Consider the following 114,571-nt stretch of genomic DNA (forward strand, 5'->3'; position numbering starts at 1 on the left):
GAGACAATCAGCAAATACCCACCACAAAAAGTGGTGGAGTACCAAAAATTGGCACTGACATTCATCGACACACTGTTGAGTTCTCAAAGAACACGCACACACCATCACTCGAAACACACAGTTTCTCATTCCGGGGCAACCGTTCCAGCTTAGCCCACCCGGGAGTCGAGCGCAAACTCGCTTCCCTTCCGGGCCACCCGGACGCGGTACAACCACCCTACACTCGGCAGGATCGTCAACCAACTTCCGGGAATATCAGGCGCTCCCCGTACAACCTCGTTTTCCCTCGCTGACCAGTGAAGATCGCGGCCGGGTCGGTGTCCGTGTCGCTCTGACTCGCAATAAGTTACGGGTCGGTTAGTGGATCTGCCAAATCGCCAGGTCAGAGCGCGATCATGGATCCGGCAAACCGCGAAGCCGCTGGTAGAACGATCGGGACGGGTGCAATCCCCGCCCCGATCGACTCACACACTCTCAGGTGACGCCGAACACGTCAGCCGGCGATCACCTTGATGCCGGCAAAGTTCTTGCGTCCACGACGGATCACGAGCCACCGGCCGTGCAGCAGGTCCGACGACTCGGGCGTCCAGTCGTCGGACTCCACGCGCTGATTGTTGACGTAGGCGCCACCCTCCTTCACCGCACGACGTGCGGCGCCCTTGCTCTCGCTCAGTCCGCTCGCCACGAGCAGGTCGACGATCGTGCGCGGGGCATCACCGGCGACCTCGGCGATCGATGCTTCCTTCAACGCGGCGGCGAGGGTCGACTCGTCCAGATCGGTCAGCTCGGCACGACCGAACAGTGCCTTGCTCGCCAGTTCGACCGCGTCGGTGTTGGCCTGACCGTGGACCAGGGTCGTCATCTCGGCCGCGAGCCGGCGCTGCGCCTCGCGTGCCTGCGGGCGTTCGGCCGTCGCGACCTCGAGCTCGGCCAGCTCCTCCTGGGTGAGGAAGGTGAACCACCGCAGGTACTTCACGACATCGGCGTCGCCGGTGTTCACGAAGTACTGGTACCAGGCGTACGGGCTGGTCATCTCCGGGTCGAGCCACAGGCTGCCGCCACCGGTGGACTTGCCGAACTTCTTGCCGTCGGCGGAGGTCACGAGTGGCACCGTCATGGCGTGGACCGACTCGCCGTCGAGCTTCCGGTTCAGGTCGACGCCGGCGATGATGTTGCCCCACTGGTCGGAGCCTCCGACCTGCAGGGTGCAGCCGTAGTTGCGGCGCAGGTGCACGAAGTCGTTGGCCTGCAACAACATGTAGCTGAACTCCGTGTAGGAGATGCCGTCGGTTTCGAGTCGGCGCTTGACGGTGTCACGCGCCAGCATGACGTTCACCGAGAAGTGCTTGCCGATGTCGCGCAGAAAGTCGATCGCGGTGAGCTTCGACGTCCAGTTCGCGTTGTTCTCGATGACGGCGCCGGTGGGCGATTCGTCGAAGTCGACGAATCGCTCGAGCTGCGAGCGGATGCGGTCGGCCCAGTCCGCGACGGTGTCCGCGGTGTTCATGACCCGCTCGCCGACGTCGCGCGGATCACCGATCATGCCGGTGGCGCCGCCGGCCAGCACGATCGGGCGGTGGCCGGCCCGCTGGAAGCGCTTGAGTGCCAGCAGTGGCACCAGGTGTCCGGCGTGCAGACTCGGCCCGGTCGGATCGAAGCCGGCATACAACGTGACTGGACCGGCCTCGGTCTCGCGACGCAGTGCGTCCAGATCGGTCGACTGGGCGATGAGCCCCCGCCAGGTCAGTTCGTCAAGGATGTTCTCAGTCACGACCCGATCATCCCACCGTCAGGTCGGGGCGGGTGCGCGCGGGCTGCGGCGATAGGACGAGACGGCGGGAGAACCGGGTATCCACAGCCGCCACGGCCAGTCCGGAGCCACCGAGATCCCCACGCGCGGACCGCTGTTCCAGACGTCCGTCGCGCACAGCTCCAGACTCACCCCCGACTCCTCGCCGAACAGGTCGAGGCCGTCGTCGTCGAGCGTCAACCCCAACGCCGCGCCCAGGTTTCCGGGACCGCGTGCCGCGTCGACGGGACGTCGGACGGCGGGACGCCGCGAGGCCACCAGCTCGTGCCCCTCGACGACTTCCGCGGCCCGCAGCAGCACTCCCCCGGCCACGCCGTCGGGTCCGTACGTGACGTTGGCGCAGAAGTGCATGCCGTAGCTGCGATAGACGTAGAGGTGCCCGGGCGGGCCGAACATGACCGCGTTCCGGGGAGTCGGCCCGCGGAAGGAGTGTGCCGCCGGATCGGGCCACGGCCCCGACGGATCCCCGCCGTACGCCTCGACCTCCACGATCCGTGCCTGCACTGCACCGACAGTCAGCAGCCCGCCGAGTACCGCGCGCGCGGCGGCGAGCGGATCCTCGGCGTCGCGAAGGACGGCCCGGCCGGAGGAAGTCACGGTCACGATTGTGCACGGATACGCATTCGGTGCACGGCAACGGTTGACCGGCCGGCGGGAGCGGGTAGAGAATTCATCGGGCGATGAGTTCATCACTCGATGAATCGAGGTCGATATGACCGCACCATCCGAGCACTCCGCCGATCCGCCGGCGTCGTCCGCCGTCGTGATCCAGGGCTTGAACGTGACGCGTGGAGGTGCCCCCGCGCTGCGGGATGTCGACCTGTCGATCCCCCGCGGCTCGATCACCGGACTGTTGGGACCGTCGGGCTGCGGAAAGACCACCCTCATGCGGTGCGTCGTCGGGACCCAGATCATCGAGTCCGGCACGGTGACCGTGCTCGGTCGGCCGGCGGGCTCGACGCCGCTGCGCCACCGGGTCGGGTATGTGACGCAGGAGCCCAGCGTCTATCTCGACATCTCCATTCGGGACAACGTGCGGTACTTCGCCTCGCTCTACGGACGCGGGCACGACGCGGTGGAGGACACGATCGAGGCGGTCGGTCTGAGTACGCACGCCGATCACGCTGCCGGGGACCTGTCCGGCGGCCAGCTCGGCCGGGTGTCGCTGGCGTGCGCGCTGGTGGGGCGGCCCGACGTACTGGTCCTGGACGAACCGACGGTCGGCCTGGATCCGGTGTTGCGCGCGGAGTTGTGGGATCACTTCGCGGACCTGGCGGCGTCGGGGGCGACGCTGCTGGTGTCGAGTCATGTGATGGACGAGGCGGACCACTGTGAGAGCCTGCTGCTTCTCCGCGAAGGTCGGCTGCTCGCCCACGTATCGCCCGACGAGCTGCGCCGACGAACCGGCAAGTCGAATCTGGAAGAGGCTTTCCTCGTCCTCATCCGGGACCAGCAGGTCGGAGTACAGCCGTGATCGTCAATTCACGTATCTATGCCGCGAGCACCGTTCGCATCCTCCGCCAACTCCGCACGGACCGGCGCACGGTCGCGATGATCCTGTTCGTGCCGTCGCTGATCATGGTGTTGCTGTACTTCCTCTATCAGAACGTCCCGACTCCGCCCGGTCAGACTCCACTGTTCGACCGCATCGCGATCACGATGCTCGGCATCATCCCCTTCATAGTGATGTTCCTGGTGACGTCGATCGCGATGCAGCGCGAGCGCAGCTCCGGAACGCTGGAGCGATTGCTGACCACTCCCCTGTCGAAGCTCGACCTACTGGCCGGCTACGGGACCGCCTTCTCGATCGCCGCGGCGGCACAGGCCGCGCTGGCGTGCGGAGTGGCGTTCTGGTTCCTGAGCCTGACCACGCAGGGCAACGCGTTCTGGGTGATCCTCATCGCCGTGCTGAACGCGGTCCTCGGCGTCGCCCTCGGCCTGTTGTGCAGCGCATTCGCGCGCACCGAGTTCCAGGCCGTGCAGTTCATGCCGGTGATCGTCATCCCGCAGCTGCTGTTGTGCGGGTTGCTGGTGCCGCGCAACCAGTTGCCGCAGTGGCTCGAGTGGATCAGCAACGTGCTCCCGCTCAGCTACGCGGTCGAGGCGCTGCAACAGGTGGCGACCCATCCGGGAACGACCGCGCTGATGTGGCGCGACCTGGGCATCGTCGCGTCGTTCGTCGTGGTCGCGCTGGGTCTCGGCGCCGCGACGCTACGTCGACGCACGCCATGACGGTGGACCCCGCGGTGCCCCCGACCCGGCCCGGGCGTCGCCCCGGCCCGTCGACCACACGCGACCGGATCCTGAGCGCGGCGCGGGAGCGTTTCGCCGACAACGGGTTCGACCACACGACGATCCGAGCGATCGCAGCCGATGCCGGTGTCGACTCGGCTCTGGTACACCACTATTTCGGAACGAAGCAGCAGTTGCTCGTCGAAGCCGTGGCCCTACCGATGGACCCGGCGTCGATCGCCGGATCGTTCGAAGCCGTGCCGGTGCACGAACTCGGTGAGGCGCTCGCCCGCACGGTGATCGGTATCTGGGATTCGCCGCACCAACCGGCGGTGGTCGCGGCGGTACGGTCGGCGCTCACGGGCGGCCGCGAACGACTGCTCCGCAGCTTCCTGCTGGAAGTCGCACTCCGCGACGTCGTGCCGCGAGTCGACTCACCACCGGGAACCGGTGAACTTCGCGTGGCGCTCGTCGCGTCGCAGATGGCGGGGTTGTTCCTCACCCGCCACCTCCTCGACGTCGGCGCGCTCGCCGATCTGTCGACCGACGAGGCCGCCCGACTGGTGGCACCGACGCTGCAGGCCTATCTCACCGGCCCACTCGACGCTGCGGTCAGGACTCGGCCGCCGCGCCCCGGGCGACGAAATCCTCGTGCTCGGCCTCGGTGACGTCGCGCGCCTCGTCGATCAGCAGAACGGGAATGCCGTTCTCGATCGGGTACGCGCGGCGCAGGCGCGGGTTGTAGAGCACCTCGTCACCGACCAACAGCAACGGCCCCTTGTCCTGCGGGCACGCCAGAATGCTGAGCAGGGTGGGATCAATAGCCACTTCAGTCCTCTCGGGCCGTCCGTCGATCTCGGCCGGTCCAGGCTACAAGTCGCCGCAGCACCGGCTACGCGGGCACCCCACCCGGGCCCTCCGGGCTGCCGCCGTACCGGGCGGCCGCAGCCTTGGTGAATCGCTTGTAGCGGCCCGTCTCGGCATCGAGACACCACGAACGAGCACTCGGCTTCGGCAGCCCGGCGGCCTGCAGTTCGGTCGCCTGCGGCCGGTACGACGGGCCCAGCGGTATCCGGTCGACGACGTGGACGATGTCCGGGCACTGCTCGATCGGCAACTGTCCGAGAGCGGCCGTGACCTCGGCGGCGCTCGGGACGCGGCCGTCGTGGACGGTGATCGCGGCCACCGGTACCTGGCGCTCGCCCGTCGGCACACCGTAGGCGACCGCAAGGTCCACCTGCGGCATTTCTCCGAGCAGGTCGACGATCGGTTGCGTGAAGACCGGCCCGCGGACCGTGTCGACGACCGTCCGCTTGTGATCGACGAGCCAGAAGTCACCGTCGGCGTCGCGACGGAAGAGATTCTCGGTCGGCACCCACGCGTCACCGGCCGCGAACACACCCCGCATGACGCCCGGCACCGCCTCGGTTCGAGCGCCGGGCCTGCCCAGCAGGAGGCCCACCTCGTCGTCCTCACACTCGCGCACGAACCCGCGCGCATCCTCGAGGAACCGTCCCTCGATCGGGTCGTACGCGCCGACCCGTACCTCCGCGCTGCCCGGCAGCGGCCGTCCCTTCGAGCCGACCTTCGCGCCCGACACGTTGACCAGCACCACGTCACCCTCGGTGGATGCGTAGAACTCGAGCACCCGCGCCGGCGCGAAACGGGAAGAGATCCGCCGCCAGAGCCCGGGCGGCATTCCCGACCCGATGAACAACCGGATCGGATGTCCTTCCTCCAACGGAAGGGATTTGGCGTCGAGAATCTCGCGCATCATCGTCCACGTGTAGCTCACGACCGTCACACCGTAACGGCGGACTTCCTCCGCGAAGCGGTCCGGATCGAGGCCGCGGGACAGGGCGATGCGTGCGCCACCGGCGATCGCGCCACCCAGGGTCGCCATCAACCCGGACGAATGATGCAGTGGCGCAAGGCAGTAGACGGTGTCGCTCCGGCTGAGCGAGGCAGCCGAGGCGGTGCCGAACGCCGACAGCGCCCACCGGAAGTTGGTGATGTACTTGGCTTCGAGGTTGCCGCAGGACCCACTGAAGATCACGAACGCCAACTCGCGGGCCAGGCCGGGATCCGGGCGGTACCACCCGGGCAGCGTCACCGCATCCGGGTCGACCTGCTCGAGGTCGATGACATCGGGGCCCAGTTCCACCGCCAGGCCGCGGAACTCGCCACCACCGAGCACGAGAACCTTCTGACCCGTGGCAACCGCATCCTCGAGGTGGTCGGGATCGACGACGATCCTGTCGACCCGGCCCAGCCGGACCGCCTCGTCGAGATCCCCGCCGGGCGGCAGCAGCACCGCGACCGCGCCCAGCCGCGACAGCGCCGCGATCGCGACCAGCGCACTCGGCCGGGTCGCCATCAGCACGCCGACATGCGCGGCAGGCCGGACGCCGGCGTGCACGAGCCCGCGGACGACGTTGTCGATACGGGTGTTGACAGCAGCATTGGTGTGCACCCGGTCGTCGAACAGGAAGCACTCGCCGTTCGGCGCCTGCCTGCCCTGCTCGGCGAGCAGCAGACCCAGCGAGATCCGGGAATGCGGTTGCAACTGCCCGAGGCGAGCCAGTCGGGGCAATGCCCGCGCCGCCTCTATCGAGATCTCGCGGGTCCCTCGCACGGTGTCGGTCGCGAAGTCGGCGATGCCCTTCCCGACGCCGACGCCGACCTCGGCGATCGACGCGACCGTGTGAGTGATGCGATTGGTGAGGCTGACGCCGCTGTCCTGACCGGACGGCTCGTCGTGGATCATCACGTCGACCGCTTCCGGGCGCGGGCCCATGTCTTCGCGCCAGCGCACCCATTCACCCGTGGTCGGCCATGTCCGCGATGCGGCCGCCGATCCGACCACCAGACCGAAATGCCCTGCACGGAGGGTCGACTCGAACACCTCGGCGCGAGGGGCCGCCCGCTTGATGCCCCGTACGGCGAGGGGCTGGCCGATGTCGTCGACCTCGCCGACGAACGCGAGGATCGGGCACGACAGCTCGGCCAGACTGACGGCGGTGTCCTTGATGACGAACCCGCCGGTCATCATCCGGTTGTGGACGATGAACTGCTTGAGCAACTCCGCGACGGCCGGCCCGGACCACGCGACCCAGCCGTCCTGCGCCAGGAACCGGCGCTGCTGCTCGCGCGGTAGCAGCGCGTCCCGGTCGTGCAACTGGCGGAGGAAATCGAACCGGGACTTGGCGGTCTTCACCGGATCCAGCAACTGGAACCCGGTGCGCGCCATCCACCCGGCGATCGAGAGCCGGTTGAAGACGTGGTCGGCCAGCAGGTCCGCACCCTTCGTCGCGAGCCCTGCAGGAATGTTGAACGGCAGCGCCGCCAGGGTGTCCACGGGGGCGCCGAACGTGATGAGGCTGGCGATGTTCCGGCAGCGGCGGTACGCCGCCGCCTGGTAGCAGAACATGCCGCCCTGCGAGTACCCGGACAGGTGGACGTCGCGCCCGGTGTGCTCGTGCACCCGGTCGACGATCTCGCTGATCGCGACGATGTGGTCGGCGAGCGTGCGGTTCCAGCCGCCCTCCTCGGCATCGGGCGAACCGAAGTCGACCACCCAAGGGTCGAGGCCCATCTCGTGGAGAATGCCGACCGCGCCCTGGTCCCGCGTGACGTCGTAGACATCCGCGGACATCATCATCGGCGGAACGAGGACGATCGGCGGACCGGCCTCCGCGGGCCCGGTGTCCGCGAAGTAGCGACGGAGCCGGTACATCGGCGCACGCTCGACGATCTGGAACGGGGACGGGGTCGCCCCCGTTTCCAGACCGCCGAGTCGAACAACTTCGAGGCCGTTCTGTGCCGTGGCCACGGCCCGCCGAAGCGAACCCACCACGTACTCGGAACCGAGACTCACCAGCGCACTCCCCCAGCAACTCACCGTGACTTACATCACATCATGTTCGATGAGCCTTCCACATTACTGCGTTCGTGGAAGCCGGGTCACACCGACTCGTCGTCGATTTCCTTATGCGCGCGCCCATGCGCGAAGCGCGTTCGCCGACTCCCGCACCCCGCCCAGCTGCTCGGCGACGCGGACGCCGGCCGTGCCGCCACGCGCACTGCGCGATGCGATCGATCCGTGCACCGTGAGCACCTCACGCACCGCGGGCGTCAGCGCCGGATCGACCCCGGCCAGTTCCTCGTCGGTCAGCTCGTCGAGACCCACGCCGCGAGCCTCGGCGACACGCACGCACGCACCCGCCGCCTCGTGCGCCACCCGGAACGGGACACCCTGGCGCACCATCCATTCCGCGATGTCGGTGGCGAGCGTGAACCCGGCCGGGGCCAGCTCCGCCATCCGGTCGGTGTGGAACTCCAGAGTGGAGACCAGGCCGGTGATCGCCGGCAGCAACAGCTCGAGCTGTGCGACCGAATCGAAGACCGGCTCCTTGTCCTCCTGCAGATCGCGGTTGTACGCGAGGGGCTGCGCCTTGAGCGTCGCGAGCAGACCGGTCACGTTGCCGATGAGGCGTCCGGCCTTGCCGCGAGTGAGCTCGGAGACGTCCGGATTCTTCTTCTGCGGCATGATCGACGAACCCGTCGACCACGCGTCCGCGAGCGTGATGTAGCCGAATTCCGGTGTGCTCCAGATGATGACCTCTTCGGCCATCCGGGACAGGTCAACCGCGATCATCGCGAGGACGAACGCCGCCTCGGCCGCGAAGTCCCGCGACGACGTCGCGTCGATCGAGTTCTCGGCAGCCGAGTCGAAGTTCAGCTCGGCAGCGATGGCGTCGGGATCCAGGCCCAGCGACGAACCCGCGAGAGCACCGGAACCGTACGGCGACACCGCGGCCCGCTTGTCGAAGTCCCGCAGCCGCTGCACGTCGCGCAACAGCGGATGCGTGTGTGCGAGCAGATGATGCGCCAGCAACACGGGCTGCGCCGCCTGCAGGTGTGTCTTGCCCGGCATCACGGCGTCCGGGTGCGCAGCGGCCTGCGTCGCGAGCGCGTCGACCACGTCGAGAACGCCGTCGGCGATGCGGCGGACCGCGTCACGCAGCCACATGCGGAACAGTGTGGCCACCTGATCGTTGCGGGAACGCCCCGCGCGCAGCCGGCCACCGACCTCGGGTCCGACGCGCTCGATCAGCCCGCGCTCGAGGGCGCCGTGGACGTCCTCGTCGGAGTCCGCCGGACCGAACGCACCAGAGGCGACGTCGTCGCCGAGCCTGGTGAGGCCGTCGAGCATCGTCGCCAGGTCTGCGTCGCTCAGCAGACCGGCCTTGTGCAGGACCTTGGCGTGCGCCTGCGAGGCCCGCACGTCGTACGGGGCCAGGACCCAGTCGAAGTGCGTCGACTTGCTCAGCGCCGCCATGGCGGCGGCCGGTCCGGATTCGAACCGGCCGCCCCAGAGGGCACCCTCGTTTGTTCCGTGGGCGTCGGTCATGACCTAGAGACCCAGGTCGCGCTTCGCCGCGACCTTGGAGGACAGGCCGTGGATGTTGACGAAGCCCTTCGCGTACGACTGGTCGAAGGTGTCGCCCTCGTCGTAGGTGGCGAGGTTGAAGTCGTACAGCGACTCCGGGCTGCGGCGGCCGTTGACCGTGATCGCGCCACCGTGCAGGAACAGGCGGATGTCGCCCGTGACCCGCTCCTGGGTCTTCGCGACGAAGGAATCGAGCGCATCCTTGAGCGGCGAGAACCAGAGGCCGTCGTAGACCAGCTCGCTCCAGCGCTGCTCCATCTGACGCTTGTAGCGCCCGAGCTCGCGCTCGAGGGTGACGTGCTCGAGTTCCTGGTGCGCGGTGATCAGGACCATCGCGCCCGGGGCCTCGTAGATCTCACGGCTCTTGATGCCGACGAGACGATCCTCGACGACGTCGAGGCGGCCGACGCCCTGTGCGCCCGCACGCTTGTTCAGCTCCTGGATGGCCTCGAGCACGGTGACGGGCTTGCCGTCGATCGCAACCGGCTTGCCGGCCTCGAAGCTGATGATCAGCTCGTCGGGGCTGTTCCAGTTGAGGGTCGGATCCTGCGTGTAGTCGTAGACGTCCTTGGTGGGGGCGTTCCACAGATCCTCGAGGAAGCCCGTCTCCACCGCGCGGCCCCACACGTTCTGGTCGATCGAGAACGGCGAACGCTTGGTGACGTTGATCGGGATGTTGTTCTCCTCGGCGAAGGCGATCGCCTTCTCGCGGGTCCACGCGTAGTCGCGGACCGGCGCGATCACCTCGAGGTCGGGGGCCAGAGCACCGAAGCCCACCTCGAAGCGAACCTGGTCGTTGCCCTTGCCGGTGCAACCGTGCGAGACGACGGTGCCGCCGTGCGCACGCGCGGCCTCGACGATGTGCTTGACGATCAGCGGACGGCTGATGGCCGAGACCAGCGGGTAGCGGTCCATGTACAGCGCGTTGGCCTGGATCGTCGGCAGGCAGTACTCGTCGGCGAACTCGTCACGCGCATCCACCACGACCGACTCGACGGCACCGCAGTCGAGGGCACGCTGACGCACGACCTCCATGTCCTCGCCGCCCTGGCCGAGGTCGATGGCGACGGCGACGACCTCTTTGCCGGTCTCCTTGCCGATCCAGCTGATGGCCACCGAGGTGTCCAGCCCGCCGGAGTAGGCGAGTACGACGCGTTCAGCCATGGTGTGTGTGCTCCTTAGAGATAGAAGTGTTCGAGAAAGAGTCTAGTGGTCAGGCCAGGCGCTCTATCGCCGCGGCAAGCTCCGCTCCGGTGAGCGGCTCGCGGGCCACGACGAGGATCGTGTCGTCGCCCGCGATCGTGCCGACGACGTCAGGCAACGAGGCCCGGTCGAGCGCGCTGGCCAGGTAGTGCGCCGCCCCGGGCGGAGTGCGTAGCACGGCGAGGTTCCCGCTGGCGTCGGTCGACACCAACAGTTCGCCGAGCAGGCGGGACAACCGGTCGGTGCCGCCCGAGACGCCGCGTACGGGCGAGCCGTCCTCGGGTACGACGTACACCCCGGCCCCGCCGTCCGCAGCGCGCAGCTTCACCGCGCCGAGCTCCTCGAGGTCCCGCGAGAGCGTCGCGTTCGACACCTCGATGCCCTCGGCGGCGAGCAACGCCGCGAGTTCGGCCTGGCTGCGGATGTGCCGCTCCGCCACGAGAGCGGTGATCCGCGCCTGACGGCCGGCGCGCGTGTGCGCGACGGCCGCGGCAGGCTGCGCGGTCTCCGAGCCCGGGGCGGAGGTCACGGCCGCGTCCCGGCGCGGTCGAGCAACCACACGAGCAGGGCCTTCTGCGCGTGCAGGCGGTTCTCGGCCTCGTCCCACGCCGCGGACTGCGGCCCGTCGAGCACCTCGTCGGTGATCTCCTCACCGCGATGCGCAGGCAGGCAGTGCAGCACGACGGCGTCGGGCGCCGCCTTCGCCAGCAACTCGGCGTTGATCTGGAACGGCCGGAACGGTCCGACGCGGTCGAGACCGTCCTCCTCCTGCCCCATCGACGTCCACGTGTCGGTCACCAGCACGTCGGCGCCGGCGACCGCGGCCTGCGGGTCGTCGACGAGCGTGACCATCGCACCGGTCTGCTCGGCGCGGGTGCGGGCCGCCGCGACGACCACCGGATCGGGCGCGAACCCGAGCGGGGCGGCAATCGTCACGTGCATGCCGGCGGTGACGCCGCCGAGCAGCAGCGAGTGCGCCATGTTGTTGGCGCCGTCGCCCAGGTACGTCAGTCGCAGGCCTGCCAGCTCGCCCTTGCGTTCGGCGATGGTCTGCAGGTCCGCGAGCACCTGGCACGGGTGGAACTGGTCGGACAACGCGTTGACGATCGGAACCGTCGCACCCTCCGCCATCTGCTCGAGCCGCTCCTGACCGAACGTGCGCCACACGACGGCGTCGACGAAGCGCGACAGCACCCGGCCCGTGTCCTGCAACGTCTCGTCGCGTCCCAGCTGGGTCTTGCTGCCGTCGACGACGACCGCGTGCCCACCGAGCTGCGCGATGCCCATCTCGAACGAGAACCGCGTGCGCGTCGAGTTCTTGTCGAAGATGACGCCGACGCCGCGCGGGCCCTCGAGCGGCTTGCGCGAGAAGGGGTTCGCCTTGAGCTCACGGGCGAGCCCCAACACCTCGGCCTGCTCGGCCGGAGTGAGATCGTCGTCCCTCAAGAAGTGCCGAACGGTCATGTACTACTTACCTCCTGCTGCCGATTCCGCTGCGGCCGTGTCGAGAATTCCCGGCAGCGCCGCGACGAATCCTTCCGCCTGCTCCTCGGTGAGGATCAGCGGGGGTGCCAACCGGATCACCCCCGGCTGCGCGGCGTTGACGAGGTAGCCGGCCTCGCGGGCCGCCGCCTCGACCGTCGGCGCGACGTCCTGCGTGAGCACGACGCCCAACAGCAGACCCGAGCCCCGGACGTGGTCGACGAGCGGATGCCCGAGCCCCTCGATGCCGGTCGAGAGCACCTTGCCGATCATGTCGGCCCGGGTGAGCAGGTCGTCGGCCGCGATGGTCTTCAGCACCGCCAGGGCCGCCGCCGCACACACCGGGTTGCCACCGAACGTGGTGCCGTGCTTGCCGGGACCGAACAACTCGGCCGCCGCGCCGGTCGCGATGCAGGCGCCGATCGGCATGCCGCCACCGAGCCCCTTCGCGAGCGTCATCACGTCGGGCACGATGCCCGAGGCCTGGTGCGCGTAGAACCAGCCGGTGCGGCCGATGCCGGTCTGCACCTCGTCGAGGACGAGCAGCGCTCCCCGCTCGGCCGTGATCTTGCGGGCACCCGCCAGGTAGCCCTCGGGCGGCACGACGACGCCGCCCTCACCCATGATCGGCTCGAGGAACACCGCTGCGGTGTCCTCGTCCACGGCCCGGTCCAGAGCGTCGAGATCGCCGTACGGGATGTGCTCGACGCCGGGCGGCATCGGTTCGAACGGCGCCCGCTTGTCGGGCTGGCCGGTGAGAGCCAAAGCGCCCATCGTCCGGCCGTGGAACGCCTTCTCGGCGGCGATGATCTTCGGCCGGCCGGTGGCCCGCGCCAGCTTGAACGCGGCCTCGTTGGCCTCCGTGCCGGAGTTGCACAGGAACACCCGGCCGGTGACGGAACCGGCGTTGTCGCCGACGCCCAGCTGCATCAGAAGATGTTCGGCCAGCGCGACGGCGGGCTCACTGGCGTACAGGTTCGACACGTGCCCGAGCGTGGACAGCTGCGTGGTGACCGCCTCGACGATCGCCGGGTGTGCGTGCCCCAGGATGTTCACCGCGATGCCGGCGAGCAGGTCCAGGTACCGCTTGCCGTCGGCGTCGGTGACGACCGCACCCTCGCCACGCACCAGTGCGACCCGCGGCACGCCGTAGGTGTTCATCAGTGCGCCGGACCAGCGTTGCTGGAGATCCGTCGTGGCAGTCATGCCAGTCCTTCCGTGGATGCGAGTTGGAGTTCGGGTGCGGGAACGACCATCGTGCCGATGCCCTCGCCGGTGAAGAGTTCGAGCAGTACCGCGTGCGCGACGCGACCGTCGATGACGTGTGCCGTGGGCACGCCCCCCTCGACGGCGCGCAGGCAGGCCTCCATCTTCGGAACCATGCCGGCGTCCAGCCGAGGCAGGAGCTGACGCAACGCGGCCGTGTCGATCTCGGACGCGAGCGACGAGCGGTCGGGCCAATTGGTGTAGAGCCCCTCGACATCGGTGAGGACGACGAGCTTCTCGGCGCCGATCGCCTCCGCCAGCGCCGCGGCCGCGGTGTCGGCGTTGATGTTGTGCACGATGCCGTCCTCGTCGGGCGCGATCGTCGACACGACCGGAATGCGTCCGGCCGCAATGAGATCGAGCACCGCCGCGGGATTGACGGTGGTGACGTCGCCGACGAGCCCGATGTCGGTGGCCTCACCGTCGACCTGCACGGTGCGCCGGGTGGCGGTGAACAGCCGCGCGTCCTCGCCGGAGATGCCGACGGCGAACGGACCGTGCGCGTTGATCAGGCCGACGAGTTCGCGGCCGACCTGACCGAACAGCACCATGCGGACGACGTCCATCACCTCGGGGGTGGTGACGCGGAAGCCTCCGCGGAACTCACCCTCCATGCCGAGCCGCTTCAGCATCGCGTTGATCTGCGGACCGCCACCGTGCACGACGACCGGGTGGATGCCGATGGTGCGCAGGAACGCCATGTCGGCCGCGAACGCGCTCTTGAGCTCGTCGTCGATCATCGCGTTGCCGCCGTACTTGATGACGACGACCTTGTCGTGGAAGCGCTGCAGCCACGGCAGCGCCTCGGCGAGGACGAACGCCTTCTGGCTCGATGTCAGGTTCGCGATGGATTCGGTCATGACGAGTACGCCGAGTTCTCTTCGACGTAGGCGTGCGAGAGATCGGTGGTGCGGATGGACGCACTGTGCTCGCCCACCCCGAGTGCGATCGTCAGGTCGATGTCCATGCCCGACAGATCGACCTCGCGGGCGCCGGGCGCGCCGACGCCGTCGATGCACACGGGATTGCCGTTGAACGACACCGAGATCCGGTCCGGGTCGAGGTCGACGGGAGCGATGCCGACCGCGGCAAGCACCCGGCCCCAGTTGGGATCGGACCCGAACAATGCGGTCTTGACCAGGCTGTCGCGCGCGACGGTGCGCGCCGCGACCAGCGCGTCCTGCTCGGATGCGGCGCCGCTGACGGTGACCCGGACCCGCTTGGTGACGCCCTCCGCGTCGGCCATCATCTGCTCCGCCAGGTCGTCGCACACGGCGAGAACCGCGGCATTGAGCTCGTCCTGCGACGGCGTGACCGAGCTGGCGCCCGACGACAGCAGCAGGACGGTGTCGTTGGTGGACGTGGCGCCGTCGACGTCGAGTCGATCGAACGTCATCCGCGTCGCGTGCCGCAGCGCCTCTTCCAGTTGCTGCGCGGTGGCGACAGCGTCGGTCGTGACGACGCACAGCATCGTCGCGAGCGACGGCGCGAGCATGCCCGCACCCTTCGCCATACCGCCGACGTTCCACTTGTCGGCGTGGTGCAGCGCCGCCTGCTTCGGGACGGTGTCCGTGGTCATGATCGCGTGTGCGGCGTCGGTGCCGCCGGAGATGCCGCCGGCCAGCTCGTGCACGATCTCGGTGACGCCGGCGAGGACCTTGTCCATCGGCAGCCGGTCGCCGATCAGGCCGGTGGAGCACACCGCCACCTCGATCGCGCCGGTCTCGGTGCCCCAGTCGCTGAGCGACGCGGCCACGTGTTCGGCGGTCTTGTGCGAGTCCTGGAAGCCCGGCGCCCCGGTGCACGCGTTGGCGCCGCCCGAGTTGAGGACGACCGCGCGCAGACGTCCGGTCGTGAGCACCTGCTGCGACCAGAGGACGGGTGCGGCCTTGACCTTGTTGGCGGTGAAGACACCCGCCGCAGCCAGGTCCGGCCCCTCGTTGACCACGAGCGCCAGGTCGGAGCGTCCGCTGACCTTGATCCCGGCCTTGATACCTGCGGCGCGGAACCCCGCAGGGGCAGTTACACCCTGGCTGCGGATCAACCGACCGCCGGCGATCTCGGTGGCGTCGGTGAAGTCGGAATCGGTTGTCACGGAGCAACTCCCACAGTCGAGAGACCATCGGTCTCGGGCAGGCCCAGGGCCAGGTTCATGGATTGGACAGCGCCGCCCGCGGTGCCCTTGGTCAGGTTGTCGATCACCGCGACCACGACCAGGAGGCCGGCGTCCGCGTCGACGGAAACGGCGATCTGCACGGCGTTCGAGCCGACGACGGCACCGGTCTGCGGCAGCTGGCCCTCGGGGAGCACATGCACGAACGGCTCGTCCTTGTAGGCCTTCTCATAGACGGCACGGATCTCGTCGACGCTCGCGGTGGTCGGCGCCGTGCACGTCGCGAGGATGCCGCGCGGCATGGGCGCGAGCACCGGCGTGAACGACACCGTCACCTCGGTGCCGGCGGCGGCGGAGAGGTTCTGCTTGATCTCGGGGGTGTGGCGGTGCGCGCCACCGATGCCGTAGGCCCGGACCGACCCCATGATCTCGGCGCCGAGAAGATCCGCCTTGGGTGCCCGGCCGGCGCCGGACGCGCCGCTGACGGCGACCACGTTGACCCGCGGCTCGACGACGCCCGCGGCCACGGCCGGAGCCATCGCCAGGGACGACACCGTCGGGTAGCAGCCGGGCACCGCGATCCGGGTGGCGCCCACCAGTTCGTCCCGGCCGCCCGGCAACTCGGGCAGGCCGTACGGCCAGCTGCCGGCATGCGGGCTGCCGTAGTACTTCTCCCACGCGGCGGCGTCGGTGAGCCGGAAGTCGGCGCCACAGTCGATGACGACGGTGGACTCCGGCAGCTGCTGCGCGATCTCGGCCGACTTCCCGTGCGGAAGGCCCAGGAAGACGACGTCGTGCCCGTGCAGTTCCTCGATGTCGGTGGGACCGAGGACGCGATCGGCCAGCGGCAGCAGGTGGGGATGGTGTGAGCCGAGCGTCGTCCCGGCGTTGCCGCCCGCCGTCAGCGCACCGATCACCAGCGAGCCGTCACGGTAGGCGGGATGCCCGAGCAGCAGACGCAGGATCTCGCCGCCCGCGTACCCGCTGGCGCCCGCGATGGCCACCTTGATCGGCGACCGTTGGACGGCCGACGAAGCTTCGGAGTCTCCAGAAGTACCCATACGGATGATTATGCACCATCATGCAAATCTATTCATCCGGCGGCGGCGCACGGCCGGCCCAGGCGCGCAGCGCGACGGCTAACCGGCCCGGTCATCCCACCCGCGAGCGCCCGGACCCGCTGCCCATCACGGCCGAACGGGTGCGAGTTCGGGACGCTTTGCCACCCGTCCGGCGCCCGACGACGTTCCGCGCAGTCGGCGGCCGAGCCACGGCCCGAGGAAACGCAGAGCCCAGTCGGCATCCGCGCGCAGGCGCGCCGGCACGGTGACCGGAGGAAGGGGTCCCAGACTGTCCTGCCAGGTCAGATCGGTGCCGGGGAGCCCCAGCACGGTGGCCGCGGCGGCTGCGAGACGGTCGTGTCCGTCGGCATTGAGGTGCAGCCGGTCCCAGCTCCACAGCCGCGGGTCCGTCGACACCGGGTACAGCTCCAGGTCGATCACCGCGACGTCGTGTCGGGCCGCAGCCTTCCGGATCTCCGTGTTCAGCGCCGATATCCGGGCCATGATCGCGCGCCCGCCCGGCATGCCCGCACCGAGCGTCGGGAACGCCATCGTCAACACCCGGGCGCCCGACGCGGACAACGCCTCGAACGCGATCTCCAGTTCCGCCGCGATGGCGACGGGTTCGAACTTCGGACGCAGCAGGTCGTTCACACCCGCGACGACGGACGCCAGGTCGGGCTGCAGCGCCAACGCCGGGGCCAACTGTTCCTCCCGCACCTGACGGGCCAGCCGGCCCCGGATCGCGAGGTTCGCGTACTGCACGCCGGGGTCGATCTCCGCGAGACGTTCCGCCAACCGGTCCGCCCAGCCCCGGTAGCCCCTGGCGTCGTCCCCGTCGTTGAGTCCCTCGCTCTGGCTGTCACCGATCGCCACGAACCGACTGAACACGAAGGTCCCCCTCATCTCTGCTGCGCCTGTGCGACGAGCCTAGAACTCCGCCGTCCCGGTCGACGCGCGGGTCATCCGTCCTTCATCGATCGGCGGATCTCGTCGAGCCGGTCGCGGCCCGCCTTCTCCCGTGCCTGCCACTGCTCGTCGACGTCACGGCCGGTACGGCTCTCTCGTTCGAGTTCCTCCGACCCGATCGCCGTACCGAAGCGTTCCTCGATCCGGTCACGCACCCGGTCGAAAGTCGGCACTCCCGCATCGGTGTAGTCGAGCCCCGACGGCGAACCCGTCCCGATCATCGTGGGCGGCGGAACGTCCGGGGGCGCAGCGGGACGCGACGGGTCCGGTGGGACGTCGGAGGTGTGGCCCCCGGCGGCCGCGAGCATCGCCGCCGCAGCGTGCACCGGAGCCAAGGCCGGCCGGCCGTGCGTGACCGCGAGCACCACTTCCAACAACGCGGCGTCGTCCAGCCCCTGTAGGCGGGTGAGTGTCTCGTCCGGGTCAACCATGAAGGGCTCCTCTCGACAGCACTGTCCAGGCTACCGAGAGGAGCCCCTCCCCGGTCGAACTCGAATGTCAGCCGCGCAGCACGGCACCGACCGCAGCCGCCGCCGACGCGACCGCCGCGTCTCGGGCCGCGCTGGCCTCGTCCTCGGTCAGCGTGCGATCGGCACCGCGGAATCGCAGCGCGAAGGCGAGCGACTTACGACCCTCGCCCACCTGCTCGCCCTCGAACACGTCGAACAGACGGATGTCCTCGAGCAGTTCGCCGCCGCCGCTGCGCAGCGCCGCCTCGACCGCAGCCGCGGGCACCGAGGCGTCGACGACCACCGCGACGTCCTGCAGGACCGCCGGGAACGGCGAGATCCGCGGGGCCGGAAGCACTTCGGTCACGGGCAGCGCGTCGAGATCGATCTCCACCGCACACGTGCGGGCCGGCAACCCGGCGCGCTCGAGCACCGCGGGATGCAGCTCACCGGCGTGGCCGACGACGGTGCCGTCGAACACGACCTCCGCGCAGCGACCCGGATGCCACGGCAGGTACTGCGCGGCGCGCAGTTCCACGGTGACACCGCAGGCGTCGGCGATGGTCCGGACGAGCGCGAAGGCATCCGCCGCTTCGACGGCGCGACCCGGCCCCCACGGACCCGACGGCTCACGCAGGCCGGCCAACACGACTGCCACGTGCAGCGGCTGCGCGGGCAGCGACCCCATCAGTTCGGCGATCTGCTCGTCGGTGGGCCGACGATCGACCGGCAGTGCCTCGACCGGCTTGGTCTCGGGACCCGGTTGGACGACCTGAGCGACGCCGTACAACGCGACGTCCCGCTGACCGCGAGCGACGTTGCGTGCCAGCACCTCGAGCATGCCCGGAAGCAGCGTCGAGGCCAGCTCGGGACGATCCGACTCGAGCGGGTTGAGCACCTTGGTGGTGTTGCGACGGGGATCGTCCGCGTCGAGACCCCAGGTGTCGAACACGGCGTGCGGGAGGAACACCGGGGGCAGGACCTCGACGCACCCTGACGCCGCCAGCATTCGGCCCACCGCGCGGCGACGGCGCTGCTGCGGCGTCAGACCGCGGCCGGCGGGAGCGTGCGGCAGCACCGACGGGATCTGCTCGAGACCTTCGAGGCGCAGCACCTCCTCGACCAGATCGGCGGGCTGCGTCAGGTCCGGACGCCACGACGGCGGCGTCACGACGAGTTGACCGTGCCCGGTCTCGCTCACGCCGACCTCGACGGTGCAGCCGATCTGTGTCAGACGGCGCGCGGCCGTACCGTTCGGGTAGGCCACACCGGCCACCCGGTCCGGCAGGTCGATGTCCATGCGGATCTGCCCGGCGGGCGTCACGCCACCGATGTCCGTGAGGACCGGTTCGACGGTGCCGCCCGCGATCTCGACGAGCAGCGCGGCGGCACGGTCGAGTGCCGGCAGCGCCACCTCGGGGTCGACGACGCGCTCGTAGCGCTTGCTGGCCTCGCTGATCAGCTTGTGCCGACGCGACGTCTTGAACACTGCCAGCGGATCCCACGTGGCGGACTCGAGCAGGATGTCGGTGGTGCCGTCGTGGACCTCGGTGGAGGCACCACCCATGACGCCTGCGAGCGATACCGCGCCCGAGTCGTCGGCGATCACCACGTCCTCGGCGTCGAGTGCCCGCTCGATGCCGTCGAGGGTGGTCAGCTTCTCCCCCGCCTGAGCGCGGCGCACGACGAGCCCGCCCTGGACCTTCGCGGCGTCGAACGCGTGCAGCGGCTGCCCGAGCTCGAGCAGCACGTAGTTGGTGACGTCCACGGCCGGCGAGATCGGCCGCACCCCCGACATCAACAGACGACGCTGCAGCCACCACGGGCTGACGGCCTTCGGGTCGATACCGGTGATCCGGCGCGCCGTGAACCGGGTGGCCCCGGACTCCGGCTCGAGTGTGATCGGCCACGCCTCGCCGCCGTCGGACGGCAGCGGCGCGATCGCCGCGGGATCGGCGAACTCGAGGTCGAACCCGCACGCCAGTTCGCGGGTCAGTCCGCGCACCGAGAAGCAGTAGCCGCGGTCGGGCGTGATGTTGAGCTCGATGACGGTGTCGTCGAGACCCAGCAGGACGTTGGCGTCGGTACCGGGCTCGGCTGTACCGGGCTCGAGCACGAGGATGCCGGAATGGTCCTTGCCGATACCCAGCTCGGACGCCGAGCACATCATGCCGTTCGACACCTTGCCGTACGTCTTGCGGGACGCGATCGCGAATCCGCCGGGCAGCACGGCACCCGGCAGCGCGGCGATCACGAGGTCGCCTTGAGCGAAATTCCGGGCGCCGCAGACGATCTCCTGCGGTTCGTCTGCGCCGACGTCCACCTTGCAGAAGCGGATCGGCTTCTTGAACTCGGTGAGTTCCTCGATCTCGAGCACCCGGCCCACCACCAGCGGCCCGGTCACGGGCTCGAGAGTGTCGACCTCCTCGACCTCGAGCCCCACCCGGACGAACCCCGCGTCAAGTTCCTCGGGGCTCACCTGCCACTCAGGGGTGGTCCGCTGCAGGATGTCGGTCAGCCACGATTGCGCTACTCGCACGTCTTCTCAGCTCTCTCGTTCTCGTCGCGATCAGGCCTGGACACCGAAGGGCAACGTGAACCGCACGTCGCCCTCGACGATGTCGCGCATGTCGGGGATGCCGTTCCGGAACTGCAGGGTCCGCTCGAGGCCCATACCGAACGCGAAGCCGGAGTACTCGTCGGGGTCGATCCCGCTCGCGCGCAGCACGTTCGGGTTGACCATGCCGCAGCCGCCCCACTCGACCCAGCCGGCCCCGCCCTTCTTGTTCGGGAACCACACGTCCACCTCGGCGGACGGCTCGGTGAACGGGAAGTAGTTGGGGCGCATGCGCGTCCGCGTCTCGGGGCCGAACAGCGCGCGGGCGAAGGCGTCGAGCGTGCCACGCAGGTGCGCCATCGTCAGACCCTTGTCCACCGCGAGACCCTCGACCTGAGAGAAGACCGGGGTGTGCGTGGCGTCGAGCTCGTCGGTGCGGAAGGTACGCCCCGGGCACACCACGTAGATCGGGATCTCCCGGGAGAGCATGGTCCGCACCTGCACCGGCGACGTGTGGGTCCGCAGCACCTGCCGCGAGCCCTCGGGCGCAATGTGGAACGTGTCCTGCATCGTGCGTGCCGGATGGTCGGGCAGGAAGTTGAGCGCGTCGAAGTTGAAGTGCTCGGTCTCCACCTCGGGCCCCTCGGCCACCTCCCAGCCCATGGCGACGAACACGTCGGCAATCTGCTCGGAGATGATCGTGATCGGGTGCCGCGCGCCGGCCGGACGGCGGTCCGACGGCAGCGTCACGTCGATCGCCTCGGCGACCAGCACAGCCGCGTCGCGCTCGGCCAGGAGTACCTCGCGGCGGGCGTCGAACGCCGTCGTCACTCGCGTGCGTGCCACGTTGACTCGCTTGCCCGCATCGGCCCGCTCGTCGCCGGGCAGCGCACCCAGGCCCCGCTTGGCGAGCGCGATGGGGGCCTTGTCTCCGAGGTGCTCGATCTTGGCCTTGGCGAGCGCATCGAGATCGGCGGACGCCGCGAAGGCCTCCTCGGCCGCGAGCGCCGCGGCGTTCAGCGACTCCTCGGTGAGCGCATTCGCATCGACAGTCGGCGGGGCGCCGCCCTCATTCTTAGCCACGACCGGTGCAACTCCTTGTCTATCGATGGATATCAGCGCGCGCAGGCACAACACTCGAATCCTAGGCGATCGTCCCAGGACGATTCGAACGAGTTCACGCTCCGGTCAGGACTGCCGGCCCTGCACCCGCGCGCTGGCGTACAGGCAGATCGACGCCGCCGTGGCCAGGTTCAGACTCTCGGCCCGGCCACGGATCGGGATCCGCACCCGATGATCGGCTCGCCGCGCCACCGCGGCGTCGAGTCCGTGGGCCTCGTTGCCGAACAACCAGGCGGTGGGGCGGGCCAACAGGTCGTCGGCCTCGTCGAGATCGACCTCGCCGTCGGCCGCGGTTGCCAGAATCTGGATGCCTGCCGACGTCAGAGCGTCGAGCACGGCGTCGACGTTGCGCTCCCGCACGATCGGGATGTGGAACAGGCTGCCGGCAGAGGACCGCACACACTTGCCGTTGTGGGGGTCCACGCTGTCACCGGCGAGGATCGCCGCATCGGCACCGACCGCGTCGGCAACCCGGATGACCGTGCCGGCATTGCCCGGCTCACCGATCGCCACGGGAACTGCCAGGAGCCGGGTCCGCCACGTCACCGCGGTGGCCAGCGGCACGTCGAGCAGATCGCATACGGCCACGACGCCGGGAGGTGTCACGGTGTCGCTCAGCGCCCGGATCGCCCGGTCCGTTACCAGCGAACCACGAACGCCGTCGGCAACGGCCCGCTCGATCAGGTGGGGGTAGCGCTCGGCGGCCTGCTCGGTGAAGAACAACTCGTGCACGGGCCCGGCGATCAGCGCCTCGGCGACCGCGTTCTCGCCCTCGACGAGGAACCGGCCCGTCTTCCTGCGCTCTGCGCCGCGCAGGAGCTTGACAGCAGAAACGACCCGCGGAGTCCGTTCGGTGAACGGGTCCACGGGTCGATTCCGGAACTGCTGACTCAGGCCGCTTCTCCGGCCGGAGCGTTGACGTCGGCCGGCAGAGCAGCCTTCGCGACCGCCACGAGGCCGGCGAACGCCGCGGCGTCGGAGACCGCCAGCTCGGCGAGGATCTTGCGGTCGACCTCGACACCCGCAGCCTTCAGGCCCTGGATGAAGCGGTTGTACGTGATGTCGTTGGCGCGGGCCGCAGCATTGATGCGAGCAATCCACAGCTTGCGGAAGTCGCCCTTGCGCGCACGACGGTCACGGTAGGCGTACGTCAGCGAGTGGAGCTGCTGCTCCTTGGCCTTGCGGTACAGGCGCGAACGCTGTCCGCGGTAGCCGCTCGAGGCCTCGAGAATCGAACGACGCTTCTTCTGGGCGTTGACTGCCCTCTTTACGCGTGCCACTGCAAAATCCTGTCAATCTGTCGGGGCGCAGACACACCCCGTGCGGTCGAGTAAGGGAAGAAATCAGATGCCGAGCAGGCGCTTGATGCGCGGCGCGTCCACGTCGGCGACGACGGCGACGCCGTCGAGGCGGCGGGTCACACGCGAGCTCTTGTGCTCGAGCAGGTGGCGACGTCCCGCCTTCTGGCGCAGGATCTTTCCGCTACCGGACACCTTGAATCGCTTCGCGGTGCCGCTGTGGGTCTTCGACTTGGGCATGGAGTCCTCAGTTCTTGTGTTCTGTACTTCGGTCTTCGTGAAGTGGTCCGGTCGGCCGGCTACGCGCTCGGCGCGGAGGCGGTGCCATCCTCACCGGCAGCGGGCTTCGGCTGTGCAGCCTGGACCTCTTCCTGCGCCTTGGCGCGCGTCTTCGCACCCTTGTGCGGCGCCAGCACCATCGTCATGTTGCGACCGTCCTGCTTCGCGGACGTTTCCACGAAGCCGAGATCGGCGACGTCGGCACCGAGGCGCTGCAGCAGGCGGAAACCGAGCTCGGGACGGGACTGCTCACGACCACGGAACATGATCGTGACCTTGACCTTGGATCCCGCTTCGAGGAAGCGGATGACGTTGCGCTTCTTCGTCTCGTAGTCGTGATCGTCGATCTTCGGCCGAAGCTTCTGTTCCTTGATGACGGTCTGCTGCTGGTTCTTCCGCGACTCGCGCGCCTTCTGCGCCGTCTCGTACTTGAACTTGCCGTAATCCATGATCTTGCAGACCGGCGGGCGGGCGTCGGGAGCCACCTCGACCAGGTCGAGGTCGGCCTCGAGAGCGACACGAAGCGCATCCTCGACACGCACGATCCCAACCTGCTCACCACCCGGTCCGATGAGGCGAACCTCGGGGACGCGGATGCGCTCGTTGATGCGGGTCTCGGTGCTGATGGGGCCTCCTAGGTAGTACGGTGCAGTCCGTTGACCGCGCCGCAGCCCGTGCGCCCTCTACCCCAACAAGAAAGCCCCGCGTCGACGAGTGTTTCGTCGTGCGGGGCCCGATGTCGACCGGTTCGACGCCGGATCCGAGACCTCGGACCTTGCGTCCCCTCGATTACCCGAGGGAGCCGTCCGGCACTGCTGCCGTCCGGCGACCGGACCACTGAACCGCACCGTCGGTGCCGCGCAGAGGTGGGAGTCGGACTCCACTTTGCTGCCCTGGCCGAAGCCGAGGGCGGTCGTGACGAACAGCCTAACACCTCCCCCGCCGGGAATCGAATCGCGCTCCGCGTCCCGACCCGGTCACCCCCGGGCGCGATCACGGGTGGAATCCTGAGAGCATGACGCAGAATCCCGACCCGGCCGAAGCCGTTCAGCACGCCGAGGACGACCTCGACGACATCCGCGAGCTCGCGGATGTTCCCGCCATCGAGGTGATCAGCCGTGCCGCCGTCATGCTGATGAGCTCGGCCGCCGAGAAGCTGGGCCTGTCCGACGAGAACCCGGAGACCAGCCCCAACCTGGATCTGGACGAAGCGCGCCGCGTGATCACTGCGCTCGCCGGACTGGTCACCGCCTCCGTCGAGTACCTCGGTCCGCACGCCGGTCCGATCCGCGAGGGACTCCAGGCCCTGCAGCGCGCCTTCCGTGAGACATCGGCCCACCCCGACGAGCCCGGCAAGGGCCCCGGCGAGAAGTACACCGGCCCGGTCTACTGATCAGCGGCAAAGCCGGCAAACCCGATGCACTGATTCCCCTCGCGCCACACTCGTCACATTGGTAGCGTCCCCTTCGCGTGGTTCAGATCACGCAACTCCCCCACCAGAGTCCTCACCCGGGGACGACCTAAGGAGAACGAATGGGATCGATCGGCGACATCTTCAGCGGCTTGCTCGGCGCCATCACCAACGGTGACATCGACATCACCGCACTGCTCACCCAGCTCCTCGCCGGCTCCGCCGAGCAGCAGCAGGGCGGCGGCGGCCAGTAAGGTCCGGAACTTTCCGGCGGCGGGGGCGATCAGCCCCCGCCGCCGTTTCTTTTGCCCGGAGGACCCCGAGTCCCACTTGCGCGCCCGAACTTTGCTTCCGCCGCCGAACGCCGCGTCCCGCGCGCCCACAGGGCCGCCACCAGGCAGTTTCTGGACAGATGTCCGACTTCCACGCTGGCCTGCACAAACTCCGCGTTCGATGACGGAAAACAAGTTTGCGAAAAGCGCCCCGAATCGCCCCGCCGTGTTGGTAGCGTCACCGTCGCGTGATCGGAAAGTGATCCAGATCACGCATACCCCCACCTGGACCTTCCCCCCGAAGGACCGATTCGAAGGAGAGATACATGGGATCGATCAGCGAAATTCTTCCGGGCCTCATCAGCGCGCTGAGCAGCGGTGACCTCGACATCACCGCACTGCTGGGCTCGCTGCTCGGCGGTTCGTCCGAGCAGCAGCAGCCGTCCTGATTCGGTCCGCTGACAGCTTGACGGCGGTGGGAAACCTCGGTTTCCCACCGCCGTTCGCTCGTTCTGAGTCGACAGGCTTCGGTCAGCCGACCGTCGCGGCCTTCCGCGCACGCTTTCGCGGCGCGGCCTTGGCTTTGGTCGCTCCGGACGCCTTGTTCACTCCGGACTTCCGGGGCGCTGCTCCGTTCGTCGCCGGCGGCGCGGACAGCACTTCCTCCAGGAACCGCCCGGTGTAGCTGCCCGGCACGGCCGCGACGTCTTCCGGAGTTCCCTCGGCCACCACGGTGCCGCCACCGGAGCCGCCCTCGGGCCCCATGTCGATCACCCAGTCGGACGTCTTGATCACATCGAGGTTGTGCTCGATGACGATCACGGTGTTGCCCTTGTCGACGAGACCGTTGACGACCTTCAGCAGCTTCCGGATGTCCTCGAAGTGCAGACCGGTCGTGGGCTCGTCGAGCACGTAGACCGTGCGCCCGGTGGACCGCTTCTGGAGTTCCGCCGCCAGCTTGACCCGCTGCGCCTCACCACCCGAGAGCGTGGGCGCCGGCTGGCCCAACCGGACGTAGCCGAGGCCCACCTCGACGAGGGTTTTGAGGTACCGGTGGATCGAGGTGACCGGCTCGAAGAACTCGGCGGCCTCCTCGATCGGCATGTCGAGCACCTCGGCGATGGTCTTGCCCTTGTAGTGCACCTCGAGCGTCTCGCGGTTGTAGCGGGCGCCGTGACAGACCTCGCACGGCACATAGACGTCCGGCAGGAAGTTCATCTCGATCTTCAAGGTGCCGTCACCGGAGCACGCCTCGCAGCGACCGCCCTTGACGTTGAACGAGAATCGTCCCGGCTGATATCCACGGACCTTGGCCTCGGTGGTCGCGGCGAACAGCGTCCGGATCTTGTCGAAGACACCGGTGTAGGTGGCCGCGTTCGACCGCGGGGTCCGCCCGATCGGCGACTGGTCCACCTGAACCAGCTTGTCGAGTTGATCGAGGCCGTTGATGCGGGTGTGCCGACCCGGCACCTGCCGTGCGCCGTTGAGCTTGTTCGCCATCACGGTGGCCAGGATGTCGTTCACCAATGTCGACTTGCCGGAGCCGGACACGCCCGTGACGGAGGTGAGGACGCCGAGCGGGAAGCTGACGTCGATACCCGCAAGGTTGTTCTCCCGGGCGCCGACGACAGTGATCTGCCGCTTGCGGTCCACCGCACGCCGCTCGGCCGGCACCTCGATGACGCTGCGGCCGGACAGGTACGCGCCCGTGAGGGACTCCGTGTTGTCGAGAAGTTCCTTGTACGTACCGCTGTGCACCACCCGACCGCCGTGCTCACCCGCGAGGGGGCCGATGTCGACGACCCAGTCCGAGGTCCGGATGGTGTCCTCGTCGTGCTCGACGACGATCAAGGTGTTGCCGAGGTCCCGCAGCCGGGTGAGCGTCTCGATGAGACGACGATTGTCGCGCTGGTGCAGGCCGATGGACGGCTCGTCGAGCACGTACAGCACGCCTACGAGCCCGGACCCGATCTGGGTGGCGAGCCGGATGCGCTGGGCCTCACCGCCCGACAGGGTGCCCGCGGCACGCGCCAACGACAGGTATTCGAGCCCGACGTCGAGCAGGAAGCCCAGGCGCGCCTGCACCTCCTTGAGGACCTGGCCCGCGATCGCTTCCTCGCGGGCGCCCAGCGTGAGGCTGTTGAGGAACGCCGAGCACTCGGCGATCGAGAGCTCACAGACCTGCGCGATCGACTTCTGACCGTAGGTCTCGGAGGAGATGGTGACCGAGAGGATCTCGGGCCGCAGGCGGGCGCCGTCACACGCGGGGCACGGGACGTCGCGCATGTAGCCGTCGTAGCGCTCCTTCATCTGCTCGGACTCGGTCTGCTCGAGCCGACGGTGCAGGAACGGCATGACGCCTTCGAACTCGGCGTAGTAGGAGCGGGTGCGTCCGTAGCGGTTCTTGTACCGGACGTGGACCTGTTCGGTGCTGCCCTCGAGGATCGCGCGGCGCGCCTTGGCAGGCAGCTTGTTCCACGGCGTGGCCATGTCGAAGCCCATGATGTCGCCCAGGCCGGACAGCAAGCGCCCGAAGTACTCCGAGCTCTGGCCCATCGACCACGGGGCGATGGCGCCGTCCTCGAGGCTCAGTTCGGGGTCCGGCACGACCAGGTCGGGGTCGACCTCCTTCCGGATGCCGAGACCGGTGCACTCGGGGCAGGCGCCGTACGGAGAGTTGAACGAGAAGGACCGCGGCTCGAGGTCGTCGATCGACAGCGGATGCGCGTTGGGGCACGCCAACTTCTCGGAGAACCGCCGCTCCCGGTCGGGAGCGTCCTCGTCGCGATCGACGAAGTCCAGCACGACGATCCCGTCGGCCAGACGCAGTGCCGTCTCGACGGAGTCGGTGAGCCGCTGCTTCGCGCTCGCCTTGACGGTGAGACGGTCGACGACCACCTCGATGTCGTGCTTCTCCTGCTTCTTCAACTTGGGCGGATCGGTGAGCTGGTGGATCACACCGTCCACGCGCACGCGCGAGTAGCCCTGTGTGTTGAGCTGCTCGAACAGATCGACGAACTCGCCCTTGCGTGTCCGGACGACGGGTGCGAGGACCTGGAACTTGGTTCCCTCCTCCATGTCGAGCACCTGGTCGACGATCTGCTGCGGCGTCTGGCGTGCGATCTGCTCGCCGCACACCGGGCAGTGGGCCGTGCCCGCACGCGCATACAGCAGGCGCAGGTAGTCGTACACCTCGGTGATGGTGCCCACTGTCGAGCGCGGATTGCGGTTGGTGGACTTCTGGTCGATCGACACCGCGGGCGAGAGACCCTCGATGAAGTCGACGTCGGGCTTGTCCATCTGGCCGAGGAACTGCCGCGCGTACGCCGACAGCGACTCGACGTAGCGCCGCTGCCCCTCCGCGAAGATGGTGTCGAACGCGAGGCTGGACTTTCCGGAGCCGGACAGCCCGGTGAAGACGATCAGGCTGTCCCGGGGCAGATCGAGATTGATCCCTCGCAGATTGTGCTCCCGCGCACCTTGCACGATCAGGCGATCCGCCACACGTATTCCCTTCTCGGTACGGCCGTCGTCGGACACTCGTCCGGGCGAAGCCCATGGTAGGCGCGGGCACCGACAAACTCGCCGACCAGCAGGTTTCCCGAGGATCGACGGCAGCAGGCGTCGGCGCCGCGATTCGACGGTAGCCTCCCGATCATGGAGCAGCAGAGCATCAGCATCGACGACGACTACACCGGCGACCTGTCCGGAAGTTCCGCGGCCCAGCGACGGACTGTCCCGGGCGCCACGATCACGAAGATGTCCGTCGGCCCGATGGACAACAACACCTACCTGATCACGTGCTCTGCCACCGGAAAGTCGCTGCTCATCGATGCCGCGAACGACGCGGGACGAATCCTGCAGCTCCTCGACGCACAGGCGCCGGAACTGGAGTTGATCGTCACGACGCATCAGCATCACGATCACTGGTTCGCGCTCGCCGAGGTCGCCGAGAAGACCGGTGTGCCTACCGCTGCACACCCGCTCGACTCCGAGATCCTGTCGGTGGCTCCGGCCCGCAGCCTGGAGGAAGGCGACACCGTGACCGTGGGCGATCTCACGCTCGAGGTGATCCATCTGAGCGGGCACACGCCGGGCGGCATCACGCTCGCGCTCACCGAGAACGGCGGCAACGGCCGCGTCCATCTGTTCACGGGCGATTCGCTGTTTCCCGGCGGTGTCGGCAAGACCCCGGACGCCGAACGGTTCGCCTCGCTCATGGACGACGTCGAGAGCAAGCTCTTCGCCCGGTTCCCCGACGAGACCGTCTTCTACCCCGGCCACGGCAAGGACTCCACGCTCGGTGCCGAGCGGCCCCACCTGGGCGAATGGCGCGAACGCGGCTGGTGACGATCGGTTCCATCGGTCGAACCCCTCGGCCGATGGAACCGGCGTAGTTTGAGGACACCGGCGAAACCTGCAGCGTGGTGAGCGGTATCGACGCCCGGGTCTTTCGTTCGGTCAGCGGCCGGCAGGCGGAAGGCGAACGGCCATGCAGACGACTCCGGGACGGGATCGATGACCCGCGCGGTGATCGATCCCCGGCGTCTCGACGCCGTCGCCTTCGCGCTCGAGGGTGTTTTCGTCGGCACCGCCGACCTCCGTGGTGAAGTGTGGGACCACTTCTACCGCGAGCGCTTTCCGGACCACCCGCCCCTGCCCGGACACGACTACGTTCGGATCGTCGCGGACACCTCGCTGACCGACGCGATCACGGATGGGCTGGCCGGTGGCGGTGTCCCGCTGCCGGAGGGCGCCCCCTCCGGTTCGCCCACCGCCGAACCGGCACGGGGCATTGCGAACCTGTTGGATCGGGAGTTCGCGGACCGCATCGCTCGCGGCGGCATCCCGGTGCAGGACGCGGCCGTCGACCTCGCTCGGCGGGTCCGCGGTGCGGGCCTGCGGATCGCGGTGTACTGCGCAGAACCTCGCCGCACCGCGATCCTCGACGCGATCGGCGGCGACATCTTCGGCGCCGAGACGATGCTCGCCGCCGAGGCGCAGCCCCGGACGCTCGACGAAGCCGTACGTCGGCTCGGGGCGGACCCCGCTCGCACGGCCGTCGTGGTGGGCGGTCCGTCGGATCTCGCGGCCGCCCGCCGCGGCGGATTCGCGCTCGTGATCGGCGTGGCCCGCCCCGGCGACGAGGAACTCCTGCGCCGCGCCGGTGCCCACGTGGTGGTGACCGACGTGGCGCGGATCGGGTTTCGTTCCGGGACACGTCCCCTCTCCCGGATTCCCGATGCTCTCACCTCACGCCACCAGTCGGCGGCGCTCCTGCGGTCGCGACATCCGGCGGTGTTCCTCGATTTCGACGGGACGATAGCCGACATCGTGGCCCAGCCCACCGCGGCAACCCTCGTCGAAGGCGTGGCGTCCGAGCTCGCGCGGCTGGCCCGGCACTGTCCGGTCGGGATCATCAGCGGCAGGGATTTGGCGGACGTCCGAGCCCGCGTCGGAGTGCCCGGCCTCTGGTACGCGGGCAGTCACGGCTTCGAGCTCGTTGGACCGGACGGTCAGCACTACGAGAACCAGGAGGCGTCGGACGCCGAACCGGACCTCGTCCGGATCACGTCGACGCTGTGCGAACGCCTGGGCGCGGTTCCCGGGGTCCTGGTGGAAGGTAAACGTTTCGCCGTCTCGGTCCACTACCGCAATGTGGACGCCGAGCGGGTCGACGAGGTGATCTCGACGGTGCGCGCAGCCGTGGCGGAGGAACCTCGCCTGCGGGCCACGAGCGGCCGCAAGATCGTCGAGATCCGTCCGGATGTCGACTGGGACAAGGGCCGGGCACTGGTGTGGGCCCTCGGCCACGTCGGCGCATCGTCCGACGTGCTGCCGATCTATGTCGGCGACGACCTGACCGACGAGGACGCGTTCGACGCGATCGAGGACAGCGGGTTCGGGGTCGTGGTGCGCCACGCCGAGGACGGCGACAGGCGGTCGGCGGCGCGATTCGCGGTGGACGGGCCCGCGCAGGTACACGAACTGCTCCAACGAATCGCCGATCTGGTGGGCAGCGATCCGCGCACCGCACCCCCGCGGGAAGACCCGTGGACGGTGTTCTTCGAGGGTTACGACCCGTCCGTCGAGAAGCTGCGCGAGGCACTGTGCACGGTCGGCAACGGCGCCTTCGCCACCCGCGGGTGCGCGCCCGAGGCGCGAGCGGGCGCAATCCACTATCCCGGCACGTATGCGGCCGGCATCTTCGATCGGCTCCGCGAGGAGATGGCAGGCACCGCCGTCGACAACGAGAGCATGGTGAATCTGCCCAACTGGCTCCCGCTCACGTTCAGGATCGACGGCGGCCCCTGGTTCGACGTCGACACGACCGAGCTGCTCGAGTACCGCCAGCACCTCGACCTGCGTCGCGCGGTCTTCGTTCGGAGGTTGCGCTCACGCGATGCCGCCGGCCGCATCACCTCTCTGATTCAACGCCGATTCGTAGCCATGCATCTGCCGCACGTCGGCGCGCTGGAGACGACGATCTCGGCCGAGAACTGGTCGGGGCGTCTGGACATCCGTTCGGAGGTCGACGGCGCTGTCGAGAACACTCTGGTCGAGCGGTACCGTGCGCTCGGGAGCAGGCACCTCGAGCCGGTGCAGGCCACCGAACTGGCCGCTGGGTCGGTGCTGATCTCCGTGTGCACCAGCAATTCCCGCATTCCCGTGGCAATCGCCGCCCGGACGACCCTCCGGCGTGATCACGAGCAGGCCTCCCCCACGTACCGGTTGATCGAAGGGGACTGCCGGATCGGGCACGACATCTCGATCGACCTCGATGCCGGGGAGTCCGTCACTGCGGAGAAGATGGTCACCTTGTTCACGGGCCGCGATCCCGCAGTGTCGGAACCGGCCGACGAGTCGGCGCGTTGGCTCACACGCCTCGGCCGGTTCGAGGAGGTACTCGACGGTCACGTCCTGGCCTGGGCGCGGCTGTGGGACAGTCTCGGTATCGAGCTCGAGGGCCACGGCCACGCGCTGCGGATCGTCCGCTTCCATCTCCTGCAGATCCTCCAGACGGTGTCACCGAACACCGGCGACCTGGACGCGGGTGTGCCGGCACGGGGACTGCACGGAGAGGCGTATCGCGGCCACATCTTCTGGGACGAGCTGTTCGTGTTCCCGGTCTTGAACCTTCGGTTGCCCACACTGACGAAATCGCTCCTGCGCTACCGCTATCGCCGGCTGCGCGAGGCCCGCCGAGCGGCGCGGGAGGCGGGGCGGACCGGCGCGATGTTCCCGTGGCAGTCGGGCAGCGACGGACGTGAGGAGAGCCCCCGGCTGCATCTCAACCCGATATCCGGGCGATGGAACCCGGACCCGAGCCGCCATCAACTTCACACCGGGATCGCGGTCGCCTACAACGTGTGGCAGTACTACCAGGTCACAGGTGACCTCGAGTTCCTGATCGAATTCGGCGCCGAGATGCTGATCGAGATCGCACGGTTCTACGCCGGACTCGCCGACCTGGACGAGAGTCGCGGCCGCTACGTCATCCGCGGTGTCATCGGCCCCGACGAGTTCCACGCCGGCTACCCGGAAGCCCCCTTCGACGGCATCGACAACAACGCGTACACCAACGTCATGGCGGTGTGGGTGCTGCTGCGGGTCATCGACACCCTCGAGGTGATCCCGCGGCAGATCCGCTCGGATCTCACTCAGGCTCTGGGTTTGCCGACCCAGGAGATCATTCGCTGGGAAGACGTCAGCCGCCGTATGTTCGTCCCGTTCCACGACGGGGTGATCAGCCAATTCGAGGGGTACGGCGACCTCGCGGAACTGGATTGGAGCGGGTACCGCCGGCGGTACGGCAACATTCAGCGGCTGGACCGCATTCTCGAGGCCGAGGGCGACGACGTGAATCGGTACCGTGCATCGAAACAGGCGGATGTGCTCATGCTCTTCTACCTGCTGTCGGCCGACGAACTCCGGGAGTTGCTCCAGCGGCTCGGATACACCTTCCCTGCAGACGCCATCCCCCGCACCATCGACTACTACATCGAACGAACCTCGCACGGCTCGACACTGAGCGGCGTCGTCCATTCCTGGGTCCTGGCCCGTGGCAGCCGAGATCGCGCGATGGAGTTCTTCGACCGAGTGCTCGCATCGGACGTCGCCGACATCCAGGGCGGGACCACCGCGGAGGGTATCCATCTCGCCGCGATGGCGGGCAGCGTGGATCTGATGCAGCGGTGCTTCTCCGGACTCGAGGTGCGCGGCGACCGACTGGTGTTCTCTCCCGACTGGCCCTCGAGCCTGGGCACCTTGCAGTTCCCGATCTTCTATCGAGGTAATCGCCTCTGGTTGACCGTCGACGGTCGTAGTGTCGAGGTGAGCGCCGCGCCGGGCAATCAGCCGTCGATCGAGGTCGAATGCCGTGGACAGGTGGCGCAACTGCACCCCGGGGGCTCGATTCGGCTCGGGTAGACAAATCGGCTCGTGCCGTGCCGGATCACGCTCGCCTGGATACGGTGGAGGGACAATCGAGGTAGGGAGTCCGCCCATGATCGTTCGAAGAATTGCCCGCCCGCTCCTGTCCACCGTGTTCATCGCCGGTGGCATCGATTCCCTGCGCAGTCCGGCTCCCAAAGCCGACGCCGCCGGGGCGCTGATCGAGAAATCCGTCGGGACGCTTCCCGGTGCCGTCACCGACAAGTTGCCGTCCGACCCCGAGACATTGGTCAAGATCAATGCCGCGCTCCAGGTCGGGGCGGGTGCACTGCTCGCGGTCGGCAAGGCGCCGCGTGCAGCCTCGCTGGTCCTGGCCGGGACGCTCGTTCCGACCACGCTCGCCGGGCACGACTTCTGGAACGTCGACGACCCGCAGCAGCGCGCGATGCAGCGGATGCAGTTCTTCAAGAACATGACGATGCTCGGCGGGCTGCTCATCGCTGCTGTCGACACCGAGGGCAAGCCGTCGCTGGGCTGGCGCGGCCGGCGCGCCGCCCGCAAGGCGCAGGCTTCGGTCGCGGAAGCGTTCTCGAGCGCAAACGGTTCGGATGCCGAACACACGATGCACGTGGTATCCGAGCGGGCGCGGTCGGCGGCCGAGCAGGCCGGTGAGCGTGGCGGCGAACTTCTCGACGCGGCCCGTGTCCGAGGGTCGGCACTGGCGCACCTCGCGAAGGAACGCGGTGCGGAGCTGAGCGAAGTGGCCCGCGAACGCGGACCGGTACTCGCCGAACTCGCGCGCGAGCGCGGAACCGAGTTCGCCCACGTCGCCCGGGACCGGGGAACGGAATGGGCCGCCTCGGCGAGCGAGCAGGGCGAGGTGTTGAGCAAGCGGGCCCGCAAGAAGGCGGAACACGCACTGGCGACCGCCGGCGAGCAGAGTGAGGTCGTGAGCAAGAAGGCCCGCAAGAAGGCCGAGCATGCTCTCGCGGCCGCGCGCGCGAAGGCCGCCGAACTGCAGGACTGATCGCCCGTCGTCACGCTGACGCCGGACGACCGATATCGGGCGGCACGTCACCGGAATTCCGGTGACGTGCCGCCCGTTTCGGATTCGGCACGGTCATCGTTCGCCCGATCCCGAGAGCTCGTCCCGGAGTTGCGAGTCGATGGTCACCCGGACGAGCGCTGCGGCGAGCGGCGCCATCCCCCGCGTCCCGGCCAACGCGCCGAGTCCCCCGCGGTCCCGCGGCAGATGCAGCGCCTCGGCACCGTCGAGGGCGCGGTCGTCGAGATGCGGCCGGAGCCACGTCCACGTGTCCTGAACCTCGCGGAGGAAGATCTCGGCGCCCACCGGGCCGATGCCGTCGAACTCCTCCAGCAGCCGTGCGGCCGCGCCCGCGTCGTGATCGCTTCGCTGCGCGAGCTCGCGCAGATCGCCACGGTACTCGGCCGTCACACGGTGGGCCATCTTCCTCAGGCGGGTCGCGGTGCTCTCGTCGTACCGCGTGTATCGACCTCGCTGCAACGCCGCGATCACCTCCGCCCGCGGTGCAGCCTCCATCGTGTCCGGCGTCCGCCATCCTGCGGCGAACAACTCTCGGGCCGCCCGCGTCGCGATGTCGGCCGATATGCGGGAGCTGAGCAGCATGGACAGCACCAGCAGCTGAAACAACGGTTTGGGTGTGTCCTTCAGCGTGATACGCGCCTCCTCCGCGAAGGTTCGGCCTGCCCGGTCGAGGAGGTCGCGGACCACGTCGGTGTCCGACCGTGAGGCGGTCACGAATACCTCCCCTCCTAACCGGTTGCCGCGTGTTCGACTCCGGTGTTCTTCGGGACGGAACGAATCAGCTTGCGGTTGGCGAATTCGAACAGACCGAGATCACTCAACTCGCGACCGAAACCGGAACTCTTGACGCCGCCGAAAGGAAGCTCCGGGGCGGTCGACGTGGGATGGTTGATCCACACCATCCCGCTCCTGATGCGATCGGCGACGGCGCGAGCCCGCGCCTCGTCCGAGCCGAAGACCGTGCCACCGAGACCGAAGCGCGTCGAGTTGGCGAGCTCCACCGCCTCGTCCTCGTCGGCCACCCGGTAGACGACCGCGACCGGCCCGAACAGCTCCTCCTCGAACGCGCGCATGTCCGGCGTCACGCCGGTGAGCACGGTGGCGTCGACGAACGCGCCGTTTCCGTCCGGCCCCCGGTCGTCCGGACGTGTTCCGCCGACAGTGACCGTGGCGCCCTTGGCTACGGCGTCGTCGACCTGTTCGAGCAACTTTCGTGCAGCGTCCTCCGACGACAGCGGGCCCAGCGTCGTCTGTGGATCCGACGGATCTCCTACGACGAGTTGGGAGAACCGGCGGGTGAGTCCCTCGACGAACTCGTCGTAGACGGCGTCCGGGACGATGAAGCGTTTGGAGGCAACGCAACTCTGGCCGGTGTTGCCGAGTCGTCCCGCGGCCGCCGCATCGAGAACGCCGTCCAGATCGTCCACGTCGAGCACCACGAACGGATCGCTGCCACCGAGCTCGAGCACACACTTCTTCAGGTGCCGGCCCGAAATCTCGGCCAGGGAGGCGCCGGCGCGTTCGCTGCCGGTCAGGGAGGTGCCCTGAACCGCCGGGTGGGAGACCACCCGTTCCACGTCGGAGACCTGCAGGAAGAGGTTGCTGTACACACCCTCCGGCGCCCCGGCGTCGGCCAAGAGCTTCTCGAGTTCGAGTGCCGTCTGCGCACACGAACTCGAGTGTTTGAGCAGGATCACGTTGCCCAGCAGCAGGTTCGGGGCGGCGAAGCGGGCCACCTGGTAGAGCGGGAAATTCCACGGCTCGATGCCGAGCAGCACTCCGATGGGCTCGTTGACGAGTTCGGCGGTGCCCTCGTCCACGTCGAGCTCACGGGGACGGAGGAACTCGGGTCCATGTTCGGCGTAGTAGTCGAAGATCGCCGCCGCCAGGTCCACCTCGGCGCGAGCCTCCGTGATCAGCTTGCCCATCTCCCGCGTCACCGACGCCGCCAAGTCGCCCTTGCGTTCGCGCACGAGTTCGGCGGCGCGGGCCAGCACGTGCGCACGGCGTTCGACGGGTTCGTCGCGCCACAGTTCGAATGCGGCGGCGGCTCGCTCCACGATCTCGTCGAGTTGCTCCCCGACGAGGTACGGGTACTCCCTGATCGACCGTCCGGTGTACGGGTCGACGGTGCGGAAGGGTGTCGCGTCGGGGCCGGACGCACTGGTGGGCTGCACGCTGGTGGAGGTCATGCTCTCCCCTCTCCGGTTGTGGGCGGAATCGGTCCGCTCTCCGACTACCCACTGCACGCCACGCTCACGCATCCGGGCCGCGACCCACGAAGGGCCCTCGACCAGCGAATCTGCGCGAGCATCCCCCGCGCACTAGACTGCTTGGGCGCTTTTCTGCCGTCCCTCGATCTAGGAGACCTCTTGCCCGACGAGGCCCACATCCACCCCGAACTCGACCACGAGCAGGGTTATGTGTCGATGCTGTACGAGCGCCTCGACGGCCTGCGCACGTACGCTTCCGACCGGCTCAGCCGAGTCCTCCTCGAGGGCGGTGGCACCCCGCAGGCGCGGAGCGAGCGCGAGTCGTTCACCCAGATGTACACCGAGGACCTCGCCCGCTACGACGCAGCGGAGAACGGCCTGTGCTTCGGCCGCATCGACGTCGACGGAGAACCGCGCTACGTCGGACGCGTCGGCATCCTCGACGAGGACGGCGACTACGAGACGCTCCTCCTCGACTGGAGAGCACCTCTCGCCCGGCCGTTCTACCTCGCGACCCCGGCCGCCCCGGAGGGGGTCACCCGCCGGCGCCACATCCGCACCCGGAGGCGGACGGTCACCGCGATCAACGACGAGTACCTCGACCTCGACGCAGCGCGGGCTCACGGCGACGGCGGCGGAGCGGGCGGTGTCGCCGGCGAGAGCGCACTGCTGGCCGCACTGAACGCGGCCCGGACCGGGCAGATGCACGACATCGTCGAAACCATCCAGAGCGAGCAGGACGCCATCATCCGGTCGAACCACCGCAGTGTCCTGGTCGTGCAGGGAGGACCTGGCACGGGCAAGACCGCCGTGGCCCTGCACCGCGCCGCCTATCTGCTCTACACGTACCGGCAGCAACTGGACCGGGCCGGCGTCCTCATCATCGGACCCAACGCCACGTTCCTCGACTACATCGGTCAGGTCCTGCCCTCGCTCGGTGAGACGGGAGTCCTGCTGTCGACGATCGGCGATCTGTATCCGGGCGTCCGCGCGACCCGTGAGGACTCGTTGGAAGAGGGCGAGCTCAAGGGCTCCCTGGCGATGATCGACGTGTTGAAGAAGGCGGTCCGCGACCGCCAGGAGGTGCCGAAGTCACCGATCGAGCTGCGGTTCGACACCTACCCGATCACGCTCGACCGGAAGATCGTCACCCGCGCCCGCGGACGCGCGCGCTCGTCGCGTCGCCCCCACAACCTCGCGCGTCCGATCTTCGTGTCCGCCGCGATCGAGGCGCTCGCCGACCAGCTCGCGGCCACCCTGGGGCGCAACGTGCTCGACGGCTCGAACCTGCTCAGCCGCGACGACATCGCCGACATGCGCGACGAGATGCGCGAAGACCCAGCGATCATGGCAGCTCTCGACGCGCTCTGGCCCGAGCTGACGCCGCAGCAGGTCCTGACCGATCTTCTCCGCTCCCCCGAACGGTTGGCATCCGCGGCCCCCGAACTCTCCGACTCCGAACGCGACGTACTGCTCCGCACCGAGGGGGTCGGGTTCAGTGCCGCCGATGCGCCGCTGCTGGACGAGCTCGCCGAGCTTCTCGGTATCGACGACGCCGCCGAACGCGAACGCGCAGGGCGCCGCTGGCGGGCCCAGATCGCCGACGCCCAGGGCGCGCTCGACATCCTGACCGGTTCGGCGCCCCAAGACCTCGAAGACGAGATGGATCCCGAGATCCTCATGGCCTACGACCTCATCGACGCCAGCCAGCTCGCCGAGCGTCAGGACCTCGGCCGCCACCGGACCACCGCGGAGCGCGCCGCCGGCGACCGGACGTGGACGTACGGCCACGTGATCGTCGACGAGGCGCAGGAGCTGTCGGAGATGGCGTGGCGAATGTTGATGCGCCGCATCCCCAACCGGTGGATGACCCTCGTGGGCGACACCGCCCAGACCGGCGATCCGGCGGGCAGCTCCTCGTGGCAGGACGTGCTCGGGCCGTATGTAGCGCAGCGATGGAAGCTGACCGAGCTCACCGTCAACTACCGCACGCCCGCCGAGATCATGGAGCTCGCGCACAAGGTCCTCGAAGAGATCGACCCGAACCAGACGGTGCCGCGGTCGGTCCGTGCGTCGGGCCACGCGCCGTGGGCCCAGTGCGTCGACGCCACCGAGGTTCTCGACGAGGTCCGTCGACGTGTCGCCGCCGAGTCCGGGCCGGGACTGACGGCCGTCCTCGCCGGACACGAGCACGTCGCGCAGCTCGCCGATCTGCGTTCCGACGACGTGAGTGTGCTGACCGTCAAGGACGCGAAGGGCCTGGAGTTCGATTCGGTGATCATCGTCGAACCGCAGAATCTGCTCGACGAGTCCCCGCGCGGCATGAACGACCTCTACGTCGCGCTGACGCGAGCGACGCAGCGTCTCGGCATCGTCCACGCTCGGCCGCTGCCGAGTGTGCTCGACGCGCTCGACGAATCCGTCTGCACACGGGCCTGATCGCCGAACCGCTCGTGGGCGAGAACGTCGAGGCGGTACGGTGCCTGGGCACCGAATCGTCGACTGCAGAAGGAAGAGACCGTGATCCGATCGCGTCTGCGGGGACGCGCAGTGCGCGCACTGCCCATCGCGTTGACTGCCGGCGCGATTGCGGTGACGCTCGGGGCCTGCGGCGCCACGAACCCTGCCGGCCCTCCTGCCGAGGCAGTGGCGGATCCGCCCGAGCCGTCCACTGTCGCGACCGTGGCCGACGTCCGCACCGAGCATCTCTCGCAGGTGCTTGCGGCCCGAGGATTCCCCGCCGTCGTTCCTCACCCGACGCTGCTCGCCCTCGCGGACGGGGTGTGCCGGCAGATCGCGGCCGGCACACCCGATTCCGAGATTCTGACGCACCTGCGGCCGACGGCCGCCTACGCGGCGAGCCAGTCCGGCGGCGTGCTCACCGCCGAGCGGGCCACCCGGCTACTGCTCGATTCGACGCGTAGCGACTTCTGCTGACCGGTCAGCGCACCGTGTGCACGATGAGGACATCGCACGTCGACTTGCGTGCCGCGTCGGACGGCACGGAACCCAGCAGACGCCCCGTCAGGGTGTTGAGTCCGCGGTTGCCGACGACCAGGAGGTCCGCCTCCACCTCGTCGACAAGTGCGAGAAGCGAATCCACCGGCGCGCCGACGACGGCGCGTTCGACGATGTCCTTGGCGCCCGCACCCAAGGCACGCTCGCGCGCCCTCCGGAGGATCTCGTAGGTGGGGGCAGATCCGGTCACCTGGTAGGCGTCCTCACGCAGGGTGTCCTGCGCCGCCTCGGTGTCCTTCGGATCCGCGGGATAGTAGGCGCATGCGATCACGAGCTTCGCATCTGCCGCACCGGCAAGGGCAGCAGCCTTGTCGACTGCGCGGTACGACGAGTCCGATCCATCGGTTCCGACGACGACGGTCCGATACGCGGTCATTGATTCCTCCATGTGTGCGTTCGTTCGAGGACTCCGGCTGCGTGCCCTGTTCGACCGAAGATTCCCGTTCGCTGCGCTGACACTATCCGCATCGGCGCGACGTCAGGTGGAATTGCGGCACAACATGCTTCATCCCCCGGTGGACGGATCCACCCCTGCGACCATTTCACCACGGGATTCCACCGTGTGGGTCGCGCTGTCAGCGGGACTCGCCGTACCGCGGGCCGAACAGCGATTCCGGGAACAGACCCGAATCGCGTACGGACCGGCACCACGGCGTGGCGAGTTCGGCGAGGCGGGCTGCTCCGTCCTCCCCAAGTTCGGTCCACGGCGCCGACCCGAGCTCGTCGGTGAGATCCTCGACCACCTCGCGTAGTTCACGGCCGTCGACGGTCAGCTCGCCGTCGGGGGTCAGCAACTCCCGGTCGACCAAGTCGGCCGCCGCCGACGCCCAATCCTCGCTGCTCCAGCCACGACGCGACTGCGCGAACGACTTCCGGAAACCGATTCCCGCGGCGGTGTGCGTGATCAGCGCCTCGAGCCCGCTGAATCCGGCGGTCTGCAGCGCTGCCACGTGACCGTCCCCGCGGTACTCGCGCAGCAGCGTCAGCGCATGCCACAGCACCAGATGCGGCTGGTCCGGCCAGTCCAGTGCGGCATACCCCGCATACAGCGGGCGACCGTCGACGCCCGGGATCGCCTGCGCCGCAATAGCGGCGAGCTGTGCGGCCTCCGACATCTGCTGCGACGCGATCACCTTCTCTCCGAGCAGCGAGCGGTAGGCCGCATCGACGCCGCGATACCGCGCCTTCACGATCTCCGCGGGGTCCGCGAGGGTCCAGGCACGCGGGAGCACGTTCGAGATCAGCGACGGGTTGAAGTTGTAGAACACGGCGGCGACGACCCCCGCCGACACCGCTCCCATCGGTGCGGAACGTCCGGCGAAGTACGTCATTCGGCCCGGTTCGAGCCCGCTCCCGACCAGTTCCCGCTCGACCTCGGGTGCGAAGTAGGCGAGCGAATGCAGAAGTTCGAGCGACCGAGCAGTGCGTCCGGCGAGATGTACGTCCATGTCCCGGAAGCGTACTGACCTCTACTTCAGGCCCGCCGCGTCCATCCCGCGCAACTCCTTCTTCAGGTCCGCGATTTCGTCCCGCAACCGGCCGGCCAGCTCGAATTGGAGATCGCGTGCGGCGTTCATCATCTGATCGGTGAGCTCCTTGACGAGATCCGCCAACTCGGCTCGCGGCATGGACTTCACGTCACGACCCTCGTAGATGCCGGCGCTGACGGCACGACCGGCCTCGCCCTGCGCCCGCCGCCCGCGACTGGCGTTGCGACCGGAACCGCCGACGCCGACCTCGGTGTCCTCGGCCTCCTCGTACACCTGGTCGAGGATGTCGGCGATCTTCTTCCGCAGCGGCTGCGGATCGACGCCCTTCTCGAGGTTGTAGGCGATCTGCTTCTCGCGCCGACGCTCGGTCTCCTCGATGGCTCGTTGCATCGAGTCGGTGATCTTGTCGGCGTACATGTGCACCTGCCCGGACACGTTGCGGGCCGCGCGTCCGATGGTCTGGATGAGACTGGTGGTGCTACGCAGGAAGCCCTCCTTGTCGGCGTCCAGAATCGCGACCAGCGAAACCTCCGGCAGGTCGAGACCCTCGCGGAGCAGGTTGATGCCCACGAGGACGTCGTACTCCCCGAGCCGAAGCTGTCGCAGCAGCTCGACGCGTCGGAGGGTGTCGATGTCGGAGTGCAGGTATCGCACCCGGATACCGAGCTCGAGCAGATAGTCGGTCAGGTCTTCGGCCATCTTCTTGGTGAGCGTCGTGACCAGCACGCGCTCGTCGCGCTCGGAACGCTCGCGGATCTCGTGCACGAGGTCGTCGATCTGTCCCTTGGTCGGCTTCACGACCACCTCGGGGTCGACCAGACCGGTGGGGCGGATCACCTGTTCGACGAACTCACCGCCGGCCTGGCCGAGCTCGTACGCGCCCGGTGTGGCCGACAGGTACACGGTCTGACCGATCCGGCCGGCGAACTCTTCCCAGGTCAACGGCCGGTTGTCGGTCGCCGACGGGAGCCGGAAGCCGAACTCGACGAGATTCCGCTTCCGGGACATGTCGCCCTCGTACATCGCACCGATCTGGGGCACCGTCACGTGCGACTCGTCGATGACCAGGAGGAAGTCCTCCGGGAAGTAGTCGATCAGCGTGGCGGGAGCCGAACCTGCCGGGCGACCGTCGATGTGCCGCGAGTAGTTCTCGATGCCGGAACAGAATCCGACCTGCTTGATCATCTCGAGGTCGTACTGCGTCCGCATCCGCAAACGTTGCGCCTCGAGCAGCTTGCCGCGGTTCTCCAGGTCGGCGAGGCGTTCCTCGAGCTCCGCCTCGATGTCCTGGACCGCGCGTTCCATCCGCTCCGGCCCGGCCACGTAGTGCGTCGCCGGGAAGATCCGCACGGTGTCGACCTGGCGCACGACGTCCCCGGTGAGAGGGTGGAGGTAGTACAGCGCCTCGACCTCGTCGCCGAAGAACTCGATCCGCACGGCAAGTTCCTCGTACGAGGGAATGATCTCCACGGTGTCGCCGCGGACGCGGAACGATCCGCGGGTGAACGCCATGTCGTTGCGGTTGTACTGGACATCGACGAGGAGCCGGAGCAGGGCGTCCCGGTCGACCTCCACGCCCACCTCGAGCTGGATCGACCGATCCAGATACGACTGCGGGGTGCCGAGACCGTAGATGCACGACACCGACGCGACCACGACGACGTCCCGTCGGGACAGCAGACTCGAGGTGGCCGAGTGGCGGAGCCGTTCGACGTCGTCGTTGATGGACGAGTCCTTCTCGATGTAGGTGTCCGTCTGCGCGATGTACGCCTCGGGTTGGTAGTAGTCGTAGTACGAGACGAAGTACTCGACGGCATTGTTCGGCAGCATCTCCCGGAGTTCGTTGGCGAGCTGCGCGGCGAGAGTCTTGTTCGGCGCCATCACGAGAGTGGGCCGCTGGACCCGCTCGATCAGCCAAGCCGTCGTCGCCGACTTACCGGTGCCGGTAGCACCGAGCAGGACGACGTCCTTCTCGCCCTCTCGGAGCCGCCTCTCCAGCTCGTCGATGGCCTGCGGCTGGTCACCGGCAGGCTCGTACTCGCTGACGACCTGGAAACGCGCGTCGGACCGCTCGATCTCGCTGACCGGTCGGAACTCGGAATGGGCAACCACGGGGTGCTCGGATGCGAACGCCATGTCCCCAGGGTATGCGCCGGTTCCGACAAGTTCTGATAACGCTGTCCGAGGCCCGGTCGATCGCCGCTGCCCGGCGCCACGTTTGCCGGTACTTTCTTGCTTTATGGAGAACGTCGAACCGGGCCTCGCTGCGGCCACGCCGCCCGCAGCCCCCGCAGCCGTCTACGTACCCGCGGTCGACCTGGCTCCGGCACACCGGCCCAAGATCGAGTACTTCAACGTCACCGAGTGCACCAACACCGATCCCAAGGGATTCGTCCGGCCGGTGGACCACTACCGGCTCGAGCCGTGGGGCCTGTACATGGCGCGCACAGCGGACCACCCGCAATTCCACTACCTGGAGTCCTGGATCATCCCGGACCTGGGAATCCGCGCGTCGATCTTCCATTTCCACCCGTACCACGATCGCGATCAGGACCACTACATCGACATCGGCGACTTCACGCGCGGACCGGACGTGTGGAAATCGGAGGACCACTACCTGGATCTCGTCGTCCGGACGGGGCGCGAAACCGAGCTCCTCGACGTCGACGAGTTGATCTCCGCAACCGCGCACGGATACATCTCCCCGCGCACCGCCGACCGCGCGGTGCAACGTGCGGTGGCCGCCGTCGACGGGATCGCTGCCCACGGCCACGACCTGGACGCGTGGCTCGCGTCGAAGGGCATGCCGATCAGCTGGCGCTGACGCCCGTCAATCGCCGGGCGTCCAACCCGTTGCCTCCGCCCAGGCCCAGGCTCGCTGATACCCCTGGTCGAACCAGGGCGCGACCGCTTCGGCGTACGCGACGTCGGCGTCGGCCTCGTGCGTGTTCTCGGCGGCCGTGGCGGACGCGGCTTGCTTGACCTCGAGGAACTCGGCACGCGCATCCACGTCCGCACTCAGCCAGTCGCGCAGCAGCAGTGCGAATTGCTGACCGGGCCACCCCGCGACACGGATGCTGATGTGCACCGGCCGTCCGGGGTCGGCGCCGCCGTGCGTGCGCTTGTCCCACAGCCCGGGATCCGCCTCGCCCCCGACACCGTAGGTCGGCTTCGGCAGGTCCCGATCGTCGTCCGGTATGCGCGGGAACCCCGCTGCGGCGAGCGGTCCGGCCAATGCATCCGCGGCCGCCAGGTCCTTCACCGTGATCTGGACGTCGACGAGGTCGCGGGCATCCAGACCCGGAACGGCCGTCGACCCGACGTGATCGATCCGCGTGGCCAGGTCTCCGCACACCAGTCGCAGTCGCTCGACCAGCCGCCGGCCCTGCGCCGCCCAGTCCGGATCCGCCGGGCGCACGACCGGTGGCACCGACACCGCCGTCCCGGTTCGCAGATTGGCCTCGAAGGGGACCAGGCGATCAGTGAACAGCGCGCGGACCTGCTCCCCGACCATGTCGGGAGTACCGCTGTTGTCGAGCAGGACGTCGGCGGCCTCGCGGCGCTGCGCGTCGGTGGCCTGCGCCGCAATCCGTGCCCGGGCGTCCGTCTCCGGCATGCCGCGCAGTTCGACGAGACGTCGGACTCGTTCCTCCTCGTCGACGTACACGACGAGGACGAGATTGAACGCGGGACCCATGCGGCCCTCGACGAGCAGCGGAATGTCCTGCACGACGATTCCGTCGGCGGGGGCACCCTCGACAAGTTCCGTGGTGCGCGCCCCGATGAGCGGATGCAGGATCGAGTTGAGCAGCATCCGGGAGTCGTCGCTGCCGAATGCCTTCTCCGCCAACGCCGGACGGTTCAGCGAACCGTCGTCGTGCAGGATCGAGTCGCCGAACGCGTCGACCAGGGCCGCGAGCCCCGGGGTGCCCGGCTCGACGACCTCGCGGGCGATCAGGTCGGCGTCGACGATCACCGCACCCAATTCCGCGAGGACCTTCGACACGGTCGACTTGCCGGCTCCGATGCCTCCTGTGAGGCCCACTCTCAACACGCCGACCAGTCTCTCACCAAACACGCCGAAGATCATCTACGCACCAAATGACGGGGTTCTTCGACCTGGTCAGATACCCTTTCGGAGACCGTACGAACAGCCGATTGAATCGAGTAGGAGAAGCGCATGAGCAGCCATCCCACCCGTCCCGGTCGGCACCGTCTCGGCATGGAGAACGGCATTCACGCCATCCTCATCCCCGAGGTGGCCACGGCGCTCGCAGAGCACCGTCGCAACTGGTTCACCAGTATCCTGAGCCCCGCTCGCCACAGCTTCGCGACCATCAAGAAGCGCACGGCGACCATGCCCACCCGATGGGTGCCTGCCGCGGCGGGCTGACCACCCGCACAGGACACGCACTGTGGCCCGATCCCCGCCGGGATCGGGCCACAGTCGTCTCTCCCCCGTCATCCCTGCCCGATTCCCCCCGCCCCCTCCGGACCCGCGTTTTGCGCACTTATCGCGCGCAGGGGCCGGCGTTTCGGCGCGATAAGTGCGCAAAACGCGGAGGGGCGACGGACAAAGGTGGGGACGGAAAGACAGAAGACCCCGACCGTGAGAGTCAGGGTCGGGGTCTTCCGGTCGATCAGGCCTGAATGATCAGGCCGGCGCTATCAGGCGTTGCCCGACAGCTTCTCGCGCAGTGCAGCGAGCTGTGCGTCGCTCGCCAGCGAGCCACCGGCGGACTCGGTGGACGCGGCAGCGCCCTCGTCCGAGCCCGACTCCGAGGAGTAGTTGGTGCCCGAAGCGCCGGCCGCAGCCTCGGCAGCCTCGTCGGCAGCCATCTTCTCCATCTGAGCGGTGTGCATCTTGTGGCGACGCTCCGCCTCGGCGTAGCGGGACTCCCACTCCTCACGCTGCTTGTCGAAGCCCTCGAGCCATTCGTTGGTCTCGGGATCGAAGCCCTCGGGGAAGATGTAGTTGCCCTGCTCGTCGTACGAGTCGGCCATGCCGTACTTGGACGGATCGAACTCGGCGTTGTAGTCCTCGTTCGCTTGCTTCAGCGACAGCGAGATGCGGCGGCGCTCCAGGTCGATGTCGATGACCTTGACGAGCGCATCGTCGCCGACGCCCACAACCTGGTCCGGAACCTCCACGTGGCGCTCGGCCAGCTCGGAGATGTGCACCAGGCCCTCGATGCCCTCCTCGACGCGGACGAACGCGCCGAACGGAACCAGCTTGGTGACCTTGCCCGGAACGATCTGGCCGATCGCGTGGGTGCGGGCGAACTGACGCCACGGGTCCTCCTGCGTCGCCTTCAGCGACAGGGAGACACGCTCGCGGTCCAGGTCGACGTCGAGAACCTCGACGGTGACCTCGTTGCCGACCTCGACGACCTCGGACGGGTGATCGATGTGCTTCCAGGAGAGCTCGGAGACGTGGACCAGACCGTCGACGCCGCCGAGATCGACGAACGCACCGAAGTTGACGATCGAGGACACGACGCCCTTGCGGACCTGGCCCTTCTGCAGCTGGTGCAGGAACTCGCTGCGGACCTCGGACTGGGTCTGCTCGAGCCATGCACGACGCGACAGGACCACGTTGTTGCGGTTCTTGTCGAGCTCGATGATCTTGGCCTCGATCTCCTTGCCGACGTACGGCTGGAGGTCGCGGACGCGACGCATCTCGACGAGCGAAGCGGGAAGGAAGCCACGCAGGCCGATGTCGAGGATGAGGCCACCCTTGACGACCTCGATGACGGTGCCCTTGACGGCCTCGTCCTTCTCCTTGAGCTCCTCGATGGTGCCCCAGGCACGCTCGTACTGAGCGCGCTTCTTCGACAGGATCAGACGGCCTTCCTTGTCCTCCTTGGTGAGGACCAGGGCTTCGACCTCATCGCCCACGGAGACGACCTCGTTGGGGTCGACGTCGTGCTTGATGGAGAGCTCACGGGAAGGGATGACGCCTTCGGTCTTGTAACCGATGTCGAGAAGGACCTCGTCGCGATCGACCTTGACGATCGTGCCTTCGACGATGTCGCCATCGTTGAAGTACTTGATCGTGGCGTCGATGGCGGCGAGGAAGTCCTCGGCGGAGCCGATGTCGTTGACGGCTACCTGCGGCGAGGTCACGGTGTTGGAGGGCATGTGTTGAGTTGCTCCGGACGGGTTGTTAGTCGGTTGATGGTGTTTGTCAGACAGGCGGATCGGGATGCCGTACGTTCCGACGTAATGCCGGATCCGACCGATCTTCCGGTCCACCACGAGGTCTTCCGACGACTCCGCCGACCAAACTTCGGCCGGTGGCGATCCGCACCGAAGACACTCGCGAGCAACAGGGTACGCGACCTACGGCTAGCTGGGCAAACCCTGCCGTCACCGGCCCGGCCGCGGCCGCCGACGGGCGGGCAGACGACCATCCCGGCGCGACATCTAGGCTTGACCTCCATGTCCGACGATCGTCACGCCGCCGCCATCTCCACCCTCGGGACCAGCGGGGTCGCCCGCACCCGCATCGGTTCGGACGCCAGCGAACGCGCGAGCCGCGCGTGGTGGGACGCCGACGCCGACGACTACCACCGCACGCACGGCGAGTTCCTCGGTGTCGACTCGAGCGCCGGCGAATTCGTGTGGTGCCCGGAGGGTCTCCACGAGGGCGACGTGCACCTCCTCGGCGACGTCGCCGGCAAGCGCATCCTCGAAGTGGGCTGCGGATCTGCACCGTGTGCCCGGTGGCTCGCGTCCCAGGGCGCCGACGTCGTCGGTCTCGATCTGTCGATGGGGATGCTGGCCCGCGGGGTGGCTGCGATGGACGAGGCCGGTTCACGAGTCCCCCTCGTCCAGGCCGGCGCCGAGACGCTCCCGTTCCGGGACGAGAGCTTCGACGCCGCCTGTTCGGCTTTCGGTGCGGTTCCGTTCGTCGCGGATTCGGCCCGGGTGATGGCGGAGGTGGCGCGCGTCCTGCGCCCGGGCGGTCTGTGGATCTTCGCGGTCAACCACCCGATCCGGTGGATCTTCCCCGACGATCCCGGCCCGCGCGGTCTCACCGCGACGCTCCCCTACTTCGACCGGACGCCGTACGTAGAAGTCGACGACGACGGCGTCCCGACGTACGTAGAGCACCACCGCACCATCGGGGACCGCGTGCGAGAGGCGGTCACGGCCGGTCTCGAGGTGCGCGACATCGTCGAGCCCGAGTGGCCGGAGTGGCTCGACCGCGAGTGGGGACAGTGGAGTCCGCTGCGGGGTCAGCTGTTCCCGGGCACGGCCATCTTCGTCACCCGCAAGCCGGCCTGATCCTCACAGCAGCTTCGACAGGAAAGCCCTGGTCCGCTCCTGCCGCGGGTTGGCCAGCAGCTCCCGGGGATTTCCGGCTTCGACGACCACACCGCCGTCCATGAACACGAGTTGGTCGGCCACCTCCCGGGCAAAGCCCATCTCGTGGGTGACGACGACCATCGTCATGCCGTCCCTGGCGAGCTCCTTCATGACACCGAGCACCTCGCCGACCAGTTCGGGGTCGAGGGCCGACGTCGGCTCGTCGAACAGCATCAGTTTCGGTTCCATCGCGAGGGCGCGCGCGATCGCGACGCGCTGTTGCTGACCGCCGGACAGCTGCACGGGATAGGCGTCGGCCTTCGACGACAGACCCACCCGGTCGAGCAGTTCCCGGGCCTGCGCGACGGCCTTCGCGCGAGGCACCTTCTTCACCAGGACCGGCGCCTCGACGATGTTGTCCAGGACCGTGCGGTGCGGGAAGAGATTGAAGTGCTGGAAGACCATGCCGATGTCGCGGCGCTGCTTCGCCGCCGCCCGCGGGCTCAGTTCGTGCAGTTTGCCGCCGCGCTCCGCGTAGCCGACGAGTTCACCGTCGACGTACAGGCGGCCGGCGTCCACTCGTTCGAGGTGGTTGATGCAGCGCAGAAAGGTCGACTTGCCGGAGCCGGACGGACCGATCAGGCACAGCACCTGGCCGCGCGGGATCTCGAGTGTGATGCCGCGGAGCACCTGTAGCGCGCCGTAGTTCTTGCAGACTCGGTCGGCGCGGACCATTGGGGTGGTCACACCGCTCCCCCTTCGTCGCGGCGCTGGGCCTTGGCGAGCGCCTGCAGCTGCCCGGCGGTGAGGGTGCGTGAAGCGCCCTTCGAGTAGTGGCGCTCGATGTAGTACTGACCGACCATCAGGATGCTGGTGATCGCCAGGTACCACGTGGAGGCCACGAGCAGGAGCGGCACCGGGTAGAAGTTGGCGCCGGAGATGTCGCGGGCCCGGCCGTACAACTCCAGGCTGTACGGCACCGCGGCGACCAACGACGTGGTCTTGAGCATGCTGATCAGCTCGTTGCCGGTCGGGGGGATGATGACCCGCATCGCCTGCGGAAGCACCGTGCGCCGCATGGTCTGCGCCCACGACATGCCCAGAGCGGTGGACGCCTCGGTCTGGCCTTCACTCACCGAGCCCACACCCGCTCGAACGATCTCGGCCATGTACGCCGCCTCGTTGAGCGCCAGGCCTATGACCGCGAACAGGAAGGCCGCTTCGAGCGCCTGGATGTCGAAGTGCGCGAACTGGGGCCCGAACGGGATGCCCACGTCGATCGTCTTGTAGATCGACGGGAACAGGCCCCAGAACACCAACTGGACGTACACCGGGGTTCCGCGGAACACCCACAGGTAGACCCACGCCGCGGAACGCAGGACCGGGTTGGGCGACAGGCGCATGACGGCCAGGACCACCCCGAGCACGATGGCGATCACCATGGCCAGAACCGTCAACTGGATGGTCTTCCATGCGGCGGCGGTGATGCGCTTGTCGAACAGATACTGCCCGTACACGTCCCAGTGGAAGGCCTCGTTGGTCGCGGCGCCGTAGACGAACAGGCCGAACAGCGCCAGCACGACGACCGCCGCGACCCAGCGGCCGGGGTGCCGCAACGGGACCGCCTTGATGGGTTCCGGCTCGGAGGCGACCACTGCGTCCGGTGGTCGGCTCTCGTTGGCTGGCATTACTGTGTTCTCTCCTGTGTTCAGTTCGTTGCGCCGTTGACGACCGATGTGTCGATCATCCCCGCCTCGACACCCCATGCTTCGGCGATGGCCTGATACTGACCGCCGTCGATGAGGTACTGGACCGCCTGCTGCAGCACCGGGGCGAGCGGCGAACCCTTCGCGACCACCCATCCGTACGGACTGGCGTCGTACACACCGCCCGCGGGCACCATGCGGCCGTCACTGCGCTTGATCGCGTACGCGGTCACCGGCGAATCGGCCGACAGCGCGTCCACCCGCCCGAGGATGAGGGCGTTCGCCACGTCGTCCTGGCTGTCGTACTTGATCTTGCGGATCGGGGGCTTCCCGGCCGCGACGCACGCCGCGCTCTTCGCGGGCACCTCGTCGATGTCCTCGATCGTGGTGGTCTGCACCCCGACGCGCAGGCCGCACGCATCGTCCGGGTCGATGTCGTCGCCCGCCCGCTGCGCCCACTGCACTCCGGCGCTGTAGTAGGTGACGAAGTCGACACTCTTCTCACGCTCGAGGGTGTCGGTGAACGACGACATACCGAGGTCGAGGGTCCCGGCCTGGACGGCCGGGATGATCTTGTCGAAATCGGTCTGCTTGAGGTCGAGCGTCAGGCCGAGGACCGCGCCCACTGCCTCCATCAGGTCCACGTCGAAGCCCACGATCGCTCCCGACTCGTCCTTGAACTCGTTGGGGGCATAGGGCGGATTCGTGCCGATACGAAGCTCGCCGGAGGCTGCGACGTCCGGGGGCAACTGGTCGGCGATCGCGGCGACCCGTTGCACGTCGATGTCCGGCAGGACCGGAACCAACCCCTCGTCGTTCGTGACACATCCCACGGCCCCGAAGGCCAAGACGGATGTCGCGACGGCAGCGGTCACGCACCTTGCGAATCGAGCGAACACGCGCGCCTCGAACCTCCGTTTCCCGACCGGCGAACCCGGGACACACTACTGCCTGAGCGGTGCAGGTAGCGAACGCGGTCCGCGATCACCGCCGGAACACCCGGGCGATCACGGTCTCGGTGAACTCGCTGGTCGACGCCAGCCCACCGAGGTCGGCAGTGGCGACGCCCGACTCCACGGTTCGCTCGACGGCACTACGGATGCGCTCGGCCGCGGCGGCGAACGCCGGTTCGCTGCGGCGAGCCGAGATCCAGTCGAGAAGCATCGCGGCCGACAGGAAGAGCGCGACGGGGTTCGCGCGGTTGCGGCCCGAGATGTCCGGGGCCGCACCGTGCGCGGCCTGCGCCATCGCCTTCGTCTCGGACGCGTTGATCGAGGCGGCGGTCCCGAGTGATCCGGACAACTCGGCGGCGAGATCGGACAGGATGTCGCCGAACATGTTCTCGGTGACGACGACGTCGTAGTCCTCCCCGCGCCGCACCAGGTATGCGGCCATCGCGTCGACGTGCTCGTCGTCCAGGCGGACGTCCGGATAGTGCGCGGCGACGTCTCGGCACACGTCGCGAAACAGACCGGTGGTGGTGGCCAGCACGTTCGCCTTGTGCACCACGGTGACCCGCTTGCGCCGGCGCATCGCGAGCCCGAAGGCGGTGTGGGCGATGCGTTCACACGCCTGTCGTGTCACCACACCGACGGCCATCGCCACGTCGGGAGTAGGCATGAACTCACCGCTGCCCACGAACATGTTGCGGTCGGCGTAGAAGCCCTCGGTGTTCTCCCGGACGATGACCAGATCCATGCGCGGCGATACCGCGCGTACGCCGGGCAGGGCCCGCGCCGGCCGGATGTTGGCGTACAGGTCGAAGCGCTTGCGGATCGTGCCGCCCGGGGTCAGCTGCATCTGGAACGGGTCCGGATAGGACGCGCTGTCGTGCGGGCCGAGGATCCACGAGTCGAGTTCGGCCAGGGCGACGAGGGTGCTCTCCGGCATCGGTGACCCGTGCGACTCGATCGCGTCGAGCCCGATCGGCAGTGGCACCCACTCCACCTCCGGAAGCCCTGCGGCCGACATCGCGGCGTCCACGACGTCCCGGGCGGCGGGCACGATCTCCCGTCCGATGCCGTCGCCCTGCAACGAACCGAGACGCAGATTCCGCAAATCTCCTGTGCTGACGCTCCCCACGCGACAATCATTACTCACGATGGTCCAGTCCGTGGAGTTGCTGCTCGACCCCGACATCGACGCAACCGTGCGTGCCGAATGGCGCCGGCTCTCGTCCGCGCGCCTGCCCAGCCAGGACCGCATCACCGCGGAGTCGAACCGGCCGCACGTCACGATGGGGGTGGCCAGCCATATCCCCGACGACATCGAGGACGCGCTGGTGCGGGAACTTCCGTCGGCCCCACTCCCGATCCGGCTCGGCGGCGTCGTGGTGTTCGGTGGCCGGCGGCTCACGTTGGCGCGGCTGGTGGTCCCGACCACGGAACTCCTCACACTGCAGCGGATCGTCTACGAGCTGATCGCGGACTGCGAAGGGGTGCCCCCGCACATCGTGCCCGGCGAGTGGACGCCGCACGTCACGCTGTCGCGCCGCATCCAGTCCACCGATCTCGGTACCGCCGTCGTCGTCACGCGTGCCGGTAGTCGCGACGTGGTCGGCACCTCGGCGGGAATCCGGCGGTGGGACTCCGACGACAAACGTGAGTGGCGAATCACACGTCACCCTTGAGCAGTGGAAACAAACCGCGGCGGCCGGGCGTGTTCCGCGATCCGGAAGAATTCGGGCCGACGGAGCGTTGTACCGGCCAATCAGCGGATATCCCGAGTCAGCGGATATCGATGACGACTCCCCCGAAAGGACCCTTCGTGGCTACCCAGACCCTCACCCAGCAGAACTTCAAGCAGACCGTCGAGGACAACGACATCGTGCTCGTCGACTTCTGGGCGTCGTGGTGCGGCCCGTGCCGCAACTTCGCGCCGACGTTCGATGCGTCGTCGGAGAAGCACCCCGACGTCGTGCACGGCAAGATGGACACCGAGGCCGAGCAGGAGTTCGCCGCCGGCGCCGGGATCCGCTCGATTCCCACGATCATGGCGTTCCGCGAGGGCGTGCTCGTGTTCAACCAGGCGGGTGCGCTGCCGCCGGCCGCGCTCGAAGACCTGATCACCCAGGTCAAGGCGCTCGACATGGACGCGGTCCGCGCGGAGATCGCATCGCAGACGGGGAACTGACCCCGGCACGCCACGAGAGACGGAAACGCCGGGCGCACCGATCGGGTGCGCCCGGCGTTTCCCCTGCACGGTCAGTGCGCCGCGGCGTCCCAGCTGCGTCCCGTGCCCACCGACACCTCGAGCGGCACCGACAGATCGATCGCCGCCGCCATCTTCTCGCGAACCAGCTGCTCGACCCGCTCACGCTCGCCCGCGGCGACCTCGAGGACGAGTTCGTCATGTACCTGCAGGAGCATCCGCGACGCCAGCCCGGCCTCGCGGAGTGCGCGCTGGACGTCGATCATCGCGACCTTGATGATGTCGGCAGCGGTGCCCTGGATGGGCGCGTTGAGAGCCGCGCGCTCGGCCACTTCCCGACGCTGACGGTTGTCGCTGTTGAGGTCCGGCAGGTAACGCCGACGGCCGAACAGGGTCTCGGTGTAACCCACCTTGCGGGCCTGCTCGACGACCTCGTGGAGGTAGTCGCGGACCCCGCCGAAGCGTGCGAAGTACGCGTCCATCTGCTGACGGGCTTCCTCGGTGGAGATCTTCAGCTGCGCCGCCAACCCGAACGCGCTCAGCCCGTAGGCGAGACCGTACGACATCGCCTTCACGCGGCGCCGCAGTTCCGGCGTGACCTCCTCGATCGGTACACCGAACGCGCGCGAGCCGACGAAGCTGTGCAGATCCTCGCCGGTGATGAACGCCTCGATCAGGCCCGCGTCACCGGACAGGTGCGCCATGATGCGCATCTCGATCTGGCTGTAGTCGGCGGTCAGCAGCGTCTCGTAGCCCTCGCCGACGACGAACCCGTCGCGAATCTGACGGCCCGCGTCGGTGCGAACCGGAATGTTCTGCAAGTTCGGCTCGGTCGACGACAGTCGTCCGGTCGCCGCCACGGTCTGGTTGAACGTGGTGTGGATCCGTCCGTCCTCGGCCACCGTCTTGAGCAGACCGTCGACCGTCACCTTGAGCCGCGTCGCGTCGCGGTGCTCGAGAAGGTGCTCGAGGAACGGGTGCTGCGTCTTCTCGAACAGGGACTGCAACGCATCCGCGTCGGTGGTGTATCCAGTCTTCGTCTTCTTGGTCTTCGGCATGTCGAGTTCGTCGAACAGCACCACCTGCAACTGTTTCGGCGAACCCAGGTTGATCTGCTTGCCGATCACCGCGTAGGCAGCCTCGGCCGCCTCGGCGACGCGCGCGGCGAACGCCGACTGCAGGTCGTGCAGATGCGTGGTGTCGACCGCGATGCCCGTCGACTCGAGGTTGGCGAGCACCTCGAGCAGCGGCAGTTCCATGTCCGCGAGCAGGCCGGTGGCCTCGATGTCGGCGAGTTCGGTGTCGAGCGCCGCGGCGAGATCGCGGACCGCCCGCGAACGCAGGATCTCACCCTCGGCCGCCTCCGCGTCGGCCGCGTCCTCGTCGTCGAGGAGCGAAAGCTGTTGCTGGCCGGACTCTTCCACCCGAAGCTCGCGCTTGAGGTAGCGCAGCGACAGATCATCGAGGTTGAAGCTCCGCTGGCCGGGACGCACGAGGTACGCGGCGAGTGCGGTGTCGCTGGTGAGACCCGCCAACGTCCAGCCGCGTCCGCGCAGCGCATGCATCGCCCGCTTCGCCTCGTGCAGCGCCTTGGGCCGGCCGGCATCCGCAAGCCAGTCCGCGAGTGCCGCCTCGTCCTCCGGCGTCGCCGTCGTGGTCGAGATGTAGGCCCCCTCGCCATCGGGCGCCGCGATCGCGACGGCGGTCACGTCACCGCCGTAGGGAGTGGTGGTGCCGACGACGGAGAGCCCGTGCCGCTCCCCGGTGGACGCATGTTCGGCGATCCACGCCGCGACCTCACCCGGCGCGAGAGCCCGTCCGCTGACCTCGAAGCCTTCCTCGGCCTCGGGTTCGGTGGAACTGAGGGTCGCGAACAACCGGTCGCGCAGCACCTTGAACTCGAGGTCGTCGAACAGCGCGTGGATACGCTCGCGGTCCCACGGCGCGAGCGCCAACTGGTCCGGCGTGTAGGGCACCGCGACGTCGCGCACCATCTCGGTGAGGTGCCGATTGAGGAGCACGCTGTTGACGTTGGCGCGCAATGCATCCCCCACCTTGCCGCGCACCTTGTCGACGTCGTTGACGAGGTTCTCGAGGGAGCCGTACTCACGAATCCACTTGGCCGCGGTCTTCTCCCCGACACCGGGGATGCCGGGCAGGTTGTCGCTCGGGTCGCCGCGCAGCGCCGCGTAGTCGGGGTACTGCTGCGGGGTGAGGCCGTACTTCTCCTCGACCGCCGCCGGAGTGAAGCGCGTCAGATCCGAGACACCCTTGCGGGGGTAGAGCACCGTGACGTCGTCGGTGACCAACTGCAGCGAATCGCGGTCGCCCGTCACGACCAGCACCCGGTAGCCGAGCGCCGTGGCCTGCGTGGTGAGGGTGGCGATGACGTCGTCGGCCTCGAATCCCTCGATCGCCATCACCGGGATGCCCATCGCCGCGAGGACGTCCTTGGTGATCTCGACCTGCCCCTTGAACTCGTCCGGGGTCTTGTTGCGATTGGCCTTGTACTCCGGGAACGCCTCGGCGCGGAACGTCTGCCGGGAGACGTCGAATGCGGCGGCCACGTGCGTGGGCTGCTCGTCGCGCAGAAGATTGATGAGCATGGACGTGAACCCGTAGACCGCGTTGGTGGCCTGACCGCTCTGCGTCTTGAAGTTCTCGGCCGGCAGGGCGAAGAACGCGCGGTACGCCAGCGAGTGCCCGTCGAGGAGCATCAACGTCGGGCGGTCGGAACCGGACGCGTCGGCGGTAGCGGGAGTGGTGGACGAGGACGTGGTTGCGGGGCTCACGGTTGACCAGTCTAGGGAGGAGGGCCGACACCACGGCCCCTCGTCCCCGCGCGTCGCCGACCGGAACCCCCGCAAACCCGCTCAGGCGGGGGAACTGCCTCCGCCGAGAGTGTCGAGGACCACCTCGGCGACGGCCTTCATGGTCGTCCGGCGATCCATCGCGGCCCGCTGGATCCACTTGAACGCCTCGGGCTCCGACAGGTTCTGTGACTGCATCAGCATTCCCTTGGCACGTTCGATGACCTTGCGCGTCTCGAGTCGATCGGACAGGTTCGCGACCTCCCGCTCGAGCAGCGAGATCTCGACGAAGCGGCTTGCCGCCAGCTCGACTGCCGGCACCAGATCCGACTTCGAGAACGGCTTGACGAGGTACGCCATCGCACCGGCGTCGCGGGCCCGCTCCACCAGTTCGCGCTGGCTGAATGCGGTGAGGATCACCACGGGCGCGATGCGCTTCGCGGCGATCTCGGAGGCGGCGTCGATGCCGTCGCGTCGGGGCATCTTGACGTCCATGATCACCAGGTCCGGACGGAGTTCTTCCGCCAACTCCACAGCGCGCTGGCCGTCGCCGGCCTCACCGACGACGTCGTAGCCTTCCTCGCGGAGCATCTCGACCAGGTCGAGCCTGATCAGGACCTCGTCTTCCGCCACCACCACGCGCCGCGGCCGTCGTTCCGTGCCCTGCGCGGCGGGAGCGTTCATGGTCACCTGTCTCCTCGGGGGTCGGCGCCCGCCGAATCGGGGCGCGAACGCTTCGAGGGTACCGGTGGTTTGACTGTGCTCCGTGATCTTCTAGAGTAGGAACCCGCAGGACGCCCTCGTATCCCAATTGGCAGAGGAAACGGATTCAAAACCCGTGCAGTGTGAGTTCGAGTCTCACCGAGGGCACCACACAACTTCCGGAATTCGGCGGGACCATTCGGCTACCTCGGCGTGTCGCCGGGAACGATGTCGATCGACGATTCCGATCGACGACTCCCACGAGTGATTCCTACGAGTAAGGCCCCGAGATCTCGCGATCCCGGGGCCTTCTCGGTCTCCCCTACCAAAAGGAGCAACTCCAGAGTGCCACAACTCTGCGGGTGCGCCCACTACGTACAAGTGTGAAATCGATGGTGAAAATGCCGCGCGCGGCCTCGACGCACTCGTAACCGCGCTCGACGTGCGGGCCTCGACCACCAGTTTCCCGGAGGAAGTCACGTATCGACGACCGGTGTCCGGCGGGCCCGAGTGACCGACGCGACGCTCTCCGCCTCAGGCGACGTCCGCGAGCGAGTCGAGGATGGCCCGGTAGTGCAGGTGCGCCATGAAGTGGCCGCCCGTCCCGATGTTCAACGTGGACTTCGGGATTCGCGTCGCGAGTTCGGCCGGCCATTCCCGCGGAATCAACTGGTCCGCGTCGCCCCACCATACGTCGACCGGCACCTCGAGATCCTCCGGATAGAAGCCCCACGGCCGCATCCACGCCCGGTATTCCTCGACGACGCCCGCCGGATTCCTGAGCCCCTCGTCGATCATGGCCGCGAACACCCTCGGTTCGCTGTCGACCAACTCCGCGTCGGCGGGGGCGAGCGTGCGCGACGAGATCCGCGCGAACTGCCGCGGCATCGCTCGGGCGAGCACCGACAGACCGCGGAAGGACGCCTCCGCGAGCCCCGGACAACCCACCGACATCCGCGTGAACAGCCGATCGATCCGGGGCAACCGCGCGAACGTCCCCGCCTCGGTCAGCGGCAGCGCGCCCGCCACGATCGCGATCCGACTGATGCGGGACGACAACGCGTATCCGAGCGCGGCCGCATACTGCCCGCCCATGGACCACCCGAGCACGCCCATCCGCTCGACGCCGAGCTGATCGGCCAGTTGTTCGACGTCGGACGCCCAGTCGAGCACTGTCCGTCCGGGGCTCGGATCGGACAGCCCGATCCCGGGGCGATCCGGTGAGATGAGCCGGATCCCGGCCGCCTCGGCGACCGGGGCGGCGGCTCGGATGTCGAGTCGGCAGGACAGTCCGCCGTGGGCATTGACCACGACGAAGCCGTCTGCGGGACCGTAGTCGGCGAATCCCATCGACCGACCGTCACGCAGACTGATCACCCGATCCTCGGGCCTGACAGTCACTCTGGGCACAACGCACCTCCGACGAGTCGCCATCACGATAACGGTCGGTCGCCCGACAGTGACGGACTTCACCGCCGGGATTCGACGCGTGTTCGCCGGCACGGCCCGGACCCGCCGTTTTCGGCCTTCCTCCAGGTAGGCCCGTGTCGTCCGTTTCGGTCGTTTGGTCTTCTTCGCAGGGGGCGTCACTCTTCGCGCCCGGTCCCGCTGGCCGGACGTTCGACATGTTCCGCGGCCGCCGCCGGGCACGAGGCCGCACCGCCGTCCGGTGGATGGGATCGCACGTCGGGAATCAGTTAACTCATGCCATACTGCAACCCGTTCTCTTGCCGGTCACCCACTCGACCGGCCGATCAGGCTCGACAAGCAGATGAGGTTTGCATGAGCAACACCGCCACACCGGCCGTCGAAGGCTGGTTCACCACCGGGCCGGAGCCGGCCCTGATCGGCACCAAGTGCCGGTCCTGCGGCACGATCTCGTTCCCGCGGGAGACCACCTTCTGCAAGAACCCGGCGTGCTCCGGCGAGGAGTTCGACGACGTCGAGCTGTCCCGCTTCGGCAAGGTGTGGTCGTACACCGACGCGCAGTACAAGCCGCCGGCCCCGTACATCCCCACGACGGATCCGTACGTGCCGTTCGCGCTCGCCGCCGTCGAACTGCCCGAGGGTCTCGTCGTCCTCGGCCAGGTGGCCGACGGCTTCGGCGTCGCGGACCTCAAGGTGGGCAACCCGGTGGAGCTGGTCGTCGAGACCCTCTACACGGACGAGTCGGGCGACCGCAGCATCTGGCGTTGGAAGCCGCTCGCGGCAGCAGAGAACGGGGCACAGGCATGAGCAACAACGATGTGGCCGTCCTCGGCGTCGGCATGCACGCGTGGGGCAAGTGGGGCCACTCGTTCGTCAAGTACGGCGTCGCCGCGGCCCGCGCCGCGCTCGCCGACTCCGGAGTCGACTGGAAGGACGTCGACCTGATCGTCGGCGGCGAGACCGTCCGCAACGGCTACGGCGGCTACGTCGCGGGTGCCACCTTCGCACAGGCCCTCGGCTGGAACGGCGCCCGCGTCGCGACGTCGTACGCGGCGTGCGCCACGGGTGCACAGGCCCTGGACACGGCTCGTGCGCGCATCCTCGCCGGCCTGTCCGATGTGGCCCTGGTCGTCGGCGCCGACACCACCCCCAAGGGCTTCCTGGCTCCCAACGCCGGTGAGCGCTGGGACGATCCGGACTGGCTGCGCTTCCGCCTGATGGGCATGACGAATCCCGGCTACTTCGCGCTCAACGCCCGCCGTCGCATCGACCTGTACGGCGCCACCGTCGAGGACTTCGCGGCCGTCAAGGTCAAGAACTCCAAGCACGGCCTGAACAACCCGTACGCGCGTTACCGCAAGGAGGTGGCCGCCGCCGACGTTCTCGCGTCGCCGATGGTGGCGGATCCGCTGCACCTGCTCGACATCTGCGCCACCTCCGACGGCGGTGCGGCGATCATCCTGACGTCGATGGAGTACGCCCGCAAGAAGGGCATCGTCGATCCTGTTCGTATCAAGGCGATTTCGACGGTCACGCCCACGTTCCCGCAGACGATCATGGACATGCCGAACTTCTCCACGGAGTCGGCGTCCGCGGTCCCCGCGCCGGAGCGCACGTTCAAGGAGTCGATCGGAGACGCCGCCTACGAGGAGGCCGGCATCTCGCCCGAGGACGTCGACGTCGCCGAGGTCTACGATCTCGCCACGTCCGTCGAACTCGACTGGATCGAGGACCTGGGCCTGTGCAAGCGCGGCGAGGCCGAGCACCTGCTGCGCGCCGGCGACACGACGATCGGTGGCCGCATCCCGGTCAATCCGTCCGGCGGTCTGGCCTGCTTCGGTGAGGCGGTCCCCGCCCAGGCACTGGCCCAGGTCTGCGAGCTCACGTGGCAGCTGCGTGGACAGGCCGAGGGCCGCCAGGTCGAGGGTGCCCGCGTCGGCATCACCGCCAACCAGGGCCTGTTCGGCCACGGCTCGTCGGTGATCGTCTCGGTCTGACCCTCGGAGAAGTCGTCTCGAAGAGCTCCCGCCCTCGCGGACGGGAGCTCTTCCTTCTTCCCGAAGCCCCTGTGCACCAGCTAGGTTCGAGTGATGACCGACCTCGATGCCATCGACGAGCACGTGCGGCCGCACCTGGACTCGTCGGCACTGCTCGTCATCGACGTGCAGAACGACTTCCTCGACGGCGGACCGCTGCCGGTGCCGGGCACCACGGCGGTGCTTCCCCGGCTGGTCGAGCTGGTGGGGGCCTTCCGCCGTGCGCACCGGCCGATCGTGCACGTGGTCCGGATCTACGACGGCGACGACGTGGATCCGGTCCGTCGTACCGCCGTCACGCGCGACGACGCCCGCATCGTCCGCCCCGGCACCGAGGGGTCCCGAATCCCACCCCAGCTGCTCCCGCCCGGAGCCCCTGAACTCGATCCGCACATTCTCCTGCGTGGTGAATTGCAGCCGTTCGGCGACGCGGAGGCCGCGCTGTGGAAACCACGCTGGAGCGCCTTCCACCGCACAGGGCTCGAAGCCCATCTCGCAGGAGCAGGCGTCGACACCATCGTCGTCGCGGGGTGCAACCTGCCGAACTGCCCGCGGGCCACCCTGTTCGACGCGAGCAGCCGCGACCTGCGGACAGTGCTCGTGACCGACGCGACGTCACAGGTGAGCGACGAGCGTCTGGCCGACGCACGGTCCATCGGCGTCGTGCCCATGACCGCAGCAGAAGTCGCCGGTGCGCTCCGGTCAGCCTTCTGACCAGCAATTTTGCTCGGGTCGCGGCGCATGTGCCGTTCGTGACCGACGCACGCTATCGGGTCACGAGGGCGTTTCGCGCGGCTAGCAATGTGACATGGGCCACCTTCAGACAGTGACCCTGGTCACATTCTGTACTCGAATGCGTCCCCGCCTGTCCGCCGGTTTTCACCCGCCCACCTGGGCCGACTGTCAAAGTCTCGCCCCGAACACGCACATGCGTACCAGAAAACAGACCCGTGACGTGACGGAGAGTCCCACCTAGCGTCGATCACGGCTCGAACCGAAAGAGCCCGCCGCCGATCCGTTTTCACCGTCGGACTGCCCGCCGGATCGGAATGGCAACCTCCAGGGCAGACGTGAGGGATCGCACCGTCAGCGCCCTTCGTGCGGCGCCGGCCGGAACCCTCACCATCAGTACGGAGAGGACACCATCGATGCCGAAGTCCATCACACGCTTGCTCGGCGGCCTCGCCGCCTCCACCGCGGCCGTCGCCGCCCCCCTCGTCGTCAGCACCGGGACGGCCCACGCCGCCTCCGGCGACTGGGATGCCGTGGCGCAGTGCGAAAGCGGCGGAAACTGGTCCGCGAACACCGGCAACGGCTACTACGGTGGCCTGCAGTTCAGTGCCGGCACCTGGAGCGCTCACGGTGGTTCCGGTCTGCCGCACAACAATTCCCGCGAGGAACAGATTCGGGTCGCCGAGGGTGTGCTGGCCTCGTCGGGCCCGGGAGCGTGGCCGTCGTGCGGACAGTACCTGTGATGCACACCTGAGCGAGACCGTTCGTGCGCCCGGGGCGCACGAACGGTCCCTTCCGGTGGGGATGCCTCAGCCGACGCTGACCGCGGACAGGCGCCAGGGCCCGTCCCCGAGCAGTTCGAGCTGGCGGGTGTGGTGCTGGTCGACCGTGCTCCGGTGGCTGACACTGAACAGGATGCTGTCGGGGACTCGATCCCGAATCATCTGGTAGAGAGAGTATTCGAGTCCCTCGTCCACGGCCGACGTGGCCTCGTCCAGGAACACCACCTGCGGCCTGATCAGCAGGACGCGGGCGAACGCGATGCGCTGCTGCTCCCCCGGGGAAAGGATCTTCGCCCAGTCGGCGCGCTCGTCGAGTCGTCCGACGAGGTTCCCCAGGTGGACGTCGCGCAGCGCCGCGGCGATCCGGTCGTCGGAAAGGTCCTGCACGTGGCCCGGATACGCCACGGCGCTCCGGAGATCCCCCAACGGCAGATACGGTAGCTGTGACAGGAAGAGTGCGTCGGGTCCCACCGGCCGGGCCACGCTGCCGGCGGCGAACGGCCACATCTCCGCGAGCGTACGGAGCAGCGTCGTCTTGCCACTCCCCGACGATCCCTTCACCAGTAGGGCTTCCCCGGGGAGGAGGCGCAGATCGAGGGTGTCGATCAGCAGTCTGCCGTCCGGGGTGCGCACGGACACCTTGTCCAGGTCCACCACCCGGTCCCGACCCTCGGTCCGGATCGAGGGCAACTGCCGTGAACGTTCGTCGGCGCTCAGCAGCCCGTCGAGACGAATCAGACTGGCGCGGTACACCGCGAACTGGTCGTAGGACTGCCGGAAGAACGACAGCGCATCGGACAATTGGCCGAATGCCTGCGCGCTCTGGGTGATGTCGCCGAGCGTGATGGTTCCGGCGAAGAACCTCGGTGCCTGGATCACGATCGGGAAGACGACGGCAACCTGGCTGACGCCCAGATTGAATCCATTGAACTTCAGTGTCCGGAACACGATCTGCCACGCGTTCGCGATGACGGCGGCGAATCGTCCGAGCAGGCCCTGTCTTTCGACTTCCTCACCGCGATAGAACGCGACGTTCTCCGCGCTGTCGCGCAGACGCACGAGTGCGTAGCGGAAGTTGGCCGTCAGGCGTTCCTTCAGGAAGCTCAGGCCGATCAGCGGTCGGCCGATCCAGAACGCGATCGCCGTTGCCGTGAGGATGTAGACGTAGACGAGGAGCACCATCGCGCGCGGAATCTCCACGCCGAACACATTCATCGGCCCCGACAGGTCCCACAGGATCCCGGTGAACGACACCACCGACACCACCGAACTGACCAAACCCATCGACAGCGTCTGCGACGTCGTCGCGACTTCGGTGATGTCGGACTCGATCCGCTGGTCCGGGTTGTCGATCGAACCGTCGATGAATCTTCCTCGGTAGTACGCTCGCCCGTCGAGCCAGTCGGTCGTGATCCGGTCGGTGAGCCACGTGCGCCACACGATCTCGAGCGCTTGGCCGGTGTACTGCGCCAGTAGCGACCGCACCACGTGCACGGTGGCCAGCACCGCGAAAACCACGATCGAACGCCAGAACATCGACTTCGCACCGTCGAGTGCCGCGGCGTCACCGGCCTCGAGCGCCTGCGCCACCAGTTGCAGTGAGGTGTACATCTCGTTGCCCTGATACGAGAGCAGGACCAGGATCCGCACACCGAGAATCGTCAGGAACAACAGCGCCAGGATCAGCGCCCACGGCCGCCAGCTGTCGCGACTGGAGAAGTAGGGCCCGGTGATTCGCCGAAATTGGCGCCCCCACTCGGTGCGCCGGGCCAGCACAGCACCGATCACGACGAAACAGACCAGCGCGATCAGGAATGCTCGGGAGGTCCACAACAGACTGGCCACGGCCTCGTGGCTCCAGTCGATCGGTTCGTCTCGCATGGGGCTCCCCCATCACCGATGGCGTGCCGTGATCAGAGAACCAGAATTCTAGCCACCGCGGCGAAGCCACGGACCGTCATGGCCGAACAGGCTCAGCGCCGGGCCGGAAAGTGCCGAATGACGCCTTCCTGCACCACCGTTGCGATCAATTCGCCCTTGCGCGTGAAGAACCGACCGGTTGCGAGACCACGCGATCCGGCCGCGACCGGAGACTCCGTCGCGTAGAGCGCCCACTCGTCGAACCGGAACGGACGATGGAACCAGATCGAGTGATTGACGGTCGCGGCGACGATCCGGTCGAGCCCCCAGGACAGCCCGTGGGTGGTGAGCACCGAGTCCAGGACGGTGGTGTCCGACGAGTACGCGAGGGCGGCGGCATGCACCCCGGGATCGTCCCCGAGCTGCCCGTCGGTGCGCATCCAGACCCGATTGTGCTCGAGGCGTTCACCGGAGCCCTTGAGGACCCAGGCAGGATCGTTCGCGTAGCGCATCTCGATCGGTTTGAGCGCGCCCACGAACGTCGGGAGGCGGTCTTCGTAGCCGGCCAGGTGATCACCGAGCGAAGGAAGTTGCTCCGGGCCGTCGACATCGGGGATCGCGACACTGTGCTCGAGCCCGGCACCCCAGTCCTGGAACGCCGCGAACATCGAGAAAACCACGTTCCCGTCTTGGTATGCGGTCACCTGACGGTTCGCGAACGCCCGCCCGTCGCGGTGCCGCTCGACGCGGTACTCGATCGGGGCCTTGACGTCGCCGCCGCGGATGAAGTGGGCGTTGACGGCGTGCACGGGACGTCCGGCATCGACCGTGCGCCCCGCGGCCACCAGTGCCTGGGAGACCAACTGCCCGCCGAACGTCCGGCTGGCGACCTGCTCGGGATGCTGTCCGAGGTAGGTGTCCTCCCCGATCTGTTCGAGATCGAGGAGGACCAGCAGCGTCTCCAGATCGGCCGAGCGCGTCGGTCGTAACGCTGCCCCCACTTCGTTCACGTGCGCGTCCCCTCGCTAGTGGTCTTCCTCCCCGATCCGGTGCACGTGGATCAGGTTGGTCGAGCCTACTGTGCCCGGCGGGGAGCCGGCCACGATGACCACGAGGTCGCCCTTGTTGTAGCGGCCGAGGGAGAGCAGCGCGTGGTCGACCTGCGTGAACATCTGGTCCGTCGAGTCGACCGGGTCCACGATGAACGTCTCGGTACCCCACGACAGCGCCAGCTGGCAGCGCACCGACTCGAGCGGCGTGAACGCCAGCAACGGCAGCGGCGAATGCAGCCGAGCGAGACGGCGGACCGTGTCCCCGGACTGGGTGAACGCCACCAACGCCTTCGCATCCAACCGCTCACCGATGTCACGAGCCCCGTACGAGATGACACCACGCTTGGTCCGCGGGACGTGAGTGAGCGGCGGCACGCGCGCGGGATCGGTCTCGACCGCCTCGAGGATCCGCGCCATCGTCTGCACGGTCTCCATCACGTACTTACCGACCGACGTCTCACCGGAGAGCATCACAGCGTCGGCACCGTCGAGGACGGCGTTCGCGACGTCCGACGCCTCCGCACGGGTGGGCCTCGAGTTCTCGATCATCGATTCGAGCATCTGCGTCGCCACGATCACCGGCTTGGCGTTCTCACGAGCGATCTGGATCGCCCGCTTCTGCACCAGCGGCACCTGCTCGAGCGGCAGCTCCACACCCAGATCACCACGGGCGACCATGACCGCGTCGAACGCCAGGACCACGGCCTCGAGGTTCTCGATCGCCTCGGGCTTTTCGAGCTTCGCGATCACCGGCACCCGGCGACCGACCCGATCCATCACGTCGTGGACCAACTCGACATCGGCGGGCGAACGCACGAACGAGAGCGCGATGAAGTCGACTCCCAGCCCGAGCGCGAACTCGAGATCCTCGATGTCCTTCTCCGACAGCGCCGGCACCGACACGTTCATCCCGGGCAACGACACACCCTTGTTATTGCTCACCGGACCGCCCTCGGTCACCCGGCACACCACATCGTCACCGTCGACGGCCTCGACGACGAGCCCGACCTTGCCGTCGTCGACGAGCAACCGGTCACCGGGCCGCGCGTCCTGCGCCAGCTGCTTGTAGGTGGTCGACACCCGATCGTGGGTTCCCTCACAGTCCTCGACCGTGATCCGGATCTGTTCACCCGTCTCCCACCGCGTCTTGCCCTCGACGAACCGGCCGAGACGAATCTTCGGTCCCTGCAGATCGGCCAGGATGCCCACCGCGCGGCCCGTCGCCTCCGACGCCGCCCGCACACGACGGTAATTGTCCTGGTGATCAGCATGTTCACCGTGACTGAAGTTGAGTCTGGCTACATCCATTCCGCTCTCGACGAGCTCGCGAACGCGGTCGCCGGATGCAGTAGCAGGGCCAAGAGTGCAGACAATCTTCGTGCGTCGGGTCACGGGGAAAGCCTAGTCAATCCGGGGAACGAACTCTATTCGGCGGGCGAACGCTCGGTGACACCGAAGTGAGCGTCAGAGGACGGTCAGCGGCAGGGCCGTCGGATGCACCGGAGCGGGCAGTTCGGACGAACCAGTCAGGTACACGTCGACCCCGCGTGCAGCCGAACGCCCCTCCGCGATCGCCCACACCACCAACGACGCTCCGCGGTGCGCGTCGCCGCACACGAACACGCCGGGCGTCGACGTCTGCCAGTCCGCCGCACACGACAACGACCCGCGGCGGTTGGTCTCGAGCCCGAGATCGTCGAGCAGCGGACCGTGCTCGACGCCCTCGAATCCGATCGCGAAAAGCGCGAGATCACAGGGCAATTCGATCTCCTCGCCGACGGGAGTGATCACGCGTCGGCCGTGTTCGTCGCGGACGAGGCGGACCTCCGCGAGCACCATCGACCGGACGTGGCCGGACTCGTCACCGAGGAAACGTTGCACCGCAACCTCGTACCGGCGGACGCCGCCTTCGGCGTGTGCCGGCGACGTACGCAACACCATCGGCCACGCCGGCCACGGTGCCGATGTCGCGTCCCGCTCCTCCGGCAGCGCCGGGTGGTAGTCCAACTGGGTCACCGACAGCGCGCCCTGGCGGTGCGCGGTGCCCAGGCAGTCGGCGCCGGTGTCGCCGCCACCGATGATGACGACGTGCTTGCCGCGCGCGGAGATCGGCGTCGCCCCATCTCCCTCACACTCGTGGTTCGACGCGACCAGGTGCTCCATCGCCAGGTGCACCCCGTCGAGTCCCCGGCCTTGGACGTCGGGATTGTCGCGGGCGAGCAGCGCGCCGGTGGCGAGCACCACTGCATCGAAGCGCTCCCGCAGATCCGACACCGCGAGGTCCACACCGACCTCCACTTCGGTGACGAAATGCGTTCCCTCCACGCGCATCTGGGAAAGGCGTCGTTCGACGACCCTCTTCTCGAGCTTGAACTCGGGGATGCCGTACCGCAACAGCCCACCGAGCCGGTCGTCGCGCTCGTACACCGTGACCTCGTGCCCCGCCCGGGTGAGCTGCTGTGCCGCGGCCAACCCCGCCGGACCCGATCCGACGACTGCGACGTTCTTGCCCGTCCGTAGCGCCGGGCGCACGGGTGGGACGAGGTCCTTCTCCCAGGCGGCGTCCGCGATGGCCTGTTCGATGCGCTTGATCGTCACGCTCCCCGTGGTGTGCGTGTCGGCCAACGCCAGCACGCACGCGGCCTCGCAGGGGGCGGGACAGACCCGGCCGGTGAACTCGGGAAAGTTGTTGGTGGCGTGCAGGCGTTCGGTGGCCGCGTCCCACCGTCCGCGCCGCACCAGGTCGTTCCACTCGGGGATCAGGTTCCCGAGCGGGCACCCCGCGCTGCTCGAATGACAGAACGGGATGCCGCAGTCCATGCACCGCCGGGCCTGCTCGGACACCTCACGGTCCCGCTCGGAGGGCGACTGGGGTGCATACACCTCACGCCAGTCGTGGATGCGTTCCTCGACGGGACGCTTGCGTGCGTCCTGCTTCGCCACGTGCAGGAACCCTTGGGGATCAGCCACGCGCCGCCTCCATGATCGCGGTGTCGACGTCGAGCCCTTCGGCGCGAGCCATCCGTGTCGCTTCGAGCACCCGCTGGTAGTCGGTGGGCATGACCTTCGTGAACAAGGCGGAACGCCGGGGCCAGTCGGCCAGGACCGACGCGGCCACCGCGGAACCCGTCCATCGCAGGTGCTGCTCGACCACCACACGCAGCCATTGCAGGTCGTCGCCGTCCGGAGTCTGCAACCGCACCATCGCGGTGTTGATCTTCGAGTGGTCGGCGTCGAGGAGGAACGCGATGCCACCCGACATGCCTGCTGCCAGGTTGCGCCCGATCGGACCGAGGACCACGACGCGTCCACCCGTCATGTACTCACACGCGTGGTCGCCGACCCCCTCGGTGACGGCGACGGCCCCCGAATTGCGCACGCAGAATCGTTCGCCGACCCGGCCCCGCAGGTAGGCCTCGCCCGATGTCGCGCCGTACAGCAGGGTGTTGCCCGCGATCACCTGCGTCTCCGGGAGGAACAGGACGTCGTCGGCCGGGCGCACCACGATCCGACCGCCGGAAAGCCCCTTGCCCACATAGTCGTTCGCGTCACCCACCAGGTCGATCGTGATGCCGGGGGGCAGGAACGCACCGAGTGACTGCCCCGCCGACCCCTCGAGCTGGACCCGGATCGTGTCGTCCGGCAGCCCCGCCGCACCGTAGCGGCGGGTGACCTCGGATCCGAGCAACGTTCCGACCGTGCGGTTGACGTTGCGCACCGGCAGTTCGAGCCGCACCGGCAACGCGTCCTCGAGGGCGCCCTCGGCCAGCTGGATAAGAGTCCGGTCCAGGGCCAGGTCGAGCCCGTGGTCCTGGGCACGGACGCGTCGACGCTGAGGCGGGCCCGAGCCCGGGAGCGTCTCCTCGGCCGCGAACACCGGCGTGAGGTCCAGGCCACGGCTCTTCCAGTGCGCGACGCCGACCGCGGTCTCGAGCAGCTCCGGATGCCCGACCGCCTCCTCGACGCTGCGGAACCCGAGTTCCGCGAGGTGCCTGCGGACATCCGCCGCGACGAACCGGAAGAACTCCTCGACGAACTCCGGCTTGCCCGTGAATCGTTTACGCAGTTCCGGATTCTGCGTCGCGACACCCACCGGGCACGTGTCGAGGTGGCACACGCGCATCATGATGCAACCGGCCGCGATCAGTGGCGCGGTGGAGAACCCGAACTCCTCCGCCCCGAGCAGCATCGCCACCATGACGTCGCGTGCGGTGCGCAGGCCACCGTCGCACTGCACCGTGATCCGATCGCGAAGTCCGTTTAGCACCAGCGTCTGCTGCGCGTCGGCGAGGCCCACCTCCCACGGGAGTCCGGCGTGCTCGAGGGAGGTGAGCGGCGATGCGCCGGTGCCGCCGTCGTGCCCGGAGATGAGCACCACGTCGGCATGGGCCTTGCTGACCCCGGCCGCGACCGTCCCGACACCGACCGAACTGACGAGCTTGACGTGGACGCGGGCGTTCTCGTTCGCGTTCTTGAGGTCGTGGATGAGCTGGGCGAGGTCCTCGATGGAGTAGATGTCGTGGTGCGGCGGCGGCGAGATCAGTCCCACCCCCGGCGTCGAATGCCGGGTTCGCGCGATCCACGGATAGACCTTGAACGCCGGGAGTTGGCCGCCCTCACCGGGCTTGGCGCCCTGTGCCATCTTGATCTGGATGTCGGTGGCGTTGACGAGGTAGTCGCTGGTGACACCGAATCGCCCGCTCGCGACCTGTTTGACGGCGCTGCGGCGCATCGGATCGTAGAGGCGGTCGACGTCTTCCCCGCCCTCACCCGAGTTCGAGCGGCCCCCGAGTCGGTTCATTGCGATCGCCATCGTCTCGTGTGCCTCCGCCGAGATCGAGCCGTAGCTCATGGCGCCGGTGTTGAACCGCGCGAAGATCGATTCCGCCGGCTCCACCTCCTCGATAGGCACGGGTGGGCGCAGCCCGTGCCGGAACTCGAACAGTCCCCGCAGCGTCCCGCCCTCCGCGGACAGGCGATCGACCTCCGCGCTGTACTTCTCGAAGACGTCCGCCCGGCCCGTCCGGGTCGCGTGCTGCAACAGGAAGACCGTCTCGGGGGTGAACAGGTGCAGTTCGCCGTCGCGCCGGTACTGGTAGATGCCGCCGACGTCGAGCCGACGATGCACCTGCGACGACGGGTTCTCCGGATACGCGGCGCGGTGCCGCAGTTCCACTTCGCGGGCGAGCACGTCCAGACCGACACCGCCGAGACGACTCACCGTCCCGGTGAAGTACTCGTCGACCACCTCGCGCGAGAGACCGATGGCCTCGAAAACTTGTGCGGCGGTATACGACCCGACCGTCGAAATGCCCATCTTGGACATCACCTTGAGCACACCCTTGCCGAGCGCGCGCAGGTAGTTCCGTACCGCGACCGACGCCTCGACGCCGGTGAGTTCGCCCTCGGCGACGAGGTCCTCGATCGTCTCCATCGCCAGGTACGGGTTGACCGCCGCGGCACCGCATCCGATCAGTAGCGCAATATGGTGCACTTCGCGTGCGTCCCCGGTCTCGACGACCAGCGCCACCTTCGTCCTCTCCTTCGTCCGGACCAGGTGGTGGTGGACCGCGGACACCGCGAGCAGCGTCGGGATCGGCGCCCGCAGGTGGTCGGAGTCGCGGTCCGAGATCACCAGGGTGCGGAAGCCGTTCGCGATCGCCTCGCTCGCGGACGCCCGGAGGTCCTCGATGGCCTCCGCCATTCCCTCACCGCCCGCATCCGCCCGGTACAGCGCCCGCAGCACCGTCGCCGCGAAACCCGGGCATTCCCCGTCCGCGTTGATGTCGATGATTCTCGCCAGCTCGTCGTTGTCGAGCACCGGCCACGGCAGCACGATCTGCCGACACGACGCGGCCGTGGGTTCGAGCAGATTCTGCTCGGGGCCCATCACGCGGCGCAGGGACGTCACGATCTCCTCCCGGATCGCATCCAACGGCGGGTTGGTGACCTGCGCGAACAGTTCGACGAAGTAGTCGTAGAGCAGCCGGGGCCGCTGCGACAGGACGGCGATCGGGGTGTCGGTGCCCATCGAACCGATCGGTTCGCCGCCGGCCGTCGCCATCGGCGCCAGCAGGACGCGCTCCTCTTCCGCGGTGTAGCCGAAGGCGAGTTGTCGTCGGACCACCGACTCGTGGTCGTGGGGAATTCGGCCCCGCCCCGGCAGGGAACGCAGGTCGAGCAGACCGGCGTGCAGCCAGTCCGAGTACGGCTGCTGCGCCGCGAGTTCCGCCTTCACCTCGCGGTCGGGCACGAGTCGCCCGGCCTCGGTGTCGACGAGGAACATCTCCCCCGGCTCGAGCCGGCCCTTCTCGATCACCTCGGACTGCGGGATCGGCAGCACGCCGCTCTCGCTGGCCAGCACCACTCGCCCGTCGCCAGTGCGCCACCATCTGCCGGGACGCAATCCGTTGCGGTCGAGAACCGCACCGACGACCGTGCCGTCGGTGAATGTGACGCAGGCCGGGCCGTCCCACGGTTCCATCAACGACGCATGGAACTGGTAGAACGCTCGCAACGACGCGGGCGTGTCCGCATGGTTCTCCCAGGCCTCGGGGATCATCATCAGTACGGCGTGTGGCAGTGACCGTCCGCCCAGGTGCAGGAGTTCGAGAACCTCGTCGAAGGAGGCCGAATCCGAGGCGTCGGGGGTGCAGATGGGAAACAGCCGCTCCAGATCTCCGGGGATCACCGTGCTCGCAAGCATCGCCTCGCGAGAGCGCATCCGGTTCCGGTTTCCCCGCACCGTGTTGATCTCCCCGTTGTGGGCGACGAATCGGAACGGGTGCGCCAACGGCCACGACGGAAACGTGTTCGTCGAGAAACGACTGTGCACCACGGCGATCGCACTCGTCACCCGACGGTCTCGCAGATCGCGGAAGAAGAGGGCGAGTTGCACCGTCGTGAGCATCCCCTTGAACGTGATCGTCCTGCTCGACAGCGACGGAAAGTACACGCCGATTCCGGCCCGCTCGACCTCTGCGGGCGTCTGCTCGGCGCACTTGCGCAGACCGTAGATGCGGCGGTCCAGTTCGAGTCCGCCCAGCGGAGTTCCGTCCTCCGCTCGGGCGGAGACGAACAGGTACGTCATGTGCGGCATGCAGGACAGTGCGGTCCTGCCGATGTCGGCACCGATCGCGTCCACGTCCACGTCGTGCCAGCCGAGGATCTCGATGCCCTCCTGTTCCGCTATCCCGGCCACACGCTCCCGCGCGGCAATCCGGGACTGCGGATCGGTCGGCAGGAAGCAGATGCCCGCCGCGAAGGTGTGGGCGCCGTCAGGGCGCGATTGCGGCAGCGCGAAAGGGACACGTTCGCGGAAGAACTCGACCGGTAGCTGAACGAGGATGCCGGCCCCGTCGCCGCTGTTGGCCTCCGCACCCGCGGCGCCGCGATGGTCGAGATTCTCGAGAGCCGACAACGCGTCGCACACGATCTCGTGGGAACGCCTGCCGTGAATGTCGGCGACCATGGCGACGCCACACGAGTCCGCTTCACGATCACGGACATAGAGGCCGCGGGAATCGGGTTGCCGAGAAAACAGCACCGGAACACCTCCACACCGGCCCACCGGAAGCTCCGCGAGCTTCGCTGCGGCCATCGCGCGTCGCGCACTTCTTCAGTGGCCCCTGGCGGGGTCACCGACTACGGGTGCCGACTGCATCGATCGGGGTCCACCGGCACTGCTGTCGACCCGTGAAGGTTGCCGAGGTTCCACACCCGGCCGGGCCAGTTTACCCCGGGAAGGCCACCCGAAGCGATGCCGTGAACGTGCTCCGCCCGCGCCGGAGAACGGCGCGGGCGGAGGGTTCGGTGGCGAACGGTGAACGGCGGATCAGGTCTTCAGCGGCCGACCCTGAGGGTCGCGGACGGCGCCGGACAACATGAGGATTCCGTCGACGAACGCCCAGATCCAGATGACCGGGAAGATCACGAACCCGATTCCGAAAATGATGGTGATCAGGCCGAGCCAGAAGACGAGCAACTGGGTGAGTCCGATCCCGATGCAGCCGATGTACAGGCGACCGATACCGGGCAGCGAGATGAACCCGAGCAGGATCTGCAGCAGACCGGCCGTCGCGCGGGACTTGTCGGAGTACGGTTCGCCGGTGACCGGATCCCGACCGAACGGCGCGCTCGGATCGCCGTAGGCTCCGCCGTACATCCCCGGGTACCCCGATGCCGGCGGGTAGCCCGGCGCCGACGGACCCGTCGACGGCGGTGGGGTGGGCCTGCCGTACTCGGGCTGCGGAGTTCCGTACACGGGACCGGGCGGGCCGGCACCGGTGACCGGCGGCAACGGATCGCTCGACGGCGGCGGGTAGCTCGGGCCGGATCCCCAGCCCGGGCCGTTCCCGACACCCGAGTAGGTGTCCCATCCCGGACCGGCGGTGTTGCCGCCCGACGGTGGGACCGCCGACGTGCCGGACGTCGACTCGGTCATCGACGCGTCGGCCGTGGCGTCGTAGTCGAACGGTGAGCCGAACTCGGGTGGCAGCGGCGTACCGGAGGTGTCGGCCGACTTGTCGGCGGACTGATCGCCGGTGGACTCGGGACGCTTGTCCGGTTGCTCGGTCATTTCTTCTTCCCCTCGACTTCGGACGGCTCGGCGGTGTCCGCGGCGGGCGCCGCGCGGCCACCGGATCCGTGCGGCTGCAACTCCGCCGGATCCTCACGGCCCTTCTTCGCGAGAACGAAGTACGCGACGGCGGCCAGGAAGACGAGCGCCGACGTGAACGAGTTGACGCGGATACCCAAGATCTCGGACGCGTGGTCGGAGCGCATCAGTTCGATCCAGAAGCGCCCGGCGCAGTAACCGGCCACGTAGAGCGCGAACAGGCGCCCGTGCCCGATCTTGAACTGCCGGTCGACGGCCACCAGCAACACCACGATCAGCAGGTTCCACACCAGCTCGTACAGGAACGTCGGGTGCACCACCTGCTGGACCACACCGTTGGAAACCCCGTTCAAGGTGTCCACCCGGCCGGAAGCGTCGGTGCGCTCGTAGATCTCCAGACCCCACGCAACGGTGGTCTCGCGTCCGTACAGCTCCTGGTTGAACCAGTTGCCGAGTCGACCGATCGCCTGAGCCAGCACGATGGCCGGGGCGATCGCGTCGCCGAACGCCGGCAGCGGGATCCCGCGCCGGCGGCAACCGATCCAGGCGCCGACGGCGCCCAGCGCGACTGCACCCCAGATGCCGAGACCGCCCTGCCAGATCTTCAACGCGTCCGCCGGACTGCCGCCCTCACCGAAGTACGTCGGCCAGTCCGTGATCACGTGGTACAGCCGGCCACCGATCAGCCCGAACGGCACCGCCCACACGGCGATGTCGAGCACGGTGCCCTTCTCACCGCCCCGCGCGACCCAGCGGCGGTCGCCCCACACGATGGCGACGACGATGCCGACGATGATGCACAGCGCGTAGGCACGCAGGGCCAGTGGCCCGACGTGCCACACGCCCTGCGGCGGGCTCGGAAGATAAGCGAGCAATTCGGTCGAAGTCACCATCGCAGTCACGACGCCACGTTAGCCGAGCGCACACCCTCCGCGAGTTCGGCAGTGAGCGCCCGCACCGCGTCCAATCCCTGCTCGGCCGCCGAGACGATCGCCGACCCGACGATGACGGCATCCGCGTACGACGCGATCTCCGCCGCCTGCGCCCCGGAACGAACTCCGAGGCCGACGCCGACCGGGATGTCCGAATGCGCGCGGATCCGGGCGGTCAGTTCGGGGGCCATCGAGGACACTGCGTCCCGGGCGCCGGTCACGCCCATCGTCGACGCGGCGTAGATGAACCCGCTGCTCGCCTCGAGGGTCATCGCCAGACGCTCCTCGGTCGACGACGGTGCGACCAGGAAGATGCGGTCCAGGTGATGTTCCTCGGACGCCACCATCCACTCCCCGGCTTCCTCGGGGATGAGGTTCGGCGTGATCAGGCCGAGGCCGCCGGCGGAGGCGAGATCACGAGCGAAGCGATCGACGCCGTACTGGAGCACCGGGTTCCAGTACGTCATGACGACGGCCTTGCCGCCGACCGACGCGATCTGTTCGACGACGGTGAACACGTCGCGCACCCGGACGCCGCTGCGCAGCGCGGTCTCGGCGGCGGTCTGGATGGTCGGTCCGTCCATCACCGGATCGGAGTAGGCGATACCGACCTCGATGATGTCGCAGCCCGCGTCGACCATCGTCTTGAACACGTCGATCGACGTGGGAACGTCCGGGTATCCGGCGGGCAGATACCCGACGAGCGCGGCCCGATTCTCGTCGCGGCACTTCGCGAACGTGGGCGCCAGGCGCGAATCTCGTTGGCTCACTTGGCCGAACCTTCCTCGGTCGAATCATCAGCAGAGTCGTCGAACAGCCCGAACCACTTCGCTGCGGTGTCCATGTCCTTGTCGCCACGGCCGGACAGGCTGACGACGATGATCGCGCCCTCCCCCAGCTCGCGGCCGAGCTTGAGGGCGCCCGCGACGGCGTGGGCCGACTCGATCGCCGGGATGATGCCCTCCGTACGCGAGAGCAGCAGCAGTGCGTCCATCGCCTCGGAGTCGGTGATCGGCTCGTACGACGCGCGACCGGTGTCCTTGAGGTAGGCGTGCTCGGGGCCGACACCCGGGTAGTCCAGGCCCGCGGAGATCGAGTGCGACTCGATGGTCTGGCCGTCCTCGTCCTGCAGCAGGTACGAGTACGCACCCTGGAAAGCGCCCGGGGTGCCACCGGCGAATGTGGCTGCATGCCGACCGGTCTCGACTCCGTCGCCGGCGGCCTCGTAGCCGACGAGCTTGACCGTCGGGTCGCCGATGAACGCGTGGAAGATGCCGATGGCGTTCGAGCCACCGCCCACACACGCGACGACCGCGTCGGGCAGGCGCCCGGTCGACGCCTGCACCTGTGCACGCGCCTCGAGACCCACGACGCGCTGGAAGTCGCGCACGATCATCGGGAACGGGTGCGGGCCGGCCGCGGTGCCGAAACAGTAGTACGTGCGGTCTGCGTTGGTGACCCAGTCGCGCAGCGCCTCGTTGATCGCGTCCTTCAAAGTGGCCGAACCCGATTCGACGGAGACGACCTCGGCGCCGAGCAGACGCATCCGGGCGACGTTGAGGGCCTGCCGGGCGGTGTCGACCGCACCCATGTAGACGATGCACTCGAGCCCGAGCAGGGCACACGCGGTCGCCGTCGCGACGCCGTGCTGGCCGGCTCCGGTCTCGGCGATGATGCGCGTCTTGCCCATGCGCTTGGCGAGCAGCACCTGCCCCAGCACGTTGTTGATCTTGTGAGATCCGGTGTGGTTCAGGTCTTCCCGCTTGAGCAGGATGCGCGCGCCGCCGGCGTGCTCACGCAGCCGGGTCGCTTCGAAGATCGGGGACGGACGGCCGGTGTAGTCGCGCTGCAGCCGGTCGAGTTCGTCGAGGAAGTTGTCGTCCGCGCGAGCCTTCTCGTACTCCGCGGTGACCTCCTCGATCACCGCCATGAGCGCCTCGGGTACGTGCCTACCGCCGTAGACCCCCCAGTGGCCACCAGGGTCCGGTTCATGGCCGGACCGCTCCGTCAGACCGGCGCTGGCGGGAGGCAGATCGCCACCCTTGGACACGAGGGCCTCATTGCGTGAACTCACCCCTCCAGTCTGCCCCAACGCCATCGAGAACGAGCGGTCGGGTCCGACGGGAAGCGTGCCGTCAGCGCGACGGCTTGGGGCACGACGGATGCGCACCCGCCGTCACGAGATCCGACACGGCGGCACGCGGATCGCCGCTGGTGACCAACCCCTCCCCGACCAGGACCGCGTCGGCACCGGCACCGGCGTACGCCAGCAGGTCCGCGGTACCACGAACGCCGGACTCGGCGATCTTCACGAGGTCCGTCGGCAGACCCGGGGCGATGCGCCCGAACGTGTCCATGTCGACCTCGAGCGTCTTGAGGTTGCGGGCGTTGATGCCGATGACGCTGGCGCCGGCCTCGAGCGCGCGGTCAGCCTCCTCCTCGGTGTGGACCTCGACGAGCGCGGTCATCCCCAGCGACTCGGTACGGTCCAGCAGCGACGCGAGCACGTGCTGCTCGAGTGCGGCGACGATCAGCAGGATCACGTCCGCGCCGTGCGCGCGCGCCTCGTGGATCTGGTACGGCCCGACGATGAAGTCCTTGCGCAGGACCGGAATGTTCACGGCCTTGCGGACAGCGTCGAGATCAGCGAGCGAGCCGTGGAAACGCCGCTCCTCGGTGAGCACGCTGATCATCCGCGCCCCGCCGGCCTCGTATGCCGCTGCCAGCACCGCGGGGTCCGGGATGTCGGCGAGGGCGCCCTTCGACGGGCTCGCCCGCTTCACCTCGGCGATGACGCCGATTCCGGGCGCGCGCAGGGCGGCGGCCGCGTCGAGCGCCGGAGGGGCGGCAGCGGCCGCGGCCTTCACGGCAGAGAGGTCGAGAACGGCTTCACGGGCGGCGACGTCGGCGCGCACTCCGTCGAGAATCGAGTCGAGAACGGTCATCGTGGCCCGAGTCCTTTCCGGCATGTCAACCGATGTGAGGAAACTCATCGGCTCTTGACTCAGCCTAGAGGTCGCAGTTATTCGGACTCCGAGCGGGTACCCGAGGGCCCGGTGTCCTTGGTCACATCCGGTGCCGCAGGGCTTGACTCACCTGCAGCGGAGGCGCGATCGCCCCCGTCGACGGTCGGGTCCTCACCTGCGTCGAGCGCGTCCCACAGCATGCGCTGGGTCGGCGGCTCGTTCTCCGCATGCGAGGCGCCCCGCTTGGCGGTGGCCTCCCGCCGCGCCGCCGGGCTGTCGTACTTCGACGAGAGTCCTCCTGCCGCAGACGGTTTCCGGATCAGAACGAACGCGGCACCGAAGGCGACGACGGACCCCACCAGCACCAACAGCGCCGGGGCGGTGGCCACCTCGGTCGCGGTGACCTGAGTCGCGACACGTTCGAAACCCGCGATGTCGGAGGCCTTCTCGTCGGAAGCGCCGCCGACGAGCAACCCGACGGCCGGTATCGCGGCGACCACCGCGACGACGGCGACCAGGAGCCCGACCACCCGCAACAACCATCCGCGCACCGCGAAGGCGGCCGCGATCGCAGCGATCAGCGCGAGAGCGAGAGGCGTCGTGGCGGCAGCCCAGGTGCCGCCGTCGAGTTCGGTGATGCGCTCCTCGCCGAGTCCGTCCGCGGACGTCACCGTCACCCACGTCATCCGGGAGGACGCCCACAGGCACAGCGCCGCGACGGCGAGCAGCAACGCCGCCACCCCGGTTGCCCGCTTGCTGCGCGAAGCGGGGTTCGCGGTCTTCTTCTCACTCAACGCCGTTCACCTCCGAAGCGCCCCCGAAGGGCCGCAGCGTCTGCGCGGCGGCGACGGCACTGAGCGCCGACATCGCCTTGTTCCGCGCCTCCGTGTCCTCGTACACCGGATCCGAATCGGCGACCACGCCGGCGCCCGCCTGCACGTATGCCGTGCCGTCCTTGATCAACGCCGTGCGGATCGCGATCGCGGTGTCCGCGTCACCGGCGAAGTCGAGGTAGCCGACGATGCCGCCGTAGATGCCGCGCCGTGTCGGCTCGAGTTCGTCGATGAGTTCCATCGCGCGCACCTTCGGTGCGCCGGACAGCGTCCCGGCGGGGAAGCAGGCGGTGACCGCATCGAGCGCGTGCCTGCCCTCGGACAGCCGTCCGGTCACCGTCGACACGAGATGCATGACGTGGCTGTACCGCTCGATGTGCCGATAGTCGTGCACCTTGACGGTTCCCGGCTCGCACACCCGGCCGAGATCGTTGCGCCCGAGGTCCACGAGCATCAGGTGCTCGGAGTTCTCCTTCTCGTCGGCGAGAAGGTCCTTCTCGAGCAGGATGTCGTCCTCCTCGGTGGCACCGCGCCACCGGGTGCCCGCGATCGGGTGCGTCGTCGCGACGCCTTCCTTGACCGTGACGAGCGCCTCCGGGCTGGAGCCGACGATCGAGAAGGCCGTCTCCCCCTCCGGGCCGGGCACCTGCAACAGGTACATGTACGGGCTCGGGTTCGACGCCCGCAGCATCCGGTAGACGTCGATCGGCTCTGCGGTGCAATCCATCTCGAAGCGCTGCGAGAGCACCACCTGGAACGCCTCGCCCGCCTCGATCTCGTCGATCAGCCGGCGCACGTCCGCCCCGAAGCTCTCGGTGGTCCGCTGGCGGCGGTACACGGGCTCCGGCCGCGCGAAGGTGGACACGGTCGACGGGGCGGGCGCCGCCAGCGCCGCCGTCATCCGATCCAACCGCGCGAGCGCATCGTCGTAGGCCTCGTCGACGCGCTCGTCGGATCCGTCCCAGTTGACCGCGTTCGCGATGAGAGTGATCGCGCCCTCGTGGTGGTCGACCGCCGCGAGGTCCGTCGCGAGCAGCATCACCATCTCGGGGATCTGCAGGTCGTCCACCGCGTGGTCCGGCAGCCGCTCGAGCCGTCGGACGGCGTCGTATCCCAGGAAGCCGACCATGCCGCCGGTCAGCGGCGGCAGGTCCGGCAGACGCTCACTGCGCAGTAGTTCGAGGGTACGGCCGAGCGCGACCAGCGGATCGCCGCCGGACGGCGCTCCGGCCGGAACGTTGCCGAACCACGAGGCCTCGCCGTCCCGCACGGTGAGGGCGGCGGGACTACCCGCCCCGATGAACGACCAGCGCGACCAGGACCGGCCGTTCTCTGCCGACTCCAGCAGGAACGTGCCCGGGCGGCTGCCCGCCAACTTGGCGTAGGCGGACAGCGGGGTCTCGGCGTCCGCCAGCACCTTGCGGATGACGGGGACCACGCGATGCTCCGCCGCCAGCGACCGGAACTGCTCGCGGGTGGTGGTCGAATCGTGCCGTGGCCCCCGGCCCGGAACGGCCGAGGGAGCTGCTGGGATGGTGGTGGACTCGCCGCGCATGCACCCATCATCCCAGCAACACCGATCGATGCCGCGGTCGCGGGTAGCGTCGGCGCCCATGAAGCCCGGAGAGCGCGCGCCCGAATTCGACCTTCCCGACCAGGACGGCATCCGCCGCACGCTGGCGTCACTGCTCACAGACGGACCGCTCGTGCTGTTCTTCTATCCCGCGGCGTCCACTCCGGTGTGTACGGCCGAGGCGTGCCACTTCCGTGATCTGGCACGCGAGTTCGCCGCGGCCGGCGCGTCCGTGGCGGGTATCAGCCGCGACGCCGTCGAGAAGCAGGCGAGTTTCGCCCGCGCGCAGGAGTTCGACTACCCGCTGCTCGCCGACGTCGACGGCACCGTCGCCGAGCAGTTCGGTGTCCGGCGAGGACTGCTCGGCCGGATCACCCCGGTCAAACGCAGCACGTTCGTCATCGACACCGACCGGACGGTGCTCGAGGTGATCTCCAGCGAGCTGCGCGCCAACCTGCACGCGGACCGCGCACTCGAGTTCCTGCGCAGCCGGGCCTGATCCGGCGTCAGACCACCTGGAAGGAACGCTTCGCCAGGCCCATCCAGAAGCCGTCGATCACCTGGTCGGCGCTCTGTTCCGGATCGCTCGACGCACCGAGGGTGACGAACAGCGGCGCGAAGTGCTCGATCGTCGGGTGGGCGTACGGCATGCCGGGGGCCTGGGCACGGAAGTCGATCAACGCGTCGACGTCCCCGGCCGCCAGCTTCTCCGCCGCCCACGCGTCGAATTCCGCCGACCATCCGGGCGCCACGGCGTCGGGCGACGGATCGCGCAGGAACGGAAGACCGTGCGTCGTGAAACCGGATCCGACGATCAGCACCCCCTGCTCGCGCAGCGGACGCAGCCGCCGTCCTAGTTCGAGTAGGCGCACCGGATCGAGGGTGGGCATCGACATCTGCAGCACCGGGATGTCCGCGCCGGGATACATGACGGTGAGCGGCACGTACGCACCGTGATCGAGACCGCGGTCGGGCTGGTGGTGAACCGGTTCGTCGTCGGGCATGAGTGCGGCGACCTGACGGGCCAGGTCGGGTGCGCCCGGCGACCGGTAGGTCACCTCGTAGAAGCGGCGCGGGAAGCCCCCGAAGTCGTACACGAGCGGTGTCCCGGTTGCAGTGGCACCGATCGTGAGCGGCGCCGACTCCCAGTGCGCGGAGATCACGAGGATCGCCGTCGGGCGCGGCAGATCGGTGGACCACCGGGACAGCTCGTCGACCCACTGCGCGCTGTCCACCAGCGGGGGTGCGCCGTGGCTGAGGAAGATGGCCGGCATTTCGCTCACGAGAACTCCTTTGTTGAAGCTTCAACCTAACATGTCGTTCAACTTTCCCCGCTCGACCTCTGTTCCCCGCTCACGCGCCGGCGGTGCCGGTTTGGCACGCTGGTACCCGAGATCGACCTCTTCAGTGATCGGAGAAACGACCCGATGGGCGCGCAACAGAGCACCGAGACTCCCTGGCTCACCGGAGCACAGCAGGAGGCGTGGCGGACGCTCGTCTCCCTCGTGACCCGGCTGCCCGCGGCGCTCGACACCCAGCTGCAGCGCGACTCCGAGCTGACCCACTTCGAGTACTTCGTGCTCGCAGTGCTCTCGGAGGCGCCCGACCGGCGCCTGCGCCTGTCCGAACTCGCGTTCCAGGCCAACGCGTCGTTGTCACGGCTGTCCCATGTCGTGACCCGGCTCGAGAAGCGTGGGTGGGCTCGGCGCGAGACGGTGGCGGGCACGCGCGGGGCGTTCGCGGTCCTCACCGACGAGGGCTACGACAAGGTGGTCGAGGCCGCACCCGGGCATGTCGCCACCGTTCAGGCGCTGGTCTTCGAGGGCTTGGACAACAAGCAGGTCATGCAGCTGTCGACCCTGGGCAAGGCACTCGTCGATCAGCTCGACCGGGGCATCGCGGCCGGCACCGGCAAGGCCTAGCCGCATGGCGGCGGAGCCGGCATCCTCCGGCCCGTCCGCGTGGGGCGGGATGCTCACGCTGACACCCGGCGCCGTCCTCTATCGAGGCCCCGGAGGCAACGCCGATCTGCACGCGCACCATGCCGTGCAGGTCCTGATCACGCTGGACGAGCCGTTCGTCCTCGAATTCGCGGACAGCAGTCTCGAGGCCTCTGCCGCAGTCGTGCCGAGCGGTCTCCCCCACCGGCTGCGGTGCACGTCCCGCGATGCGCTCCTGATGCTGGTCGAGCCGCTGGGGCCCCGCGGCCGCGGGCTCGGCGCGGTGGGATCACGCAGCCGGGGCCAGGAGTATGCGCACACCCTCGCCCGCATCGCGACCGAGCGTGTGCGTGAGCCGAGCGCCACGGCCACGATCGACCACCTGCTCGGAGCGATCACCTCGGAGGGACCGCCGCGATCCCGCGCGCTGTCCCGACCGGTGCGCTCGGCGGTGCAGTATCTCGAACGCAACGCCGGGACGCGGCCGACGCTCACCGGTGCGGCCGCCGAGGCGCACCTGTCCCCCTCGCGGCTGACACACCTCTTCACCCAGGAGGTGGGAATCCCGTTCCGCCGCTACGGGCTGTGGGTGCGCCTGCGTGCGGTCGCCGAACACGTCGCGGCCGGATCCGACCTCACCCGTGCGGCGGTCGCGGCCGGCTTCAGCGACTCCGCGCATTTGAGCCGGGTGTTCAAGAGGAACTTCGGCCTCACTCCGTCGGCACTGCTGGGAATGACGGTCGACCGCGACGCGTGGCCCACGGGCGGACCGACGGGGGCGGACCCCGCGTAGAAGATCAGCCGCAACGTTCAAGCCGCCCCACCGTCGCCTCTCCTACGTTCGAGGCATGGACGTTCACCTGCGACCCACCGACATCCTCGACTACGAGCGGGAACCACTTCGCGCGCTGATCGGATCGCGCGGATGGCGCGAACTGCCGTACGCGGCGCGCATCGGCGCGGTGTACGACTTCGTCAGGGACGAAATCGAATTCGGATACAACGCATCCGACGCGATCCCGGCGTCCCGGGTGCTCGCCGACGGGTACGGCCAGTGCAACACCAAGACCACCCTGTTGATGGCACTCCTCCGCGCCGTCGGAGTGCCCTGCCGATTCCACGGGGCGACCATCGACAAGCGTCTGCAGAAGGGCGTCGTCGAAGGCGCGCTGTACCGCATGGCACCCCGAAACATCCTGCACAGTTGGACGGAGGTGTGGTTCGACGACCGCTGGGTCGATCTCGAGGGAGTCATCCTCGATGCCGACTACCTGGCGGGCCTGCGCAACACCGTGGCGTCCACCGGGTCATTTCTCGGCTACGGGGCCGGGACCGACGACATCGCCGAGCCGCCCGTGGCGTGGGTCGGCACCGACACCGCCATTCAGAAGACCGGCGTGAACGGCGATTTCGGTACGTTCGACGATCCCGACGACTTCTACCGAGCGCACGGCACCAACCTGACCGGCGTGCGAAAGTTCCTGTATCAGAGGGTTATCCGTCACGTCATGAACCGCAGGGTCGCCTCGATCCGCGGGTGTGCGATCACCCCAGCGGTTCGCCGCCCACGCCCCAGTGCTCGCGCGGAACCTCGGTGATCGTCACCCACACCGACGACGCGTTCTTTCCGGTCGCCTCGGCATAGGCCTTGGTGACGGCGGCGATGGTCTCGCGCTTCTGTTCGGCGGACAGGCCGGGCGTCTGACTGATCTGAATCAGGGGCATGCCGCCATTGTCGCCGCAATCGCTTCCGTCTCGCCCGTCGGGGCGCCACCACCACGCCCGCGCGCCGGGAGCCGAGACGACCGGGATCGATCGGAGCGGCCCTCTCGACTCCATTTCGTCAACACTGTTGACAACATTTCGTCAACACTGTTGACTGGTTCTCATCGAGTTCGACCGATCGGAAGACTTGCCATCCGGTGCGCCACGAGGCAGAAGTGATCGCCCCGATCACCGGTCCGGGCGCACACGGCCGACGCCGATCGCCAGTTCCCAGCTCGAACTCATTCGTAGAAAGGGCGCAAGAATGAACCGACTTTCCGGCAAGAAGATCGTCATCACCGGAGCTGCAAGTGGAATCGGTCAGGCCGCGGCGAAGTTGATGGTCGCCGAGGGCGCACACGTTCTGATCGCCGACCTCGACCGGGAGGCCGCCGAGAGTGCCGCCGCCACCATCGGCCGGTCCGAGTCCGGTGGGCGAGCAATCGGGACAGAGGTGGACGTGATGGACGCCGAGTCGATCCGCACGATGATCGACCACGCGGTCGCAGAATTCGGTGGAATCGATGTTCTGTGCAATCACGTCGGCGGCAGCAACCCGCGCAAGGACCTCGACCTGCTGCGACTCGACCTCGACGAGTGGGATCGTACGATGGCGCTCAACGCCCGCAGCACCGTTGTCGCGTCACAGTTGGCGCTGCCTCACATGATCGCGGCGGGCGGTGGTTCGATCATCAACACCGTGTCCGTCGGCGGACTCACCGGCGACACTCTCCAGTGCGCCTACGGAGCGGCGAAGGCAGCCGTCATCCGTCTCACCCAGTACATCGCCACCCAGTACGGAAAGCAGGGCGTTCGCTGCAACGCCGTCGCGCCCGGGGCGGTGATGACACCGGCGCTCCGGGACAACCTTCCGGCGAACGTCATCGACGACATTCGTCAGCACAACGCCCTCGACATGATCGGTGACCCTGACGACATCGGATGGGCAATGGTCTATCTCGCGTCCGACGAATCCCGGTACATGAGCGGCCAGACCCTCGTGCTCGACGGTGGACTCACCGCGCAGAGTCCGATTGCCGCGAGTCGCCGAGTGCTGCTCGACTCCTGACGGCCCCGGCTGCGGCGGTTGCCGCCGACGCTACGGGTCGGCACAGAACCGACCGGGCGGCGCGGACGATCGTGCTGCGGTCGTACGTGACGACGTAGTCGAACTCACGCTTGTCGTCGGATCCCCCGGTGTGCAGGTCCAGAGCGGAGAGTGCACACGCGAACCGGGCACCGATGACGATCACGTTCCATTCGTCGATCAGAGGATCGTGTGGGTGCAGCCCATACCGATGGATCCCCAGATCGCTTGCCGGCAAGAACTGTTCGCCGTACGCCGCCGTGAACGAAATGGTGCGGGCGAGGTTCGACCATCGGCGCTCGGTGGACGCGGGAAAGTGATGCAGCCGCTGAAAGGTCCCGAGGGCGACGACCTCACTGCCGGCCGATCGCGCCTGCTCCTCCAACTGTGTGCTCATCTCGACGAGGAGACCCTTGACGCTTCGAATCCGTTCGCGTCCGGGAGAAATGAGGGAGAACGGGGTGCTGCCGACCGGGACGGGGTCCACCTGCCAGGTCGGGCCCGCGAGCAGCGGTCGGGGCCGAGTCCTGCGCATCGGATCGGGAGTTCTGTGCAGGGATTCGAACTTCCGGCCCGAGCCGTGGCGGATCCCGAGAGCGAGAGCGTGCTCGCAGTCGCGGTCGGTGTCGATACCGTCGGCGACCACGACCGCGTTGCTGCGCTCGACGACCGCGGCGAGGGCCTGAGCCAGAGCGATCGGATCGCCGTCCGCACCGTTCGACAACCCCCCCGCTCCGACCACGATCACATCCGGCTCGATCAGAGGCAGTAAGCCGAGGGCTCGCGAGTGCGACCCGACGCCGCTGAGAGCAATGAGATCGCCCTCGGCGCGGGCACGGTCGATCAGTCCGAGGACCGGCGTGGGATCGCCGTCCAGCAATCCGGGTGTCACAACCGACACACGGGAGACGGCTGCGGCCCTGCTCGCGCTCCGGCGAGTGATGGGAACGAAAACCGGAAGCGCCCGGCGCTCGACGTCCGACGGAAACAGGTCAATGCAGTCGGCGTCGCAGTTGGCGTCCTCGCCGTTCCACACAACGGCCACACACTCGCCGTCTTCGAGCTGACAGATCGGAACCACCAACTGCGCACCCGACGACTGACCCATCGCAGCAGAATAGGTCAGTTCCCCGGATACCCGCGTGTGCGTCAGTCGGTGAACCGCTCCAGGACGGCGTGCGCGCAACGCGTCACGGTGCGGCGATCGTAGGAGACCACGTACTCGAACTCGCGTTCGCTGTCGACCGTCCCTTTGTGCAGGTCCCGGGCGGCCAGCACACAGCAGAAGTGCGATCCGAGGACGACGACGTTCCATTCGTCGACCAGTCGGTCGGTGTGGTCGAGCGGCGCGTGATGGACGTTGAAGTCGATCATCGGCTGAATGCCCACTCCGTATATCCCGGTGTAGGCCACTTGCGACGCAAGATGAGCCCAGCGGCGCCTGGAACCGGGAGTGAAATGATCGGCGTGCTGGAACGTACCCAACACGATGGTGTCCTGGCCGGCCGAAGCGGCCTGCATCTCGAGCATCTTGCTCATCGACACCAACAGTCGCTTGAGGCTGCGCGTCGTCCGGCGACCGGGTGCGGCGATGGTGAAGGGCGTCGAACGCCCGTCCGACGCGCCCTCGGGCCGGGAGCGCGGTCCCGGATCGAAGTCACCGTGACCCGCGACCGATGCGGCTGTCGCAGGAGGGAACGAGCCGATCCCGAACCGCGCTCCGACGCCGAGCGCGCGGCGCCGCTGCAGGTCGCTGTCGACGCCGCGCGCGATCACCAGGGCATCGGTTCGCTCGCGGTAGGCCGCGACTGCATGCGCTGCCCGTGCCGTCAACGCGTGAGCGGGGCGTGAAACGAGGTCGGCCGACGTGATGATCACGTCCGGCTCGACCAGGGACAAGAGCGCCAGCGACTGCGGGCGCTCACCCACCTCGTCCACGGCGATCGCCAATCCCATGGAACGAGCCGCCGCGATGTATCCGAGTGCCCGTGCCGGATGCGCCATGACGGCGTCCTCGGTCACGGTTGCGATGATGCGCGCACCGTCGTCGACTCCCGCCAGGTTCGCACTCACAACGATCTCCACGTCCAGTAGAGCCAGCTGCGGTACGGCGGACTCCTCCTCCGCATAAGCCCGCGCCGCGGCCAGGGTGAACTCGTCGAGCAGACCCGCCTCACCCATCGAGCGCGCAGTGGTCCGTAGGACACCGGGAGCCGCGAAGGCAGAATCCTCGGCGCCGCGGAGCTGAAGCTCCACAGCGCTCAGGGCGGCGGTGTCCAGGCAGCGGACGGGAGCGCGGTGCACACGGAGCGGGATTCCATGGAACGCGGGGGCAGAGCCCGCCGAGGCGGGTTCCGGTGCAGTTGTCTCCATCGGCCCACCATGCCAGACGCCCGGTCCAGAACCTTTCAGCACCTAATTCATATCGATTCGATAACTTTGCATAACGTTTCTGCATCGTTGGACGACCATCGCGCTTTCGGCGGTTTCCGCAGCTCAATACGTACTACACGGGGTCTACGCTCGCCGCATGACAGCAATCGGAGACAGCCCAACTGCGGACGCGGCTCCCTCCGTGCCCGTTTCGTTATACGAACTCGCGACGGCACCCGTCACGACCACGAGGCGCGCGGAGCGCGCATCGCGGGTGCCGACGGCGGCGTATCTGTCTTCGCTCTATCGCGACGAAGTCAATGCACTCGCCATTGCGACGTGCAGACCGACCTCCGTGGTTCGTCGCGGCACCGGGTTCCTCCTGTGCGTGGAGTTCGAGTTCGACCGGTTCCTCCTCGCCACCAACTCTCCGCTCGGCACCCTCGATCCCAGCCCTCGACGCACAGAGCCCCCGCGATGGGTAGTGCAGTTCTTCGCTCGCGACGACGGAAACGAACGGTTCCTGGTGGAAGCCGCGAACGAATGGCTGATCGACGCATTCGACGACGCCCTGATCCGGGTCTGCCGGCAGGGACACTGGGTGCGGGCCGATTTGAAGTACGGGCACCTGACCGCGCCGCGCGAGGCCGCGACGGCCTAGTTCGACAGGTGCGCGGCGCAGTCGGGCCGAGGTGTCACGGGCAGGCCGGTGTGACGATGTCGTAGATCCGTTCGGCCTGATCCTGCGAGGGTTCGGTTCCCTTGTTGGCCGCCAGCACCCGGATCTTCTCGGTGACCTGCTCCTCGCTGACCCCGTTCGCCAGGTCGTTGCAGGACGCGATGACGATGTTCTCGATGCTGTCGTCGTCGCGGTCCTCGGAGAGATCCGAGTACCCGCTTCGAAATGCGACCACGAACGCATCGAGCTTCGCCTGATCGAACGTGCCCAGCTGGTCGGTCGATGTGACCGATGTGGGGGTCGATTCTTCGCTCTCCGTCTCGGTGGTCGCGGGCATCTCCATCGACGTCTGCATCGTGGTGTCGGTGTTGTCGTCGTTGCCGTCTCCGCACCCCGCCAACGGCAGCACGGCGCCGGCACCCACCAGAGCGGTGGCGATGATCTTCTTCATGCGACTTGCCTCTCTCTTCGGCTATTCGGAAGTTGGAGTGGAGGGAGCGAACTGCTGCTCGAACAGGCGCGCGGCCTCCTCGAGCACGGATCGATGGATTCGGGCCAGCGGACGGAACTGGGCGACCAGCGGTTCGAGATCCAGGCTGTGTCCGATGACGGTGCCGGTGAGCAACCAGGGAAACCGATCCGGCTCCGAGCCCTGCTCGGCGGGCACTTGTTCGACGAGGCCGCAGCAACGGTGCAGCCGGCGCGCGATCCATTCCTCAGCAGTCCGCGGCCACCACGGTTCGAGGGACAGTGGCGTGACGGTCAGGCCCGGCATGTCGATTTCCGACTCCCGGTCTCGGCTCCGACAATCTGCGGCATCGCGTTCGGGGCCGGCGGAGTAGCGCAGGAAGATGCCGTGTGTGGACGCCGTGAGGGCGACCAGCTCGGCCAACGTGGTGATCGTGACGAGCTGCGCCCCCGGCGGCTCCCGATTCGAGACCGCGCCGGTCACGAGTAGGTCCTCCGGACTCTCGATCGCACCAAGCTCCTCCGATGCTCGCATCCGTCTCGACGACGGCGGGCACGGTCCGTGTACCCGGGCGGGCGCGCAGCCAACCATGCCGGGCACGTTTCACTTCTCGGCCCCTCGGGAATACACCGTCTGTTCCGATCGGTCCCGAGCAGCACCCGGAGAGGCAGACATGAGATTCGAGGCGCACTGGGAGACCACCGCTTCTCCCGACAAGGTGTGGGAGGTGCTCGCCGACGGCTGGCGGTATCCGGGCTGGGTGGTCGGCGCGTCCCGAATGCGGGCCGTGGACCCGGCCTGGCCCGCCCCCGGTGCGCGTATCCACCATTCGGTCGGATTGTGGCCGTTCCTCATCGACGACCACACCGAGGTTCTCGAGGAGGATCCGGGGAAGTCGCTGACCCTTCTGGCCCGCGCGAAAGCCTTCGGCCGGGCCCGGATCGAAATCCAGGTCCGCCCCGACGGGGTGGGCAGCCTCATCGAGATGGGCGAGCATCTCGCCTCCCCTCCCATGTCGTGGTTTCCGCAGAGCGTCGTCGAACTGGCGGCGGTGCCGCGCAACCGGGAGTGCATCCGCCGGTTGGCACTGCTCGCGGAGGGCCCCGCCCATCCGCGCGACGGCTCGACCGCACCGAGGCTCGGGTGATCGGATGACGGAGAAGGCGGATGCAATCGTCGTCGGCGCCGGACCCAACGGACTGGTCGCCGCGATCACACTCGCGGATCGAGGATGGGACGTGCTGGTCCTCGAGGCCGAACCGACACCGGGAGGAGCCGTGCGTTCCGGTGACCTCCACCCCGGATACCGGTACGACCGGTTCAGTGCGTTCTATCCCCTCAGCGCGGTATCGCCCGCGTTCGCCGAGCTGGACCTGGACCGGCACGGGTTGTCGTGGAGTCGAGCTCCCATCGCGGTGGCCCATCCGCTGGACGCCGAGGACTCGAACGCGCCCGCCGTCCTTCCCGAGGCCGCGGACACCGCAGCCGCACTGGAGCGGTTCCGCAGCGGCGACGGGGAACGGTGGCTCGAGCTGTACCAGACGTGGGAGCGCATCCGAGAGCCCCTGCTGGACACCCTGTTCGGCCCGTTTCCCCCGCTGAAGGGGCCGGTGAAGCTACTGCGCGAGCTGGGCTCGGCTGAGGCGCTGCGCATCGCCCGGTTCCTGTTGTTGCCGGCGAACCGGATGGGGCAGGAACTGTTCGCCGGCGAGGCGGCGAAGGTCCTGCTCCTCGGCAATGCACTGCACGCCGACGTGCCACCCGACGCCCCGATCAGCGGGGCGATGGGATTCCTGTTGGGGATGCTGGCGCAGGACGTGGGTTTCCCGGTCCCCGTGGGTGGTGCGGGCGCGCTCACCGACGCCCTGGTGCGCCGACTGGAATCGGCGGGCGGCCGGGTGGAATGCGACAGTCGTGTCGACGCCGTGACCGTGCAGGGCGGCGCGGCAACGGGGGTTCGCCTGTCCGACGGCCAGACGTTCGGCGCTCGTCGCGCTGTCCTCGCGGACGTGTCGGCGCCCGCGCTCTACGAGCGTCTGCTGCCGCAGGACGTCGTGCCCGCGAACGTGCGCGCCGCGCTCGCGAACTTCGAGTGGGACACCCCGGTGGTGAAAGTGAACTACGCTCTGCGCGAGCCCATCCCGTGGCAGGCCGACTCGGTCCGCCGTGCCGGAACCGTACATGTGGGCGGCGACACCACCAGGCTCGCGAAGTGGCACACGCAGCTGGCGGCCGGGGAGCTCCCCGAGCACCCGTTCCTGCTGGTGGGCCAGATGACGACCGCCGATCCGACCCGCTCGCCGGACGGCACGGAGAGCGCATGGGCGTACACGCACCTCCCGCGGGGCGTGGCCGACGATGCCAGCGCGGACAAGATCGCCGAACGCACCGACGAACAGCTCGAGCGTTTCGCTCCCGGCTTCGGTTCGAACATCGTCGCGCGAAGCGTCCAACGGCCGTCGGATCTCGAACGCGCCGACGCGAACCTGGTGAACGGCGCTGTCAACGGCGGAACCGCCCAGTTGCACCAGCAACTGATCTTCCGTCCCGTTCCCGGGTCGTCGCGGCCGGAGACTCCCGTGAAGAACCTGTTCCTGGCCAGCGCGTCGGCGCACCCCGGTGGCGGCGTGCACGGCGTGTGCGGCCTCAACGCGGCCCGGGCCGCCCTTGCCCGGCACGGTATCGGGGCGCCGGTCCGGCGAAGCGTGAACCGCGTCGTGGCGGACGTCGTGTGGCGTTCCGCGAAACGAGGGTGACGATGCGGATCGCGATCACCGGCGCCACCGGGAACCTCGGCACGGCCCTGTTGCAGGCGTTGCGGGAGGACGGCGACCACGAGATCGTCGGAATCGCGCGGCGGAGGCCTCCGGACGAACCCCCGTACGCCGGCGTGGCCTGGCACACCGTGGACGTCGCCGCCCCCGACGCCGCCGAGCAACTCGCACTCCCGTTCGCGGATGCCGACGCCGTCGTCCACCTCGCGTGGGGTTTCCAGCCCACCCATCGACGCCACTACCTGCGGGCGACCGGGGTCGACGGGACACGCGCCGTGCTCGCGGCCGCAGCGACGGGCGGCGTCGGGCACGTCGTCCACATGTCCTCCTCCGCCGTCTACGCGCCGGGCTCGTACGGGCGACCCGTCGACGAGTCGTGGCCCACCACCGGTGTGCGGTCCTCGGTCTACAGCCGGGACAAGGTGGCCGCCGAGGACGTCGTCCGCCGCCATGTCGATTCCGGCGCCGGCCCGTCCGTGACGGTCCTGCGCGCCGGCCTGATCGGTCAGTACCGGGCGGGAAACCAGTTGCTGCACTACATTCTTCCCGACTGGGTGCCCGCCGGCGTTCTGCGCGTCGCGCCCGTGGTGCCGATCGACCGAGGCATGTGCATCCCGGCGGTGCACGCCGAAGAGGCGGCGCGAGCGATCGTCCTCGCGACCCGGCGGCGGAAATCCGGGATCTACAACATCGCGTCCGACGTCCCGGCGACGGGCGCCGACGTCCTTGCCGGACTCTCCGTCCATGGTCTGCACGTCCCGTCCCGACTGCTCCGGGCGGCCGCCCAGGTGACGTGGCGGCTGCACCTGCAACCCGTCGACGGAGGCTGGATCGACCTGGCGTACTCGACTCCGCTCGTGGACCCCGCCCGCGCCCGCGACGAGTTGGGTTGGGTCACGCACACCGAGGGACCGGATGTCGTCCGCGAACTGGCCGAGGGGATGGTCGATCGCGCGGGCACCGGCAGCCCCGTCCTCGAGGACCGCTCGGTGCTCACGCGGCTGACGTCGGCCCTGCGGCGAGGCGAGGTCGGCACCAGGAAACCGACGTGACGGTCAGTCCATCCGCCTGGACGCCGGCTGCGCGTTGCGCGTCTCCATCGGCGGGAGGAAACCGCCGATGACGATCATCGCGACCGCGAGCCCCAGGTGGAGCCAGTTGTCGGCGTCGTTGACCGGAATGAAGTTCGCCGCGTCGTCACGGTTGATCGACACACCGTAGATCCACACCGCGAAGTAGACCACGCCTCCGGCGATCAGGTAAGTCCGCGCCATTTGCATGCTCCGGGCCATCACGATTCCGGCCACACCGAACGCAAGATGGATGATGTTGTGCAGGACGGAAACTTCGAAGATTCCGAGCAGCTTCGCATCGGAATGGTGGCCGGCCCACGTCATCGTGTCGTAGTCGGTCGTGATCCCGGGGATGAAGCCCGCGATTCCGACGACGAGGAACACGACACCGAAGACCAGCGCCACCACCTCGGTGGCCGAGCGCTTGCGAGCCGACGTCGGCCGAGTGTCGCTGGACATGTCGTACCCCTTCCTGTTCGGGTCCGAGCGGGGTACCCCGCGATCGCGGCGGTCAACCCCCGGCGGGCGGGGAAATCCGCTCACGGACATCGAGCGTGTGGCATACCCAGCGAATGGGTACCCGACGTCCACGGAGGGGCGGACGGCGAGCACGGACATCGAGGAGGCAGCCATGACGCAGCGACCGGGCGAACATCTGGAGGAGGAACCGCAATCGGAGCGGGGCGCGCCGGGCTCCCGCGATACCGGGGCCGAGGAGCCGAGTGCAGGCGACCACCGGCGCGAGGGCGCCTTCGAGGACGAGTCGACGATCTCGTCGGGCGAACCGGGGTGGCAGCGGCCCGCGGATGCCGGCGGACACGGCGCGTCCTCCGACGAGGCCGCGATACCGCCGTACGACGATCGCCAGCAGGAGGCCAAGTCCCCCGAGCACATGCGTGCACGCGCCGGCGATCCCGACGGCGCCGGGCAGGCACAGAAGAGCGGCGTGCAACACGAACGACCGTCCGAGTCCGACCCCGGGGTCGGACCGGCACACCAGGGTGGTACGCGCCGGGGCGAGGACCACCCCCCGGAGACCACGCACCCGGAGAAGTAGCGCCGCGAACCGGCGCGGCAGCGAAGCACTGGAACGTCGAGGAGGATCAGCAGATGGAAATACTCGTCATCGTCGCACTCGTGGTGATCGTCGCCGCGATCAACGTGCGCTGGTGGCATCGCAGGCGCCAGGGCAACTCGCCCACCCCGGAAGCCGGTACGGCCGAGGGCAAGACCCGGCAGATGAACGACGTGCACCGGGAGCGCCGCAACGACGAATCGTGAGTCTGCCCAACGTTCACGGCCTGCCGATCCCGCGGTAGGAGAAGCCACAGGCCTCCAGAGCCGCGGGATCGAGCAGGTTTCGCGCATCGATGACGAGCGGCCGCTGCACTTCTCGCGCCGCGGCGCGCCAGTCGACGGTCCGGAACTCGAGCCATTCGGTGAGGACCACCACGGCCGACGCGCTCTTCACCGCCGCCGCCGGTTTGCGACCACCTGGAACTCGCCCTCCGCGTCCACGGCCGATGCCCGCCCTGAGCCGCATGCCGGGTCGTACGCGGTCACGACCGCGCCGCGGACACACAGTTCGTGGACGACCGCCAGCGCGGGCGACTCCCGCACGTCGCCAGTGCCTGCCTTGAAGGTCAGACCGAGGACCCCTATCCGATATCCGGCCAGGGATGCCGCCGGTTCCCCCGTGAGCTCGCGGACGATGTCGGCCACCAGCCGGCGGCGATGGCGGGCGTTCGACTGCACCGCCGCCCGCACGGTGTCCAGCACCACCCCCGCCCGCCGCCCGGCGTCGAGCATGCCGCAGGTGTCCTTGGGCAGGCAGGATCCACCCCATCCCGGACCGGGCGCGAGGAACGCACCTCCGATTCGCGGATCCGCCGCCATCACCGCGGTCACCTCGGTCACGTCGGCGCCCACCGCCGAGCACAGATCGGCGAGTTCGTTGGTGTACGACGCCTTGACCGCGAGGAAGCTGTTGCACGCGTACTTCGCGAGTTCGGCGCTCGCCCAGTCCGTGCGGAAGATCGGCGCGGGAACCGACCGGTACAGCGACGTGACGGCGTCGACGGCGGCGCCGTCGGCACCACCGACCACGATCCGTTCGGGCCGCAGGAAGTCCGCCACCGAACGGCCTTCGCGGAGGAACTCGGGATTGCTGACCACGTCGATACGGCCGCGGCCGATGGAATCCTGCAGTGTGCGAGCGCTTCCCGGCGGGACGGTGGATTTCACCGCCAGCACCACCGGCCCCGCGATCTCGCGGGTGATGCGTCGGGACACCGATGTCACGCTCGCCAGGTCGGGTGCGCCGTCCCGGCCGGAGGGCGTGGGCAGGCAGAGAACCACGACACCGCACGAGGTGAGTGCACCGAGTTCGGTGTCGAAACACACCGTCCCGCCGCGCAATCCGGCGTGCACGAGCTCGGCGAGACGCGGCTCGAGAATGTCGACCACACCCCGCCGTAACCGCTCGACTCGGGTCGCATCGCTGTCCACACACCGCACCGAGTGGCCCAGGTGCGACAGACAGGCCGCCGTCGTCAGCCCCACGTACCCGGCCCCCACTACGCCCACCGGACCTGCGGACATCGCGCACCTCACCTCTCCAGTTGCACGGACGCGGCGGCCACGACGTCGGCCGCCTCGATGTCCGCCAGACCGGGGTCCAGACGCGCACCGTGCGGGTCGCCGCGACGGCCGGTCCACAACACCGTGTGCAGATGTCGGTCCACCCGCGGACCCCACGTCCGCGGCGGTGTGGGCCCGAACAGCACCACCGATCGCGTTCCGAACGCCGTTGCCAGATGGGCGATTCCGGTGTCACCGCAGACCACCAGCCGGGCATGCGAGACCAGCGCGGCGAGTTCGCCGAGCCGGCACGGGACCGCACGCCGGACCGGGACACCCGATCCGACGGCCCGGCACACGTCGTCGACGAGTCCGCCTTCCCCCGGACCCCCGGTGACCACGACGGCTCCCCCGTACGCACTCCACAGTTCGCGAATCACGGCGGCGAACCGAGCTGCGGGCCAGCGGCGGGCCGCGCTCGCCGCGCCGGGGTGGACCACGATCGCACCCTCGACGGGCGCCGATCGGGGTCGTCCGATCCGCAGTTCCGTCGGATCGGCGGGCACCCCGTGGTGCCGCAGCAGCGCGCACCAACGATCGACCTCGTGCAGATGCTCGTCCCATTCCGGGCCGTCGGCGCCGATGCCCGGATCGCGATGACACCAGACGCCGCCCGGTCCCGCGCCGCGCAGCAACGTCGTGCTCTGCGGGCCCCGGCCGTGGAGATTGACGGCCAGGTCGGGACGGGTGTGCACGGCCATGGCGCGCAGCCCGGACGTCGGCACGATGTCGTCGATCCCGCCGATCAGGCCGACGAGGTCCCGCAGCCCGATCGGCGTGGCCAGGCGCAGACGTGCGTTCGGGAACTCGCGCCGCAGCGCACGCAACGCCGGGACCGCGGTCGCCAGGTCACCCACCCCGAGCGCACGCAGCACCAGCACGTCGCTCACGGCCACGACGACTCTTCGGAGGCGCACACGACCATCTCGCGGATCTCGCACCCCTCCGGCTGTCCCAGCGCGTACACCACGGTCGCGGCCACGTCCTCCGGCCGGTTCAGGTGGGCGTCCGGGGGCGGACGGTACTGCGCGGTGCGCCCGTCGAAGAACGACGTGTCCATGCCACCGGGCACCAGCAGGGTCACGCCGTATCGTCCCGCCGTCTCCGCCGCGAGTGCCCGGGTGAAACCGACGACACCGAACTTCGCCGCGCAGTAGGCAGTCGCGTCGCTCACCGCCTTCAGACCCAGGGTCGAGGCGCACGTCACGATGCGGCCGGACGGGCTGGCCAGATGCGGCAGTGCCGCACGGACGACGGCCGCGGTCCCCATCAGGTCGACGGCGACGACGCGCTCCCAGTCGGCTGCGGCGACCTCGTCCAGCCTGCCGCAGCAGTCGATGCCGGCGGCGGTGAACACCCCGTCGAGTCGGCCGCCCACGCTGCCTGCGAGTTCGGCGGTGGCCTCGGCGACCGCCGAACTGTCCGCGATGTCCACGAGCCGATAGGCGTGTTCCGCGTCGGGCACCGCCATGTCGAGTACGAGCGGCGTTCCTCCCGCCTTGGCGACGGCGGTCGCGGTCGCGGCGCCCAGGCCCGACGCTCCGCCCGAGATGAGCACGTTGCCGATGTCGATCACGGATTCCTCCCTTCGGATCCGAGACCGGCCCGGCCCCGGAAAGCTTCGTGATGCGATTCGATCGCGGCGACGACCTTGGTGGTCGAGTAGTCGCCGAGCGGCGGGACGGTGCGGACCTCGCCGCCGTTCCGCCGCACGGTCTCGGCCTCGGGGAGATCGGCCGGTCGATAGTCCCCGCCCTTCACCCACACGTCCGGTCGCAACCGCTCCAGCAGGCGGGTCGGCGTGTCGTCGTCGAACACCGCCACCGAGTCGACGGTGTCGAGTTCGCGCAGCATCGCCGCGCGCACGTCCTGCCCGAGCACCGGGCGCCCGGCCCCCTTCAGCCGGCGGACGGACGAATCCGAGTTCAGGCACACCACCAGTGCGTCGCCGAGTGCCGCGGCCTCGCGCAGCAGGCGGAGATGACCCGGATGGACCAGATCGAAGCACCCGCCGGTTGCCACCAGCCGGCCTCCGTCCCGGTGCACGCGATCGGCGAGTGCGAAAGCGTCCGAGCAGGATCGGCTCGGACGACGAACCCGGCTCGATGCCGCCCCGCGGTCCACGGAGGCCATCGACCCCGCGCCGCCCGCGGACACGAACCGGGACGCGTGATCGACCGCGACCGTGACCGCTTCGGTCACCGACGCACCACCGCCCAGCGCGGCCGCGGCCGCCGCGGCGAAGCGGTCGCCGGCGCCGCATGTGTCCGACCGGCCGGTCCGCAACGTCACCGGCGTCTCCGGGACCGGGACCACGTGGACCGGCCGCCCCCGTTCGACGACGGTGGCACCGGCCGGGCCCTGGGTGATCGCAACGGCGCGTGTCCCCCACTGTCCGAGCAGGCGCCGCCCGGCCTCGGCCGGCACCAGCGCGTCGGCGCCGCCGCCGAGCGCACCGTAGGCCTCCCGCAGATTCGGCGTCACCAACGCGCACTCCGCGCCGGGCGCCGCCCCGCGCGGATGCGGATCCCAGACCACCGGAGCCATTCGGGCCCCGGACTCGACCAGGGCCCGGAGGCCCCGATGCCGCGTCGTTCCTCGCCCGTAGTCGGCGACGACGATCGCGTCCGCCCCCGCCAGCGCTCGCTCGACCGCGGAGGTCACGGGCGTGCCTGCGGTGACGCCGTCGCCGGAGTCGATCCGCAGCAGGTGCTGGACGTCGGTACGGATCCGGGTCTTGGTCACTGTCGCCCCCCGCAGGTCGAGCGGGACCACGTCGCAGTGTTCCGAAACGAGTTCGACGAGTCGCCGCCCCTCGGCGTCGGCGGCCACCGCCGTCACCAGCACCACCTCGCCGACGTCGCGGGCCGCCAGCACGGCGGCCAGCGCGGCGCCACCCGGACGCACCCGGACGCTGTCGGTGTCGAACACCGGGACCGGTGCCTCCGGCGACAGCCGGTCGACACGGCCCTCGAGGTCCACGTCGAGGAGCGAGTCCCCGAGCACCACGACGCGGGTCACTGCTCGGACCTCAGGGCCGTGTCGATCTCGGCGCACAACGCGTGCACGAGAACCAGGTGGATCTCCTGCACCGTGGAGACCCGGGGCGCGTCCACCGCGATGGCCTCGTCCACCACCGCCGCCAGCGGGTTGGGTTCGCGCCCCGTCATGGACCACGTCACGTCGTGACACCCAACTCGTGGGCCGCCTTGGCTGCGGTGAGGACGTTCGGACTGCGGCCACTCGTGGACAGGCAGAGCAGCACGTCGCCGGCGCGGGCATGGGCGCGGACCTGGCGCGCGAAGATCTCGTCGAGGCCGTAGTCGTTGGCGATCGCCGTGGCCGACGAGGTCTCGGCGTGAAGAGCGATCGCGGACAGTGGCATCCGCTCCTCTTCGAACCGGCCGACGAGCTCGCCGGTGAGGTGCTGCGCCTCCGCCGCACTGCCGCCGTTTCCACATGTCAACAGCCTCGCTCCCGAGGGCAGGACCGCGGCGAGATGCCGGCCCCACCGCTCGAGGCGGGGCGTCGCCGCGACCACGCCGTCCAGGGCCGCGTGAAGTTGCGCTGCATGGTCGTCGAGGTGCTCGGGCATCGGGGCCTCCCAGTTCCGAGTACGGGCGATCACGGGCTACCCGTGCCGACCGGCCCCAAACACCGACCTTGCGGATTCCGCGGAACATGCGTGAGCCCGCCCCGGCCTGGGTATCCGCAGGCATGACCGAACCGACTGCGCTCGCTCTCGTCTGCACACTCAAGGCTTCTCCGGCCCCCTCCAGCAGCGACCTGATCGCCCGGCAGGTCCTCGCCGAACTCGAGAAGCACGGCGTCTCGGGGCGCACGATGCGGGTCGTGGACCATCACGTCGCTCCCGGCGTCGAGAAGGATATGGGAGAGGGCGACCAGTGGCCGACGCTGCGCCGCGCGGTCCTCGAATCCGACATCGTGCTGATATCGACGCCCACGTGGCTCGGACAGATGTCGAGCGTCGCGAAACGCGTCCTCGAACGTCTCGACGCCGAACTCTCGGAAACCGACGACGAGGGGCGTCCGATCCTGTTCGACAAGGTCGCGGCAGCCGCGGTCGTCGGGAACGAGGACGGCGCCCACGCCATCGTTGCGAGCCTGTTCCAGGCATTGAACGACATCGGCTTCTCGGTGCCGGCCCAAGGTTGCACGTACTGGAACGGGGAGGCGATGACTCCCGGCGACTACAACGATCTCGGCGACGTGCCCGAGGCCGTGGCCTCGACGAACGCGACGCTCGCCGTGAACGCGGCACACCTCGCTCGCGTGCTGCGGGAGAACCGGTATCCGGGGACCTGACCGACCCATGACCGCGAGTCGACGGGCAGACAGCCCCGCTGGAGGCCATCGCGGATCAGTTGCCGAGGAGGTCGTTCAGGTCGTCGGCGTGGTCTTCTTCCTCGGCGAGAATGTCCTCGATGAGACGGCGGGTAGCCGGGTCCGAGTTGCCGATCCACCGCACCATCTCCTGACAGGTGGTGATCACGATGCGCTCGGCGGCACGCAACCCGTGCTGAATCTCCTCGTGGCGTGTTCGGTGAACTCGGCTGCCACCTGCGCCCGGTCGATGCCGCTGGCCGCGATCGCGTTCTGCGTGTACCGCATGACGCAGACCATCTCAGTCGCCACCACCTGATTGATAACGTCGATCACTCGCTCGACCTCGGTAGTGTTACCCGAGGTCAACGCGCCCTGCTCCACCTGGCGCCGTGCGTCGTCGCGAATCGCGGTCACGTCCAGGCCCGGGACAACATGCCATCGCCCCAGCTGACGACACGAAAAGCACTCACCCCCAGTGAGTGTGCGGCCGAGCCATACGTGGAGCCCTCCCTAAGAGGTACGACAACCAGCCAACCGGCGAAAGATCGCTCGATAGACGGCGCTTCCGCTCGGCGCGATGATGGACCGGGTGGTCCAATACAGATATCCTGGCTGCATGCCGCGTCCACGCCAGTTCGAGGAAGAGGTTGTCCTGGCGGCCGTGCAGGCGGTGTTCTGGGACAACGGGTACGCAGGCACGTCCCTCGACGATCTCGTGGCAGCCAGCGGACTGGGCAAAGGGAGTCTGTACGGGGCATTCGGAGACAAACGGAGCTTGTTCCTGCGTGTGCTTCGCGAGTACGACGAGGCCAATGATCGAATGCTGCGTTCGTGGCTGGAGCAGGCCGACCGCGCTATCGATGTGATTCGCGGTTTCGTGACCGGACCCGTACGCGATCCCGGCGGCGAACAGGCTCGTCGCGGTTGCCTGCTCGCCAATACCGCGATGGAGCTCTCCATGAGCACTGCGGAGGTGGCTGCTGAGGCTCGGCGCAGCTACGCCGCAACCACTTCCATGCTGGTCGATGCGATACGGCGAGCGCAGCGCGAGGGCGACATCGCCCTCCATGTCGATTCGGAAGACGCCGCCCATGCGGTGCTGGCAGGTCAGCTCGGGCTGATTGTCCTCGGCCGGGTCGGTCAGGACCCCGCCGCCCTGTCGATTACGGCCGAGACCCTGCTCAACGGCCTGTTACCCAAGCCCTGAGCATTCCCGCAATGGCGTGAGGGCGAACGATTCCGCCTCCATTCTTGACTAAACGGTCCACATCGGCTGTTATGGACTGGTCGGTAAATAACAAGAAGGTAGGAGCTACCATGAAGGTCCTGGAAGGCAAGGTCGCGGTCGTAACCGGGGGTAACGCGGGTATCGGACTGGCGATCGCGCGGGCGTACCTCGACGAGGGTGCACGAGTGTTCGTCGCCGGCCGTCGCCAGGCGCAGCTCGACGAGGTCGAGGCCGAACTCGGTCCCGGGGTGACCGGGATCCGCTGTGACGTGGGCAGGCTCGAGGATCTCGACGCGCTCTTTGCAACGGTTGCCGAGCAGGCGGGTCGGATCGATGTCCTGGTCGCCAACGCCGGGATCGGGATCGTGGCGCCGTTGGGCGAGATCACCGAGGAGCAGTTCGACGCCATGTTCACCACCAACGTCAAGGGCTCGCTGTTCACCGTGCAGAAGGCCTTGCCGCTGCTCTCGGCGGGGGCGTCGATCATCCTCACCGGATCGACGGCGGCCTCGCGGCCCGAGCCGTATCTGCCCGTGTACGGGGCGACCAAGGCTGCGCTTCGTAACCTGGTTCGCGGGTTCGCCCACGTCGCCGGGGAGCGTCGATACCGGATCAACATGCTCTCCCCGGGCGGTACCCGCACGCAGGGTCTAGTCGACCTGATCTCAGCCGAGGCGGTCGCCTCCGCCGGGGCGTCGGTTCCACTCGGCCGGTTGGCCGAGCCCCAAGAGATCGCCGCGGCGGCCGTCTTCCTCGCCTCGGACGCGTCCAGCTATGTCAACGGCTCCGAGCTAGCCGTGGACGGCGGCTTCGCTCAGATTTGAGCCGCGCAGATGCACCCCGCCCGGCAGGAGCTGTGCAGAGCATGTGCGAATAGCACTGTCACTGCTCGGGGGCGATGCCCTGGACGTGGAGGTCGGCGATGGCGGTCCACACGGTCACCAGCCCGCCTACTGTTTCGGGCTCGAGCATCAGGGGATTCTCCACGGCCGCATCGTGTCGCCGGGCTTCGTATTGCGCACCCTCTCTGGTGGCGCAGCGGCGACCATCCATCCGTCGCAGTGGTTTCAGCTGATCGCGGCCGGCGGCTCGTTGTTCATGGCCGCGTCGGCACGCCCTCAGCTCCCACAACGTTCACCACCACAGAAATCTGCTGGCCGATCTTGACACCACCCCACCGCCACAATGTCAACAAGCCGTGGCCCACATAGCCCGGGACGGGCCGTAGCCTCCAAGTGGCGCCATGGTTGAGCAGCGGTGCCGGCGGCTACGCAAGCTCCCCTACCTGCTGGTGCGCCCCGACAGGAATGACCCGCCATCAGAGACTGGCGGGTCTTCCAGTCGCCAACCACGAGCCGCTGCATCTGGGGGCAGTGCCGCGGGACGAGATCCCGGATGAGCGGTGAGGTATCCGAGACCCCGGCCGACTACAACCGGATACGCGAACCGGTCAACGAAGGGTGTGGCCATCCACGCTCGCAGCCACCACGGCGCCCGCGACAGATCGAAGCGTGCCGCGAATCCCTTCGGGATGCTGTTCCAGCCCTCGAGTCTCACTCCCCCATTCTCCAGTTCCGCTGTCGCGATCGTCGAACCTCAGACCTCGACGGCTCACCACATCGAAAGCTGATCGTCACTGCCACCCGACCGCCGACGCCGCTTCGTCTGCTTCGACTGCGCCGCGGCGGGTTCGTCGGTGACGATTCCAGCACGTAGGGCACGTTCGAGTTCGGGGCGCGGGTCGACTCCCGCGGCCGCCGCGATCGCGGCCTTGATCCCGGTGCGGTGCGCGAGTGGCGCGGCCGGCGTCGGTGTCGCGGGCGACCCACGCCTGCTGCCATGTATCCGATCCGGGCTGCAGCGCGTCGATCGTCTCCGCGACCGCCTCGGGTGGCACTTCCCTCGCGCCCATACGGCGCAGCGTAGGTCGCGGTGCGCAATTGCTTTGAACTACACGCCACTACGGAGAACATGACGACAGTTCGTGACCGAAGGTCCACGCGACCGTCGTGGCGGCGCCCACCACGGCGGCGGCTCCGAGCATCCGGAGGGCTCCGGACGGGAACGCCGCGTGCCGCGTCGTGGGCTCGTCGGTGCCTGCCGGCCGCGGTGCGTCGCCGACGGCGGACGGGACATGGATCCGCACCCACACGGTCACCGCCGCGGCGACTGCTACGGCGCGTGTGCCGAAGCGCGGCGTGCCCGTCGTCGCGTGCCCCGGTCGAGCTCGTTCCCGGGGCCGAGCACGCGGACATCACGCTGGCCGTGCGGGGCGGGCGTCTGGAATCGCGCGCCGGGACATCCGAGTTGCCGAGCCGGATCGACGACCTGCAACAGGAGGTCGACGACGGTCCGTGCCTGCAGGCGATCTGGGAGCACGAGACGGTTCGGGTGGACGACATGGCGCACGAGGACCGGTGGGGATCGGCTCGATGCTCGCCTTCCAGCTCTACACCACCGAGTCGAACCTGGGCGCGCTCAATCTGTTGAGTGCCTCTCCCCATGCGTTCGACGCCGCCTCGGTGAGCGTGGGGGGTTCACTGGCCACGCATGCGGCGATCGCGGTGATCGCGGTGATCGCGGTGATCGCGGTGATCGCAGCCCAACGCGAGGGCGCAACCTCACCGAGGGGGATGAACGCCCTTCCGCCTGACTCGTCGATTCCGGCGAAGGAAGAGGTCGATCCGCTTCGTTGGGACGATATCGATCTGCCACGCGAACCGTCTTCCACCCTCCGCCCAGGTGCGTCGCGGTCACGCACCTGGGCGAGCAGTGCACCGGGAAGCGGAGCTCAGCTGACGCCGACCTCGACCTCGGCCGGCCGATCGAGTTCGTCGTTCGCCGCCCGCGTGCGGCCTCTCTGCAGGGCGAGCGTGACCGCGGCCAGAAGCGCGAACGCGCTGCCGGTCCACATGGCAACTGCGGGATCGTTTCCGAACATGCTGATGGTCAAGGCGCTCAACGCAGTTCCGGCGGTGATGCCCAAAGTGATCACCGACGTGTGGAAGGTGCTGACGAGATTTCCCGTGCCCCCGATTTCGACGACCCGGGTCACCAGGGGCGGGTTCATGGACACCCCGGCGAGCCCGACGACAAGCACCATGGTGAGAACCAGAGGTTGGGTCTGGCCCGCGAGTGCGAGCACGCCGAGTGAGACGAACAGCAAGGCATGGCCGAATCGCAGAACGCCGACGGCGTGCTTGTCTGCCAGCTTCCCGACGATCAGATTGCCGACGAGGGCACAGAGTCCGTACGCGAGGAGTATCAGCGTCGTCGCGTCCGCACCGAACCCGGCGCTGTCCTCGAGAAGAGGAGTGAAGTAGGAGAACGCCGCGTATGCAGCTCCGATGGTCAGGAAGCTCACGAGGTAGCGCGCCCACAGGCTGGGGAGACGAAGATTGCGCAAGTCCTGAGCATTGTCGGCGGCACTGGCGGCGCTCCTCGGAGCAAGCGTGAGGAGGCTGAGCGCGAATACGGCCAGGGCGGCAGCGCCGAGAATGTAGAAGGTGGCCTGCCAGTTCCAGCGTCCGGCGATGAAGTGGGAAACGGGAAGCCCTACCACCGTGCCGACCATGATGCCGCTCAATACGATCGACACGGCTTCGCCGATCTTGTCCGTACTCGGCGCAAGTCTGGTGGCGTAGACGATCGATAGCCCTACGGCAGCTCCTGCGAGGCAGCCGGTCAGGATGCGCATCAGCACCACCCACCAGTACTCGTGCACGACGGGTACGAGCATCTCGGGGACTGCGTAGGCGGCGACAACTGTGAGCAGTGCCTGCTTGGGTGGGCGGTGCCGCAGAGCATAGGCGATCACCGGTCCACCGAGTGCCATGCCGAGCGCGAATATCGAGACGAGCAACCCGATCCTTCCTGTGTCCACGTCGAGGTCCTCGGCCATCTCGGACATCATCGCGGGCACTTGCAGCTCACTCGAGACCACGATGATCATCGTCAGCATGAGTAGGTACAGGTGTTTCTTCAATGGACTTCCTTCGGTGATCGAAAACTTGTTATGTATTTGAGAGTCCAAAATGCGGGCAGAGTTCGAGAGTGCAGTGCACCGACGTTCACGCCCTCAGGGAGTCGATGTGCAGATCGGCGACCTTGCGCAGCTCGGCGGGCATGGTGCCCGCCTGTGCCAGGACACGTATCCCGGAGATCGCCGACACCACCATCAGGGCGGCCTGCTTCGGTGCGAGATCCGTCCGCAGGGTGCCGTCGAGTCGTCCGGCTCGTACCGCGTCGGCCACGAGCGCGAGCTGATCGGCCAGGAAGCGGTCGAGGATGTCCTTCACTCGGGGTTCGCGCGCGCCGACGTCGGGCGCCATGTGAGTGCTCACGACCATGCATCCTGCGGCGTGCCCGTTCTTCCTGGCTTGACGCTCTTCGTCCAGGACGAGCGCGAAGAGGGCTGTCAGGCGTTCAGCTCCCGACAGTTCGACGTCCGTCAGGACCGATTCCTGCTGCTCCTTGGCGACGGCGACGCTTCTCTCCAGCGAGCGAACGAACAATTCGTCCTTCGAGGTGAAGGTGTTGTACAGACTGCTCCGGCGGACGCCGGCCGCGTCGCACAGCTGCTCGGTAGAGGTATCCGCGAACCCGTGCACCCGGAACTGTTCGGCGGAAGCGTCCAGAACCGCGACCTCGTCGAACCCTCTCGGCCTGCCCATGCCCGCCACGCTACACAATTATGTACTCAGCTGTCCAAAAGGCCGCTGGAGCGCTGCCGTCCGGGGGTCAGCGACCGATCCTGTCCAGCTCGGTCACGGCGTCCTCGGGAAGTGAAAGCGCCGCGCCGGTGATGTTTTCGTGGAGGTGTGCCGTCGACGATGTGCCGGGGATCAGCAAGATGTTCGGGGATCGCTGGAGGAGCCACGCGAGAGCCACCGCCAGCGGCGCCGCCTCGAGCTCTTCCGACACCGCCGAGAGCCTTTCGGACTGCAGCGGCGTGAACCCGCCCAGCGGAAAGAACGGCACATAGGCGATGCCCTGTTCGGCGAGTTGGTCGATGAGGGCGTCGTCGTAGCGGTGCGTGAGGTTGTACATGTTCTGAACGCACACGATCGGGGCGATGTCCTGCGCCTCGGCGACCTGCGCGGGGGTGACGTTGCTGACCCCGAGATGTCTGATCAGACCCTCTTCCTGCAGTTCCGAGAGCGTGCCGAACGCTTCTGCGAGGGAGCCGGGTTGCGGGCCGGTCGCGTCGCCCATCCGCATGTTGACGAGATCGAGAACCTCGACCCCCAGGGACCGAAGGTTCTGCTGCACCTGCGTTCGGAGGTCTTCGGGCCGCCGGGCGGTGGGCCAGCCGCCTCGGGCGTCGCGCTTCGCGCCCACCTTCGTGGCGATGAACAGTGAGTCGGGGTAGGGGCGGAGGGCTTCGCCGATCAGCTCGTTCGTGGTCCGGGGGCCATATGCGTCGCTGGTGTCGATGTGGGTGATGCCGGCTGCCACGGCCTCCCGGAGAACGGCCAGAGCGCCGTCGCGGTCGGCGGGTGAACCCATGGCTCCGGGACCCGCGAGCTGCATTGCGCCGTAGCCGAACCTGGTGACGGCAGAGTCGCCGAGAGTCCAAGTGCCGCCGGGAAGTGAAGTGTCGAGTGCTTCCATCGTATTCGCCTGTTCCTTGATCCGAGGTGGCGCTCGCCGCCACCGACGACCATCATCGAAGAGTCGCTTCCCGTGTGGAAGTAGGCACCTCGAAGTGCGTAACTTACTCGAGAGGAAGCGGACCGAATTGGCAACGACGAGCGCGGCCCAGAAGCGAGCGGTGGAGAAGGCTCAGTACAACGCGTTTCTGGCGCAGTGTCCGAGTCGGCAACTGCTCGACCGGATCTCCGACAAGTGGGTCGTTCTGGTCCTGTGCGCACTCGGTGGCGAGGCGTCGGATCGCGGGAGCACGGAAGTCGATACGGCAGACGCCGCAAAGGCGCTGCGCTACTCCGAGATTGCGCGGATACTGGCCGGCGTCAGTCAGAAGATGTTGACGCAGACGTTGCGAGCACTCGAGCGTGACGGTCTGATCACGCGCACCGTCATACCGACGGTGCCGGTCACCGTTTCCTACGAGCTGACCGACCTCGGTCGATCGCTCCACCAGGTGACCCGAGGCCTGCGCAGTTGGGCCCAGGATCACATGCCGCAGATCCTTTCCCACCGGGGTCTGCACGACGAGGGCGGCGTCTGACCGCGGCGCCCGCGGGTTGGTAGCCACGAATGCACCGGCTGTGGCCGTCGACTTCGGCGCGCTGCCGCGTGTGCGCTACTCGGCGCGTCAGACCTCCCGTCTGCGGTGGGCGTGTGTGCGCACCTTCATCCTGTTCCCGCAGGTGCTCATGGAGCACCACTTGGCGCTTCCCGGACGACTGTGGTCGATGAGGAAGAGGTTGCACTCGGCGTTGGCGCAGGGGCGAAGTCGGCCGGGCATTCGCTCCGTGACCTCGGACCAGGCCATCGCGGCACGAACCGCGAGCCGTTCGTCCGAGGAAGTCTGCAACTCCCACTTGATCCCGGTGAGCCCGACCTCGGGGGTGAGAACCGCGTCGCGAAGCAGTGAGTCGAGGGCTGCATGGGCGTCGGCCTGGTCGCGAATTACGTCGTGCAGGGCGTTCCGCATCCGCTGGAGGTGCGCGATCTCGGTCTGCGACCCCGTTCCACCGAACTGCTGGGTCAACTCGCGACCGGCTGAACCTGGCAGGTTGTCGACCTTCTTGCCGTCGACGATCGGTGCGCTGTTCAGCAATGCCAACAGCAGATCCTCGTCCTGAACCACTTGCACCCCTTCCTCCGGTCGCGTCGGTCTACTCCTCATGCTACCTTCGCGCTAACCAGTTACACCTATTTAAGGGGTTAGTCATGAGTGTTGTCCACCACCGCACCGTCGCCGTCGGCGACCACGAGGTCTTCTACCGTGAATCAGGATCCCCGGATGCGCCCGTTCTCCTTCTGCTGCACGGATACCCGAGCAGCTCGCACATGTTTCGCCGCCTCATCCCGGCGCTTGCGGGCACGTATCGGGTGATCGCTCCCGACCACATCGGGTTCGGCCGCTCGTCGGCTCCTTCCGTCGACGACTTCGACTACTCGTTCGAGTCCCTGGCGAACGTGACGCGCGCCTTTCTGTCGACGATCGGTGTCGCGAAATACACCGTGTACGTACAGGACTACGGCGCACCGATCGCCTGGCGCCTGGCGTTGGCCGAGCCGCGGTCGGTCGAGGCCGTCATCTCGCAGAACGGTAATGCGTACGAGGAAGGTTTCGTGCCGGCGTTCTGGGAACCGATCTGGGCTTACGGCGCCGATCGGTCCGTCGAGCACGAAACCGCGTTGCGACCCGCACTCGAGCGAGAGGCGGTGGAATGGCAGTACAAGCACGGAGTCGCCGACCAGACGACCGTCGACCCCGACGCCTGGGAACACGACCTCGCTCTGCTCGGTCGCCCGGGATCCGACCGTGCTCAGCTGGACCTGTTCGCCGACTACGCGACCAATCGACAGCTGTACCCTGCGGTGCACGACTGGTTGCGCACCGCCCGGATTCCCGTACTCGCAGTGTGGGGGAGGAACGACGAGATCTTCGGGCCCGCCGGTGCCGAGGCCTTCCGGAAGGACGTGCCCCATGCGCGCATCGAGCTGATGGACGGCGGCCACTTCCTCCTCGAGTCGCACCTCGACGATGTTGTCCGCGTCATCGACGAATGGCGAAGCGAGACTTTCGATATGGCACGCCGATGAACGTTTTTGTCATCGGAATCACCGGGAGAGTCGGTCGGCTACTCGCTGAGCGACTAGCGGGCCGAGGCGACACCGTCAGGGGCCTGACGCGGTCGACCCGTGACCAGGAGGAGTTCGCTGCAGTCAATATCGAGACTGTCGTCGCGGAACTCGGTGCGATGACGCCGCACGACCTCGCATCGGCCGTCGCCGACGCGGACGTGATCGTATTCGCCGCGGGATCGAACGGTGGAAAACGAGGTGTCACCGAGGCTGTCGACCGGGAGGGGGTCGCCAAGACCATCGAAGCGGCGCGCCTGGCCGGCGTCGGCCGGGTGGCGCTCGTGTCCGTGTTCCCCGAGGCGTGGAGAGAGCGCAGCCTTCCGGCAGACGAGTAGTACTACTTCTCCGTGAAGAAGGAGGCGGAGGTTGTACTCACCCGCAGCGGACTGGACTGGGTGATCCTGCGCCCCTCTCTGCTGACGGACGACGCCGAAACCGGGCTCGTCGCCCTCGGCCCCGCCGAACTGCACGGTCGAATCAGCCGAGGCGACGTGGCCGCGACGCTCGCCCACATTCTGCACGAACCCCGCATCGGCAGGCAGATCCTCGAACTGAACGAGGGAAACACCCGCATCGACGCAGCAGTCTCGCGCGCACTCGTCGAGGCCGGGCGGGTGGAGCGCGGAACGACACATCCGTAGTTCCATCGCACGGAGGTCGGAGCACGGTCTCCGAGGATCGCGCCATGATCCGACTTCCGTCACAGCTGATCGCCGCCGGGCCCCACCGGCGTCGCCGACGCGGCACCGTTGATCGCCCTGACGATAGGCAATACCTACACCCTCTCCCTGTTGCGGGGCCGGCAACGGGTCCTCGACGCACCCTTCCCACCGATGGCCAACGGTGATGACAAGTAGGTTGGAATCCGGCGGTTCCGGCTACGGACGACATACTGTGCCCACATGTCGACAACGTTGCGCCGCACACTGCGATACGGGGTCCTCATCCTCACCGCGCTGCTCGCCGCCGGGATCCTCTACACGATGTTCATCTACCACAGCATCAATATCTTCACCCCACCCGAACGACTCGAATCCCTCGGCCGCACATACCTCCTCAGCAACAGCCGGAGCCACGAGCGCGACGAGATCCGCCGACCGAGGCACGCCGACTACACCCTCGAACATGTCAGCAACCTCTGGCCCCGCCACGCCATCTACCAATTCCAGAACGACGAAATCCGCGGCCAAGCCACCACCCGTGCCTACCTCAAATGGGGCGACCGCTACTTCGAATACAGCCTCTCTGGCGGGCCCTGACCAAGCAGTTCTGCGAGAAGTATGGGTTCGTCGAACTGCCGCCCGCTGACCCCGCCGTCGCTCCGATGACCTACGCCGGGTCACCGCGAGGACGATCCCCTTGCGGAGCGCGAGCCCCAGTGGCGATCGAGCGCAGCAACGTCCCGCCACGACGCGTCGGAAGAACCCCGCCATCCAACCGCGGAAGTCGCACCCAGGTCGGGAGTGAGTGTGTCCGGTGGAGGTTGGTCTATCGGGACGCGCGGAGAGGTCCCCTGGGCATCACGTCTGTCGGTTGCCTCAGAAATGATCGCCTCATGAGTGGAACCAACAGAAGTGAACGTTCCCCCGCGCTACTCCCGGGTGGATCCCTGGGTGATCAGCGACAATACCGAAGCTGAGATCGCGTTCCTAGAAGCAGCGATTCAAGCGTACGAGACCCCCGGCTCGCGGATGCTCGGACCCGACGGACGCATTGGTCACGTCGAGGCTGTCGACCGTGCAGTAGAAGCTGGTGCTCGACTTTTGACTCAGCCAACCGAATCGGCCTTCGGCGAGCGGGAGGCCCGCGTTCGCGATCCCCAAGGTCACCTGTGGTGGGTTCACGAGCGGTTCGAGGACGTTGCCCCGGCCGACCTCGCGCAGAGGTTCGCCGACCCTGGCGCGCAACAGGCAATGGCCTACGTCCAAGACTCATTGACAAATGAGCCGTCCCGCGCCCGATATGCCATCCCTGCCGAGCGTTCGTGCGGGTGGTGGCGCTGTCCTTGCCGCGAGTTCGGACACCGACGGACACCTTCATCACCACCAAAGCACACCGTCGGGTTCGCCGAGTTCGCCGACACCGTCCGCCGCGAGGCGACCATCGGAATCTGCTACGCCCAGCCGGAGTCGGCAAAACCCTCTCTGCCCGCCGCCACGCCCGCTGGGACAAAGCCGAACCACTCCTCGAAGAATGGGGACCACGCGACAAGGACGCTGAACGCCCCATCAGCGCCGCACGCGCACGCGCACGCAACCGCACCATCGTCTACACCCTCTACGCTGGCACCACCGTCCGACGCATCCACGAAGACCTCGCCCGCATCACCACCCACGCCAGCGTCTGCATCGGTGAGCACACCGACCCCTCCGCCCGCGGCGACCGCATCCAACTCCGCATCATCGACGAATCCGAACACCTGACCTCCAGCGCCCTCGAGATGCTCCGCGACGAATACGACCGGGGCAACCACGGACTGATCTTCATCGGGGATGCCAGGCATCGAAAATGGCTTCTCCTGCCACGCCCAGCTTTACAGCCGTGTCAGGTTCGCCCACCACTACCGTACGCACGCGCGGCCGAGTTCTGGGGTGCCGGATACATTGGGCGAATGTCGATGACGTGGCCGCAGGTGCGCGGACTGAGCTACAGCACGATGGGTCGATCGGTGCGTGCCGAGACGTGGGCCGACGGCACGTATACGGGCAAGGTGTGGTTTCAGCCGCCGACCTCGTGGCGGATCGAGAACGCCTCCGGTGAGGTCACCTACATCGAGAACGCGACTGACGAGTACCGCCGCGGCGACGACGGAATCATGGTGCATGTGGTGAAGTCCCCGCATCGGTGGGTGATGATGACCGGTCACGCACCCTCCCTCCTCCTGCAGGCGTACTCGATGTGGTTGCCGCAGGAGCAGGGTGTTCCCGCTCAGTTGGATGAACCCACCTCGCCGCGAGAAGTCGACGTGCGCGGCCGCACCGGCTGGGAAGTGCAGTTCACAGACCAGTCCATCAACCGCACGGGCCGTATTGTCACTTACGTCATCGACGCGGAAACCGGTGTCGCACTGTCCCGATCGACGCCAGGTCTTGCCCTGGAACTCTCAGACCCCCTGATCGACGAGCCCTTCGACCCTGCCTTGTTCACCTGGACCGGACCCACCCGGGACGAGGAAGACCTCGCCAACGCAGGTCAGCGTGAGTACGAAGCGAAGATGCAGGCGCTGTCCCAGATGCCGGCCGCGCAGGTCACCTGGACACCGGGGAAGATCCAGGCCCGGCCCATCGACGGCGATCCTCGCACCGGGGCATTGAATCTGCAGGTCATGCCCAACTATCAGGATTTCACGCTGCGGCAATGGGTGACCGAACTCGGCGAGCCTGCAGGCGAATTGAGCACCCGGACCCCACTGATGCACCGCGCCACGGTCGGCCCGTGGACCTACGAGATCCGCAGTCACACGCCGATCGACACCGGCGACTGCGAACGCATCATCGCCTCGATCGTTCCCGCGGATCTGCCCTCTACCCCGGCCGATCAGATTCGCGAGGCAATCGACCTGGAGGCCGCCGAACAGGCCGATGCCAAACTGACCCGGATGCTCGGGACCGGACGCCGACTCGCTGACTATCTCGGCGGCGACGGGGGCGTCTCCCTCCTGATCCGAACAGACTTCAGCGACGACGCGAAGTGGCGTGAAGCCGCTGCGGCCGCAATGGCACCCGGAGAAGGCGAGAACTCGGACTTCTCGGCTGACCTCACCTGCATCGACAATCCCGAGAACAATGGACTGTCGATCCCCGACCTGATCGAGCGCATCGGGGACCATCCGCCGTACTACGTCTTCATCGCCGACCACACCACCATCACCGACCCCGAACACCCGATCCTCGCCGTCGACACCGGCCCCGAGGACTTCGGCAGCACCCGCGGCCAGACCGTCCGCGTCATCCCCTCTCAGATGTGGTCCGTCGAAAACAACCTCTCCATCAGCAACATGGACTTCGACGAATTCGTCGAGTCCGCCGGCCCGGACGGGGTCTACCGTGGTTTCTGACCGCGCGCGCCCCCGACACGGTGCCATCACACGTACCGGCGCGCGCCGTCGGAGGCGTCGACCCACAAACAGACGTCGAGTTCGCTGCACCCGTTGGCGGATCAGGCGCGGATGCAGACCTATGCGAGCCAGCGGTCATCAGCGATTCGGAGCCAGCAGTGGAGGTACCCGTGCATCCGCGCTTCCAGCTGCACTCCCCCAGCCCGCACGCGCAGCGGCGAGACGCGCGAGACATCCACGAATACCGTTGCGGGACTGTTCAGATGGCGAACCGTCGGGGTGCCGGGAAAGAGCTCTACCCAGCCGTCGAGGCCGGGTGGAGGGTTCACCGCGCCATCCTCAGTGGTGCAACAGCGCCGCTGTCGTCGGTGTCCCATAGCTACGCCACGCCGATGCCCGCACACATTCCCAGGTGAGCGTCCTGCCCGACGCCGCAACGACCGAGGATCACACCGGCGGCGGTTGTGTGAGGCCAAGATCAAGAATCAACACTGGCCATCTCGGACGAAGAGGACTCAAGTATGCGACTGACCTCCCGTGCCGCGCTCATTGCAGCAGCCGCCATTCCACTCGCAACCGCAGCACCGGCGGCCGCATCCGCCGCCAGCGCAGGCGACGTAACCTACAGCTTCGCCGTCGACGGCTCCACCGTCATCAACACGATCACCAACAACTCCGGAACCGAACTGTCCTGTGCGACAGTCCTGGCGGAGGCGCCCGGGGGTGTCCTCCCACCAGTCGCTGACGTCGTGCTCGGCCCCCAGCCCTGGCAGACCGGAGGCCCTACCCCGGCCGGAGTCACCACACAAACACTCACCGACGTCCCCGCTGGCTCCTACGTCATACTCGCGACTTGCGGACGCCACGAGAACGATCGGGCCATGTGGGTGGCCGAGTATCCCGGGATCGAGGAATACCTCACCCCTTTCCAAATCCCAGCCTTCACCGTCCCGCAAGAATCAACCGTCATCTCCATCCTCGGAGACTGACTGCTCGTATCGCGACCGGCGCGGCACCGCAGCGATCAGCAGTGTGATGCCGCGCCCGGTTGGTCGGCCACTTCACCCGGACCGGCAATGCACCCATGGAGCGACTCTGGGTTGTCCTCAATCGCCTCCCGTTGCGAACTGACCTATCCCGCCAGGCATCCACACTCGGCGATCGCTATTACAGGACTCCTCGGGGCAGCATCAGCCCTGTGGATCCGGCTTGGCTACCGTACCGAAGAAGCGGACGACGTCTGATTACTCAGCGATCGGATCAAGGACCGGCCCTTCCAGGTGGTAGGTGGGTCCGTCTTTCAGTTGGTCCGCTGTGAAGGACGGCTGCGGGATGTTGTTACTCACCCACAGCTCGTAGATTCTCTGGTTCGCGGCGATCGCCTCGAAATACGCGGAGTAGGTGCATGTCCCAGTCCAATTGTCGGGATCCGTTTCGATCGATTCGACTCTCAAGGGCGCGGTCGCAGTGGTCGCAGCGGATCCAGCAGAGATGGATACCACGTAGCCCGGCACAAGGTGCGCGGCACCGGCCCAGACGCACTCACCGGAATCGACCCTCGCCTCGTCTGCGTCACCAGTAATCGTCACCATCGCAGCGAACGTCGCGGGCGTATCCACGTTGGTCACACAACCCGACAGAGCCCCTGCTCCCACAACCGGCGCCGCCACGGCCGCGATCAACCCCCGCCTGTACCCCATAGCAACACCCTAGGCAGTACCGCAGCCACAACTCTCGACGTACCGCGTGGGTGTGCCGCGCCCTCAAATATGAAGTCGCTCTTCCCCACGCTGAAGACCGCCTAGAGTCGAAATCGCGTATCTACGAGGGGGTAGCAATGGTGGTCGGCGTAATCGCAACACTGTTAGCGGTCGTGCTGAACGCAATGGGTGCCGTGATGGCGGCCCGCGACAACGATGGTCAGCGTGCAACGCGGCGTTCCATGCGCGGACGTCGTTGTCGCGACGCGGCATGGCTCTCGAGCATCGTTGCCGCGCTGGCTATCGGAAGCGCGCTCTGGAATTCGGCGCCGGGCGTGAGCATCGGTGTCGTCGTCACAGTGCTCGTTCTCACCCAGGGCTTGCCAGTACTCGTCGTGACGTTGGCCCAACGCGGGCGGGCGGCGCACCGCTGAGCGCTGACGGGCGGACCGGTCAACCCCCCCCAAAAAAAGGAAGAAGAACGGTCCGGCCGTACGAGCGCCCGTATGCCGACCGGTGCACCTGCAGCGTCGATGAACCGTGCGGTCTTCACTGCTCGGCCGACATTGAGTCACAATCGATTCCCGTGACGACGGTTGAGGAAGTAGCGCCCGATGTGTTCCGTGGCAGCGGAACGCATGTGAACTTCGTGCTCCTGCGAGATGGTGACGCGCTCACTTTGATCGACGGCGGCTATCCAGGCGATGTGGCCGCAGTCGACGGGGCGATCCGATCGCTGGAGCGGCGGCCGGAGGATGTGCAGGGCACGCTGCTCACACATGCGCACGTCGACCACATGGGCGCGATCGTCTCGTTCCATGAACGCTACGGAATCCCCGTCTTCACCGATCCCACCGAGGTGGCGCACGCCGACGGGACTACCTCGAGCAGGCCACCGGTAAGGACTTCATCCCGATGCTGCACAGGCATGGCGTGCTGCCGTGGCTGCTGCGCATCGCCCGCGCCGGCGCCACCAGGTCGGTGTCAGTGAACGCGCAGGCCGTCACCTCCGGT

General features: G+C 68.1%; 109 protein-coding genes, 1 tRNA gene and 2 pseudogenes (1 of these 112 cut by a window edge). 44 read left to right on the forward strand and 68 right to left on the reverse strand.

Annotated features, from left to right (window positions below):
• Positions 1-493: 493 nt before the first annotated feature.
• Both tyrS and PSS76_RS14600 read right to left on the reverse strand, forming a co-directional pair.
• Positions 494-1,771, reverse strand: a complete 1,278-nt coding sequence (tyrS, locus tag PSS76_RS14595; protein ID WP_013416135.1) for a tyrosine--tRNA ligase — start codon at positions 1,769-1,771, stop codon at positions 494-496.
• A gap of 18 nt (positions 1,772-1,789) precedes the next feature.
• Entirely contained in the window at positions 1,790-2,413 is a 624-nt protein-coding gene (locus tag PSS76_RS14600) for a DNA-3-methyladenine glycosylase (protein WP_005512962.1), read from the reverse strand.
• A 109-nt stretch (positions 2,414-2,522) separates the two neighbouring features.
• Here PSS76_RS14600 and PSS76_RS14605 point away from each other — a divergent pair, with 109 nt between their 5' ends.
• Genes PSS76_RS14605 through PSS76_RS14615 form a run of 3 tightly spaced genes read left to right on the forward strand, consistent with a single transcriptional unit; the run spans position 2,523 to position 4,710 of the window.
• Positions 2,523-3,284, forward strand: coding sequence for an ABC transporter ATP-binding protein (locus PSS76_RS14605; protein ID WP_005512961.1), 762 nt, complete (start codon positions 2,523-2,525; stop codon positions 3,282-3,284).
• Positions 3,281-4,042, forward strand: coding sequence for an ABC transporter permease (locus PSS76_RS14610; protein WP_044991059.1), 762 nt, complete (start codon positions 3,281-3,283; stop codon positions 4,040-4,042). The genes PSS76_RS14605 and PSS76_RS14610 overlap by 4 nt, the downstream gene beginning before the upstream one ends.
• A complete protein-coding gene (locus PSS76_RS14615; protein WP_013416138.1) occupies positions 4,039-4,710 on the forward strand; it encodes a TetR/AcrR family transcriptional regulator in 672 nt (223 codons plus the stop codon). Before PSS76_RS14610 ends, PSS76_RS14615 begins: the two co-directional genes overlap by 4 nt.
• On the opposite strand, the gene PSS76_RS14620 is transcribed toward PSS76_RS14615, so the two are convergent.
• The 18 genes from PSS76_RS14620 to infC form a co-directional block, all read right to left on the reverse strand.
• Positions 4,655-4,870, reverse strand: coding sequence for a Trm112 family protein (locus PSS76_RS14620; protein WP_005512954.1), 216 nt, complete (start codon positions 4,868-4,870; stop codon positions 4,655-4,657). The two genes, PSS76_RS14615 and PSS76_RS14620, sit on opposite strands and share 56 nt — an antisense overlap.
• 64 nt (positions 4,871-4,934) lie before the next feature.
• Entirely contained in the window at positions 4,935-7,919 is a 2,985-nt protein-coding gene (locus PSS76_RS14625) for an acyl-CoA synthetase (protein WP_186329037.1), read from the reverse strand.
• Positions 7,920-8,030: 111 nt separating this feature from the next.
• The gene (gene argH / locus PSS76_RS14630; protein WP_005512951.1) at positions 8,031-9,455 is read right to left on the reverse strand and encodes an argininosuccinate lyase; all 1,425 of its coding nucleotides are present in this window, start codon (positions 9,453-9,455) and stop codon (positions 8,031-8,033) included.
• 3 nt (positions 9,456-9,458) lie between these two features.
• Positions 9,459-10,658 carry an argininosuccinate synthase gene (locus PSS76_RS14635; protein ID WP_013416141.1) on the reverse strand — a complete coding sequence of 400 codons (1,200 nt, stop codon included), beginning with the start codon at positions 10,656-10,658 and terminating at the stop codon, positions 9,459-9,461.
• A 49-nt stretch (positions 10,659-10,707) separates the two neighbouring features.
• Positions 10,708-11,226 (reverse strand): arginine repressor, encoded by a 519-nt coding sequence (locus PSS76_RS14640; protein WP_013416142.1) that lies wholly within the window; start codon positions 11,224-11,226, stop codon positions 10,708-10,710.
• Positions 11,223-12,161, reverse strand: a complete 939-nt coding sequence (gene argF, locus PSS76_RS14645) for an ornithine carbamoyltransferase (protein WP_205316403.1) — start codon at positions 12,159-12,161, stop codon at positions 11,223-11,225. Before argF ends, PSS76_RS14640 begins: the two co-directional genes overlap by 4 nt.
• A gap of 3 nt (positions 12,162-12,164) precedes the next feature.
• Positions 12,165-13,385 (reverse strand): acetylornithine transaminase, encoded by a 1,221-nt coding sequence (locus PSS76_RS14650; RefSeq protein ID WP_084847032.1) that lies wholly within the window; start codon positions 13,383-13,385, stop codon positions 12,165-12,167.
• Positions 13,382-14,305, reverse strand: coding sequence for an acetylglutamate kinase (gene argB / locus PSS76_RS14655; RefSeq protein WP_005512944.1), 924 nt, complete (start codon positions 14,303-14,305; stop codon positions 13,382-13,384). Before argB ends, PSS76_RS14650 begins: the two co-directional genes overlap by 4 nt.
• A complete protein-coding gene (argJ, locus tag PSS76_RS14660; RefSeq protein WP_084979251.1) occupies positions 14,302-15,540 on the reverse strand; it encodes a bifunctional glutamate N-acetyltransferase/amino-acid acetyltransferase ArgJ in 1,239 nt (412 codons plus the stop codon). The genes argB and argJ overlap by 4 nt, the downstream gene beginning before the upstream one ends.
• Positions 15,537-16,619: an N-acetyl-gamma-glutamyl-phosphate reductase gene (argC, locus tag PSS76_RS14665; RefSeq protein WP_044991062.1), complete on the reverse strand. Its 1,083-nt coding sequence runs from the start codon at positions 16,617-16,619 to the stop codon at positions 15,537-15,539. Before argC ends, argJ begins: the two co-directional genes overlap by 4 nt.
• 126 nt (positions 16,620-16,745) lie before the next feature.
• Positions 16,746-17,510: an SGNH/GDSL hydrolase family protein gene (locus tag PSS76_RS14670; RefSeq protein WP_231814819.1), complete on the reverse strand. Its 765-nt coding sequence runs from the start codon at positions 17,508-17,510 to the stop codon at positions 16,746-16,748.
• Between the two features lie 71 nt (positions 17,511-17,581).
• A complete protein-coding gene (locus PSS76_RS14675) occupies positions 17,582-18,019 on the reverse strand; it encodes a PspA/IM30 family protein (protein WP_013416146.1) in 438 nt (145 codons plus the stop codon).
• 67 nt (positions 18,020-18,086) lie between these two features.
• Entirely contained in the window at positions 18,087-20,576 is a 2,490-nt protein-coding gene (pheT, locus tag PSS76_RS14680) for a phenylalanine--tRNA ligase subunit beta (RefSeq protein ID WP_022596157.1), read from the reverse strand.
• Positions 20,577-20,606: 30 nt separating this feature from the next.
• Complete coding sequence (gene pheS / locus PSS76_RS14685) at positions 20,607-21,677, reverse strand: phenylalanine--tRNA ligase subunit alpha (RefSeq protein WP_084925075.1); 1,071 nt, start codon at positions 21,675-21,677, stop codon at positions 20,607-20,609.
• 105 nt (positions 21,678-21,782) lie between these two features.
• Positions 21,783-22,583, reverse strand: coding sequence for a TrmH family RNA methyltransferase (locus PSS76_RS14690; protein ID WP_337456293.1), 801 nt, complete (start codon positions 22,581-22,583; stop codon positions 21,783-21,785).
• 23 nt (positions 22,584-22,606) lie between these two features.
• A complete protein-coding gene (gene rplT, locus PSS76_RS14695; RefSeq protein ID WP_005512933.1) occupies positions 22,607-22,996 on the reverse strand; it encodes a 50S ribosomal protein L20 in 390 nt (129 codons plus the stop codon).
• A 63-nt stretch (positions 22,997-23,059) separates the two neighbouring features.
• The gene (gene rpmI / locus PSS76_RS14700) at positions 23,060-23,254 is read right to left on the reverse strand and encodes a 50S ribosomal protein L35 (RefSeq protein WP_005512932.1); all 195 of its coding nucleotides are present in this window, start codon (positions 23,252-23,254) and stop codon (positions 23,060-23,062) included.
• Positions 23,255-23,313: 59 nt separating this feature from the next.
• Positions 23,314-23,964, reverse strand: coding sequence for a translation initiation factor IF-3 (infC, locus tag PSS76_RS14705; RefSeq protein WP_080559246.1), 651 nt, complete (start codon positions 23,962-23,964; stop codon positions 23,314-23,316).
• A gap of 344 nt (positions 23,965-24,308) precedes the next feature.
• Here infC and PSS76_RS14710 point away from each other — a divergent pair, with 344 nt between their 5' ends.
• From PSS76_RS14710 to PSS76_RS14720, 3 genes are all read left to right on the forward strand, one after another.
• On the forward strand, positions 24,309-24,686 hold the full coding sequence (locus tag PSS76_RS14710) for a DUF1844 domain-containing protein (RefSeq protein ID WP_005512927.1): 378 nt from the start codon (positions 24,309-24,311) through the stop codon (positions 24,684-24,686).
• 140 nt (positions 24,687-24,826) lie between these two features.
• The gene (locus tag PSS76_RS14715) at positions 24,827-24,958 is read left to right on the forward strand and encodes a hypothetical protein (protein WP_005512926.1); all 132 of its coding nucleotides are present in this window, start codon (positions 24,827-24,829) and stop codon (positions 24,956-24,958) included.
• A gap of 344 nt (positions 24,959-25,302) precedes the next feature.
• On the forward strand, positions 25,303-25,425 hold the full coding sequence (locus PSS76_RS14720) for a hypothetical protein (RefSeq protein ID WP_005512924.1): 123 nt from the start codon (positions 25,303-25,305) through the stop codon (positions 25,423-25,425).
• 82 nt (positions 25,426-25,507) lie between these two features.
• Here PSS76_RS14720 and uvrA read toward each other — a convergent pair whose 3' ends face one another.
• Complete coding sequence (uvrA, locus tag PSS76_RS14725) at positions 25,508-28,480, reverse strand: excinuclease ABC subunit UvrA (protein WP_064058768.1); 2,973 nt, start codon at positions 28,478-28,480, stop codon at positions 25,508-25,510.
• 153 nt (positions 28,481-28,633) lie between these two features.
• Between uvrA and PSS76_RS14730 the strand changes: the two genes are divergently transcribed.
• From PSS76_RS14730 to PSS76_RS14740, 3 genes are all read left to right on the forward strand, one after another.
• Positions 28,634-29,326, forward strand: coding sequence for an MBL fold metallo-hydrolase (locus PSS76_RS14730; protein ID WP_081205641.1), 693 nt, complete (start codon positions 28,634-28,636; stop codon positions 29,324-29,326).
• Between the two features lie 168 nt (positions 29,327-29,494).
• Positions 29,495-33,406, forward strand: coding sequence for a trehalose-phosphatase (gene otsB, locus PSS76_RS14735; protein WP_337456294.1), 3,912 nt, complete (start codon positions 29,495-29,497; stop codon positions 33,404-33,406).
• A 76-nt stretch (positions 33,407-33,482) separates the two neighbouring features.
• The gene (locus PSS76_RS14740; protein WP_337456295.1) at positions 33,483-34,397 is read left to right on the forward strand and encodes a DoxX family protein; all 915 of its coding nucleotides are present in this window, start codon (positions 33,483-33,485) and stop codon (positions 34,395-34,397) included.
• A 93-nt stretch (positions 34,398-34,490) separates the two neighbouring features.
• Here PSS76_RS14740 and PSS76_RS14745 read toward each other — a convergent pair whose 3' ends face one another.
• Together PSS76_RS14745 and PSS76_RS14750 are read right to left on the reverse strand one after the other, a co-directional pair.
• The gene (locus PSS76_RS14745; protein WP_064058723.1) at positions 34,491-35,150 is read right to left on the reverse strand and encodes a hypothetical protein; all 660 of its coding nucleotides are present in this window, start codon (positions 35,148-35,150) and stop codon (positions 34,491-34,493) included.
• A 14-nt stretch (positions 35,151-35,164) separates the two neighbouring features.
• A complete protein-coding gene (locus tag PSS76_RS14750; RefSeq protein ID WP_337456296.1) occupies positions 35,165-36,628 on the reverse strand; it encodes an NAD-dependent succinate-semialdehyde dehydrogenase in 1,464 nt (487 codons plus the stop codon).
• Positions 36,629-36,808: 180 nt separating this feature from the next.
• On the opposite strand from PSS76_RS14750, the gene PSS76_RS14755 reads away from it, so the two are divergent.
• Complete coding sequence (locus PSS76_RS14755) at positions 36,809-39,088, forward strand: HelD family protein (RefSeq protein WP_064058725.1); 2,280 nt, start codon at positions 36,809-36,811, stop codon at positions 39,086-39,088.
• Between the two features lie 81 nt (positions 39,089-39,169).
• A complete protein-coding gene (locus tag PSS76_RS14760; RefSeq protein ID WP_013416157.1) occupies positions 39,170-39,586 on the forward strand; it encodes a hypothetical protein in 417 nt (138 codons plus the stop codon).
• Between the two features lie 4 nt (positions 39,587-39,590).
• Here PSS76_RS14760 and PSS76_RS14765 read toward each other — a convergent pair whose 3' ends face one another.
• The 3 genes from PSS76_RS14765 to uvrB form a co-directional block, all read right to left on the reverse strand.
• Positions 39,591-40,043, reverse strand: coding sequence for a universal stress protein (locus PSS76_RS14765; protein ID WP_022596179.1), 453 nt, complete (start codon positions 40,041-40,043; stop codon positions 39,591-39,593).
• Positions 40,044-40,242: 199 nt separating this feature from the next.
• Positions 40,243-41,115: an SCO6745 family protein gene (locus tag PSS76_RS14770; RefSeq protein WP_064077937.1), complete on the reverse strand. Its 873-nt coding sequence runs from the start codon at positions 41,113-41,115 to the stop codon at positions 40,243-40,245.
• A 21-nt stretch (positions 41,116-41,136) separates the two neighbouring features.
• Positions 41,137-43,293: an excinuclease ABC subunit UvrB gene (gene uvrB / locus PSS76_RS14775; RefSeq protein ID WP_005512908.1), complete on the reverse strand. Its 2,157-nt coding sequence runs from the start codon at positions 43,291-43,293 to the stop codon at positions 41,137-41,139.
• Positions 43,294-43,396: 103 nt separating this feature from the next.
• Here uvrB and PSS76_RS14780 point away from each other — a divergent pair, with 103 nt between their 5' ends.
• A complete protein-coding gene (locus tag PSS76_RS14780) occupies positions 43,397-43,981 on the forward strand; it encodes a ribonuclease FAU-1 family protein (protein WP_069856398.1) in 585 nt (194 codons plus the stop codon).
• Between the two features lie 6 nt (positions 43,982-43,987).
• On the opposite strand, the gene coaE is transcribed toward PSS76_RS14780, so the two are convergent.
• Entirely contained in the window at positions 43,988-45,211 is a 1,224-nt protein-coding gene (coaE, locus tag PSS76_RS14785) for a dephospho-CoA kinase (RefSeq protein WP_201790123.1), read from the reverse strand.
• A 126-nt stretch (positions 45,212-45,337) separates the two neighbouring features.
• Between coaE and PSS76_RS14790 the strand changes: the two genes are divergently transcribed.
• Positions 45,338-45,550, forward strand: a complete 213-nt coding sequence (locus tag PSS76_RS14790) for a hypothetical protein (protein WP_022596185.1) — start codon at positions 45,338-45,340, stop codon at positions 45,548-45,550.
• 275 nt (positions 45,551-45,825) lie between these two features.
• On the opposite strand, the gene rpsA is transcribed toward PSS76_RS14790, so the two are convergent.
• Positions 45,826-47,298 carry a 30S ribosomal protein S1 gene (rpsA, locus tag PSS76_RS14795; RefSeq protein ID WP_013416161.1) on the reverse strand — a complete coding sequence of 491 codons (1,473 nt, stop codon included), beginning with the start codon at positions 47,296-47,298 and terminating at the stop codon, positions 45,826-45,828.
• A gap of 300 nt (positions 47,299-47,598) precedes the next feature.
• On the opposite strand from rpsA, the gene PSS76_RS14800 reads away from it, so the two are divergent.
• On the forward strand, positions 47,599-48,447 hold the full coding sequence (locus PSS76_RS14800; protein ID WP_064077939.1) for a class I SAM-dependent methyltransferase: 849 nt from the start codon (positions 47,599-47,601) through the stop codon (positions 48,445-48,447).
• 3 nt (positions 48,448-48,450) lie between these two features.
• On the opposite strand, the gene PSS76_RS14805 is transcribed toward PSS76_RS14800, so the two are convergent.
• From PSS76_RS14805 to PSS76_RS14820, 4 genes are all read right to left on the reverse strand, one after another.
• Complete coding sequence (locus tag PSS76_RS14805) at positions 48,451-49,203, reverse strand: amino acid ABC transporter ATP-binding protein (RefSeq protein ID WP_022596191.1); 753 nt, start codon at positions 49,201-49,203, stop codon at positions 48,451-48,453.
• An 8-nt stretch (positions 49,204-49,211) separates the two neighbouring features.
• A complete protein-coding gene (locus PSS76_RS14810) occupies positions 49,212-50,156 on the reverse strand; it encodes an amino acid ABC transporter permease (RefSeq protein WP_005512898.1) in 945 nt (314 codons plus the stop codon).
• A gap of 20 nt (positions 50,157-50,176) precedes the next feature.
• On the reverse strand, positions 50,177-51,049 hold the full coding sequence (locus PSS76_RS14815; RefSeq protein WP_022596194.1) for an ABC transporter substrate-binding protein: 873 nt from the start codon (positions 51,047-51,049) through the stop codon (positions 50,177-50,179).
• A gap of 109 nt (positions 51,050-51,158) precedes the next feature.
• Complete coding sequence (locus tag PSS76_RS14820; protein ID WP_022596196.1) at positions 51,159-52,232, reverse strand: isocitrate/isopropylmalate dehydrogenase family protein; 1,074 nt, start codon at positions 52,230-52,232, stop codon at positions 51,159-51,161.
• Between the two features lie 43 nt (positions 52,233-52,275).
• On the opposite strand from PSS76_RS14820, the gene PSS76_RS14825 reads away from it, so the two are divergent.
• Positions 52,276-52,803, forward strand: a complete 528-nt coding sequence (locus PSS76_RS14825) for a 2'-5' RNA ligase family protein (protein WP_005512893.1) — start codon at positions 52,276-52,278, stop codon at positions 52,801-52,803.
• 137 nt (positions 52,804-52,940) lie between these two features.
• Positions 52,941-53,306, forward strand: coding sequence for a thioredoxin (gene trxA, locus PSS76_RS14830; RefSeq protein WP_013416164.1), 366 nt, complete (start codon positions 52,941-52,943; stop codon positions 53,304-53,306).
• A 71-nt stretch (positions 53,307-53,377) separates the two neighbouring features.
• On the opposite strand, the gene polA is transcribed toward trxA, so the two are convergent.
• Together polA and PSS76_RS14840 are read right to left on the reverse strand one after the other, a co-directional pair.
• Positions 53,378-56,116: a DNA polymerase I gene (polA, locus tag PSS76_RS14835; protein ID WP_337456297.1), complete on the reverse strand. Its 2,739-nt coding sequence runs from the start codon at positions 56,114-56,116 to the stop codon at positions 53,378-53,380.
• Between the two features lie 81 nt (positions 56,117-56,197).
• Positions 56,198-56,818, reverse strand: a complete 621-nt coding sequence (locus PSS76_RS14840; protein ID WP_022596204.1) for an ANTAR domain-containing response regulator — start codon at positions 56,816-56,818, stop codon at positions 56,198-56,200.
• A gap of 112 nt (positions 56,819-56,930) precedes the next feature.
• On the opposite strand from PSS76_RS14840, the gene PSS76_RS14845 reads away from it, so the two are divergent.
• Positions 56,931-57,007 (forward strand) — tRNA-Leu (locus PSS76_RS14845).
• A 363-nt stretch (positions 57,008-57,370) separates the two neighbouring features.
• Here PSS76_RS14845 and PSS76_RS14850 read toward each other — a convergent pair.
• Positions 57,371-58,270: an alpha/beta fold hydrolase gene (locus tag PSS76_RS14850; protein ID WP_337456298.1), complete on the reverse strand. Its 900-nt coding sequence runs from the start codon at positions 58,268-58,270 to the stop codon at positions 57,371-57,373.
• Positions 58,271-58,618: 348 nt separating this feature from the next.
• On the opposite strand from PSS76_RS14850, the gene PSS76_RS14855 reads away from it, so the two are divergent.
• From PSS76_RS14855 to PSS76_RS14870, 4 genes are all read left to right on the forward strand, one after another.
• A complete protein-coding gene (locus PSS76_RS14855; RefSeq protein ID WP_337456299.1) occupies positions 58,619-59,071 on the forward strand; it encodes a Zn-ribbon domain-containing OB-fold protein in 453 nt (150 codons plus the stop codon).
• On the forward strand, positions 59,068-60,261 hold the full coding sequence (locus tag PSS76_RS14860) for a lipid-transfer protein (RefSeq protein ID WP_013416167.1): 1,194 nt from the start codon (positions 59,068-59,070) through the stop codon (positions 60,259-60,261). The genes PSS76_RS14855 and PSS76_RS14860 overlap by 4 nt, the downstream gene beginning before the upstream one ends.
• Before the next feature lie 93 nt (positions 60,262-60,354).
• Positions 60,355-61,014, forward strand: a complete 660-nt coding sequence (locus PSS76_RS14865) for a cysteine hydrolase family protein (protein WP_337456300.1) — start codon at positions 60,355-60,357, stop codon at positions 61,012-61,014.
• Between the two features lie 434 nt (positions 61,015-61,448).
• The gene (locus PSS76_RS14870) at positions 61,449-61,775 is read left to right on the forward strand and encodes a transglycosylase family protein (protein ID WP_022596206.1); all 327 of its coding nucleotides are present in this window, start codon (positions 61,449-61,451) and stop codon (positions 61,773-61,775) included.
• A 66-nt stretch (positions 61,776-61,841) separates the two neighbouring features.
• On the opposite strand, the gene PSS76_RS14875 is transcribed toward PSS76_RS14870, so the two are convergent.
• The 12 genes from PSS76_RS14875 to PSS76_RS14930 all read right to left on the reverse strand — a co-directional run bounded on the left by PSS76_RS14875 (position 61,842) and on the right by PSS76_RS14930 (position 79,629).
• The gene (locus tag PSS76_RS14875) at positions 61,842-63,695 is read right to left on the reverse strand and encodes an ABC transporter ATP-binding protein/permease (protein WP_337456301.1); all 1,854 of its coding nucleotides are present in this window, start codon (positions 63,693-63,695) and stop codon (positions 61,842-61,844) included.
• Between the two features lie 92 nt (positions 63,696-63,787).
• A complete protein-coding gene (locus PSS76_RS14880; protein ID WP_064079703.1) occupies positions 63,788-64,684 on the reverse strand; it encodes an acyl-CoA thioesterase in 897 nt (298 codons plus the stop codon).
• Between the two features lie 15 nt (positions 64,685-64,699).
• Positions 64,700-66,118, reverse strand: coding sequence for a pyruvate kinase (gene pyk / locus PSS76_RS14885; protein ID WP_013416172.1), 1,419 nt, complete (start codon positions 66,116-66,118; stop codon positions 64,700-64,702).
• A gap of 72 nt (positions 66,119-66,190) precedes the next feature.
• The gene (locus PSS76_RS14890; protein ID WP_337456302.1) at positions 66,191-67,696 is read right to left on the reverse strand and encodes a glutamate synthase subunit beta; all 1,506 of its coding nucleotides are present in this window, start codon (positions 67,694-67,696) and stop codon (positions 66,191-66,193) included.
• Complete coding sequence (gene gltB / locus PSS76_RS14895; protein WP_013416173.1) at positions 67,689-72,272, reverse strand: glutamate synthase large subunit; 4,584 nt, start codon at positions 72,270-72,272, stop codon at positions 67,689-67,691. The genes PSS76_RS14890 and gltB overlap by 8 nt, the downstream gene beginning before the upstream one ends.
• 288 nt (positions 72,273-72,560) lie before the next feature.
• A complete protein-coding gene (locus PSS76_RS14900) occupies positions 72,561-73,304 on the reverse strand; it encodes a TM2 domain-containing protein (protein ID WP_337456303.1) in 744 nt (247 codons plus the stop codon).
• Complete coding sequence (gene lgt, locus PSS76_RS14905; RefSeq protein WP_022596226.1) at positions 73,301-74,236, reverse strand: prolipoprotein diacylglyceryl transferase; 936 nt, start codon at positions 74,234-74,236, stop codon at positions 73,301-73,303. Before lgt ends, PSS76_RS14900 begins: the two co-directional genes overlap by 4 nt.
• A 5-nt stretch (positions 74,237-74,241) precedes the next feature.
• A complete protein-coding gene (gene trpA, locus PSS76_RS14910) occupies positions 74,242-75,045 on the reverse strand; it encodes a tryptophan synthase subunit alpha (RefSeq protein ID WP_064079708.1) in 804 nt (267 codons plus the stop codon).
• Positions 75,042-76,349 carry a tryptophan synthase subunit beta gene (gene trpB, locus PSS76_RS14915; protein WP_013416177.1) on the reverse strand — a complete coding sequence of 436 codons (1,308 nt, stop codon included), beginning with the start codon at positions 76,347-76,349 and terminating at the stop codon, positions 75,042-75,044. Before trpB ends, trpA begins: the two co-directional genes overlap by 4 nt.
• A 61-nt stretch (positions 76,350-76,410) precedes the next feature.
• The gene (gene trpC, locus PSS76_RS14920) at positions 76,411-77,220 is read right to left on the reverse strand and encodes an indole-3-glycerol phosphate synthase TrpC (RefSeq protein WP_013416178.1); all 810 of its coding nucleotides are present in this window, start codon (positions 77,218-77,220) and stop codon (positions 76,411-76,413) included.
• A gap of 77 nt (positions 77,221-77,297) precedes the next feature.
• Positions 77,298-78,035 (reverse strand): TIGR02234 family membrane protein, encoded by a 738-nt coding sequence (locus tag PSS76_RS14925; protein ID WP_022596230.1) that lies wholly within the window; start codon positions 78,033-78,035, stop codon positions 77,298-77,300.
• A complete protein-coding gene (locus tag PSS76_RS14930; protein WP_022596231.1) occupies positions 78,028-79,629 on the reverse strand; it encodes an anthranilate synthase component I in 1,602 nt (533 codons plus the stop codon). Before PSS76_RS14930 ends, PSS76_RS14925 begins: the two co-directional genes overlap by 8 nt.
• 58 nt (positions 79,630-79,687) lie before the next feature.
• Here PSS76_RS14930 and PSS76_RS14935 point away from each other — a divergent pair, with 58 nt between their 5' ends.
• Positions 79,688-80,146, forward strand: coding sequence for a peroxiredoxin (locus tag PSS76_RS14935; RefSeq protein ID WP_084866532.1), 459 nt, complete (start codon positions 79,688-79,690; stop codon positions 80,144-80,146).
• A gap of 7 nt (positions 80,147-80,153) precedes the next feature.
• On the opposite strand, the gene PSS76_RS14940 is transcribed toward PSS76_RS14935, so the two are convergent.
• Positions 80,154-80,921, reverse strand: a complete 768-nt coding sequence (locus PSS76_RS14940; RefSeq protein WP_084866531.1) for a dioxygenase family protein — start codon at positions 80,919-80,921, stop codon at positions 80,154-80,156.
• A 153-nt stretch (positions 80,922-81,074) separates the two neighbouring features.
• On the opposite strand from PSS76_RS14940, the gene PSS76_RS14945 reads away from it, so the two are divergent.
• The 3 genes from PSS76_RS14945 to PSS76_RS14955 are packed head-to-tail and all read left to right on the forward strand — an operon-like array spanning position 81,075 to position 83,185.
• Complete coding sequence (locus PSS76_RS14945; RefSeq protein WP_337456304.1) at positions 81,075-81,569, forward strand: MarR family winged helix-turn-helix transcriptional regulator; 495 nt, start codon at positions 81,075-81,077, stop codon at positions 81,567-81,569.
• Positions 81,570-81,573: 4 nt separating this feature from the next.
• Positions 81,574-82,380, forward strand: a complete 807-nt coding sequence (locus PSS76_RS14950; protein WP_145237252.1) for a helix-turn-helix transcriptional regulator — start codon at positions 81,574-81,576, stop codon at positions 82,378-82,380.
• 55 nt (positions 82,381-82,435) lie between these two features.
• Entirely contained in the window at positions 82,436-83,185 is a 750-nt protein-coding gene (locus PSS76_RS14955; RefSeq protein WP_337456306.1) for a transglutaminase-like domain-containing protein, read from the forward strand.
• On the opposite strand, the gene PSS76_RS14960 is transcribed toward PSS76_RS14955, so the two are convergent.
• Complete coding sequence (locus PSS76_RS14960) at positions 83,133-83,312, reverse strand: tautomerase family protein (protein WP_005512856.1); 180 nt, start codon at positions 83,310-83,312, stop codon at positions 83,133-83,135. The two genes, PSS76_RS14955 and PSS76_RS14960, sit on opposite strands and share 53 nt — an antisense overlap.
• A gap of 304 nt (positions 83,313-83,616) precedes the next feature.
• On the opposite strand from PSS76_RS14960, the gene PSS76_RS14965 reads away from it, so the two are divergent.
• Positions 83,617-84,420 carry an SDR family NAD(P)-dependent oxidoreductase gene (locus PSS76_RS14965; protein ID WP_064077946.1) on the forward strand — a complete coding sequence of 268 codons (804 nt, stop codon included), beginning with the start codon at positions 83,617-83,619 and terminating at the stop codon, positions 84,418-84,420.
• Here the strand turns inward: PSS76_RS14965 and PSS76_RS14970 are convergent.
• Together PSS76_RS14970 and PSS76_RS14975 are read right to left on the reverse strand one after the other, a co-directional pair.
• Positions 84,368-85,546, reverse strand: coding sequence for a DICT sensory domain-containing protein (locus PSS76_RS14970; RefSeq protein ID WP_337456307.1), 1,179 nt, complete (start codon positions 85,544-85,546; stop codon positions 84,368-84,370). The genes PSS76_RS14965 and PSS76_RS14970 overlap by 53 nt on opposite strands.
• 41 nt (positions 85,547-85,587) lie before the next feature.
• The gene (locus PSS76_RS14975; protein WP_337456308.1) at positions 85,588-86,811 is read right to left on the reverse strand and encodes a DICT sensory domain-containing protein; all 1,224 of its coding nucleotides are present in this window, start codon (positions 86,809-86,811) and stop codon (positions 85,588-85,590) included.
• A 157-nt stretch (positions 86,812-86,968) separates the two neighbouring features.
• Here PSS76_RS14975 and PSS76_RS14980 point away from each other — a divergent pair, with 157 nt between their 5' ends.
• Entirely contained in the window at positions 86,969-87,472 is a 504-nt protein-coding gene (locus PSS76_RS14980; protein WP_217626848.1) for a hypothetical protein, read from the forward strand.
• A 34-nt stretch (positions 87,473-87,506) separates the two neighbouring features.
• On the opposite strand, the gene PSS76_RS14985 is transcribed toward PSS76_RS14980, so the two are convergent.
• Both PSS76_RS14985 and PSS76_RS14990 read right to left on the reverse strand, forming a co-directional pair.
• On the reverse strand, positions 87,507-87,941 hold the full coding sequence (locus tag PSS76_RS14985; protein ID WP_005512848.1) for a hypothetical protein: 435 nt from the start codon (positions 87,939-87,941) through the stop codon (positions 87,507-87,509).
• Positions 87,942-87,962: 21 nt separating this feature from the next.
• A complete protein-coding gene (locus tag PSS76_RS14990) occupies positions 87,963-88,442 on the reverse strand; it encodes a DUF6098 family protein (RefSeq protein WP_139793043.1) in 480 nt (159 codons plus the stop codon).
• Between the two features lie 190 nt (positions 88,443-88,632).
• Here PSS76_RS14990 and PSS76_RS14995 point away from each other — a divergent pair, with 190 nt between their 5' ends.
• The 3 genes from PSS76_RS14995 to PSS76_RS15005 are packed head-to-tail and all read left to right on the forward strand — an operon-like array spanning position 88,633 to position 91,785.
• Positions 88,633-89,106 (forward strand): SRPBCC family protein, encoded by a 474-nt coding sequence (locus PSS76_RS14995; RefSeq protein ID WP_081122083.1) that lies wholly within the window; start codon positions 88,633-88,635, stop codon positions 89,104-89,106.
• A gap of 4 nt (positions 89,107-89,110) precedes the next feature.
• Positions 89,111-90,715, forward strand: coding sequence for a phytoene desaturase family protein (locus tag PSS76_RS15000; RefSeq protein WP_081122084.1), 1,605 nt, complete (start codon positions 89,111-89,113; stop codon positions 90,713-90,715).
• A 2-nt stretch (positions 90,716-90,717) separates the two neighbouring features.
• Positions 90,718-91,785 (forward strand): NAD-dependent epimerase/dehydratase family protein, encoded by a 1,068-nt coding sequence (locus PSS76_RS15005; RefSeq protein ID WP_081122085.1) that lies wholly within the window; start codon positions 90,718-90,720, stop codon positions 91,783-91,785.
• A 3-nt stretch (positions 91,786-91,788) separates the two neighbouring features.
• On the opposite strand, the gene PSS76_RS15010 is transcribed toward PSS76_RS15005, so the two are convergent.
• Entirely contained in the window at positions 91,789-92,265 is a 477-nt protein-coding gene (locus PSS76_RS15010; RefSeq protein WP_069856416.1) for a DUF4383 domain-containing protein, read from the reverse strand.
• 172 nt (positions 92,266-92,437) lie between these two features.
• Here PSS76_RS15010 and PSS76_RS15015 point away from each other — a divergent pair, with 172 nt between their 5' ends.
• Both PSS76_RS15015 and PSS76_RS15020 read left to right on the forward strand, forming a co-directional pair.
• Complete coding sequence (locus PSS76_RS15015) at positions 92,438-92,863, forward strand: hypothetical protein (RefSeq protein WP_013416192.1); 426 nt, start codon at positions 92,438-92,440, stop codon at positions 92,861-92,863.
• Positions 92,864-92,916: 53 nt separating this feature from the next.
• The gene (locus tag PSS76_RS15020) at positions 92,917-93,087 is read left to right on the forward strand and encodes a hypothetical protein (RefSeq protein WP_337456309.1); all 171 of its coding nucleotides are present in this window, start codon (positions 92,917-92,919) and stop codon (positions 93,085-93,087) included.
• A gap of 13 nt (positions 93,088-93,100) precedes the next feature.
• On the opposite strand, the gene PSS76_RS15025 is transcribed toward PSS76_RS15020, so the two are convergent.
• The 6 genes and pseudogenes from PSS76_RS15025 to PSS76_RS15050 all read right to left on the reverse strand — a co-directional run bounded on the left by PSS76_RS15025 (position 93,101) and on the right by PSS76_RS15050 (position 98,041).
• On the reverse strand, positions 93,101-93,277 hold the full coding sequence (locus tag PSS76_RS15025) for a UDP binding domain-containing protein (RefSeq protein ID WP_272818707.1): 177 nt from the start codon (positions 93,275-93,277) through the stop codon (positions 93,101-93,103).
• Positions 93,274-94,407 carry a UDP-glucose dehydrogenase family protein gene (locus PSS76_RS15030; protein ID WP_272818706.1) on the reverse strand — a complete coding sequence of 378 codons (1,134 nt, stop codon included), beginning with the start codon at positions 94,405-94,407 and terminating at the stop codon, positions 93,274-93,276. The genes PSS76_RS15025 and PSS76_RS15030 overlap by 4 nt, the downstream gene beginning before the upstream one ends.
• An 8-nt stretch (positions 94,408-94,415) precedes the next feature.
• Positions 94,416-95,342 (reverse strand): glycosyltransferase family 9 protein, encoded by a 927-nt coding sequence (locus tag PSS76_RS15035; RefSeq protein ID WP_041674271.1) that lies wholly within the window; start codon positions 95,340-95,342, stop codon positions 94,416-94,418.
• Positions 95,333-96,022, reverse strand: coding sequence for an SDR family oxidoreductase (locus PSS76_RS15040; RefSeq protein WP_005512829.1), 690 nt, complete (start codon positions 96,020-96,022; stop codon positions 95,333-95,335). Before PSS76_RS15040 ends, PSS76_RS15035 begins: the two co-directional genes overlap by 10 nt.
• Positions 96,019-97,467, reverse strand: a complete 1,449-nt coding sequence (locus tag PSS76_RS15045) for a PfkB family carbohydrate kinase (protein WP_337456310.1) — start codon at positions 97,465-97,467, stop codon at positions 96,019-96,021. Before PSS76_RS15045 ends, PSS76_RS15040 begins: the two co-directional genes overlap by 4 nt.
• Positions 97,464-98,041: pseudogene (locus PSS76_RS15050) on the reverse strand (D-sedoheptulose-7-phosphate isomerase). Before PSS76_RS15050 ends, PSS76_RS15045 begins: the two are co-directional and overlap by 4 nt.
• A gap of 122 nt (positions 98,042-98,163) precedes the next feature.
• Between PSS76_RS15050 and PSS76_RS15055 the strand changes: the two are divergent.
• The gene (locus tag PSS76_RS15055) at positions 98,164-98,772 is read left to right on the forward strand and encodes a flavodoxin family protein (RefSeq protein WP_013416199.1); all 609 of its coding nucleotides are present in this window, start codon (positions 98,164-98,166) and stop codon (positions 98,770-98,772) included.
• 55 nt (positions 98,773-98,827) lie between these two features.
• Here PSS76_RS15055 and PSS76_RS15060 read toward each other — a convergent pair whose 3' ends face one another.
• Both PSS76_RS15060 and PSS76_RS15065 read right to left on the reverse strand, forming a co-directional pair.
• On the reverse strand, positions 98,828-98,959 hold the full coding sequence (locus tag PSS76_RS15060; protein ID WP_217451346.1) for a ferritin family protein: 132 nt from the start codon (positions 98,957-98,959) through the stop codon (positions 98,828-98,830).
• Entirely contained in the window at positions 98,956-99,207 is a 252-nt protein-coding gene (locus PSS76_RS15065; RefSeq protein WP_217451347.1) for a hypothetical protein, read from the reverse strand. Before PSS76_RS15065 ends, PSS76_RS15060 begins: the two co-directional genes overlap by 4 nt.
• A gap of 202 nt (positions 99,208-99,409) precedes the next feature.
• On the opposite strand from PSS76_RS15065, the gene PSS76_RS15070 reads away from it, so the two are divergent.
• Both PSS76_RS15070 and PSS76_RS15075 read left to right on the forward strand, forming a co-directional pair.
• The gene (locus tag PSS76_RS15070; RefSeq protein ID WP_037085177.1) at positions 99,410-100,000 is read left to right on the forward strand and encodes a TetR/AcrR family transcriptional regulator; all 591 of its coding nucleotides are present in this window, start codon (positions 99,410-99,412) and stop codon (positions 99,998-100,000) included.
• Positions 100,001-100,110: 110 nt separating this feature from the next.
• On the forward strand, positions 100,111-100,845 hold the full coding sequence (locus tag PSS76_RS15075) for an SDR family NAD(P)-dependent oxidoreductase (protein WP_064077956.1): 735 nt from the start codon (positions 100,111-100,113) through the stop codon (positions 100,843-100,845).
• A 1,136-nt stretch (positions 100,846-101,981) separates the two neighbouring features.
• Here the strand turns inward: PSS76_RS15075 and PSS76_RS15085 are convergent.
• The 4 genes from PSS76_RS15085 to PSS76_RS15100 all read right to left on the reverse strand — a co-directional run bounded on the left by PSS76_RS15085 (position 101,982) and on the right by PSS76_RS15100 (position 105,634).
• Positions 101,982-102,179, reverse strand: a complete 198-nt coding sequence (locus tag PSS76_RS15085; RefSeq protein WP_013416201.1) for a hypothetical protein — start codon at positions 102,177-102,179, stop codon at positions 101,982-101,984.
• Between the two features lie 633 nt (positions 102,180-102,812).
• Positions 102,813-103,982, reverse strand: a complete 1,170-nt coding sequence (locus PSS76_RS15090) for an MFS transporter (RefSeq protein WP_013416203.1) — start codon at positions 103,980-103,982, stop codon at positions 102,813-102,815.
• A 109-nt stretch (positions 103,983-104,091) separates the two neighbouring features.
• The gene (locus tag PSS76_RS15095; protein WP_005512814.1) at positions 104,092-104,694 is read right to left on the reverse strand and encodes a TetR/AcrR family transcriptional regulator; all 603 of its coding nucleotides are present in this window, start codon (positions 104,692-104,694) and stop codon (positions 104,092-104,094) included.
• A 67-nt stretch (positions 104,695-104,761) separates the two neighbouring features.
• Positions 104,762-105,634, reverse strand: a complete 873-nt coding sequence (locus tag PSS76_RS15100; RefSeq protein WP_084869683.1) for an aldo/keto reductase family oxidoreductase — start codon at positions 105,632-105,634, stop codon at positions 104,762-104,764.
• A gap of 127 nt (positions 105,635-105,761) precedes the next feature.
• On the opposite strand from PSS76_RS15100, the gene PSS76_RS15105 reads away from it, so the two are divergent.
• Complete coding sequence (locus tag PSS76_RS15105) at positions 105,762-106,211, forward strand: winged helix-turn-helix transcriptional regulator (protein ID WP_064058753.1); 450 nt, start codon at positions 105,762-105,764, stop codon at positions 106,209-106,211.
• Positions 106,212-106,298: 87 nt separating this feature from the next.
• Here PSS76_RS15105 and PSS76_RS15110 read toward each other — a convergent pair whose 3' ends face one another.
• Positions 106,299-106,796 carry a CGNR zinc finger domain-containing protein gene (locus PSS76_RS15110; RefSeq protein ID WP_233282380.1) on the reverse strand — a complete coding sequence of 166 codons (498 nt, stop codon included), beginning with the start codon at positions 106,794-106,796 and terminating at the stop codon, positions 106,299-106,301.
• 83 nt (positions 106,797-106,879) lie between these two features.
• Here PSS76_RS15110 and PSS76_RS15115 point away from each other — a divergent pair, with 83 nt between their 5' ends.
• From PSS76_RS15115 to PSS76_RS15140, 5 genes and pseudogenes are all read left to right on the forward strand, one after another.
• Positions 106,880-107,758 (forward strand): alpha/beta fold hydrolase, encoded by an 879-nt coding sequence (locus tag PSS76_RS15115; protein WP_064077957.1) that lies wholly within the window; start codon positions 106,880-106,882, stop codon positions 107,756-107,758.
• Positions 107,755-108,441: pseudogene (locus PSS76_RS15120) on the forward strand (NAD(P)H-binding protein). Before PSS76_RS15115 ends, PSS76_RS15120 begins: the two are co-directional and overlap by 4 nt.
• A 261-nt stretch (positions 108,442-108,702) precedes the next feature.
• Entirely contained in the window at positions 108,703-109,059 is a 357-nt protein-coding gene (locus tag PSS76_RS15125; RefSeq protein ID WP_337456311.1) for a hypothetical protein, read from the forward strand.
• A gap of 734 nt (positions 109,060-109,793) precedes the next feature.
• Complete coding sequence (locus PSS76_RS23950) at positions 109,794-111,857, forward strand: DUF6924 domain-containing protein (RefSeq protein WP_511731161.1); 2,064 nt, start codon at positions 109,794-109,796, stop codon at positions 111,855-111,857.
• Positions 111,858-112,378: 521 nt separating this feature from the next.
• The gene (locus tag PSS76_RS15140) at positions 112,379-112,846 is read left to right on the forward strand and encodes a hypothetical protein (protein WP_013416210.1); all 468 of its coding nucleotides are present in this window, start codon (positions 112,379-112,381) and stop codon (positions 112,844-112,846) included.
• A gap of 255 nt (positions 112,847-113,101) precedes the next feature.
• On the opposite strand, the gene PSS76_RS15145 is transcribed toward PSS76_RS15140, so the two are convergent.
• A complete protein-coding gene (locus tag PSS76_RS15145) occupies positions 113,102-113,485 on the reverse strand; it encodes a hypothetical protein (protein WP_013416211.1) in 384 nt (127 codons plus the stop codon).
• A 209-nt stretch (positions 113,486-113,694) separates the two neighbouring features.
• Between PSS76_RS15145 and PSS76_RS15150 the strand changes: the two genes are divergently transcribed.
• The 3 genes from PSS76_RS15150 to PSS76_RS15160 form a co-directional block, all read left to right on the forward strand.
• Positions 113,695-113,991: a hypothetical protein gene (locus PSS76_RS15150; protein ID WP_064058758.1), complete on the forward strand. Its 297-nt coding sequence runs from the start codon at positions 113,695-113,697 to the stop codon at positions 113,989-113,991.
• Positions 113,992-114,206: 215 nt separating this feature from the next.
• The gene (locus tag PSS76_RS15155; RefSeq protein WP_254593116.1) at positions 114,207-114,548 is read left to right on the forward strand and encodes an MBL fold metallo-hydrolase; all 342 of its coding nucleotides are present in this window, start codon (positions 114,207-114,209) and stop codon (positions 114,546-114,548) included.
• Positions 114,473-114,571: the start of an MBL fold metallo-hydrolase gene (locus PSS76_RS15160; RefSeq protein WP_254597440.1), read on the forward strand. 330 nt of this gene lie beyond the right edge of the window; 99 of the gene's 429 nt are visible here — the first part of the coding sequence; it begins with the start codon at positions 114,473-114,475; its stop codon lies off the right edge, out of view. The genes PSS76_RS15155 and PSS76_RS15160 overlap by 76 nt, the downstream gene beginning before the upstream one ends.

The sequence above is a fragment of the Prescottella sp. D32 genome (assembly GCF_037287305.1).
Classification (GTDB): Bacteria; Actinomycetota; Actinomycetes; order Mycobacteriales; family Mycobacteriaceae; genus Prescottella; species Prescottella equi.

Excerpts from the sequence above, each read along its gene's own strand:
- PSS76_RS15100 (WP_084869683.1), bottom strand. The coding sequence starts at position 105,634 with ATGGAAGCACTCGACACTTCACTTCCCGGCGGCACTTGGACTCTCGGC.
- PSS76_RS14805 (WP_022596191.1), bottom strand. The coding sequence starts at position 49,203 with ATGGTCCGCGCCGACCGAGTCTGCAAGAACTACGGCGCGCTACAGGTG.
- PSS76_RS15015 (WP_013416192.1), top strand. The coding sequence starts at position 92,438 with ATGACGCAGCGACCGGGCGAACATCTGGAGGAGGAACCGCAATCGGAG.
- PSS76_RS14935 (WP_084866532.1), top strand. The coding sequence starts at position 79,688 with ATGAAGCCCGGAGAGCGCGCGCCCGAATTCGACCTTCCCGACCAGGAC.
- PSS76_RS14675 (WP_013416146.1), bottom strand. The coding sequence starts at position 18,019 with ATGGTTGACCCGGACGAGACACTCACCCGCCTACAGGGGCTGGACGAC.
- PSS76_RS14765 (WP_022596179.1), bottom strand. The coding sequence starts at position 40,043 with ATGACCGCGTATCGGACCGTCGTCGTCGGAACCGATGGATCGGACTCG.
- PSS76_RS14860 (WP_013416167.1), top strand. The coding sequence starts at position 59,068 with ATGAGCAACAACGATGTGGCCGTCCTCGGCGTCGGCATGCACGCGTGG.
- rpsA (WP_013416161.1), bottom strand. The coding sequence starts at position 47,298 with ATGCCCTCCAACACCGTGACCTCGCCGCAGGTAGCCGTCAACGACATC.
- PSS76_RS14930 (WP_022596231.1), bottom strand. The coding sequence starts at position 79,629 with ATGCGCGGCGAGTCCACCACCATCCCAGCAGCTCCCTCGGCCGTTCCG.
- PSS76_RS14945 (WP_337456304.1), top strand. The coding sequence starts at position 81,075 with ATGGGCGCGCAACAGAGCACCGAGACTCCCTGGCTCACCGGAGCACAG.
- argF (WP_205316403.1), bottom strand. The coding sequence starts at position 12,161 with ATGACCGTTCGGCACTTCTTGAGGGACGACGATCTCACTCCGGCCGAG.
- PSS76_RS14995 (WP_081122083.1), top strand. The coding sequence starts at position 88,633 with ATGAGATTCGAGGCGCACTGGGAGACCACCGCTTCTCCCGACAAGGTG.
- lgt (WP_022596226.1), bottom strand. The coding sequence starts at position 74,236 with ATGGTGACTTCGACCGAATTGCTCGCTTATCTTCCGAGCCCGCCGCAG.
- PSS76_RS14720 (WP_005512924.1), top strand. The coding sequence starts at position 25,303 with ATGGGATCGATCAGCGAAATTCTTCCGGGCCTCATCAGCGCGCTGAGC.
- PSS76_RS14980 (WP_217626848.1), top strand. The coding sequence starts at position 86,969 with ATGACAGCAATCGGAGACAGCCCAACTGCGGACGCGGCTCCCTCCGTG.
- PSS76_RS14865 (WP_337456300.1), top strand. The coding sequence starts at position 60,355 with ATGACCGACCTCGATGCCATCGACGAGCACGTGCGGCCGCACCTGGAC.
- PSS76_RS14955 (WP_337456306.1), top strand. The coding sequence starts at position 82,436 with ATGGACGTTCACCTGCGACCCACCGACATCCTCGACTACGAGCGGGAA.
- PSS76_RS14780 (WP_069856398.1), top strand. The coding sequence starts at position 43,397 with ATGGAGAACGTCGAACCGGGCCTCGCTGCGGCCACGCCGCCCGCAGCC.
- PSS76_RS14740 (WP_337456295.1), top strand. The coding sequence starts at position 33,483 with ATGATCGTTCGAAGAATTGCCCGCCCGCTCCTGTCCACCGTGTTCATC.
- PSS76_RS14750 (WP_337456296.1), bottom strand. The coding sequence starts at position 36,628 with ATGACCTCCACCAGCGTGCAGCCCACCAGTGCGTCCGGCCCCGACGCG.
- PSS76_RS15140 (WP_013416210.1), top strand. The coding sequence starts at position 112,379 with ATGCGACTGACCTCCCGTGCCGCGCTCATTGCAGCAGCCGCCATTCCA.
- PSS76_RS14710 (WP_005512927.1), top strand. The coding sequence starts at position 24,309 with ATGACGCAGAATCCCGACCCGGCCGAAGCCGTTCAGCACGCCGAGGAC.
- argB (WP_005512944.1), bottom strand. The coding sequence starts at position 14,305 with ATGACCGAATCCATCGCGAACCTGACATCGAGCCAGAAGGCGTTCGTC.
- PSS76_RS14960 (WP_005512856.1), bottom strand. The coding sequence starts at position 83,312 with ATGCCCCTGATTCAGATCAGTCAGACGCCCGGCCTGTCCGCCGAACAG.
- PSS76_RS14850 (WP_337456298.1), bottom strand. The coding sequence starts at position 58,270 with ATGGCGACTCGTCGGAGGTGCGTTGTGCCCAGAGTGACTGTCAGGCCC.
- PSS76_RS14770 (WP_064077937.1), bottom strand. The coding sequence starts at position 41,115 with ATGGACGTACATCTCGCCGGACGCACTGCTCGGTCGCTCGAACTTCTG.
- uvrB (WP_005512908.1), bottom strand. The coding sequence starts at position 43,293 with ATGGCGTTCGCATCCGAGCACCCCGTGGTTGCCCATTCCGAGTTCCGA.
- PSS76_RS15070 (WP_037085177.1), top strand. The coding sequence starts at position 99,410 with ATGCCGCGTCCACGCCAGTTCGAGGAAGAGGTTGTCCTGGCGGCCGTG.
- otsB (WP_337456294.1), top strand. The coding sequence starts at position 29,495 with ATGACCCGCGCGGTGATCGATCCCCGGCGTCTCGACGCCGTCGCCTTC.
- PSS76_RS14940 (WP_084866531.1), bottom strand. The coding sequence starts at position 80,921 with ATGCCGGCCATCTTCCTCAGCCACGGCGCACCCCCGCTGGTGGACAGC.
- argC (WP_044991062.1), bottom strand. The coding sequence starts at position 16,619 with ATGGGTACTTCTGGAGACTCCGAAGCTTCGTCGGCCGTCCAACGGTCG.
- rpmI (WP_005512932.1), bottom strand. The coding sequence starts at position 23,254 with ATGCCCAAGTCGAAGACCCACAGCGGCACCGCGAAGCGATTCAAGGTG.
- PSS76_RS14855 (WP_337456299.1), top strand. The coding sequence starts at position 58,619 with ATGAGCAACACCGCCACACCGGCCGTCGAAGGCTGGTTCACCACCGGG.
- PSS76_RS15150 (WP_064058758.1), top strand. The coding sequence starts at position 113,695 with ATGGTGGTCGGCGTAATCGCAACACTGTTAGCGGTCGTGCTGAACGCA.
- PSS76_RS14970 (WP_337456307.1), bottom strand. The coding sequence starts at position 85,546 with ATGGGTCAGTCGTCGGGTGCGCAGTTGGTGGTTCCGATCTGTCAGCTC.
- PSS76_RS14810 (WP_005512898.1), bottom strand. The coding sequence starts at position 50,156 with ATGCCAGCCAACGAGAGCCGACCACCGGACGCAGTGGTCGCCTCCGAG.
- PSS76_RS14605 (WP_005512961.1), top strand. The coding sequence starts at position 2,523 with ATGACCGCACCATCCGAGCACTCCGCCGATCCGCCGGCGTCGTCCGCC.
- PSS76_RS14635 (WP_013416141.1), bottom strand. The coding sequence starts at position 10,658 with ATGGCTGAACGCGTCGTACTCGCCTACTCCGGCGGGCTGGACACCTCG.
- PSS76_RS14875 (WP_337456301.1), bottom strand. The coding sequence starts at position 63,695 with ATGCGAGACGAACCGATCGACTGGAGCCACGAGGCCGTGGCCAGTCTG.
- PSS76_RS14825 (WP_005512893.1), top strand. The coding sequence starts at position 52,276 with ATGGTCCAGTCCGTGGAGTTGCTGCTCGACCCCGACATCGACGCAACC.
- PSS76_RS14840 (WP_022596204.1), bottom strand. The coding sequence starts at position 56,818 with ATGAACGCTCCCGCCGCGCAGGGCACGGAACGACGGCCGCGGCGCGTG.
- PSS76_RS14730 (WP_081205641.1), top strand. The coding sequence starts at position 28,634 with ATGGAGCAGCAGAGCATCAGCATCGACGACGACTACACCGGCGACCTG.
- PSS76_RS15075 (WP_064077956.1), top strand. The coding sequence starts at position 100,111 with ATGAAGGTCCTGGAAGGCAAGGTCGCGGTCGTAACCGGGGGTAACGCG.
- argH (WP_005512951.1), bottom strand. The coding sequence starts at position 9,455 with ATGACCGACGCCCACGGAACAAACGAGGGTGCCCTCTGGGGCGGCCGG.
- PSS76_RS15125 (WP_337456311.1), top strand. The coding sequence starts at position 108,703 with ATGTCGACAACGTTGCGCCGCACACTGCGATACGGGGTCCTCATCCTC.
- PSS76_RS14650 (WP_084847032.1), bottom strand. The coding sequence starts at position 13,385 with ATGACTGCCACGACGGATCTCCAGCAACGCTGGTCCGGCGCACTGATG.
- PSS76_RS14870 (WP_022596206.1), top strand. The coding sequence starts at position 61,449 with ATGCCGAAGTCCATCACACGCTTGCTCGGCGGCCTCGCCGCCTCCACC.
- PSS76_RS15055 (WP_013416199.1), top strand. The coding sequence starts at position 98,164 with ATGACCGAACCGACTGCGCTCGCTCTCGTCTGCACACTCAAGGCTTCT.
- PSS76_RS14800 (WP_064077939.1), top strand. The coding sequence starts at position 47,599 with ATGTCCGACGATCGTCACGCCGCCGCCATCTCCACCCTCGGGACCAGC.
- PSS76_RS14965 (WP_064077946.1), top strand. The coding sequence starts at position 83,617 with ATGAACCGACTTTCCGGCAAGAAGATCGTCATCACCGGAGCTGCAAGT.
- PSS76_RS15095 (WP_005512814.1), bottom strand. The coding sequence starts at position 104,694 with ATGGGCAGGCCGAGAGGGTTCGACGAGGTCGCGGTTCTGGACGCTTCC.
- PSS76_RS15000 (WP_081122084.1), top strand. The coding sequence starts at position 89,111 with ATGACGGAGAAGGCGGATGCAATCGTCGTCGGCGCCGGACCCAACGGA.
- PSS76_RS14715 (WP_005512926.1), top strand. The coding sequence starts at position 24,827 with ATGGGATCGATCGGCGACATCTTCAGCGGCTTGCTCGGCGCCATCACC.
- PSS76_RS15090 (WP_013416203.1), bottom strand. The coding sequence starts at position 103,982 with ATGCTGACGATGATCATCGTGGTCTCGAGTGAGCTGCAAGTGCCCGCG.
- PSS76_RS15030 (WP_272818706.1), bottom strand. The coding sequence starts at position 94,407 with ATGTCCGCAGGTCCGGTGGGCGTAGTGGGGGCCGGGTACGTGGGGCTG.
- trpC (WP_013416178.1), bottom strand. The coding sequence starts at position 77,220 with ATGACCGTTCTCGACTCGATTCTCGACGGAGTGCGCGCCGACGTCGCC.
- PSS76_RS15005 (WP_081122085.1), top strand. The coding sequence starts at position 90,718 with ATGCGGATCGCGATCACCGGCGCCACCGGGAACCTCGGCACGGCCCTG.
- PSS76_RS14975 (WP_337456308.1), bottom strand. The coding sequence starts at position 86,811 with ATGGAGACAACTGCACCGGAACCCGCCTCGGCGGGCTCTGCCCCCGCG.
- PSS76_RS14900 (WP_337456303.1), bottom strand. The coding sequence starts at position 73,304 with ATGACCGAGCAACCGGACAAGCGTCCCGAGTCCACCGGCGATCAGTCC.
- PSS76_RS14985 (WP_005512848.1), bottom strand. The coding sequence starts at position 87,941 with ATGAAGAAGATCATCGCCACCGCTCTGGTGGGTGCCGGCGCCGTGCTG.
- PSS76_RS15115 (WP_064077957.1), top strand. The coding sequence starts at position 106,880 with ATGAGTGTTGTCCACCACCGCACCGTCGCCGTCGGCGACCACGAGGTC.
- PSS76_RS15010 (WP_069856416.1), bottom strand. The coding sequence starts at position 92,265 with ATGTCCAGCGACACTCGGCCGACGTCGGCTCGCAAGCGCTCGGCCACC.
- PSS76_RS14615 (WP_013416138.1), top strand. The coding sequence starts at position 4,039 with ATGACGGTGGACCCCGCGGTGCCCCCGACCCGGCCCGGGCGTCGCCCC.
- PSS76_RS14950 (WP_145237252.1), top strand. The coding sequence starts at position 81,574 with ATGGCGGCGGAGCCGGCATCCTCCGGCCCGTCCGCGTGGGGCGGGATG.
- PSS76_RS15020 (WP_337456309.1), top strand. The coding sequence starts at position 92,917 with ATGGAAATACTCGTCATCGTCGCACTCGTGGTGATCGTCGCCGCGATC.
- PSS76_RS14790 (WP_022596185.1), top strand. The coding sequence starts at position 45,338 with ATGAGCAGCCATCCCACCCGTCCCGGTCGGCACCGTCTCGGCATGGAG.